The organism is Cellulomonas marina (genome assembly GCF_900111925.1).
GTDB classification, from domain to species: Bacteria; Actinomycetota; Actinomycetes; order Actinomycetales; family Cellulomonadaceae; genus Cellulomonas; species Cellulomonas marina.
The window spans coordinates 57,672-162,346 of the sequence record NZ_FOKA01000010.1; the positions used below are offsets into that span (position 1 = coordinate 57,672).

Sequence of the window (104,675 nt, forward strand, 5' to 3'; positions counted from 1 at the left end):
GCGCGAGGCGGCGCGCACCGTCCTTAGCGCCCAACGCACGGTCGGCGAGGCCGCCCGACCGGCGTCGGAAGCTCGCCCCGTACCCGCCGCCCCCGCCCGGCTCTGAGGAGACCGCCATGCCGCGCTCGCGTACCAGTGCCGCCGCGACGACGTCGCGCGGGAGGGTGGCTGGCGTCGCTCCACCGACCGTCGAGCGGCTGTGGACCATCGGGGAGGTCTCGGCGTTCCTCGGCATCCCGATCGCGACGCTCCACCAGTGGCGCTACCTCGGCACCGGACCGGATGCCTACCGCGTCGGCAAGCATCTGCGCTACAGCCCGGTCGCCGTGCAGGCCTGGCTCGAGAGCGAGTGCCGGCGTGAGGTGAGTGCCTGACCGTGGCCGGGAACGTCAAGAAGCGTCCGGACGGGATGTGGCGCGCCAGGTACCGCGACGCAACCGGCAAAGAGCGAGCCCGCCACTTCGCCCGCAAGACCGACGCCGAACGCTGGCTCGCTGCGCAGGCGTCGTCCATCGCCCGGGGCGACTGGGTGGACCCCGCCAAGGCGCGGGTCACCGTGCAGGAGTGGTCGCAGGTCTGGCTGGCGACCAAGGCGCACCTGCGGCCCCGCACGCGGGAGAAGTACGAGAGCGCCCTGCGCGTGTGGGTCCTCCCGAGGTGGGGTCGGGTCGCGCTCGCCGACATCACCCACGCCGATCTCGTCCGGTGGGTCGCGGACATCCAGGCCAACCGCAGCCCGGCGCACACGCGGCACACGCTCATCGTGATGTCGCAGATGCTCAAGCTCGCGGTGCGGGACGGGCGGCTCAGCAGGAACGTCGCGGACGGCGTCCCGAAGCCGCGGCTGACGCGGCCGGTCCAGCGGTTCCTGAGCAACGAGGAGGTCGCCCGACTCGCAGCGGAGCTGCCCGAGCCGTACGACTTGCTGGTCGTCCTGCTCGCGTTCACCGGCCTGCGGTTCGGCGAGGCTGCGGGGCTCCAGGTGGGCGACGTCGACCTTGGGCGCGGCCGCGTCACCGTCAACTGGAGCGTCACGGAGCTGGCGCGCGGGGGACTGCACCGCGACGCCCCGAAGACGTACCGGCGCCGCGCCGTCCCCATCCCGGCCTTCCTCGTCGACCGCCTGCGCGCGTACGTGGCGGGGAAGCCCGCCGACGCGCCGCTGTTCACCGCGAGCAAGGGCGGCACGCTGAGGAACTCGAACTTCCGGCACTACTTCTTCGATCCCGCCGTCCAGCGCGCTGGCCTCGCGCCGCTCACGCCGCACAACCTGAGGGACACCGCCGCGAGCCTGGCCGTAGCGTCGGGGGCGAACGTGAAGGCGGTCCAGCGAATGCTCGGGCATGCGTCGGCGTCGATGACGTTGGACGTGTACTCGGGGCTGTTCGACGCCGAGCTCGACGACGTTGCGGAGCGGATGACCGCCGCCGCGACCGAGGCGCTCGGTGCCTGGGGCCGGAGCAGTGAGGACATCGAACCGGCGGTTCCCGAAGCGAGTCGGAAGCGTCACGCACCGGGGGGGACCTGATCGAATCGAGGGGGCGCGATCGCATGGCGGGCCCCGCTGGCGCTCTTCTGATCAGCACGGACGCGTTCGTCGACCCGCGGACTAGCGCCGTGGAGGCTGCCGCGATGGTGGGGCCGGCCGCGACCGTCGAGCCACCTGGTCCTGCGACGGTCTCACCTCTGGGTGCAGCTTCGGCGTCGGGGGGCGGCCGACGCCGAAGCTGCACTGTCGCGCGACACCGGTTGCGCCTAGCGAAGAGCGTGGCGAAGGCATATCCGTCGGTTTCCGGCCGGCCCACGGATACCCGCGGGCCGGGCCGAAGACCCTCAGAGCTTCGCGGTGAGCTTGTTCATGGCGTCCACCATGTTCACGCGGTAGTCCTCGTGGACCGTGACGCGGTGACCGAGGACGGAGCGCTTGCCGGACTTCAGCGCGTAGAGCGGCGTTCCCTGCGCGAACGCCACGACCCCCGTGGTCTGGAAGTCGCGGATGTTCACCACCCCGCTCGTGACGTCGTCGAAGGTGAAGATCTCAGGGTTGCTGCTAATCAGCTTGTTCACGTCGTCGTCGATCGAGCGCAGGACGGCCGCGTAGGCAGAGGCCGAGCCCATGTACTGCGTGATGCGGTTCTTCGCGATGAGGTGGACCTTGGGGAGTTCCCGCTCCTCCGCCATCAGACGGGTCGCGAAGGCGTAGGCCTGATAGATGTCGGACGGCAGCTTGAGGCCGTAGACGAGCGAGAACGCGTTCTGGATCGCCCGGCGCGAGGAGTCGTCCGCCATGACCGGCAACACGAGCCGGTCCACGGCCGACAACGCGATCTGCGTGTAGATCGAGAAGCTCGGGTTGCAGTCGATGAAGATCGTGTCGTAGTCATCCCTGATGACGGCGAGCAGGTCGCGCAACCAGTCGACGACGGCGACCCAGGCGTTGGTGCCGGGAATCTGGTTGTTCGCCAGGGTCGAGATCGCGTTCGACTGCAGCTCCAGGAGCGGATCACCGCAGATGAGATCGACGTTGGTCGGGATATCGGCGTTGAAGCTCGCGGGAGTTGTGATGAAGTCCTGCGCATTGAGCGCGGGCGGTGAGTAGGGCGCCGGCAGGCGCAACTGAAAGTAGCCACCAATGGTGGCCCGCACGGTCTCGCCCTGACGCTGGAGCAGGCGGGTGCTCCCGTCGTTGGCGAGCCCCCCGAGGAACAGTTCGGAGAGGTTCGCCTGAGGACAGACATCGATCGCGAGGACGCGTTCGTCGGGGTGGTTGTTGGCGTAGAAGCAGATCGACTGGAAGCACAGGCTCGTCTTGCCTGTCCCGCCCTTGTTGTTCCAGAACGCGTAGGTGGTCATCCGGGACTCTCCTCTGTCGCCCGCGGACATCGGCATGTCCGTTTGGGACAGCATACCGTCCCGCACGGACGCCGATGTGGACTTTGGTCCCCAGATGCCGACGCAGCGGCAGCAAGCCGCGTGGGCGCGGCGTCCGCGGCGTGCGCGGCGTGCGCGGCCGCCTAGGTGCCGCGAACCGGCCAGACCGGAGGTGCTGCCGCGCCGAGATGCTCGGAGGCGAACGTCGGCGCGTGTATCGCTTCGGGCAGTGCGGACTAGATGCGGACTAGCGCCTCGGATGACGGTCGATCGGGGCCTCCTCCAGGCGCCCGCACAAGGCCTTTGACCTGCACAAACACCCTGGTGGGCCCCGTGGGGATCGAACCCACAACCCGCGGATTAAAAGTCCGCTGCTCTGCCGGTTGAGCTAGAGGCCCCGGGCCGCGGCGCGGGTGCCGCGCCCGGCGGCCGGGACGCCAGGCGCGCGGCCGCCCGGTCGCCGACCCGGGGGGAGCGTACCGCCGCGGCTCGGCGGTCAGGTGGTCGACCGACCGGTGCGGTCGCCCTACGGTGCGTGACATGTCATGTGTTGCATGACGACGTGGAGCGGACGACCTGGAGGACCGGTGCCCGAGCGGTTGGACGCCCTCATGCGTGCGTACCTGCTGGACGTGTTCGCCGAGCGCGACCCGGCGCGGCGGGTCGCCGCGATCGCCCGCACCTGCACGGAGGACGTCGTCTTCGTCGACGCCGAGGGCGTCGTCGAGGGCCACGAGGCGCTCAGCGCGAAGGCGCAGTCCATCCTCGACGGCGCCGAGGGGCTGGAGTTCCGGCCGGTCGACGGGCCGCGGCAGGTGCAGGACCTCGGGTACCTCGCCTGGGAGCTCGGCCCTCCCGGCGGCCCCGCCGTCGTCTCCGGTGCCGACATGGGGTTCGTGCGGGACGGGCGCCTGGCGAAGGTCTACACGGTCCTCTTCACCTGACCGTCGTCGCCGAGGTCGAGGCCTGTGCGGGGATGATCGGTGCGTGCACGACGTCGCGCCGCAGTCGCCCTACGCGTTCCTGTCCGAGGAGGAGACGCGCGCCTGGTACGCCTACATGAAGGTGCACCTGCGGCTGCGGTACGAGATGAACCGGCAGCTCGGCGCCGACCACGGGCTGTCGCTGGCGGACTACGACGTCCTCGTCGCTCTCGTCAGCCAGGACCCCGAGCCCATGACCGTCTCCGACGTCGCCGTGCGCATCGGGGCGGAGCGCAGCCGCGTGTCCCACCAGGTGCGGCGGATGGCCGGGCGCGGTCTCGTCGCGCTGGCCGGGAGCCCCGACGACCGGCGCGCGACCACGGTGGCCCTCACCGAGGAGGGGCGCGCCTCCCTGGCCGCCGCGACGCCGGGACACGTCGCGCTCGTGCGGTCGGTGTTCCTCGACGCCCTCTCCGGCGACCAGCTGCAGGAGCTCGCCGTGGCCATGGAGGGCGTCTACGAGTCGCTCATCGAGCGTGGCACGCTGCCCCGTCCGCGGGACCACCCCTGAGCGCGCGGCTGCGGCGCGGCTGACGCGCGCGTCCCGCCTACGGCAGCACCGCCAGGACGGCGGCGACGACGAGCAGCACCACCGCGGCGGCCACCTCCGCCACCGCCGCCCGCGGGCGGGGGACCCGTGCGTCGCCCTGCACGGCCTCGATCGTCATCCAGGCCGGCTCCTGCGGGTCGTAGCGCACGTCGACCGGCTGCCCGACGAGGTACCGGGACCCGGGCGGCGGCAGGCGCGGCGGCCCCTCCAAGCGCTCGCCGCCGACGTGGTAGCGGACGGTCGGGACGACGCGGCCCTCGGCGGCGTCGACGGCGACGACCTCGCCCGACGCCGTCCGTGCCCGGGCGACGCGCGCCCTCGTCGCCGACGCACGGCGCACGGCGCGCAGGCCGACGACGAGGAGGACGGCCGCCGCCGCCACGAGCACGAGCTGCAGGACGGCGGTCGTGGTCACGGGTCCATGGTGCTGCCACCGCGGCCGCAGGCCCCGTCCGGGCGCGCCGGGCGGGGCCTGCGGGTGGGGGTCACGGGAAGCCGTGCCCCGGACGTGCTCGGGACGGACGTCGGCGCCGGGTCACCAGCGGACGACGTCCAGGTGGATGCCGTAGAAGGCGGTCGAGGGGACCGTGACGACCACGGGGCTCGTCGTCCGCGTCCACTTGTGGGTGAAGGAGCCCGGCTGCAGGTAGCGCGTCGGCGCCTGGGCCAGCGGCTGGATCTTCACGTCGTCCTTGGCCCCCGAGAGCGCGAAGCCCGGGTGCAGGGTGATCGTGATGGTCGTGGTCCTCCCGTCGGCGGACCGGACCATCGTGATGTCGCCCGCGTCGTGCTTCTGGCCGGCGACGAGGTCGACCGTGCTGGTCGAGAACGCGGTGTACATGAACCAGTTGCTCGTCCCGGGCCAGCGGGTGCCGGCGCCGGTCGCCGTCTCGGCGTACACCGGCGTCGAGCAGTCGACCCGCACGGACGCCTGGGCGGTGAGCCGGGTGTCGTACCCGGTCAGCGTCGCGGTGTTGGTCTCCGTGCGGGAGCTGGCGCCGTTGACGTAGTCGGCGCTGTCGCCGGAGCAGAGGAACGTCTCCGGGACCGACAGCGTGGTGTCGTCTGTGATCGTCGTCGAGGTCCCCAGCCGCGGGTCCGCGAGGGTCACCGACTGGTCACCGGAGCGGTCAGCGGTGAAGGCCACGGGCGCCGTGGCGGTGACGGGGGCGCTGCCGGCCCCGGTGACCGTCGCCGTGTTGAGCGTGGCGGTGGCCCCGCCCGGGGAGGCGGTGTAGGTGCACGTGACGCTGTCGTGCGCCGGCACCGTGGTGGCGGGGCAGTCCACCTGACCCGGTGTCCCGTCGTCGAGCAGGTCGGCGACGGTGAACGGCACGTCGACGCCCGAGGGGTTGGACACCGCGACCTCGCCGGTGACGGACCAGCCGGAGGCCGTGTCGGTGCGGTCGGCGACGACGGTCCACGTGGAGGTGCCGGCGACCTGGCCGCGGAGCCCCGTGTGGCTGGGGTCGTCGACCTGCTTGGTCAGCGACCAGGACGTGACCAGGTCGTAGCTGCCCGCCGCGCTCTTCGTCGCCGTCAGCGCTGCCAGCGTGCAGCGGATGACGACGGAGGCGTCGTCCTCCAGCGCCACGCCGTCACCCGTGAGCGTGGCAGTGTTCGTCTCGGTCCGCTCGTGCACCCCGCCGGTGTAGGCGCCGGGGTCGTCGGGGCAGTCGAACGTCTCGGGCATCGGCACCTCGGCCGATGCCGTCAGCGGGACCTCGAGGCCGAGCCGCTCGTCGCGGAGCGTCGTGCCCTCGGTGCCGGTCAGGTGCTGCACCCAGTCGAGGCCGACCTGCGCGGTGGCCCCCGGAACGCCGTCGGTGCCGGAGACGACGACCGCGTTGTTCGTCGCCGCGGCGCGCGAGGTCGGCGAGGCGGTGTAGGTGCACACGAGGGTCCCGTCGACCGTCGTGCGCGCCGGGACGGCGGCCGCGGGGCACGTGACGTCGGCGACCGTGCCGTCGTCGAGCGTGTCGGTGACGGTCACCGCGACGGGGACCGCGTTGGGGTTGCGGACGGTGATCGACCCGGTGACCAGGAAGCCGCTCTCCGTCGCGGTCTTCACCACGCCCAGCCCCCAGGTCGCCGTGCCGGCGCTCCCGCCGGCCGCACCCTCGAGGAGGGTGGGCTCCGCGTCCTTCGTCAGCGACCAGGTGACGTCCCGGTCGTAGGAGGCGACCGCGGTCTTCGTCGCCGTGAGCGCGTCGCGCACGACCGGGGGCTCGCCCCAGCAGAACGACACGTGGCTGATCTGGTACCGGCCGTCGCCGTAGCCCGTCACGCCCAGCCCGGCGTCCGACGAGCGCCCGTCCGGCCGGTAGTCGTAGAGCGCGCCGCCGACCGGGCCGCCCTTGACGAAGACCGCGGCGAGCGGCACGGTCGAGGTGAAGCCGAGCAGCGTCTTCGCGGAGTTCACGCCCGTGATGGTCACGGGGCCGAAGGAGGCCGCGTCGCTGATGGCGGCGGTGGGCTCGACCTTGATCTCGTACGCGTCGGCGTCGCCGAGCAGCGCGCGGCACGTGGAGTTGCCCTGGACCACGGTGACCGTGGCACCCGTCGCGCTCGCGGCGACGGCCGGCAGCAGCAGGGACCCGAGCAGGGCGACGAGGCCGAGCAGGGCGGTGCCGGTGCGGCGCGTGCGCGTGGGCGCGTGGGCTCGTCGTCGGGTGCGGTCGACCCCGTGCGGACGCCGTGGGAGGCGCCCAGCGGGGAGCAGGTGGCCGGGGAGTCGTCTCGCTGTCATGGTGCCTCGCCCTCGGGCAGGCCGCGTCGTCCTCGACGCGGGACCGGTGGTGCTCCGACGGGCAGACGATCGTCCCCGGTCGTGACCACGACAAGGTCCTCGGATCACCCGTGCGTGGGGATTCCTGCACGCTCACGCCGCGACGCCCCCACGGGCCCGCCCGCGGGCGCTACGGTGCGCGCACGGCAGGTGCAGGGACCCGTCGTACCGACCCCAGCCCACCGTCGGCCGGGCGACCAGCGGCACCGACGCCGTCCGGACGCCCCTGCGCCGACCCTCTCGACGAGAGGCGCGCGCCATGCCCACCGCGCCCGGCGTGCTCGTCGCCCACGGCGACGGCGTCCTGCTCGCACGCCTCTGCGCGGCCCTGCCGCCCGAGGTGCGCCTCGTCGGCAGGGCCCGGTCGGTGGCCGGCCTGCCCCTCGCGGTGCGCCGGACGGGCGCGGCCGTCGTCGTCGTCGGGGACCGGACCCTCGGGGACGTGACCGCGGCGGTCCGCCTGCTGGTCGACGACGGCTGCCGCGTGCTGGTCGTCGCGGACCGGCCCGAGGACCCCCGGTGCGCCGACCTCCTGCTCGCCGGCGCGCAGGGGGTGCTCGCACGCGACGCACTGACGGCCCTGCCGCAGCACCTGCGCGCCGTGCTCGACGGGGAGGCGGCCCTCTCGCGCCACCTGGTGACGGTGCTGCTCGACGAGTACCGCCGTCGCGAGCGCGCCCGCACGGACCGGGCCGGTGCACGGGCGGTGCTGACGAACCGCGAGGCGGAGATCCTCGAGCTGCTGCGCCGTGGGCACCGCACCGGCGAGATCGCGGAACGGCTCGTCGTCACGCCGGCCACCGTCCGCAGCCACATCGCCTCGGCGGCGCGCAAGCTCCACGTGCGCACCCGGCAGGAGGCGCTCCTGGCCGTCGACCGCGGGCCTGCCGACCGCGTCGGCTGACACCGGAGGAGGCGGTTGCGGCACGGCCGCGACGACGGTTCCCCCGGTGCCGCCTGCGGGTGACGGCGGGTGACATGCGTGGGCCCGCCAGGTGACCCCGGCGGCGCGTCCTGACGCCGGGCCGGTCGGGGGTCGATGGACCGGCCGTGAGGGGGAACCGAGGGGTCACGGTCGCGGCGCTGGCCGTCGGCGCGGGCTTCGCCGTCCTCGTGCTCCTGCGGCCCCTGCCGGTGGCGGCGGGCACGCTCACCTCCTACCTCGTGCAGTGCACGACCGTGCTGGTGGCGGCGGTGCTCATGGCGGTGAAGGCGCGCGGGTCGGCCGGCGGGCTGCGGCGGGCGCGGCTGCTCATCAGCGTGTCGTTGCTGCTCGCGACGGCCGGGGGGGTCGCCGTGCTGGTGCTGCGGGCGACCGGGGCGGCGGTGCCGATCCCGTCACCGGCCGACGCGCTGCACTTCCTCTTCGTGCCGGTGTGCGTGGCGGGGCTGCTGTCCTACCCCGTGCGCGACGACGTGCCGGGATCGCGCACGCAGCTCGTGCTCGACGGGCTCGTCGCCACGACGGCGCTGTGGTTCGTCACGTGGACGGCCGCGCTGGCGCCGGCGCACGTGGGCGCCGGTCTGCCGCCCACCACGGCCGCCACGATCCTCGCCTACCCCGCCTCGGACGCCTTCCTCGTCGCCGTGGCGGCGGGCGCCCTGCGGCGCGTCGCCGTCGAGGCCCGCCGCGAGGTCGGCCTGGCCGTCGCCGGCCTGCTGCTCTACGTGACCAGCGACGTCGCCTACACCGTCCTCGCCGCGCAGGGCCGCTACACCGCCTACAGCTGGGTCGGGGCGCTGGCCGAGGCCGGGCTCCTGCTGCTCGTCGTCGCGTTCGTCGGTAGCTGCTCCGGCGGGCGGTTGTCCCGGACGTGGGTGCGGGCCGCGGCGACGGTGCCGTGGTGCGGCGTCGCCGGTGCGCTGGTCTTCGCGGCAGCCGCCGCAGTGCTCGGGCACGACCTCGGCGGCATGTCGCTGGGGCTGCTCGTCGCGCTCATGGTGGCGCTGTGCCTGCGGCAGCTCGTCGCCACGCGGGACCGCGAGCTCGTCGCCCGGCGCCTGCGCGAGAGCCAGGCGCGGCTCGAGCACGACGCCCGGCACGACCACCTCACCGGGCTCGGCAACCTGGCGCACGCGCGGCGCGCGCTCGAGGTGGCGTGCGCGGCGGCCGACGACGGCACGATCGTGCTCCTGCTCGACCTCGACGGGTTCAAGCAGGTGAACGACAGCTTCGGGCACTCGACCGGGGACGCGCTGCTCGTCGCCGTGGCGGAGCGCCTGCGCGGAGCGGCACGGCCGGCGGACACCGTCTGCCGCACGGGCGGCGACGAGTTCCTCGTCGCCCTCACCGCGACCGGCGAGGAGGCCGCCCGGGCGGTGGCCGAGCACCTCCTGGCCGCGCTCGCCCGCCCGGTGGAGATCGGGGCCAGGACGGTCGTGCTCGGGGCGAGCATCGGTCTCGCCCCCGTCCGGGCCGGCCGGACGCCCGACGACGTGCTGCGCGACGCCGACCTGGCGATGTACCAGGCCAAGGCCGCCGGACGGGGGTCGGCGGTCGTCTTCCAGCCGTGGATGCACGAGCGGTCGCAGCGCGAGCTGTCCGTCACCACGGCGCTGCGGCGGGCGCTGCGCGAGGGCGGCCTCGAGCTCGACTACCAGCCGCTGGTGCGGCTGGAGACGGGCGAGGTCACCGGCGTCGAGGCGCTGCTGCGGTGGCGGCCGGCGGACGGACCGCCGATCCCTCCCGACGAGTTCATCGGCCTCGCCGAGGCGGCCGGCCTCATGCCCGAGGTCGACGCGTGGGTGCTCGACCGCGCGTGCGCCGACCTGGCGGCGTGGCGGGCGGCGGGCGTGCCGCTCGCGCGCACGAGCGTCAACGTCTCGCGCCGCAGCCTGACCCCGGCGCTCCCGACGACCGTGCTGGCGGCCCTGGCGCGGCACGGGCTGCGCGGGGAGGACCTCTGCGTCGAGGTGACCGAGACGTCCGTGGCGCCCGACCCCGCCGCGGCGGCCACGGTGCTCCTGCAGCTCCGCGCGGTCGGCGTGCGCATCGCGCTCGACGACTTCGGCATCGGGCAGTCCTCCCTGTCGGAGCTGGCGACGCTGCCCGTCGACGTCGTCAAGCTCGACCGCTCGTTCCTCGCCCACGCCGGCGAGCGCGACGGCGACGCGCTGGTGACGTCCGTCGTCGCGCTGTGCACCGCGCTGGGGCTGGACGTCGTCGCCGAGGGCATCGAGGACCGCGCGACGGCCGCGCGGCTCGCGGCGGCGGGGTGCGCGTACGGCCAGGGGTTCGCCCTCGGGCGGCCGCAGCGGCCCGAGCAGGTGGTGGGCGTGATCGTGACCGGGGTCGGCGGCGTGCGCGGCAACGCGCTGACGGTGCCGCGCTGACGGTCCCGCGGTGACGGGTGCTGCGAGCGGTCCCCGTCAGAGCCCGTCGGCGACGTCCGCGAGCGCCGCGACCAGGACCTGCGGGGCCGACACCATCGGCCAGTGCCCGGTCGGCAGGTCGACGTACGTGACGTCCCGCGCGCGGGCCAGCTCCGGGACGTCCCCGGACGCCACCCAGGCGCGGGCGTCGTCGGGCGAGAACTCGGGGCACACCAGGACGACGGGGACGTCGTACCGGCGCTCGTCCGCCAGACGCACGACGCCCTGGGCCACGGCGCCCGGCACGGGGATGGCCCGGGCGGCCAGCGCGTCCCGCGCCGCCTCGTCGAGGTCGGCGGAGTCGGGGCCCTCGAAGGCAGCCCAACCGGGGAAGGGCATGGCACCCTCGACGAGGGGGAAGAAGTCGGCGTAGGCGGCGCCGTCGGCGCTCGGGAAGCCGCCGACCAGCACGGTCGCCCGGACGGCGGACGGCCGGGCATCCGCCGCCAGCCACGCCAGGCTCGCGGCGGCGGAGTGCCCGACGACCACGGGCCGGTCGGCAGCGTCGACGGCGTCGAGCACGGCCTGCCGCTGGTCGTCGAGCGTGGCGTCAGTGCGCCCGTCGCCCTGCCCGGGCAGCGCGACGGCGATGCCGCGGTGCCCGCGGGCGGCCAGCCCGGCGACCACGTCGTCCCACACGGAGGGGTCCAGCCACAGCCCGGCGACGAGGAGGAGGTCCACGCCGTCACGCTAGTCCGCAGGTGCAGCGCCGCGGGAGGCCTCGCGCTCGTGGCCTCGTCGCCCGGACGGCGGAGCCGCCGCCCGAACGGGATCCGAGGTCGCCCACCTGCCGCGCCCCTCGCGTTCACGCGCGTCGTCCCGGGCGCCGACAACCCTGCTGAGCACCGGGGCAGGCCCGGTCGAGGAGGGGACGGACGATGGCGGCACGGCGCTGGCGGGCGGTCGCACCGGTGGTGGCAGGAGCTCTGGCGTTCACGGGGCTCGGCACGGCGGTGCGCGTCCTGCAGGCGCCGCCCGCCCTCGCGGTGTTCGACGGGCACTACGGGCCCGGGGACGGCTCGCACGTGCTCCTCGTGCGGCTCGACGAGGCGCAGGCAGCGGCGGCCACCTCTGCCGCGGGGTCGGTGGCGGAGACGCCCGTGGATGCCGCGACGACCGCCGCGACCGGCGACCCGATCGCGGCGACGGGAGAGGCCGGTCGATCGACGGGCGAGCCGTCGGCGCGGCCACCCCTCGACGCGACGTTGCTGGCGGAAGCCCAGCGCGTCCTCGGGCCCGGCGGCGTGCTCGAGATGAACGGCGGCACGGGCTTCTACGTCACGGCGGCGGGAGCCATGGCGGTGTCCGTCGGCGGCGACGGGCAGGCGCTCCCCGGCTCGCCCACCCCGTCCCCGACGACGGCCGCGACACCGACGACGGGCACGACGACCTCCGGCACGTCGGTGCCCGCCACGTCGGCCGAGCTCGTCGAGGCGTTGGAGGCCGTGGACGGCGTCGTCGCCGCGCAGGACTCCGGGTTCGGCGACGGCTCGCTCCTCGTCACGACCACGCTGACGCCCGACCGGCTGGCCGCCGTGCCGGGCGTCGGCGACGTCGAGACGTCCTCGACCGCCCACGTCTCGGCGCTGGACCCGCGCGACGACCCGTACTACGCCGCCTACGGCTGGCACCTGGAGAACACGGGCAGCAACGCGTACGGGCAGACGGCCAGACCCGACGCGGACGTGGACGCGCCTCCGCTGTGGCCGGCGCTGCGCGGCGCCGGCACGGTCGTCGCCGTCCTCGACACGGGCTACGACACCGACCACGAGGACCTGGGCCCCGCCGCGCTGTGGACGAACCCCGACGACCCCTCCTGCGACACCACGCGGGACGCGGATGGCAACGGGCTCGCGGGCGACTGCCACGGCTGGAACTTCTACGCCGGCTCGGCGGCGATCGACCAGGGACCGGGAGCGGGGGACCACGGCACCCAGGTCGCGAGCGTCGTCGCTGCTCAGGCCAACGGCCGCGGGACCGTCGGGATCGCGCCGGAGACGCGCATCATGCCGCTGGTCATCGGTGCGGGCAGCACGGTGGACTTCGGGCTCGCCGCGAAGGCCATCCGGTACGCGGTCGACCAGGGCGCCGACGTGGTCAACTGCAGCTTCGGCGGCGTCCCGACCGGCAGCTTCATGACGGCGCTCGTGGACGCCGTCGCCTACGCCGAGCGTCGTGGCGTGCTCGTCGTGGCGGCCGCCGGCAACGACCGCGCGGACCGCGAGGTCGCGCCGACGTGGCCCGCCAGCTCGCCGAGCCCGACGGTCATCACCGTGGGTGCCACCACCGCGACCGACGTGCGGTCCGACTTCTCCGCGTGGGGTGCGGCCACCGTCGACCTGTCGGCCCCGGGCACGCTCCTCGTCGTCGCGTCCCCGTCCGGCGGGTACGTGGCGGCGTCGGGCACCTCCTTCTCGGCGCCGCTCGTCGCCGGTGCGGTCGCCCTCTACCGTGCCGCGCACCCGGACTGGACCGCGGCCCGGGTCAAGGAGCAGCTGCTGGCGGACGTCGACCGGGTGCCGGCGCTGGCGGGGCTGTCGGTGACGGGCGGGCGGCTGAGCCTGACCGCGCTCGCCGCGTCGCTGCCGACGACCGCCGCACCCTCGACCGCGGTCCGGTTCGGGGCCATGACCGCCACGACGACCGCCGCCGGACAGACCGTCATGGCTACGCCGCAGGTCGCCGTGACGACGAACGCCGGTGCCGGCGGCTACGAGGTGACCTTCGGGCTCGGCATGGCCGACGCCGGTGCGGTGTGGGCGGTGGCGGGGCAGGAGGTCACCCTCGACGGGCGGATGCGCACCACCGACGACGCCGGGACCGTGAGCTTCCCGCTCACGTCCGGTCCGACCGGTCTGGGCGCCGTGACGCTCGCGCCGCAGCTCCCCCTGTACGACGGGCGCTACGCCCTGACCGTCCAGGTGACCAAGGACGGAACCGCGCTGGCGCGGCCGGTGGCCGCACCCCTCGTGGTGGCGGTCGCCTCGAGCCCGACGAGCCCGACGAACCCGACCACGCCCCCCACGACCACGCCCCCCACGACCACGCCCGGTACGACCACGCCCGGTACGACCACGCCCGGTGCGACATCGCCTGGCGCGACGTCGCCCGCGCCGACGACGCCCGGTCCGACGACCCCGCGTACCGCGCCGGCGCCGACGACACCCGGTTCCCAGCCGGTACCGGGTGGCACCACACCGCCCGGAGCGGGACCTGTCTCGCCTGGTCCGGGCGTGACGACGCCGGGCGCCACGGCACCTGCGTCGCCGCCGGCCACCTCGCCGGCGACCCCGCCCGCCACCGCACCGGGCACGCCACCCGTCGCGCCCGGTACCGTGCCGTCGACCCCGCCGGCCGGATCAGCACCCGGGCCGGACTCCGTCACCTACCCGTCCGTCGGCGACTTCGCGGTCACCGCGATGACGCCGCGGCACGTGTCGACGGCCGGCGGCCAGACCGTCCAGCTCACCGGAACGGGCCTGCAGGGCGCGGCGGTGCGCGTGGGCGCGACCGGGAACGCCCGGGTGGTGGCGGCGACGAGCACGACGCTCGTGTTCGTCGCGCCGGCCCTCGTCGCCGGGACGTACGACGTGACCGTGCACGCGACCGGTCGGACGAGCGTGCTGTCCCCGGGGCTGACCTACGTGGTGCCGGGCACGACGCCCGGCACGACGCCACCGCCGACCACCGCCCCGGCTGCCCCTGGGACGCCGCCGGCGACGACCCCGGGCACCACGCCCGGCACGTCTCCGGGCACGTCTCCGGGCACGTCTCCGGGCACATCTCCGGGTACCTCGCCGGGTACCTCGCCGACGACGGCGCCGACCACGCCACCTTCCTCGTCGGCCACCCCGCCCGCGGACCGGCGCACCGGGCCGTACGGGCAGCGGCTCGTGCGCTCCAGCACCTTCGCGCCGCTGACCACGCTGTGGGCGACTCCGTGCACCTCGACCTGCACGGGCCGCCAGCTCTGACGGCGTAGGAGATGACGAGAGCGCCCTCAAGGCGCTCGAGGCGCTCGAGGCGCTCGAGGCCCCGGCCGGGTGCCGGACTCAGCGGTCGGCGGTGGTCCGTCGGTGCGGCGTCCAGCGGTACCAGAGGCCGGAGGGCGGCGTGTCGGCCACGACACGCCGCTCGGTCCGGCGTCTGCCGCAGCGAGCGACCACCGTCGGGGCTGTTGCTCCGTGGAAGGCGTCCGTGCGACGGCTCGAGACCGCCGCGTGGCGGGTCGGTGCGGAGCGACGGCACCGGAGCGTCTCCCGGCGGTGTCTCGCGCTGGACACGTCGTCCACGCCCCGCTCTCCGCACCAGGCCGCCACGGACGACAGCCGGTGCGCAGACCTCACCCACGACGGCCCTCGCGACGCGGTACCGATCGATGTGGTCGGGCCAGGCGTCACCACGCCCGGCGGCGTCGAGGATCCGAGGGACGAAAGCGCCGTCGGCGCGGCTCCGAGGTCGTCGGGCGGCGCCGCGCGTCGCCGTACGGGAGGTGCAGGACATCTGACGACGACGAGGACCTCGCGCGTCAGCCGGTGAGGTGGGCGGTGCGCTCGACGACGGTCCTGGTCGGGAGGTCGGCGCTCGTGGTGGCGGTGCCCTGGACGTCGAGCCACGTGCTGGTGCCGGCGACGCGGTAGCGGCCGGTCCAGGTCGTCGTGCAGCGGACGGTCGCGGGGCCGGCGGTGGTGAAGGTGTGGGTGACGTCGGCGTGCGGCCAGGTGTGCCCAGGGCTGGTGGTGGTCAGGGGCGCGGTGCCGTCGCCGAAGGCCCAGGTCCACGAGGTCGGGGTCGCCTGCACCTCGACGGTCCGGCCGAGCAGCGTGGTGGTGAGCGTCGCGGGTGCGGGGTCGACGGTGAGGACCAGGGGCATGTTGACCAGCACGTCGCCCGTGGCGGGCTGGGTCGCGGCGGTGGGTGCGGGCAGCGGCAGTCGTCGGAAGTCGGCCTCGGTCAGCACGGGCACCGCGGCCGCGTCGGCCCGGCAGAGCCAGCCGTTGTCGAGCGTCCACCGCCCGGTGGAGCCGGCGGGGCGGGACCAGGACGGCGGCACGACGGTCTCGTCGTCCGCGCAGGGCAGTGCCTGCGCCTGACGGCCTGGCGGGCACTGGGTCGGCTGGTCGAGCAGCGTTGCGCCCGCGCCGTAGCAGAGACCGCCGGGGTGCGTCTCGCGTTCCTGACTAGGGCTGGTCGCGACCGGATGCTGTCCGCCGCGCGCCGCTCGCCCTCCCCACACGTCGATTGACTCGCGTGCGGCTTTGCCGAAGACGTCCGAATCAACCGACGTCACTAGCAGCATTAGCACAACGCCCGTGAACACAGCACGACTCACGCGCCGCCGTCCTTTGGCGTGTACTCGAGCACGATCCACCGCCCGTCGACGACGTGGAGCACCGTGTCGACGCTCCCGACGTTGCTTTCGCCGGTGTCGACCTCGCGACCTTCTCCGTCCAGCGTGCGCCACGGCTGCTGCTCGATCTCGAGGTGCACGAGCGCCAGGCCGTCCTGGTTGACTCCCACGAGTTCGGCGCTCTCAACGACGAGTTGTGCCCCCTCGGTGGTGGTGCCGTCCTGCAGCATGGTGTCCATGACGGAGGCGCAGAAGACGCACTCCGGGTCGCTCATGGCGCGCCACTCGGTCAGGTCGCGGGACGCCGCGACGTAGCCGTACAGCTCGGTGAAGTACACGGCCGCGTCGACGGCGCCCTGCTCGGAGGGATCGGCGGGAGGCGCCGTGGGGGGCGCCGGAACCGCCGGCGGTGCCGCACCGGTCGGCGCCGCGGACACCTCGGCGGTCGGCGAGCCTGACGGGACCGTCGCGGCGACCGTTGCTGCCGGCGCCGTCGTCGTCGAGCAGCCCACCAGCACCGGCAGCGCCGCGAGCGCGCACCAGAGCCGCGTGCTGCGGCGGAGGACCCCCATACCGCCGGAGGTTACCGACGCTCCCCGACCCACTCGCTGCGCCCTGTGGACGAATCACCCGGACGGCCCAGAACGGTCACCGCCACGCACTCCGAGGGGCTGTCACCGAGGTCGTGGCCGCCATCGCCGGAGTTTGCGCCCGCTCGTCGTGCCTCAGGTGCGCCGGCGCGGCGCCGTGCCGCCACCGCGCAGGAGCTCCAGCAGCCCACGCAGCAAGGCCACCCGCAGGACCAGCGTGCCGACCGTCAGCAGCAGCGCCAGGGCGGCCCCGCCGAGAGCGATGACGACCAGCACCACCGCGAGGATCAGCACGCCGTCCATGCCGTGCATCGTAGGACCGCGGCCGCGGAGCGGGTGTCCGGGTCACCGCGCCCGGTACGAAGGTTCTCCGACCTGCCGCGAGATACCACGACACGCCGGTGGACGCCCCGCATCCATGGCATCTCGGCGGAGGGTGCCGAGAGCCACCGGCCGACCGGCTGTCCCCCCCCGCGCGTCGTCAGGAGGCGAGGCCGGACGTCCCGCGCCAGAACGCGTCGAGGACCGCTGCCGTGGACGGGGCGTCGTCCTCGTTCGGGCAATGGCCCGTGCCCGGCACGACGACGACCGGGGCGCCGAGCCGCGCCGCCATGGCGCGCTGCCACTCCTGGGGCCACGCGTCGTCGTGCTCGCCGAAGACGACGGCGGCCGGGACGCCCGTGGCTGCGAGCTCCTCGGTCCGGTCGGTGAGGTCCGCGAGGTGGTCGATGGCGGCCAGGAGCTGGTCGTGGTGCGTCAGCTCGGCGCGCAGGCGCAGGAAGGCGTCGAACGGCGGCAGGTCGTCGTCGGGCAGGTGCGCACGCTGCGGGTTCGTCAGCCGCCAGAGGTCGACGTGCGGGTTGGCCAGCAGCATCTCGCGCTCCTCCGCCTTGCGGCCCTCCCAGCCGTGCGGGCCCGAGCACAGCAGCGTGACCGTGGCGAACAGCTCGGGGTGCGCGACCACCGCGGCTCGCGCGACGAGCCCGCCGAAACTGTGCCCGACGAGGTGCACCTGCGTCGCGCCGGTGCCCGATGCCGCCAGCACTGCCCGTGCGACCTCCGCGACGTCGTCGGCCAGGAGGTCCATCCCGTACCCGTCCTCGCCGTCCGGGCCGGTGGAGTCGCCCTGACCGCGCTGGGAGTACGTCCACGCGTCCCAGCCCAGCCGTGCGAGCTCCGGCAGCAGGAGGCGGTGGTCCTCCTTGGTCCCCGTGTAGCCCGGGACGACGAGCACGACGCCGGCGGGCGGGCCGTCCGGAGCGTGGTGCAGCGCCGTCAGCGGGCCGACGCCCGCGGCGACGACGACGGCCTGCGTCCTGGGGTCGAGCGGCAGGTCGCCGAGCGGCATGCCTGGTAGGACGGCGGCAGGTCCGGCGGGGGGTGCGGCGTCGGACGTGGGGGAGAGGGCGTCGGGCACGTGCCGACCCTAGATCAGCGCGTCGAGCGTCTCGCCGGCCAGGACGTGCTCGATCGCCATCGTGCTGGCGCCGAGCACGCCGGCGCGGCCACCCGTGCGGCTCGTGACGATGCGCAGGTGCTGCGTCGCCAGGGGCAGCGACCGCCGGTAGACCACCTCGCGGATGCCGGCCAGCAGGTGCTCGCCGGCCTCGGCCAGGCTGCCGCCGATGACGATGACCGACGGGTTGAGCATGCTCACGCACACGGCGAGCACCGACCCCAGCCGGCGCCCCGCCTCGCGGACGGCAGCGGTGGCCGTGAGGTCGCCCGCGCGGACCAGGGCGACGGCCTCCGTGCTCGTCGACGCCGCCAGGCCGTGCGCGGCCAGCTCGGCCGCCACGGCGCGGCCGCTGGCGACCGCCTCGAGGCACCCCGTGTTGCCGCAGCGGCACACGACCGCCGGACCGCCGGGCACGGCGACGTGCCCCAGGTCCCCCGCGGCGCCCTGCGCACCCCGCCGGATGCCGCCGTCGCTGATGATGCCGGCGCCGATGCCCGTGGCCACCTTGACGAACAGCAGGTGGTCGACGTCGCGGAACTCCGCAGCGTGCTCGCCCAGCGCCATGACGTTCACGTCGTTGTCGACGAGCACGGGCACGGGCACGGGTGCCGGACCCAGCAGCTCCTGCAGCCGTCCGGCCACGTCGGCGCCGTCCCACCCCGGCATGATCGGCGGGTTCGTCGGACGGCCCGTCTCGTGGTCCACGGGACCGGGCAGGCCGACCCCGACGCCGACGAGCTCGGACGCGGACCGGCCGGTGCGGGCCAGCAGGTCGTGGGCGACCCGCGCGACCAGGTCCAGCACGACCTCGGGGCCCTCGGCGATGGCGACGACCTCGAGGTGCTCGGCCAGGACCGTCGCGGCCAGGTCGGTGACGGCGACACGCGCGTGCGTCGCCCCCAGGTCGACCGCGAGGACGACGCGCGCCGCCGGGTTGAACGCGAAGGTGGCCGGCGGCCGCCCGCCGGTGGAGGCCGCCTCGCCCGTCGGCGCGACGAGACCGGAGGAGAGCAGCTGGTCGACGCGCATCGCGACGGTCGAGCGGGCCTGGCCGGACAGGGTGGCGAGCTCGGCGCGCGTGCGGGGTCGGCCGTCGCGCAGCAGCTGCAGCGTGGCGCTGAGGTCGCCGGCCCGCGGCGCGCTGGTGGCCATGGGCGCAGTCAAGCACATCCGCCGATCGCGGCAGCGCTTCTCGTCGAGCGGGTAGCAACTTTTGCTTGACGTCTGGCAGAACCTCTGCCACGGTCCTCGCATGGTCGACGACGACGGCCGGGGCGCCGAGGCCCCGGGACGCACCGCGCCCCCCACGACGGGTGAGCCGGTCCTCCTGCGGATGCGGGACATCGCCAAGCACTTCGCCGGCGTGAAGGCGCTCGACGGGGTGGACCTCGAGGTCCGTGCCGGCGAGGTGCACTGCCTCCTGGGGCAGAACGGCGCCGGCAAGTCCACGCTCATCAAGGTCCTCGCCGGCGCCCACCGGCCCACGCGCGGCACCGTCGAGTGGCAGGGGCAGGAGGTCACGCTCGCGTCGCCCGTGGCCGCGCTGGCTACCGGTGTCGCCACCATGTACCAGGAGCTCGACGTCGTCGACGGCCTGACGGTCGCGGAGAACATCTGGCTCGGCCACGAGCTCGCCCGGGGCGGGATCACCCGGCGCCGGGAGCTGCACGCCCGGACCCGGGACATCCTGCGGCGGCTCGGTCACGGGGACATCCCGCCGGGCCGCGAGGTCGGGCACCTGTCGGCCGCCGGCAAGCAGGTCGTCAGCATGGGTCGCGCCCTGTCGCACGAGGCGAAGCTCATCGTCATGGACGAGCCCTCGGCGGTCCTGGACTCCGAGGAGGTCGCCAACCTCTTCCGCGTGGTCCGCGAGCTGACGGCTGCCGGCGTCGCGGTCGTCTACATCTCCCACCGGCTCGAGGAGATCCGCCAGATCGGTGACCGCATCACGGTCCTCAAGGACGGGCGGACCGTCGCGACCGGCCTGCCCGTCGCCACGACCCCCACGTCCGAGCTCATCCGGCTCATGACCGGCCGCGCCGTGGAGCAGGTGTTCCCGCCGCGCCGGAGCGTCGCCCCCGACGTCGCGCCGCTGCTCGAGGTCGAGGGCCTCGGGCTGCGCGGCGTCTTCTCCGACGTCTCCTTCTCCGTCCGGCCGGGGGAGGTCGTCGGGCTCGCGGGCCTCGTCGGGTCTGGCCGCTCCGAGATCCTCGAGACGGTCTACGGCGCGCGGAGGGCGACCGCCGGACGGGTCCGCGTGGGTGGCAAGGAGCTCCGTCCGGGCTCGGTCCCCGCGGCGGTCGCGAGCGGCATCGGCCTCGCGCCGGAGGAGCGCAAGAGCCAGGGTCTGCTGCTCGACGAGCCCATCTACCGCAACGTCACCCTGTCGACGTTCGGCCGCTTCGCCACGGGTCCGGTGCTCGACGAGCGTGCCGAGCGGCGCACCGCCCGCGAGCAGATCGACGCCCTCGAGCTGCGTCCGGCCGACCCGGACCGGGTCACCCGGACGCTGTCCGGCGGCAACCAGCAGAAGATCATGCTCGCCCGCTGGCTCGTGCACGGCTGCGAGGTCCTGCTGCTCGACGAGCCCACCCGCGGCGTCGACGTCGGCGCGCGCGCCGAGATCTACGCCCTCGTCGACGCCCTCGCCGCCCGCGGCGCCGCGGTCGTCGTCGTGTCCAGCGAGATCGACGAGGTGCTCGGCCTGGCCGACCGCGTCCTCGTCGTGGCGGAGGGCCGCGTCCTGCACAGCGGCCCCGCCGACCAGATCGACGAGCACCGCGTGCTCGACCTCGTCATGGAAGGAAGTGCCGCGTGAGCGAGTCCTCGTCCCTGCCGCCCTCGCTGGCGACGGCCGGCAGCGTCCCGCCCGACCCCGACCGCCCGACCCCGCTGCAGCGCGGCGGGGCGACGACCGGCGCTGCGCCCGCCACGCGCTCGCGCAACCCGCTCGCCGGTGGCGCCGGCCGCATGGTCGGGCTGGTCATCGCCCTGGTCGTGCTCTGCGCCGTCGGCGCGCTCACCGGGGGCGAGCGGTTCGCCAGCCTCGACAACGCGATGACGATCCTGCGGCAGGCCGCGATCTACGGCGTGCTGGCCGTCGGGATGACCTTCGTCATCACCGGTGGCGGGATCGACCTGTCGGTCGGGTCCGTGCTGGGCCTGGCCTCGATCTGGGCGAGCACCGTCGCGACCCAGACGATGGCGGAGAGCAGCGGCTGGTTCGTCATGGTCTTCACGGCCCTGGCCGTCGGGGCCGTGTGCGGGCTGGTCAACGGCGTCCTCATCGCCTACGGCCGGGTCGTGGCGTTCATCGCGACGCTCGCGATGCTCGTCGGTGCCCGCGGGCTGGCGGAGATCATCGCGAACCGGCAGACGCAGATCGTCGAGGTGGACGGCTTCCTCGACGTGTTCCGGTCCAGCATCCTCGGCATCTCGGTGTCCATCTGGATCTTCGCCGCCGTGGCGGTCGCGGGCTGGTTCCTGCTCAACCGCACGACGTTCGGTCGCCGAACCCTGGCCGTCGGCGGCAACCCCGAGGCCGCCCGGCTCGCGGGCATCCGGGTCAAGCGGCACACGATGTACCTCTACGTCCTGGCCGGCGTCACCGCGGGCATCGCGGCCGTGCTCATGCTCGCCCGGACGACGTCGGGCTCCTCGACGCACGGCTCGCTCTACGAGCTGGACGCCATCGCGGCCGTCGTCGTCGGCGGGACCCTGCTGGCCGGGGGCCGCGGCACGATCGTCGGGACCGTCCTGGGCGTCCTCATCTTCACGACCCTCACGAACGTGTTCGTCATCAACAACCTCTCGACGTCGGCACAGTCCGTCGCGAAGGGCCTGATCATCGTCGTCGCCGTGCTGCTGCAGCAGCAGTTCGCGGCCCGCGCCCGGCGCACCTGACGCTCCGCCGCCGCGCCCTCCGCCGGCGTCCCCTGCTCGTCGTCCTCGGACGTCGACCCGCCCGTCGCACCCGCTCGTCGTACCCGCACACCCTGTCAAGGAGGACACTCATGTCTGCTCGCACCCCGCTCCGCCGCCGCTGGTTCACCACGGCCGGCGCCCTCGCCGCCGGCGCGCTGCTCGTCGCCGGCTGCACGTCCAACACGCCGGTCGAGGAGGACGAGGGCTCGGCCGCCGCCGCGCCCGCCCCCGTCGCCGCGACGGGCAACGACGAGACCGGCGACACGGTCGTCATCGGGTTCTCGGCCCCCGCCGCCGACCACGGCTGGATGGGCGCCATCACGGCCGCCGCCCGCGCCGAGGCCGAGCGCTACGAGGACGTCGAGCTCCGCGTCGCCGAGGGCACCAACGACGTCAACCTCCAGATCAGCCAGGTCGAGCAGTTCATCAACGACGGCGTCGACGCGATCGTGCTCCTGCCCTTCGACGGCGCCGCGCTCACCGAGGTCGCGACGCAGGCGATGGAGGCCGGCATCACGGTCATCAACGTCGACCGCGAGTTCTCCAGCCCGTTCGCGGCCCGCGCCACCGTGCTGGGCGACAACTACGGCATGGGCGTCTCCGCCGGCACGTACATCTGCGAGCAGCTCGGCGACCAGCCCGACGCCGTCGTCGCCGAGATCGCGGGCATCGACTCGCTGCCGCTGACGCAGGACCGCAGCCAGGGCTTCGCCGACGCGCTGGAGGACTGCGGGCTCGAGGTGAGCAACCGCGTCGCCGCCGACTTCACCGTCCAGGGCGGCCAGGCCGCCGCGGCGAACCTGCTGCAGGCGGCGCCGCAGATCGACGCCCTCTGGAACCACGACGACGACCAGGGCGTGGGCGTGATGGCCGCCATCGAGGAGGCGGGCCGCGACGAGTTCATCATGGTCGGCGGCGCCGGCTCGCAGCAGGTGATGGAGGCCATCCAGGCGGGCGACTCCGTCCTCAAGGCGACGGTCGTGTACCCCTCGACGCAGGCCGCCGACGGCATCCGGCTGGCCCGCCTCGCGGTCCAGGGCAAGGCTCTGGGTGACCTCGTCGAGGTCGAGATCCCGCGGACGATCCAGCTCTACGCGCCCGTCGTGACGGCGGAGAACGTCGACAAGTACCTGCCGACCGCGTTCGAGTCCTGACGTGCCGCAGGAGCGGCCGCACGCACGAGGGGAGCAGGGATGAGCGAGACCGGGCCGGGGACGACCCTCGGCGTCGGGATGGTGGGCCACGCCTTCATGGGGGCCGCCCACTCCCAGGCGTGGCGCGTGGCGCCGCGGTTCTTCGACCTGCCGCTGACGCCGCGGATGGTCGTCGTCGCGGGGCGGCGGGCCGAGGCCACGCGCGCCGCGGCCGAGCGGCTGGGCTGGGACGGGTGGGAGACGGACTGGCGCAAGCTGCTCGTCCGCGACGACGTGCAGCTCGTCGACGTCTGCACGCCGGGCGACACCCACGCCGAGATCGCCATCGCGGCGCTCGAGGCAGGCAAGCACGTCCTGTGCGAGAAGCCGCTGGCCAACACGGTGGCGGAGGCCGAGCAGATGGCGGCCGCCGCCCGACGGGCCGCCGAGCACGGGGTCCTGGCGATGGTCGGGTTCACCTACCGCCGCGTGCCGGCGGTGGCCCTGGCACGGCAGCTCGTCGCCGAAGGGCGGATCGGGGCCGTGCGGCAGGTGCGTGCGCAGTACCTGCAGGACTGGCTGGCCGACCCGTCGTCGCCGCTGTCGTGGCGGCTCGACAAGCAGAAGGCCGGATCGGGCGCGCTGGGCGACATCGGCGCGCACGCCGTCGACCTCGCGCAGTTCATCACGGGCGAGCGGCTCACCGGCGTCAGCGCCCTGCTGGAGACGTTCGTCCACGAGCGGCCGGTGGCGGCCGAGGGCGGGTCGGCGCTGCACGGGGTCGGCGGCCAGGGCACGGGGCCGGTGACCGTCGACGACGCCGCCGTGTTCCTCGCCCGGCTCGACGGCGGCGGCATCGCCACCTTCGAAGCCACGCGCATGGCGTGGGGCCGCAAGAACGCGATCCGGCTGGAGATCAACGGCACCGCGGGTTCGATCGCCTTCGACTTCGAGGACATGAACGTGCTGCACCTGTACGAGGCGTCCGACGAGGGCCGCACGGCCGGGTTCCGGCGCATCTACGTCACCGAGCCCGACCACCCGTACGTCGGCGCGTGGTGGCCGGCGGGGCACGGGCTCGGGTACGAGCACGGGTTCGTGCACCAGGCGGTCGACCTCGTGCGGGCGCTCGCGGACGGGACGCAGCCGGAGCCGTCGTTCGACGACGGCCTGCAGGTGCAGCGGGTGCTGGACGCCGTGGAGCGCAGCGCGGCGGCCGGCAGCACGTGGACCGCCATCGAGGACGACGCGTCGGGCACGCCCGACGGGGACAGGAGCGAGTGACGTGGCACGACCGGTGACGCTGTTCACGGGGCAGTGGGCGGACCTGCCGTTCGAGGAGGTCTGCCGGCTGGCCTCGGGGTGGGGCTACGACGGGCTCGAGGTGGCCTGCTGGGGGGACCACCTCGACGTCTGGCGGGGGGCTGAGGACGACGCGTACATCCAGGGCAAGCTCGACGTCCTGGAGAAGCACGGCCTGCAGCTCTTCGCGATCTCCAACCACCTCAAAGGTCAGGCGGTCTGCGACGACCCCATCGACCAGCGGCACCGGGACATGCTCCCGGACGTCGTGTGGGGCGACGGTGACCCCGAGGGCGTCCGGCAGCGGGCGGCCGAGGAGATGAAGCTGACCGCCCGCACGGCGGCGCGGCTCGGCGTGAAGACGGTCGTCGGCTTCACGGGCTCGTCGATCTGGAAGTACGTGGCGATGTTCCCGCCTGCCTCGGAGGAGCTCGTCGCCGCGGGGTACCGGGACTTCGCCGACCGCTGGAACCCCATCCTCGACGTGTTCGACGAGGTCGGGGTCCGGTTCGCCCACGAGGTCCACCCGAGCGAGATCGCCTACGACTACTGGACGACCGTCGCCGCGCTGGAGGCCATCGGGCACCGGGAGGCGTTCGGCCTCAACTGGGACCCCAGCCACTTCGTGTGGCAGGACCTCGACCCGGTCGGGTTCCTCTGGGACTTCAAGGACCGGATCTACCACGTGGACTGCAAGGACGCGAAGCGCCGGGTTGGCAACGGCCGCAACGGCCGGATGGGCTCGCACCTGCCCTGGGCGGACCCGCGGCGCGGCTGGGACTTCGTCTCCACCGGCCACGGCGACGTGCCGTGGGAGGACTGCTTCCGGATGCTCAACACCATCGGGTACGACGGCCCCATCTCCGTGGAGTGGGAGGACGCCGGCATGGACCGGCTCGTCGGGGCACCGGAGGCCCTGGCCTTCGTCCGGCGGCTGGCCTTCGACCCGCCCACCGCGTCCTTCGACGCGGCGTTCAGCACCCGCTGACCGTCCCGGTCCGGCCGGCCGTGCCCCGCACGCGCCGGCCGGCCCGGGCTGCACGACCGCACCATCGCACGACGCACCACCGTGTTCTGGGCCGCCGACGCCGGCGTCGACGTCGCGGCGCTGATCGAGGAGCACGGCGACCGCATCGAGCTGCTGCACATCAAGGACGGCGACCTCAACGGTGACGCCCGCGGCATCCCGTCCGACGTCGGCGAGGGCGAGATCGACTGGGCGCCGATCCTGCAGGCGGCTCAAGGCAAGGTGAAGCTGTACGTGGTCGAGCGCGACGGGGCCCCGGCCGACGCCGAGTTCGCCCGCGACAGCCTCGAGTTCCTCACCTGCTTCACCTACTGATGGCCGTGACGCCGCACCGGCCCGCACGTGAGTGGCGGGCCGGTGCGGCGTACGGAGGACCGGAGGTCCGGGCACCGGCGTGTCGGCGAGGACACGCCGGTGCGGGGTGAGCACGCCGCACCGGCGGACCACTTGATCGGGTGACGCCGGGAGCCGATGGGACGTGGTGGGTCCGACCGGCCCACGCACCACCCGAATCCCGGGCACCACCGTGCCCCGTCCAGGAACGAGCTCGTCCCGTGCACGACGTCATCGCCACCGCCGGCCTCCTCGCCTCGATCACCGGTCTGGTGGGCGGGCTCCCGCACGCCCGGCACGTCTGGCGTCACCGGCGGGAGCCGTCCGCGCTCCAGGGCATCTCCCTGGCCTCGTTCGCCGTCGCGCTCGTCGGCAACGTCATGTGGACCGTGTACGGGGTCGGCATCGGCTCCTTCTGGGTCGCGGCGCCCTGTGCCGTCAACGGGCCGATCGCGGTGCTGACGCTCGTCGTCGTGGGCCGGTCGAAGCGCAGGGTGCGGCCGATGGAGGGGGTCGAGGGCGCGTCGGCCTCTACCACCGCAGCCCCGGCGACCCTGCCGCAGGCACGGGTGGTGGCGCTGGCGCACCGGTCGACCGGACGCCTGGTCGCGCAGCGGCCGGCTGCGGACGTCCACGGGCTCCCCGCCCACGTGCGCGCGGCCGGCTGAGGCAGCCGCACCAGGACTGCGCAGCCGACGTCAGCCACCGGCGGCTCCCCGCAGGACGCGGGCGGACAGCGCGTCGGCCGGGCCGGGGCGGCCGAGCAGGTAGCCCTGCACGTGCCGGGCGCCGAGGCGGCGCGCGGCGGCGAGCGTCGCCTCGTCCTCCACCCCCTCCAGCACCACCGGGCTGCCGAGGCTGCGCCCGAGCAGGAGCACCGCGGACACCACGGCCGACGCCTCCGGCCGCTCGACGAGCGCCGCGGTGATGGACCGGTCGACCTTGAGCGTCGCGCGCGGCAGGTCCATGACGCGGCCCAGCGACGACCAGCCGGCACCGAGGTCGTCGATGGCCAGCCCGCACCCGAGCGCCTCGAGCCCCCGCAGGGTCGCGCGCGCGTGCTCCTGGAGCAGGCCCGACTCGGTGACCTCCACGGTGAGCCGCGCGGGGTCGAGGTCCCGGCGGCCGAGGGCGCCGGCGACCGCCTCGAGGAGGCCGGGGTCCGCCAGTTCGCCGGCGGAGGCGTTGACGAACACCCGCGGCACGGTCCCGGGACCGAGCTCGGCGTCCCAGGCGGCGAGCTGGCGGCACGCCTCGTCGAGCACCCACCGCCCGATCCCGACGAGGAGCCCGTGCTGCTCGGCGAGGTCGACGAACCGTGCCGCCGCCAGCAGCCCGGCGCTCGGGTGGTGCCAGCGCAGGAGGGCCTCCACGGCCCAGACCGCCGCCTCGCCGTCGCCCGTCGACCACGCGCCGCCGCGTCGTCCGGCCACGCCGTCGGTCACTCCGTCCGATCGACTGTCCGGGGCGAGCACGAGGACGGGCTGGTAGTGCAGCTCCAGCCGGCCGTCGGTCAGGGCGGCCCGCAGGTCGGCGGCGGAGACGACCACCGGGTCGGGCGGTGCCGACGCGGTCGGTGCCGACGTGGTCGGGGAGGCGGCAGCGGTGGGCCCGACGGCCGCCGGGGCGGTCGCGACCGCCAGGCCCGAGGGCGGCGTCGCGGCCGGGGCGGCGGAGTCGTCGACCTCGACGAGGCCGCGGCCGCCACGCTTGGCGGCGTACATGGCGGAGTCGGCCCGCGCGAGCAGCACCTTGGCGGGCGTCGCCCCGGCGACGGACAGCGCGACCCCGGTGCTGACGCTCGGGTCGAGCCGGCGTCCGGCGACCTGCACGGGCTCGCCCAGCCGCGTGCTGATCCGCCGTGCCGCCTCCGCGGCGCCCGCGACCCCGTCGACGTCCTCGAGCAGGACGACGAACTCGTCGCCGCCGACGCGGGCCACCGTGTCCGTGGTGCGCAGCAGCGCGGAAACCCGTGCGGCGACGGCCCGCAGGAGCTCGTCACCCGCGGCGTGCCCCCACGTGTCGTTCACCGGCTTGAGGTCGTCCACGTCGAGGAAGAGCACGGCGACCGTCGCCCGGGTGCGCTCGGCCCGCGCCAGCGCTGCGGCGAGCCGCTCCTCGAGCACCCACCGCAGCGGCAGGTCCGTCAGCGGGTCGTGCATGGCCCGGTGCGCCAGCTCCTCGCGCGCGCGCCGGGCGTCGTCCCGGTCCGCGGCGACGACGAGGTACGAGGTCGCCAGACGCGCGAGCCGGGTGACCCGCAGCAGCTCGGGCTCCGTCAGGGCCCGGGCCTCGTGCCGGTACAGGTCCAGCACGCCCCAGCACCGGCCGCGGCCGAGCAGCGGCACGCTGGTGACCGCCTGCACGCCGAGCTGCTCCGCCCGGTGCTGCCACCGCGGCCACCGGCCCTGCGTCGTCAGGTGCGCGACGTCGACCGTGCGGCGGGTCAGCTCGGCCTCGAGGCACGGCCCCTCCTGGAGCTCCTCCTGCAGCCGCGCGAGCGCGTCCGCGTCGCCCGCATGGGCGAAGACGAGCCGGACCAGCCCGTCGGCGCCGGGCACCATCACACCTGCGGCGTCGACCCCGACGAGCACGCGCGCGGCGTCGGCGAGGCGCTCGAGCACCTGCCGGGTGTCGAGGTCGTCGACGACGGCCGTGCTGAACTCGTCGAGCACGCGGACCAGGTCGTCCTGCTCCGCCATCGTGGCTCCTCGCGCCGCGCGTCGGACCGGGTGCTCGGCCGACGGCGCCCCAGCATCTCGCGGGTGCGGTCAGCGCACCACCTCGACGCGCGCGACGCGGGCGGCGCCCACGAGCTCGAGCCTCAGGTCGACCGGACCGGCCGGCAGTGCCTCGTCGGGCACCGGGACCTCGACCCACCGCCACGCGTACGCCGCCTCGCGCCGGTCGGCGGGGGTGGCGCCGTCCCCGGCCTCCGGTACCGCCACCGGGGGGCCGAGCGGCCGCCACGCACCGGTCCCCGTGGGCCGGAGGGCGAGGGCCACCGTCGGCGCGGACCAGCCCGGCAGCGCCCGCGGTGCGACCTCCAGCCGCAGCGCGCGGGCCCCCGCCAGGTCGAGCCGGTCGTGGCGGACCCACCCCCGGTGGGCGGAGGGCAGCACCTCGACGCACGACCCTGCCGCCCGGCTGCGGTCGGACGTGACGGCGCCGGCGTACGCGTGGAAGGCGTGCGCCTCCAGCACGTCCGGCCTGCGGACGGGGGCCGGCGGCCCGGTGACGACGAGGTCCGCGTTCGCCGCGTCGTCGTGCGCGGACCGGCCGACGGTCAGGCGGTAGGTGCCCGGCTGCACGCGGAACGCACCCGGCGTGCCGACGACCGGGCTGCCCGGGGCCGGCGTCGCGCCCACGTCCCACACCGCCAGCGTGCCGAGCGGCACCCCGAGGTCGACCGTCCGCGTCTCGCCCGGCGCGAGCGCCACCCGCGTCCACGCGGCGAGGCGCCGGAGGGGGGCGGGCACGGGCAGCGCGGGCGCCTGCACGTGGACGGCGACGAGCTCGTCGACGGGACGCCCGCCGGCGTTGTGCAGCGTCACCGAGGCGACGACCGCCGCCTCCGGCCGCGGGGTTTCCGGCCGGGCGGCAGGGGTGTGCACGGTGGTGGGCTCGGGGGCCTCGACCGTCGGCGCCGACAACGTCAGCCCGACGTGCTCGACCCGGGTGTACGACAGCCCGTGCCCGAAGGCGTACAGCGGCTCGGCGGCCCCCCACCGGTAGGTCTGCCCGTTCCCGACGACGTCGTGGTCGAGCAGGTCGCCGGCGTCCTCCGCCCGCCGCCACCAGGTCTGCGCCAGGCGCCCGGTGGGCTCGCGGTCCCCGGACAGCACGTCGACGAGCCCGTGGCCCAGCTCCTGCCCGGCGTGGCAGGTCCAGACGACCGCGTCGGCGGCGGCGGCCTCGTCGCCCACCGCGTACGGGTAGCTCGACACGACGGCCAGCACGGCCGCGCGGGCGTGCGCCCTCGCCGTCCGCCACAGCTCGCGCGACGCCGGCGGCAGCTCCAGGCCGGGCCGGTCCTCCGTCTCCCGGCCGGCCACGTGCGGGTCGTTGCCGACCGCGACGACGACGACGTCGGCGCCCGCGCAGACCTCGGCGACGTGCGCCGTGCCCGCGCGCACCACGTGCCGCGCGAACCGCTCGGCGGTCCGCTCCGACGCCTCGGCGACGAGCAGCCCCGACCCGTGCTGGACGCGCAGCCACCGCCCGCTGCCCACGTGCTGCAGCGAGACCGTGCCGTCGTCGTGGGTGCGCACCCGGAACGTCTCCTGCGCCACCCACCCGCCGACCCGGTCCGCGTCCGCCCGCAGGGTCCACGAGGCCCCGGAGACCAGCCGGCCCGAGGCGGCGCTGCGCAGCGTGACGACGTCGTCGCCCCAGTCGGTGACGTCCAGCCACGTGGCCTCGTCGGGCGCCACGGCGGAGGCGACGAGGGCTGTGTCGCGCGGGTCGAGCGCGAGGTAGCGGTCGTGCACCAGCGAGCGCAGGGCGACGCGGTCGGCCCCGTCCGCGATCCGCACGTCGGCGTCGGGGTACCGCTCGGCCAGCGCGCCCGCGACCGTCGACAGGTACGGCGGCGTGCCCGAGTACCAGTCGTGGACGACGTGGTCCGCGAACGGCCCGACGACCGCGACGACGGCCGGGGCGCGCAGCGGCAGCACACCGCCGTCGTCGGCGAGCACGACGACCCCCCGCCCCGCCGCCTCCCGGGCGAGCACCCGGTGCTCGGGCGTGTCGATCGCGTCCGCGCCGACGCCGTACGGGTCGGCGCCCGCCAGCTCGCCGGTCCGCTCCCGCAGGAGCAGGACGCGGAGCACGGCGCGGTCGACGTCGGCCTCGGTGACGAGCCCGGCCGCCAGCGCCGCCGTGATCCGCTCGACCGTCGGCGCGCTGTCCGCGCTGTTGTCGGTGAAGGAGTCGACGCCGGCGCGCAGGGCGGCGGCGTGCGAGGTGACGTGGTCGTCGTGGTACCGCTCGCCGTCGACGAGGTTCGACGGCGCCTGCGCGTCGGAGACCACCGCGACCTCGTGCGGCGCCCACGTGCGCAGCTCGTCGAGCAGCTCGCGCGCGACGTGGTTCGGCCGGCCGTTGACGAGGTTGTACGAGGGCATGACGGCGCCGACGACCCCGGCGGCCAGCGGGCCGGTGAAGGACGGCAGCTCGTGCTCGCGCAGGGCCTGCGGCGGCAGGTGCGAGCTCGTCACCGCGCGGTCGGTCTCGTTGCTGTAGGCGAGGTAGTGCTTGAGCGTCGGCACCGTGGCCCAGACCGTCGGGTCGGTGCCGCGCAGCCCCCGGCAGTACCCGGTGGCCAGCACGGCGGTGAGGTCCGCGTCCTCGGAGTACCCCTCCTCGCCGCGCCCCCACAGCGGGTGCCGCAGCGTGTTGACCACCGGCGCCCACACGTTGAGGCTCACCGTCGGGTCCTGCGCGCGCTTGGCGCGGACCTCCGTGGCCACGGCGGCGCCGACCCGCTCGAGCAGGTCCGGGTCCCACGTGGCGGCCAGCCCGACCGGCTGCGGGAACACCGTCGCGGTGCCGAGCCAGGACACGCCGTGCAAGGCCTCGGTGCCGGTGCGGAACGCGGCGAGCCCGAGCCGGGGGACGGCGGGCGCGTGCTGGTGGAGGAACGTCACCTTCTCGGCGAGGGTCATCGCGGCCAGGGCGCCGGCGGCGTCCGTGGGGCGCGCCTCGGCGGTGGCGGAGCCGGTGACGGACCCGGTGGTGGAGTCGTGGGCGGGTGGGGGGGACGCAGCGGGTGCTGCGAGGAGGGCGCGGCTGGCCGGGGCGGGACGGGGGCACCGAGGCCCCCTCGACCGAGGGAGACGCGCGATGACGACGTCCGGGACCACCCAGCACCTCCGGGGCCGCGTGCGGCGCCGGCGCACGGCGACGGCCCTCCTCGCGGCGGGCGCCACGGCGGCGCTGGCCGCGTGCGGGGGCGGCGGCCCGGCCCCCGCCGCGCAGGACGCCAGCAGCGCGGGCCTCGTGGCCGGCGACCAGCTGCCGACCTACACGGCGATCGACCTCGTCGAGCCGGACTTCCCGGGCGTCGACGGCTCCACGCCGGGCTTCCTGTCCGTCCCGGACCCGCTGGTCCAGGCCTTCGACGAGCCGCCGGGTGCGGGCGGCAGCTACACGGCCATGACGCCGCTGTGGGGGACCATCCCGCCCACGGAGGGCAACGCGTACTTCGACGCGGTCAACGCGGCCATGGGCACGGACATCACGTTCCAGATCAGCGACGGCAACACCTACGGCGACAAGCTGGCGGCCGTCCTCGCCTCGCCCGACGACCTGGCCGACTGGGTGACCATCCCGAGCTGGAACGTGCCGCCGCGGTTCGGCCAGGCGGTGGAGACGATCTTCCAGGACCTCGCGCCGTACCTCGCGGGGGACGCCGTCGAGGACTACCCGTACCTCGCCAACATCCCCACGGAGGCCTGGCAGGCCTGCGCCTGGAACGGCCGGCTCTACGGCCTGCCGTTCCCGCAGGAGCTCGGCGTCACGGACTACGCGTTCTACCGCTCCGACCTGCTGCCGGACGCGCAGATGCCGACGACGGCCGACGAGATGATCGACTTCGTCGAGGAGAACACGAAGGACGGCCACTGGGGCACCAACGACCTGTGGACCACGGCCACCGTGATGTTCGGCGTCCCGCCGGAGTGGGTCGTCGGCGACGACGGGACGCTCGTGCACCGGGTGGAGACGCCGCAGTACCGCGCCGCCCTGGAGTGGATGGCCGAGCTCTACGCGTCCGGCGCCGTGCACCCCGACGCCGTGGCGGACAACCAGGGCGACGCCGCGCAGCGGTTCGAGAGCGGCCAGGTCCTCGTCAACTCCGGCGGCGTCGGCTGGTGGCACGAGGCGCTGACCCGCAACCGCGCCGTCGACCCCTCCTTCGACATGCGCCCGTTCCCGGTCATCGCCGCGGACGGCGGCACGCCGACGGTCTACAAGTCCCGCGGCGCCGCGATGTGCTCCTACCTGAAGAAGGCCGACGACGCGACGATCACCGAGCTGCTCGGGGCGGCCAACTTCCTCGCCTCGCCGTTCGGCACCGCCGAGTACCAGCTCATCAACTACGGGGTGGAGGGCACGCACTACACGCTCGACGAGGCCGGCCTGCCCGTGCCGACCGCGCAGGCCCAGACCGAGGTGCAGCCCTCCTACATCTTCCTCGTCGACCCGCCGGTGGTGAACGCCAAGGTCTCGCTGCCCGACTACGTCGAGGCGTTCAGCGAGTGGACGGCCACCAACGCGGCGTACGTCGTCGAGCCGCCGTTCTACGGCATGAACATCACCGAGCCCGCGCAGTTCGCCTCGCTCGACACGCCCTTCGTCGACCTCGAGAAGAGCATCGCCCGCGGCCGCGCCGACCTGTCCGACCTGGACGCCGCCGTCGAGACGTGGCGCTCGTCGGGCGGCGAGGAGCTGCGGGCGTTCTACCAGGAGATCTACGACGCCCAGCAGGAGGGCGGCGCCTCCGGCACCGACGCAGGCACCGACTCCGGCACCGACGCAGGCACCGACTCCGGCACCGACTCCGGCACCGACTCCGGCACCGACTCCGGGACCGACGAGTCGTGACCGCCACGTCCACGTCCCCCGTCCCCGGCCCGACGGCCTCGCCGTCGGGCCGGGGGCTCCGGCGGGCACCGCTCGCCGGCGGCCGGCAGGTCCGCCGGCGCGGCGGGGCCACGGCAGCCCTGCCCGAGGGCGTCCCGGTCAACCGCGTGTCGCTGCGGGCCCGCCTGCGCCGGGACCGCGCGCTGCTGCTCATGACCCTGCCGGCGGTGCTGCTGCTGGCGGTCTTCGCCTACGTCCCGATGCTCGGCAACGTCATCGCCTGGCAGGACTACTCGCCGTACGTGGGGATCGGCAGCAGCCCCTTCGTCGGCTGGGCCAACTTCGAGCGGGTCATGACGAACCCCGCCTTCCTCGAGGCCGTGGGCAACACCCTGGCCATCACGGCCTTCCAGCTCGTCTTCTACTTCCCGGTGCCGATCGTGCTGGCGCTCCTGCTCAACAGCGTGGTCACGCCCGCCCTGCGCACGACGATCCAGTCCGTCGTCTACCTGCCGCACTTCTTCTCGTGGGTGCTGGTCGTGACGATCTTCCAGCAGATCCTCGGCGGCGCCGGCCTGCTCAACCGGGTGCTGGCGGACCGGGGCTTCACCGGGTTCGACCTCATGACGAGCCCCGACGCGTTCCTCGTCCTCATCACCGCGCAGGCGGTCTGGAAGGACGCCGGCTGGGGGATCATCATCTTCCTCGCGGCGCTGTCGACGGTGAACCCCGAGCAGTACGAGGCGGCGGCGATGGACGGCGCCGGCCCGTGGCGGCGCATCTGGCACGTCACGCTGCCGGCCATCCGGCCCACGATCATCCTGCTGCTCATCCTGCGCCTGGGCGACGCCCTCACCGTCGGGTTCGAGCAGCTCATCCTCCAGCGCGGTGCCGTCGGCCCCGGCGTCTCGGAGGTCATCGACACGTTCGTCTACTACCAGGGCGTCATCAACGGCGACTGGGCGTTCGCCGCGGCCGCCGGCCTGGTGAAGGGCGTCGTGTCCCTCCTTCTCGTGCTCGGGGCCAACAAGCTCGCGCACGTCTTCGGCGAGGACGGGGTGTACCGGAAGTCATGAGCATCCAGCAGGACGCGACCCGAGCCCCCCTGGGGCTGCCGGGCGCCGCCGCCACCCCCGTCCCCGACCCCCGCCCGGCGCCGCGGCGCCGCCCCCGGCGGTCCCGCCACCGCAACGCCTGGGAGGGCCGCCCGACGGTCCTCGGTCAGGGCCTCAAGGGCGCCGTGCTGGCGGGCGTCGTGCTGGCCGTGCTCTTCCCGCTCTACACGGTGGTGCTGACGTCGCTCTCGACGACGGCCGACGTCAACCGCTCCGGCGGCATGGTGACGGTCCCCGGGCAGCTCACCCTGGCCGCCTACCAGCAGATCCTCTCCGGCGGCATCGTCACGCGGGCGGCCCTGGTGAGCATCGGCGTCACCACCGTCGGCACCGTGCTCTCGACGACGGTGTCGGTGCTCGCCGCCTACGGCCTCTCGCGCCCCGGCTCGGTGCTGCACCGGCCGATCCTGTTCGTCTTCCTCATCACGATGTTCTTCGGCGCGGGGATGATCCCGACGTACCTGCTCGTCAGCGAGCTGGGCCTCATCAACTCGTACTGGTCGCTGATCCTCCCCGGGGCCGTGTCGGCCTTCAACGTGCTCATCCTGCGGTCGTTCTTCATGAGCATCGACCCCGCCATCACGGAGGCCGCCCGCATCGACGGCGCCGGCGACTGGCGCATCCTCGGCCGGATCGTCATGCCGATGTCCCGGGCCGTGACCGCCGTCGTCGCCCTGTTCTACGGCGTGGGGTACTTCAACGCGTTCTTCAACGCGATGCTCTACATCAACGACAACGTGAAGTGGCCCCTGCAGCTCGTCCTGCGCTCCTACGTCCTGCAGGGCGTCACGCTGCCCGGCAGCGGCACCGGCCAGGTCGACGTCGCCACGGGCGCCGTGACGGGCCTGCCGGTGAAGATGGCCATCATGGTGCTGGCGATCGTGCCGATCCTCCTGGTCTACCCGCTCATCCAGCGCCACTTCACCAAGGGCGTCATCTTCGGCGCGGTCAAGGGGTGAGCCGGCAGCGCGGCGGCCCCGCGGTCCTGCTCGGGGCGTCGGCGCCGCTCTTCGGCGGGGACTGGAACCCCGAGCAGTGGGACCGGGCCACGTGGGACGAGGACGTCGCGCTCATGCGCCGCGCCGGCGTCACCCTGGTCACGGTGGGGGTGTTCTCCTGGTCGCGCCTCGAGCCCCGGCCGGGCGAGTACGACCTGGACTGGCTCGTGGAGGTCCTCGACCTCCTGCACGGTGCCGGCATCCGCGCGGACCTGGCCACCCCGACGGCCTCGCCGCCGCCGTGGCTCGGGCACCGCTGGCCCGAGACGCTGCCGGTCACGGCCGAGGGCGTGCGGCTGACGTACGGGTCCCGCAACCAGTTCGCCCCCTCCTCGCCGGTCTACCGGGAGCACGCGCTCGCGGTGACGCGGGCCGTCGTCGAGCGGTGCGCCGGCCACCCCGCCGTCGCGATGTGGCACGTCGGCAACGAGCTGGGGCAGGTCGACCACTCCGACGTCGCCGCCGTCGCCTTCCGCCGCTGGCTGGCGGACCGGTACGGGTCCGTCGACGCGCTGAACGCGGCGTGGGCGACGAGCGTGTGGTCCCAGGGCTACACCTCCTTCGACGAGGTGCTGCCGCCGCGCGCCGCGCCGTACCACCGCAACCCCAGCCAGGAGCTCGACTTCCGCCGCTTCACCTCCGACGAGCTGCGCGACCTGCTGCGCCTGCAGACGGCCGTCATCCGCGAGCACGACGCCCACCGGCCCGTCACGACGAACCTCATGGGCTTCTTCCCGGGGGCGGACTACGCCACCTGGGCCGACGACGTCGACGTCGTGTCCGACGACGCCTACCCCGACCCGGCCGACCCCCGCGCGCCGGCCGACGCGGCGCTCACGCAGCACCTCGTCCGGTCCCTGGCCGGCGGGGACCCGTGGCTGCTCATGGAGTCGGCCGTCTCGGCGGTGAGCTGGCGCCCGCACAACCTCACGAGGTCCCCGGCCCGCAGCCGGCTCGGGTCGCTGCAGGCGGTGGCGCACGGCGCCGACGGGGTGCTGTTCTTCCAGTGGCGGCAGGCCCGGTCGGGACCCGAGCGGTTCCACTCCGCGCTGCTGCCCGTGGCCGGGCCGGACACCGCCGTGCACGCGGGGGCCCGGCGGCTCGGCGCCGACCTGGCCCGGCTCGGTCCCGTGGTCGGGACGCGGACGGACGCGCCCGTCGCGCTGCTGTGGGACTGGCCGTCCTGGTGGGCGGGCACCGCGCAGGCCCTGCCGACGGACCGCCTCGACCCGCTCGCGACGCTGCGCGCCTGGCACCGGGTGCTGTGGGACGCGCGCGTGACGGTGGACGTCGTGCCGCCCGGCGCGGACCTCACGGGCTACCGCGCGGTGCTGGCCCCCTCGCTGCACGTGCTGGCGCCGGGGCCCGCGGAGGCGCTCGACGCGTACGTCCGCGGCGGCGGCGTGCTCGCGGTGGGGCCCTTCAGCGGGGTCGCCGACGAGCACGGCCACCTGCACGTCGGGCGGGCGCCCGTGCTGCTGCGCGACGTGCTCGGCGCCTCGTCGGAGGAGTGGGTGCCGCTGCCTGACGAGGGGCTGCCCGCGCGGTGGACGGACGCCATCGCCGGCGCCGCCCGCGTGCACACCTTCGTCGAGCACGCCCGGGCGGAGGGCGCCAACCCCGTCCTCGTCCTCGACGGCGGGCCGGGTCTCGAGCACCTGGCCGGCGCACTGGCGGTCGGCCGGCACGCCGGCACCCCCGCGACCGGCGACGGCACCGCCTGGTACGTCGGCGCCGTCCTCGGCGAGGGCGACCTGCGCCGCGTGCTCACCGCGGTCCTCGCGGACGCGGGGGTCGCCGACCCCCTGCCCGGCGTCCCGGCCGGTCTCGAGGTCGCCCGTCGTGGCGACGTGCTCGTCGCCCTCAACCACACCGGTGCGCCGGTGCCCCTGCCCGGCGCCGGCCTGGCCGCCGCCCTCGACCTGCCCCCCGGCACCCCGCTCGTGGACCTGCTCTCCGCGCGGCGGCTCCCGACCACCCCCGACGACGCCCCGACCGTCCTGGCGGAGCACGACGTCCTCGTCCTGATGGAGGCACGATGAAGTTCACCGACGGCTACTGGCAGCTGCGGCCGGGGGTCGAGCTGCTGCGCCCCCTGGACGTCGACGAGGTGCTCCGCGACGGCGACGACCTCGTCGTGCACGCGCCCACGGCGCGGATCGGCACCCGCGGCGACACGCTCAACCGCCCGTCGATCACGGTGCGGTTCTCCTCGCCCATGCCCGACGTCGTCGGCGTGCGGATCTCCCACCACCTCGGCGGGGTGGACCGGGAGCCGCGGGTCGCCCTGGCCACCGAGCCGCAGACGGTCGGGATCGAGCTGCCGGAGGCCCTCGGCAAGGGCCCGGCGACGCTGACCGCCGGGCGCCTGACGGCCCGCGTCGCCACCGACGGGCCGTGGGGCGTGGAGTTCCTCGACGAGCACGGCCGGCTCCTGACGTCCTCCACCGACCGCAGCGTCGGCGTGCTCACCACGCCGGAGGGCCGGTTCGTCCGCGAGCAGCTGACCATGGGCGTCGCCGAGACGATCTACGGCCTGGGGGAGCGCTTCGGCACCTTCGCCAAGAACGGCCAGAGCGTCGACGTGTGGAACGAGGACGGCGGCACGGCCTCCGAGCAGGCCTACAAGAACGTCCCCTTCTACCTCTCCGACGCCGGCTACGGGCTGTTCGTCGCCCACCAGACCCGCGTCTCCTACGAGATCGGCACGGAGGTCGTCTCCCGCGCGCAGGTCAGCGTGCCGGGCGAGGAGCTGCAGTACTACGTCGTGCACGGCGCGACGCCGAAGGAGATCCTCGAGCGCTACACCGCGCTGACCGGTCGGCCCGCGCGGCTGCCCGCGTGGAGCTACGGCCTGTGGCTGTCGACGTCCTTCACGACGAGCTACGACGAGGCGACGGTGACGTCCTTCGTCGACGGCATGGCCGAGCGGGACCTGCCGCTGTCGGTCTTCCACTTCGACTGCTTCTGGATGCGGCAGTTCCACTGGACCGACTTCGTGTGGGACCCGGCGATGTTCCCGGACCCGGCCGGGATGCTCGCGCGCCTCAAGGCCAAGGGCCTGCGGATCTGCGTGTGGATCAACCCGTACGTCGCCCAGCGCTCGCGGCTGTTCGAGGAGGGGCGCCGGCTCGGGCACCTCGTGCTGCGGCCCGACGGGTCCGTCTGGCAGTGGGACATGTGGCAGGCCGGCATGGCCCTGGTCGACTTCACGAAGCCGGAGGCGGTGGCCTGGTACCAGGGCTACCTGCGGGACCTGCTGGCGGACGGCGTCGACTGCTTCAAGACGGACTTCGGCGAGCGGATCCCCACCGACGTCGTCTGGCACGACGGCAGCGACCCGCAGGCCATGCACAACCACTACGCGCTGCTCTACAACGAGGCGGTCTTCGACCTGCTGCGGCGCGAGCGCGGCGAGGGCGAGGCGGTGCTGTTCGCCCGCTCCGCCACGGCCGGGTCGCAGCGGCTGCCCGTGCACTGGGGTGGGGACTGCGAGTCGACCTTCGTCGCCATGGCGGAGTCGCTGCGCGGCGGGCTCTCGCTCGGGATGAGCGGCTTCGGGTTCTGGTCGCACGACATCGGCGGGTTCGAGGGCACGCCCGACGCGGCGGTGTTCAAGCGGTGGGTCGCCTTCGGGCTGCTGTCGTCGCACTCGCGGCTGCACGGGTCCAGCTCGTACCGCGTCCCGTGGGCGTTCGACGACGAGGCCGTCGACGTGACGCGGGCCTTCACACGGCTCAAGCTGCGCCTGCTGCCCTACCTCGGCGGCGCCGCGGAGGAGGCGACGACCACGGGCGTGCCGGTCATGCGCGCGATGGCGCTGGAGTTCCCCCGCGACCGGGCGGTGGCGGGGCTGGGGACGCAGTACGTGCTGGGCGGCTCGCTCGTCGTCGCCCCCGTGTTCTCGGCGTCCGGCGACGTCGACGTGTACCTGCCGGGGCCGGCCGCGGGCGAGGTCGGCCCGTGGACGCACCTGCTCTCGGGGGAGCGCGTGCCGGGCGGGTCGTGGCGGCACGAGCGGCACGGGTTCGACTCGCTGCCGCTGTACGTGCGGCCGGGGACCGTCCTGCCGCTCGGCGCCGTGGAGGACACGCCGGAGTACGCGTGGGCCGAGGGCGTCACGCTGCGCCTGTTCGCCCTGCCCGACGGGTACGACGCCGTCACGGCGGTGCCCGGCGGGACGGGGGCGCCCGCGCGGTTCCACGTGCGCCGCACCGGGGGCCGCGTCGTCGTGCGGTCCGACGACGCGCCGGGTGCCTGGCACGTCGAGGCCGACGGGGCGACCGTCTCCGTCGACGGGCCGGACGAGGTCGTCCTCACGCTGCCCGACGCGTGACGGCGGCTCCGGAGGGCGCGGCCGTCAGCGGCGCGACGGCGGTCGGCGGCGCGGGGGTCGTCGCCGACCCCGAGGCCTGGCGGTCGGCGACGAACCCCGTGCTGCCCGGGATGCACCCGGACCCGTCCGTGTGCCGGGTCGACGGTCCGGACGGCACCTGGTTCTACGTCGTGACCTCCACCTTCGAGCTCGTGCCGGGGTTGCCGGTGCACCGCTCGCGGGACCTGGTGCACTGGGAGCCCGTGGGGCACGTGCTCACCGGCGCCCTGTCCTACGACGGGGTGGGGGACTCGGGCGGGCTGTACGCGCCGACGATCCGCCACGACGGCGCGCGGTTCCTCGTCGTGTGCACGCACCTGGGCGGGCCGGACGGCGGCAGCGGCACCTTCGTGACCACGGCGGTCGACCCGGCCGGGCCGTGGACGCCCCCCGTGTGGTGGGAGGGTGTCGACGGCGTCGACCCCTCGCTGCTGCTCGACGACGACGGCCGGGTCTGGGCGCACGGCGCCCGCGGCGCCCGCAGGCCCGCCTGGCCGGACCAGGGCGAGGTCTGGGTGCGCGAGGTGGACCCGGCGACCCTGCGGCTGCACGGGCCGGAGCACGTCGTCTGGCGCGGCGCCGCGGTCGGCGCCACCTGGACGGAGGGGCCCCACCTGTACCGGCACGGGGAGCACGTCGTGCTGCTGGCGGCGGAGGGCGGCACCGAGCGGCACCACGCCGTCGTCGCGGCGCGGGCGTCCTCGCCGCTCGGACCCTACGAGGCGTGCCCCGACAACCCGGTGCTCACGCACCGGGCGTTGGGGCCGGGTGCCGCGGTGGTGAACGTCGGGCACGCCGACCTCGTCGAGGCCCCCGACGGGTCCTGGTGGGCCCTCGTGCTGGCCTCGCGCCTCGTGGGCGGCGCTGACCTCCTCGGGCGCGAGACGTTCCTCGTACCCGTGACGTGGCACGACGGGTGGCCGGTGCTCGCGCCCGGCGTCGGGACGCTCGTGCCCGAGCCCGGCGGACCGGGGGGCGTGCGGCGGCAGGACGACGGGCAGGAGGACGGGCAGGACGAGGCATGGGTGGCGGTCCGGCGGCTGCCGGGCGCCGTCGCCGACCTCGGGGGAGGGCACCGCGGCGGCACCGTGCGGCTGCGCGCGGGCGCGGGGCTCGAGGCGGCCCTGCCGGCGTTCGTCGGACGCCGGCTCACCTCGCCGTGGGCGCGGCTCACGCTCGGGCTGCCGGAGCGCGACGCGGGCGTCCCGGCGGACGACGAGGTCGGGCTCGCGCTGCGGCTCTCGTCGCGGCAGTGGGTGACGGCGGGGGTGCGCGACGGGCGGCTGGTGGTGACCTCGTGCCGGGACGGCGTGCCGGAGGCGGTGGCGGACGTCGTGGCGGGGGTGGCGGTCGGCGGCGGCGGCACGGTCGTGGTCGCGCTCGAGGGCGCGCGGGCGGAGGTCGCCTGGTCGCCGGGCGGGCGGGGGGCCGGGACCGAGGGGGACGGGCCCGCCGGCGCCGGTGCCACCCTCGTGCCCGTCGCCGCGCTCGACGTGCGGCACCTGTCCCCTTCGCACGCCGGGGGGTTCGTCGGGGTGGTGTACGGCCCCTACGCCACCGGCACCGGGACGCACCTCGTCGGGCCGCTGCACGAGCGCACGCCTCACCCGGCCGCCGGGAGATCCGCGGGGTAGCAGCCGCGCCCGGCCGTCGGCCGGGCCCTGCTCAGCGCCAGCCCAGGGCCGGCGCCACGTGCACGAGCAGGCTCTCCAGCAGGTGGGCGTTGTACTCCACGCCGAGCTGGTTGGGCACGGTGACGAGGAGGGTGTCCGCCGCGGCGACCGCCTCGTCCTCCGCCAGCTCCCGCGCGAGCACGTCCGGCTCGGCGGCGTAGCTGCGACCGAAGATCGCCGGGTTCGGCCCGTCGATGTACCCGACCTGGTCGCGGTCCTGACCGCCGCGCCCGAAGAGGGCGCGGTCCCGGTCGTCGGTGATCGCCACGATGCTGCGGCTGACGGACACCCGCGGGGTGCGCTCGTGGCCCGCCTCGGCCCAGGCCTTGCGGAACGCCTCGATCTGGTGTGCCTGCTGGACGTGGAACGGCTCGTCCGACTCGGCGTCCTTGAGCGTCGAGCTCATGAGGTTCATGCCCTGCTGCGCCGCCCACACCGCGGTGGCGTCGGAGCCGGCGCCCCACCAGATCCGCTCGCGCAGCCCCTCCGCGTAGGGCTCGAGCCGCAGGAGCCCGGGCGGGTTGGGGAACATCGGCCGCGGGGCCGGCTGCGCGAAGCCCTCGCCCTCGAGCACCCGCAGCAGGACCTCGGTGCGCTCGCGGGCCATGTCGGCGGAGGTCTGCCCCTCGCGTGGCGCGTAGCCGAAGTAGCGGAAGCCGTCGACGACCTGCTCGGGCGACCCCCGGCTCACGCCGAGCTGCAGCCGCCCGCCCGCGATGAGGTCCGCCGCACCGGCGTCCTCCGCCATGTACAGCGGGTTCTCGTACCGCATGTCGATGACGCCGGTGCCGAGCTCGATCCGGCTCGTCCGCGCGCCGGCGGCCGCGAGCAGCGGGAAGGGCGAGGCGAGCTGGCGCGCGAAGTGGTGGACGCGGAAGTACGCGCCGTCGGCGCCCAGCTCCTCCGCTGCCTCGGCGAGCTCGATGGACTGCAGCAGCACGTCGGCGGCCGACCGGGTCTGCGAGGACGGGGACGGCGTCCAGTGGCCGAAGGAGAGGAACCCGATGCTCTTCACACCGTGCCGAACGCGGGGGCGGGCGGGTGGCATTCCGTCGCCGCTCCGCGCCCCCCGGACGGATGGCGTGTCGGACCCGGCGGGCAGGATGCGCGGCATGCCCGACTACCTGGCCCACGTGACGGTCCCCGACGTGCCCGACTCCGACACCCGCGACGGGATGCGTGACGCGCTCGGCGCGCTGCGTGACGACGCCCCGCCGGCGTTCGACGTCCCGCGCGCGGTGGTGTTCGAGGTGCGGGGCGAGGCGACGGACCTCGGGAGCGCGGTGCGCGAGGCGCGCGCCCATGCGCTCGAGGTCCTCGACGAGCTGCCGCACGAGGTCGAGGTGGTGCCGCTGGGCTGACCTCGTCTCCCGGCCGCCACGGCACGTTCACCCGCAGGTGTCATCACGGTCACCCGGCGGTCCCACGGCATTCCTAGCGTGGCGGCGTCACCCGGAACCCCCACCCGACCTGGAGCGACGATGACGCTGACCTCACCCGGACTGCGCCGGATGCTGCCGATGACCGGCCACACCATGGGCAGCCGGTCCGCGGCGACCTGCCACTACAAGTGCGGTGACGCCTGCCTGCGTGACGTCTCGAGCACCTCGACCGCGCCGCACTTCCAGGCGGTGGCGGAGACGGCGCTGTCCCGCCGTGCCGTGCTCGCGGGCATGGGGCTCGTGGCGGCCGTGGCCTCGGTGGGCTCGGCGGTGCTGCGCCCCGAGCGGGCGGCCGCTGCGGCGCGCACCGCCGCGTGGGCGCAGGTGTCGGACACCTTCGGCTTCGCGCCCGTGGCGCCGGTCGAGCGGACCGTCGACGCCTTCACCGTGCCCGACGGCTTCGACTGGCACCCGATCATCCGCTGGGGCGACCCCGTGGTCGCCGGCGCGCCGGCGTTCGACCTCGACGACCAGAGCGCCGAGGCCCAGGAGCAGCAGTTCGGCTACAACAACGACTACCTGGCGATCCTCCCGCAGGGCGACGGCACGGCCCTGCTCGTGGCCAACCACGAGTACACGAACGAGAACCTCATGGTCCCCGGCTTCGTTGACGAGGAGTCGCTCACGGTCGAGCAGCTGCGGACCTCCATCGCCGCGCACGGCATGTCCGTGGTGCAGGTGGAGCGCCGTGGCGACGACCCGCGCTGGTACCCCGTCGCGTCCCCGTTCGGCCGCAGGTTCAGCGCGCTGAGCACGCGGTTCCGTCTCACCGGTCCGGTCGTCGGCCACGAGCTCGTGCGCACGAGCACCAACCCGCGTGGCACGTCCGTCATCGGCACGCTGAACAACTGCGCCGGCGGCCACACCCCGTGGGGCACGGTCCTGTCGGGCGAGGAGAACGTCGACCAGTACTTCCGGGGGGACCCGGCCGCCGCCGACCCGCGCAACAACGAGATGTACGGCCTCGTCGGAGACGACGGCGAGGCGGGCACCGGCCGCTACTGGTGGAAGGTCGACCCGCGCTTCGACATGGCGCAGGAGCCGAACGAGTTCAACCGGTTCGGCTGGGTCGTCGAGATCGACCCGACGGACCCGTCCTCGGTCCCGCTCAAGCACACGGCCCTCGGCCGGTTCAAGCACGAGGGCGCGACGGTCGCCGTCGCGGCCGACCGCCGCCTCGTCGTCTACATGGGCGACGACCAGGCCAACCAGCACCTCTACAAGTTCGTCTCGAAGGGCAAGCTCGGCGGCAGCCTGCGCAACGGCTCCTTCCTGCTGCAGCAGGGGGACCTGTACGTCGCGCGGTTCTCGGCCGAGGGCGACCCGGCGGCCGACTACGACGGCACCGGCGAGTGGATCCCGCTGACCAAGGGCGGCCGCTCGATGGTCCCGGGGATGTCCCTCGAGGAGGTGCTGGTGTTCACGCGCCTCGCCGCGGCGGCGGTCGGCGCCACGCCGATGGACCGGCCCGAGGACGTGGAGCGCAGCCCCGTCAACGGCAAGGTGTACATGGCCTGCACCAACAGCTCCTCGCGGCAGGCTCCGGGCGTGGCGAACCCGCGCTCGAAGAACCGCTGGGGCCACGTCGTCGAGATCACCGAGGCCGGGGACGACGCCGGCGCGACGACCTTCACCTGGGCCCTGCCGCTGGTCTGCGGCGACCCCACGGACCCGTCGACGTACTTCGCCGGCTACCCGGCCGACCAGGTCTCGCCGATCTCCTGCCCGGACAACGTCACCTTCGACTCCGCCGGCGGCCTGTGGATCTCCACGGACGGCCAGCCGGGCTCGATCGGCCTCAACGACGCGCTGCACTACGTGCCCGTGGACGGCCCCGAGCGCGGGCACGTCCAGCAGTTCCTCGCCGTCCCGACCGGTGCCGAGACCTGCGGCCCCTGGGTCGACGTCGAGGACGGCTCGGTGTTCGTCGCCGTGCAGCACCCCGGGGAGACGGAGGGCGCCGCGGTCGACGTGCCGACCTCGACGTTCCCCTACGACGGGTCGTCGAGCCGCACGCCGCGCCCCAGCGTCGTGCAGGTGTACCGCACCACCGCCGGGGCGATGCCGCAGGGCTGACCCCCGCTCCCACGCGCCGGCCGGTGCCGTCCTCACGGGCGGCACCGGCCGGTGCGGCGGGCTGCACTCCGCCCGCCTGCTGCTCGCGTCCGTCGACTTCGCCGAGATCGAGGCGCTGCAGGTCGCGGGGGAGTGGGACCGGGCCGGTGACGTGCTCGCGGACGTCGCCCGAGGGCTGGTCGCGGGCGGCGCGGAGCTCCTGCTGCTGTGCACGAACACGATGCACCTCGTCGCCGACCAGGTGCAGGCCGCGGTCCCGGTGCCGCTGCTGCACGTCGCGGACGTCACCGCGGCGGCGGTGCGCCGTGAGGGCGTGGCGACCGTCGGGCTGCTGGGCACGGCCTTCACGATGGAGCAGGCCTTCTACCGGGACCGGCTCGAGGGGCACGGCCTGCGCGTGCTGGTGCCGGATGCCGAGGACCGCGCCGAGGTGCACCGCGTCATCTACGACGAGCTGTGCCGCGGCGTGGTCCGCGAGGAGTCGCGGCAGGCCTACCGGGAGGTCATCGCCCGTCTGGTCGCCGCAGGTGCGCAGGGTGTCGTCCTGGGCTGCACGGAGATCGAGCTCCTCGTCGGCGCGACCGACAGCCCGGTCCCGGTCTTCCCGACGACGCGCCTGCACGTCGAGGCGGCCCTCGACGTAGCGCTCGATCGAGCGCTCGACGGGACGCCCGAGACGGCGCCGGCCGCCGACGTGGCGCCCGCCCCGGAGGCGCCGCCCTCCTGAGGTCCTCGGCGAGGTGACGGGCCGCGCTACGCCGAGGTACCGCTGCGGCCCCCGGAGCCACGGCGTGTCGTGGCGCCTCGACGCGCCCGCAGCACCACGTCCTCGGTGTGGTGGCTGCCGGCTCCCGTGGAGAGGTCCCGGGGGCGGCGCTCGTCGACCTCGACCTCCCAGCCGTCGCCGAGCAGCCGGGCGACGTCTGCGGGCAGGACGTACTCGGCCAGGTCGAAGCCGGCCGTGCGGGCGGCGTCGTCGTCGACCGCGTGGTGGACGACGAGGAGCATGCCGCCGGGGGCGACTGCCGCGAGCAGCGCGCGCTCGGCGGCGTCGTCGTCGGGGGACGTGCGCCGCAGCGCGGGGTACTGCGCCGAGACGAGGTCGAAGGCCCCGGACGGGAAGCGCGCGTCGAGGAGCCCGGCGTGGAGCCAGGTGACCGCGACGCCCGCCTGCTCCGCGTGCCGCGCGGCGCGGTCGAGCGCCACACGGGACACGTCGAGGGCGGTCACGTCCCACCCGCGCCCGGCCAGCCACACCGCGTCGGCCCCCTCCCCGCACCCGACATCCAGGGCGCGGCCCGGCGTCAGGTCGGCGACCTCGGCGACGAGGGCGCCGTTGGGCGTGCCGCTCCAGAGCTTCTCCGCCTCCGCGTAGCGCCCGTCCCACTCGGCCGCCGTCGCGGGATCCAGCTCTGCAGGGGGGAGGTGCGCCATGGGCAGCAGGATCACGGTCGCCGGCCGTCGGTGTCACGGGCCCTTGCCGACCGGGCAAGAACGCGGGTGGCCGTCGTCGCGCTGACGGGGCCGTCCACCGGAGCCCGCCCGGTTGCGGCGGCGGGCGCGCGTGCGAGGGTGGGCGGACGCCGCCGCCCTGCAGCCCCCGGGGCCGGGTCGGCGCCGGCGAGGGGACCCGCATGCGCGCGATGACCTACCGCGGTCCGTACAAGATCCGGGTCGAGGAGAAGGACCGCCCACGGATCGAGCACCCGCGCGACGCGATCGTCCGCGTCACGCTGGCGACGATCTGCGGCTCCGACCTGCACCTGTACCACGGCCTCATGCCCGACACGCGGATCGGCCACACGTTCGGCCACGAGTTCGTCGGGATCGTCGACGAGGTCGGGCCCGCGGTCGAGAACCTGCAGGTCGGCGACCGGGTGCTCGTGCCGTTCAACGTGTACTGCGGCACCTGCTTCTTCTGCGCGCGCGGCCTGTACTCCAACTGCCACAACGTGAACCCCAACGCGACGGCCGTCGGCGGCATCTACGGCTACTCGCACACGACGGGCGGGTACGACGGCGGCCAGGCCGAGTACGTGCGCGTGCCCTTCGCGGACGTCGGCCCGACGCTCATCCCCGAGTGGATGTCCGACCGGGACGCCGTGCCGCTGACCGACGCCGTGTCCACGGGGTACTTCGGCGCGCAGCTCGCGGACGTCGTGGAGGGCGACGTCGTCGTCGTGCTGGGGGCGGGGCCCGTCGGGCTGACGGCGGCGCGGTCCTCCTGGCTCATGGGCGCGGGGCGCGTGATCGTCGTCGACCACCTCGACTACCGGCTGGAGAAGGCGCGCACCTGGGCCTACGCCGAGACGGTGAACTTCTCGCAGGTCAAGGACGTCGTGCTGACGCTCAAGCGCATGACGGACGGCCTCGGGGCGGACGCGGTGATCGACGCCGTCGGGGCCGAGGCCGACGGCAACCTGCTGCAGCACGTCACGGCCGCGAAGCTCAAGCTGCAGGGCGGCTCCCCGATCGCGCTCAACTGGGCCATCGACGCGGTGCGCAAGGGCGGCACGGTGTCGGTCATGGGTGCCTACGGGCCGATGTTCAGCGCCGTGAAGTTCGGCGACGCCATGAACAAGGGCCTCACGCTGCGGATGAACCAGACGCCGGTCAAGCGCCAGCTGCCGCGCCTGTTCGAGCACGTGCGCAACGGCTTCATCACGCCGAGCGACCTGCTCACCCACACCTTCCCGCTCGACGACATCGCCGAGGCGTACCACGTGTTCGCCACGAAGCTCGACGGCTGCGTGAAGCCGGCGATCGTGCCCGGCGGCGGGCAGTGACGCCCGCAGTGACGCCCGTCGGTCACCGCGAGGTGCCACCCCGCGACGACGCGCCGACGACGAGCTGACGAGGAGACGACCATGCCCTACACCGCCCGCAAGCCCCCGCTGCCCGAGACCCCTGAGCAGCTCCGCGCCCGCATCCCCGGCTGGGGCGTGGACCTGGACCCGCGCGACCGGCCCGCGTTCCCCCGCGAGGTGCCCGACGAGGCCGTCATCGCGGCCGACGCCCTCCCCGAGGCGCAGCCGGAGGACCGGCCACGCGAGCGCTCGATCGAGCACATGCGTCTGACGCCCGTGTTCGGGACGGCTCAGCCGCTGCACGGCGTGTCGGGGGCGGTGCGCCGGCTCGCCTACGCGCGGTTCTCCGAGGCCCGGGCCGCGCACTGGCTGCTGCTCCTGGCCGGGGACCGCATCGAGTCGGCCGGGGCGCACGTCACCGCCCTGCTGCAGGGGAAGCCCGACGACCTCCTGCGTGAGACGGGCGTGCTCGGCGAGGTGGGGGCGCACCCCGTGCGGTCGCGGACCGGTGAGCACCGCGCGGACCTGGCGCACGCGCCGCTCGACCCGCTCGTCGTGGTGGGGCCGTGGCTGGTCCCCGCGGCGCTCGCCGTCCTGGGGGTGCGGGCGGTCCTGCGGCGCGCACGGCGGTGACCGGCGGCGCGCCCGACTCCGACGCGACCGACGTCGTGGCCGACGCCGAGGCGACCGACGTCGCGCCCGACACCGACGTGACCGCCGACGACGTCATCGCCGACCTGACCGCCGACGAGGTCGTCGCCGACGTGCTCGTGGTCGACGCGGCGAACGTCGTCGGTGCCCGGGCCGACGGCTGGTGGCGCGACCGGGCGGGCGCTGCCGCGCGGCTCGTCGCGGCGCTCGCCGTGCTGCCGGAGCGGCCCGCGCGGGTCGTCGTGGTGCTCGAGGGACGGGCGCGGGACGCGGTGACCGAGGCCGCCGAGGCCGCCGGCGTCGAGGTGGTCCGTGCCGCGCGCGACGGCGACGACGCCGTGGTCGACGCCGTGCGGTCACGGGTGCGACCGGGCGTCGACGTGCTCGTCGTGACGTCGGACCGCGAGCTGCGGGCACGGGTGGAGGCGGAGGGCGCGCGGGCACGGGGCGCGGGGTGGCTCCAGGGGCAAATCGACGCGGTGCACCGCCCCGGCCGGACACCGCGCGTTTGATCGACATTCACGCATAACCTATTGACGTTCGATAGGTGTCTGCGCCAGGGTCGGTGCATGACCGTCGCTCCGAGCGGCCCCACCGGGCGTCTCGCGCCGCCGATGCGCGCCACGTCCGGCCCCACGCACGACCTCATGCACGGCCTCACGCATGGCTTCACGACCGGGCTGACGACCGGGCCGGTCTCGTGCCCGCGCTGACCGACGCGGTCACCGCGCTCGCGGGCACGCCGTGGGCCCTCCTGGTGCTCTACGTGCTCACGGTCGTCGACGGGGTGCTGCCGCCGCTGCCGAGCGAGGCCGCGGTGCTGGCCCTCGCGGCGCTCGCCGCGGGCGGGCCGGCGCTCGACGTGCTCCTCGTCGGCGGCGTGGCCGCGCTGGGCGCCTTCACCGGGGACCAGGTGGCCTACACGATCGGCGCGCGGCTGCCCGTGCGGCGGTCCCGGCTGCTGCGGTCCTGGCTGCGGCGTTCCCCGCGGCTGCGGCGCTCGCTGCGCCGCGCGGGCGTGGCGCTGCGGCAGCGAGGGGCGGCGGTGGTGCTCCCGGCGCGGTTCGTGCCCGGCGCGCGGGTCGCGGTGGCGCTCGCGGCCGGCGCGACGGGCATGTCCCGGCGGCGGTTCTGCGCGATCACCGCGGTCGGTGCGGTGGCCTGGGCGACGCTCATGGTGAGCATCGGAGCGGGGGCGGGTCACCTGCTCGACGACCGGCACCCGTTCCTCGTCGTCGCGGCCGGGGTGGTCGGTGGGCTGCTCGTCGGCGCGGTGCTCGACCGGGTGCTCCAGGCGGCGTCCCGCCTCGCGGGACGGCTCGCGGCGCGGCGGGCGGGGCGACGAGGTGCGTCAGCCGGGCCGCGGCGCGGTGCCGACGGAGGACGGGAGCGGCTCGCGCAGGCCGCTGGCGCGCCGGACGGGCTGCTCGACGGCGCGACGCACCGCCTCCTCGCCGCCGATGACGCGCACGTGCTCGCGCGCGCGGGTGATGGCGGTGTAGAGCAGCTCGCGGGTCAGCAGCGGTGAGGCCGCCGGCGGCAGCAGCACGGTGACGCGGGCGAACTGGCTGCCCTGGCCGCGGTGCACGGTCATGGCGTGCACGGGCTGCACGGCCGGGAGCCGGTAGGGCCGCACGAGGACGGGGGCGGCCGGGTCCCCGAACGCGACGACGGTCCCGCCGGACCCGTCGTCGAGGACGACGCCCGTATCGCCGTTGGACAGCGCCGCGACCGGGTCGTTCTCCGTCACGAGCAGCGGCGTGCCGGGGGGCCACGCACACGGTGCCCGCCCACGCCACGACGGCTCGGCCTCCGCCAACCAGTGCTCGACCACCGCCGCCCACCAGGCGACGCCCGCCGGCCCCTGCCGGTGGGCCAGCAGGAGCCGGTGCCGTGCCAGCGCCGTCAGCGCGCCGGCCGCGTCGGCCGTCCGGGCGGCCTCCGTCAGCGCCCGGCCGGCCGCGAGCACGTCGGCCCGCAGCCCGCCGAGGTCCTCGGCGGCCGGCCGCGGACCCGCCGGCTCGACGAGCTCTCGCGACGCACCACCGGCGCGGAGCAGGGCCACCGCGGTGTCGGCGTCCCCGCGGCGGACCGCCTCCGCGAGCTCGGCCAGCTCCGTCCCGAACCGGTGCACGCGCTCGAGGCGCACCACGCCGGCCGGCAGCGCCGCGACGAGGTCCGCCAGCACCGCGCCGGCCTCGACGCTGCTGAGCTGGTCCGGGTCCCCGACGAGCACGACGTGTGCGCCGGGCCGGACCGCCGCCAGGAGCCGCGCCATCAGCGTGAGCGACACCATCGAGGACTCGTCCACGACGACGAGGTCGTGCGGGAGCCGGCGGCCGGCGTCGTGCCGGAACCGCGTGGTCGTCCCCGGCAGGGGTCCGAGCAGCCGGTGCAGGGTCGTGGCGCGCACCGGCCCGACCGCCGCGCGGTCGGCGGGGTCCAGGCCGCGCAGCTCTGCCTCGACGGACTCCTGCAGGCGGGCGGCCGCCTTGCCGGTCGGGGCGGCGAGCGCCACGCGCAGGGGGCCGCCCGTGCGGGTCGAGGCCAGGGCCGCGACGAGGCGTGCCACCGTCGTGGTCTTGCCCGTGCCGGGACCGCCCGTCAGCACCGTCAGGGGCAGGCGGGCCGCCGTGCGAACGGCGTCGCGCTGGCGCTCGTCGTCGGCCCGGGGGAAGAGCCGGAGGACGGCGCCCTCGACGGCGGCCCCGTCGTGGGCGGACGCGGACGGGGAGGCGGCCACGACGCGGCCGGCCGTGAGCGTGCGGACGGTCAGCTCGTCGCGCCAGTAGCGGTCGAGGTAGACGCGGCCGTCGACCCACCGCACCGGACGGTCGGCGGGTCCCTCCGGACCGTCGGCGACGAGGCGGCTGCGGCGCACGGCGGCGTGCCAGCCGTCGGGCCCGGCGAGATCGGGCCACGGCAGCGGGACGGCACCCCCCGACGCGGCACTCCCCGACGCGGCACTCCCCGACGCGGCACTCCCCGACGCGGCACCCTCCGTCGCGATGTCCTCGTCGACCGGCAGGGCGGCGACCTCGTCGAGCCGGACGCAGACCGAGCCGCCCCGCACGGCGCGCACCGCCAGGGCCACCGCGAGCAGCACACGCTCGTCGGCCTCCGCGACGACGGCGGCGAGCCGCCGCGCGACGTGGACGTCCGCGGCGACGAGCAGCCCGGCGGCGACGAAGGGGGCGAGCAGCCCCTCGGCCCGCCACGGCACCGACCCGGGGAGCGCGAGGCCGGACGTGCCGTTCTCGGCAGCCATCGGGGTCAGCGGCGTCCCGTGCGCGGTGGTGCCCGTCATGGCTGCCGTCCGTCGAGGAGGTCGGACAGGGCGACCACGAGCGCTGCGGGCGGTCGCCACGCCATCACGCCGCACGGCGCACCGCCGAGGACGGGGGTGGCGGGACCCGCCATGCCGCGCACGAAGAGGTAGAGCCCCCCGCCGAGGTGCTGCTCGGGGTCGTAGCCGCGCAGCCGCCACCGCAGGTACCGGTGCAGCGCCGCCGAGTAGAGCAGCAGCTGCAGCGGGTAGTGCGCGTCGAGCATGGCCGCCACCATCGCCTCCGGGCGGTAGTGCCACGTCGTCAGCGACTCCCCGGCGGTCCCCAGCCGGTTCGTCTTGTAGTCGACCACCAGGTACCGGTGCCCACCCGGCACCGACCGTCCGCCCTCGTGGTCGTCGACCGGCACGCGCAGTACCGCGTCGATGCTCCCCGTCAGGTATCCGGACAGGCGGCCGGCGGCCAGTGCGCGGTCCTCGAGCCGCTCGGCGTACCCGGCGAAGGGGTCGTCGGGGGGCAGGTGCGTCCGCAGCAGCGCCGCGAGGTCGCCGACCCGGGCGGGCGTGCGCACGGCCCCGTGGCCACCGACGGCGACGTCGCCGCCCGCCAGGGGCAGCTCGAAGTCCAGCTCGGCCAGGCGGTCGCCCGGCGCGACATCGGCCAGGGTGCGACCGTCCGCGAGCGCTCCGAGCGGGGTGCGCAGCACCGGCAGCAGCGCGGCAGCGAGCACCTCGGGCGTGACGCCGGCCGCCGCCGCGGTGCCCGCCTCGGTGCAGCGGGTCGTCAGCTCCGCGTCCAGGTCCGCCGCTGCGGTGTCGACCGTCTCGAGGACCTCGTGCACGAGGGTGCCGAAGCCGGTCCCGCCGGGCAGGTCCGCGAGCGGGGACGGCAGGGCTCCGGCGGCCGCGGCCGCGGTCGCGTCCGCGAGGTCCGCGAAGGGGTCGAGGGGCAGCGCCGGGGCGTCCTCCGGCTCGTCGATCACGACGCTCGTCTCGGGCTCGGAGGTGACCCCCGCGCCGCCCGGCCGTCCCACGAGGCCTGCGCCGCCATCTACGCCCGTGCCCGCTGCCGTCCCCGCTCCCGTGCCCGACCTGGAGCCGACCGCGCCACCGGGGCCCGGCGGGTGGGCCGCGTCGTGGGCGGCGGCCGTGAGCGCCGAGTAGGACGTGCGGCGCCAGCCCGTGTCCGGCACGCGGTCGAGCACGGCGACGTCGAGGTCCGCACGGACCACGGGCGGCGGCTCCCAGCGCTCGACCTCCGGCGGTCCCGCGACGAGCTCCAGGGCCAGGGCCGCGCCGGCGGCGACCACGTGCTCGCGTAGCCGCACGGTGGCGACGTCGTCGGTCATGGCGCGCACCAGGTCCGCGGGCCGGCCGTCGGCGTCCCGCCCGCCGAGCAGCAGCCGGGTCAGCGGCGCCCGGCCGGAGTTCCGGCTGGGCGCCCACCAGAGCACGAGCTGGCTGGCGGCCCGCGTCATGGCGACGTACGCCAGGCGCAGCCCCTCGCCCGACTCGTCCTCGGCGGCGGCCGCGCGGGCCTCGTCGTAGCCCGGGCTGCCCTTGCCGCCGACGTGCAGCACGCGGGCGTCGTCCCGGTGCAGGGTGAGGGTCTCCGGGTTGTCGGGCGTCCACCGGTCCCAGAGGTAGGGCACCAGGACCACCGGGAACTGCAGCCCCTTGGCGGCGTGCACGGTGATGACCTGCACCGCCGCGGCATCGGTCTCCAGGCGTCGGCTGCGCTCCTCCGCGTAGTCCGTCGCCGCCTCGGCGATGCGTTCGCGCAGCCACTCCAGGAGCGACGAGGGGCCCATGCCCTGCCCGGTCGCCGCCGCGTGCAGGGCCTCGCCGACGTGCCGCAGGTCCGTCAGGCGCCGCTCGCCGTCCGGCAGCGCGACGAGGCGCTCGCGCACGCCGGCGGCCGCGGTGGCCTCGACCAGCGCGGCGACGCCGTGGTCGGCGAGCAGCCGCGCCCAGCCGCGCACGCGGTCGTCGAGCCGGTCCCGGGCGGTGCCGTCGGCCCCGGCCAGATCGGTCGCGGACCAGCCGACGAAGGGACCGAGCGCCACCGCCGCCGTCAGGCCGCGGACCCCGGGACGGGCCAGCGCGGACAGCAGCACGAGCCAGTCCTGCGCGGCCGGCGTCCCGAAGACGCTGGTCAGCATGGAGGTGACCGCCGGCACGCCGGCCTCGACGAGCGCCGCCTGCGCGGACAGCGCGTCGGCGTTGCGGCGCGCGAGCACGGCGACGTCGCCGGGGCGCAGCGGGCGTCGGGTCCCGTCGGCCCCGACGACCGTCGTGGTCCGCAGCCGCCGCACCACCTCCGCCGCGACGTCCGCGTGCACGAGCGCACGCACCGCGCCGACGGCCGCGTCCTTGACCCCGGTGGTCCCCAGCGCGGCGCGGGTGACCTGCCGGACGACGACGGCAGGCCCGCCCTCGAGCCGCCGGCCGGTCCGTCCTGCCTCGACGGGGTGCACGACGATCCGCGGGTCGCCCAGCGCCGTGCCGCGCAGCAGCGGCGCGAGCCCGGCGAGCACGTCGGGGTCAGCGCGCCAGTTGCGGCCCAGGGTCGACGTCGACGCCTCCGCCCGCGCCCGGAGGTAGGTCACGACGTCGGCGCCCCGGAAGGCGTAGATGGCCTGCTTGGGGTCGCCGATGAGCACGAGCGTGCGCGAGCCGTGGAACGCGGTGCGCAGGATCTCCCACTGGACGGGGTCCGTGTCCTGGAACTCGTCCACCATGACGACGCGGTAGCGCGCGCGCACCCGCTCGGCGGCGGCGGGCCCGGTGGCCGGGTCGGCCAGCGCGTCACGGAGCAGGACGAGCAGGTCGTCGTAGTCGAGGACCCGGGCGCCGCGCTTGCGCCGCGTCATCTCGCGCCGCGCCGCGAGCGCCAGACGCACGGCGTCCCCGGCGCGCGTGCCGGGGTCGGCGTCGGCGGGCTCGACGGTCGCGCCGTGGTCGCTGACGGCCTCGTGCGCGACGCTCCGGGCCAGCGTGACCGTCAGCGTCGGGTCGGAGGTGCCGACGTACTTGCGCAGGTAGAGGTCGTCCACCACCTCCGCCTCGAGCGCGGCGACGTCCGGCAGCAGCGTCGCGTCCCGATCCACGTCGCCGACCGTGCCCAGCGTCGCGAGCATCTCCTGGCAGAAGCCGTGTGTCGTGGTGATCGTGGCGGCGTCGAACGCCGACAGCGCGTCCGCCAGGCGCTCGCCGCGGCGGTGCCGCTCGTCGTCGTCGACCGCGGCCAGGTGCCGCACCACGTCGTCCGACGAGGTGCGGGCGTCGGAGCCGCGCAGCGCGGCCTCCACCTCCAGCAGCCGGTCCCGGACGCGCTCGCGCAGCTCGGACGTGGCCAGCCGTCCGAAGGTCACCAGCAGCAGCTCCGGCAGGGTCGCCACACCCTCCGCGACGTAGCGCGCCGCGAGGGAGGCGATGGTGGTGGTCTTGCCCGTGCCGGCGCTCGCCTCGAGCACGACCGTGCCCGTGGGCAGCGGTCCGCAGACGTCGAAGACCGGCGGGGCGACGGCCGTCGTCGCACCGGTCGCCGGAGGTACGGGTGACGCCGCCTCGGGGGCCACCCCGCTCACCGCGGCACCACCTGCTCGTGCGCCAGGAGGTCCTCCCACAGCGCGACGGACAGGGCGCCGAACCGCGTGGGGTGCCCCGGGGCGCGCGCGGCCTCGGCAGGCGTCGGACGCGGGGCGAGGACGTCGTCGGCCGACATGCCGGCGCCCCACACCTGCACGTGGTAGCCGTCGGTCAGGTCGAAGCCGCCGGCGCCGCGGGCGGCGTCCTCGGGCGTGCCCAGCTCGGCACGCGCCGCAGCCTCCGCGTCGTCGGCGGTGGCCGCCGGACCGGTGAGGGCGCGGGCGTAGGCGCAGGACGCGGCGAGCGGGAGCGGCAGCACCTCGCGGCGGGCCGCGTCGTGCAGCACGACGAGGTCGGCCAGCAGCCGGGCGGCCCGGTCCGGTGCCGGCGCGGCGAGGAGGGCCGCGCGGTTCGCCGACCCGCTACCGGGGCCGCGGCCGATGGTCGTGGCGCTGAAGGTCCGGCCGGGCAGCGCCGCTGTCAGTGCGAGCAGGCCCAGCCACGCGCGCAGGCGGTGCTTGGCGGCGAGCCGCGACAGCACGACCCGGACCAGCACGTCCCCGCGGACGCCGTCGACCGTCCCCGTCAGCCGGCGACCGGTGACCACCTGGCCGTCAGGTCCGGGGTGCGGCGGCAGGGTGAGGGCCACGTCGAGGGCCACGGGGTCCGCCGCCAGCGCGTCGCCGGCGGCGTCGAGCACGCCCTGGACCCGCTGCCGAACCGTCCCCATGACCGTGCCGCCCAGCTCGCCGGGCGGCACGTGCCCCCGCCGGCGCTCGGCTGCGACCGCGGCGTCGAGCCCGGTCCCGGCCAGCACGGTCGCCAGCACGCGGTTCCCCACGTCCCACATCGCGAGGCCGTCCAGCTCGAGGGGCAGCCGGTCCTCCAGCGGCGGCTCGTCGCGCGGCGGCACGACGCCCAGCCGCCCGCGCACCAGGGCGCGGACCGGGTGCTCGAGCACGACGACGAGGTCGTCGAGGTCGACGTCGGGCACCCCGCTGCTGACCGTGGCGGTGGTGGCGGTGGTGGCGGTGGTGGCGGTGCCGGACGTCGGGGCGGCGTCCGCGCCGGCCGGGCCGAGGGGGGCCGGGAGGAACGGGGCGGCGGCCGTGCGCGGCTCCCGGGCCCGGCGGGCCGCGGCCAGGTCGACCGCATCGAAGCTGAAGGGGCCTGGCCGCCCCAGCGCGCCGTCGACGAAGTTGCGCTCGTCGACGGTCTGCAGCGGGTGCCGGACCACCCGCGCCCGGGCGTCGCGCCCGTCCGTGGACGCCACCGCGTCGTCGAGCGCGTCCAGGAGCTCGCCCACCGGGACGGCCGGCGGACGGCGGGCACCCGTGCGCTCGTCCGCACCGGCGTGGACCACGACGAGGTGGTCGGTGGCGCTGAGCACGGCGTCGAGGAAGAGCTGGCGGTCCTCCTGGCGCCGGTCCCGCTCGCCCACCAGGGGTCGCCGCGCCAGCACGTCGTCGCCGTCGGGGCCGCCGCCGCGGGGGAACGCGCCGTCGTCCATGCCGAGCAGCGCGACCACGCGGTGGGGGACGGCGCGCATGGGCGCGAGGCTGCACACGGTCAGCGCCCCGGTCCGGAAGCCGGAGCGGGTGGGCCGGGCGCGCAGGCGTGGCTCGAGGGCGGCGGCGACGTCCGGCAGGCGCAGCTCGGGGTCGCCACCGTCGGCGGACGTGCGGCGCAGGTCCGCCAGGACGCGCTCCGCCTCGACCGACTGCCACCGGTCGGCCGGCGCCACGTCGGTGAGGAGCGCGAGCGCGTCCGTCAACGCGTCGCACCACGCCGTCGCGGGACGCGTGCCGTCGAGGGACGCGAGCACGGCCGACAGGCGGTCGACGAGCTCCGTCAGCCGGCCCACGAGGTCCACGTCCGTGCTGCCCACGTCGTCGACGGGCAGGGCGTGCTCCACGTACCGGCCGTCCTCCTCCGCCATCGCCACGCCCAGCGCCAGCCGGTCCAGCGCGGCGGACCAGGTGCCCTGGGCGACGCGGCCGAGGCCGTAGCGCGCGCGCCGACCCGTGTCCTCCCCCCACCGCACCCCGGTCTCGACCGCCCACGCCCGCACCCGGTCGAGGTCGGCGTCGTCGAGGTCGAAGCGGCGCCGGACCGGTGGCTGCCCCGCCAGGTCGACGACCGCCGACGCGGTGACGCGGGACGCGGCGAGCTCCAGGAGGGTCGCGAGCACGACGAGCACGGGGTTGGCACGGGCGGGTGCACGGTCCGCGATCCGCACCCGCAGCGTGCGCCCGGGGTGGTCCGCTGCGACAGCGGACGAGCCGCCCGGACCGTCCACCGCGGCCTCGCCCGTCGCGACCGGGCCCAGCACGGCCTCGACGAGCGGCGCGAACGCCTCGACGTCCGGGCACAGCACGACGACGTCGCGCGGCTCGAGCGTGGGGTCGTCCGCCAGCAGTCCCACGAGGACCTCGCGCAGCACCTCGACCTGGCGCGCGCGGCCGTGGCACGCATGGACCTGGACGGTCCGGTCCTCGGCCGCAGCCACGTGCACGGGCCCGCCCCGACGGTCCTCCGCCAGGCGGGTCTGCAGCGCGCCGAGGACGGTCGTGGGCCGCGGCCGTGCGGGCAGGAGCTCCACGTGGTCCGGCCCGGCTGCCAGGACCCGGGCGCCGAGCTCGACCGCGTCGCCGGCCGTGGCGGTCAGCAGCCGGTGCCGGGCGACCCGTGGCAGCGCGGCCCGGGCCAACGGCGGCCGCAGGTCCAGGTCCGCCAGCCGCTGCCACAGCGCCAGGGACGGCTGCGGCAGCCACAGGTGCACCTCCCGGTGGGCGGCGAGCGCCCCGAGCACCCGCAGCCCCTGCGCGGGCAGCGCGGTGGCGCCGAGCACGGACACGCGGGCCGGCAGGTCCACCAGGCCCGGGTCGGCGACCAGCGCCGCGACGGCGTCGTCGAGCCGCTCCGCCGGGGCCGGGACCCCCAGGCGCTCGCGGACCGCGCGCCAGAGGCGGGCCTGCCAGGCGAGGTCGGGTGCGAGCGGCGCGCCCGTGCCGTCCTCGTCGTCGCCCGCCGCCCACGCGACGACCATGGCCGGGCGTTCCTCGTCGTACCGGACGAGGAGGCGCGCCAGGTGCTGCGCGAGCGGGAGCCGCCGGCCGCGACGGACGTCGTCGTCGGGCGTGCCGAGGTGGCGCACCACGGGGGCGAGCCACGGCTCCTCGGCCCTCTCGTCCAGCACGGCCAGCACCGTCCACGCCAGCGCGGACCGGGACCACGGGTCGCGCTCGCCGTCCGGGTGGCCCACGACCGCGGCGAGGGCGTCCGCCACGAGCCGCCGCGGGGGGTCGAAGCGCACGTTGGCGCAGATCCCGTCGCCACCTCCCTCGCCGTCGGACCCGAGGCGCCGCGCCAGGCGCTGCGCCACCCACCGTTCCACGCCCCGCGTCGGCACGGCCACGACGTCGGGGACGAACGGGTCCGCGGGCACGTCCGCCAGCACGGCACCCAGCGCGTCGACCAGCACGTCGAACCGCTCGGCCACGTGCACCCGCAGAGCACCCCTGCGGACGCCGACGCCTGCGCCCCCACCTGCGGCGTCGCCGGCTGCCCCTGTCATGCCGGCGATGCTAGGCCAGGGGTCCGACACGACCGCCGGTCGCGCCGTCCCCTGTGGACGCCCGCGGTCAGGACCGGACCAGCGGCAGGCCCGGCGTCACGGGACGATGTGCCCCGCCGTCCGGAACAGCTCGTACCACTCCGCCCGCGTCAGCGGCAGGTCCGACCCCAGCGCCGCGTCCGTCACGCGCTGCGGCGTCGTCGTCCCGAGCACCACCTGCATCTGCGCGGGGTGCCGGGTGATCCAGGCCGTCGCGACGGCGATGGGCGGCACGTCGTACCGCGCCGCCAGCCGGTCGATGACCGCGTTGAGCTCGGCGTAGTCGGGGTTGCCGAGCAGCACGCCGGTGAAGAACCCGGCCTGGAACGGGGACCACGCCTGCACCGTGATGTCGTGCAGGCGGCAGTAGTCGACGATCCCGCCGCCGTCGCGGACCACGGACTGGTCCTCGGCCAGCATGTTCGCGGCCACGCCCTGCGCGACGAGCGGCGCGTGCGTGATGGACAGCTGGAGCTGGTTGGCGACGATCGGCTGCGTCACGTGCTTCTTCAGCAGGTCGATCTGCCGCGGCGTGTGGTTGGAGACGCCGAACGCGCGCACCTTCCCGGCGGCGTGCAGCTCGTCGAACGCGCGCGCCACCTCCTCCGGCTCGACGAGGGCGTCGGGCCGGTGCAGCAGCAGGATGTCGATCCGGTCGGTCCGCAGGGCGCGCAGCGACCCCTCGACCGAGGACGTGATGTGCTCGTAGGAGAAGTCGAAGTAGCCCTCGTCCTTCACGATGCCGCACTTGGTCTGGATGGTCAGCGCGTCGCGCTCCGACGGCGTCAGCGCCATGGCCTCCGCGAACCGCTCCTCGCAGCCGTGCAGCGTGCTGCCGTAGATGTCGGCGTGGTCCACGAAGTCGATGCCCGCGTCGCGGGCGGCGTGCACGAGGGCGCGCACCTCGTCGTCGGTCTTGTCCTGGATGCGCATGAGCCCGAGGACGACGTTCGGGGCGCTGATGTCGGTACCGGGCAGGGTGAGGGTCTTCACACCGACGAGGATGGACCCATGACGGCGACCGTGCAGGCGAAGGGTGTGGGGGCGGGCTTCGGGGACCGGGAGCTGTTCACGGGGGTCGAGCTCGTCGTCGCGCCCGGGGACGTGGTGGGTCTCGTCGGGCCGAACGGGGCCGGCAAGAGCACGCTGCTGCAGGTCCTGGCCGGCCGTCGCGCGCCGGACGCGGGGACCGTGAGCGTCTCCCCGCCCGACGCGCGGCTGGGGTACCTCGCGCAGGAGGTGGAACGGCTGCCCGACGAGACCGTGCGCGCCCACCTCGAGCGGCGCACCGGCGTGGCCGCCGCGCAGGCGGCGATGGACGCGGCGGCCGACGCGCTGGGCGCCGGCGAGGCCGGCGCCGACGACCGCTACGCCACCGCCCTCGAGGACTGGCTGGCCCTCGGCGGCGCGGACCTCGACACGCGGCTGGGGCAGGTCGCGGAGGAGATCGGGCTGGGCGTCGACCTCGACGCGGCGATGACGTCCCTGTCCGGCGGGCAGGCGGCGCGCGTGGGCCTGGCCGCGCTCCTGCTGTCCCGCTACGACCTCTACCTGCTCGACGAGCCGACGAACGACCTCGACGCCGCCGGGCTGGACCTGCTCGAGGACTTCGTCGCCAGGTCCGAGGCGCCCGTCGTCGTCGTCAGCCACGACCGCGAGTTCCTCAGCCGGACCGTGACGAGCGTCGTCGAGATCGACCGCAGCCTCCAGCGCGTCCTCGTCTACGGCGGCAGCTACGACGCCTACCTCGAGGAGCGCTCGACGGCCCGACGCCGCGCCCGCGAGGCGTACGAGGAGTACGCCGGCCGACGCGACGCCCTGGCTGCCCGCGCCCGCATGCAGCGCGCGTGGATGGAGAAGGGCGTGCGCAACGCCCGCCGCAAGGCCACCGACAACGACAAGCACGTGAAGGCGTTCCGCGGGCAGACCTCGGAGAAGCAGGCGGCGAAGGCCCGGCAGAGCGACCGCGCGCTGGAGCGCCTGGAGGTGGTGGAGGAGCCGCGCAAGGAGTGGCAGCTGCAGATGTCGATCGCCGCGGCGCCGCGGGCCGGTGCCGTCGTGGCCACCGCGCGGGCGGCGGTCGTCGAGCGCGGCGGCTTCCGGCTCGGGCCGGTGGACCTGCAGCTCGACTGGCAGGACCGCGTCGCGGTGACCGGTCCCAACGGTGCCGGCAAGTCCACCCTGCTCGGCCTGCTGCTGGGCCGCGTGCGTCCGACGAGCGGGGACGCCGGCCTCGGCCCGGCGGTGCTCGTCGGGGAGGTGGACCAGGCGCGCGCGCTGTTCGAGGGCGACGAGCCGCTCGCCGACGCCTTCGCCCGCCAGGTGCCGGACTGGACGGGCGCGGACGTGCGCACGCTGCTGGCGAAGTTCGGGCTCGGGCGCCACCACGTGCCGCGGCCCGCGTCGTCGCTGTCGCCGGGGGAGCGCACACGGGCGGCGCTGGCGCTGCTGCAGGCCCGGGGCGTGAACCTCCTCGTGCTCGACGAGCCCACGAACCACCTGGACCTGCCCGCGATCGAGCAGCTCGAGGCCGCCCTGGAGGCCTTCGACGGCACGCTGCTGCTCGTCACGCACGACCGGCGGATGCTCGAGACGGTGCGGCTGACGCGGCGGCTGCACGTGGAGGACGGGGTGGTCGAGGAGGTCGCCGCGGGGTGAAGGGGTGACGCCGGGGCGTGCGACGCTGTCGTCCATGGCCTTCTTCCGCCGCCGCGACCGCGTCCGGGCCGACCTCGTCGAGGGCTTCGCCGTCACCGAAGCGGTCGCGCTGCAGACGGCGCTGGTCGGCGCGCTGCGGCCGGCGGAACGGGCGTCCGGCGCGGCCGTCCCCGCCGAGCTCGTGCTCGAGGCCGGGCTGGACGGGCGGGTCGTCGTCGTGTGGCGCAACGCCGTCGTGGGCTTCGTCCCGCCGGCGCGCGAGCGGGAGCTGGCCGTGCGGGTGGCGGGGGCGGGCCGCGCCCTGCTGACGGTCGCCGGGGCGGTGCACCGGGACGGCCCCTCCGGTCCGTGGCGGGTGTGGGCGGGGCCGGTCCCGCCGGCGGGCTTCCCGCGGCCCGCGCCCGACGAGGACCGCCTCGCCCCGCCGCCCCGGCGCGTGCTCGGCATCCCGCTCACCGACGGGCCGTAGGGCCACCGCGGCCGACCGGCGGCAGCAGCGCCGCGGCGGGGCTGGTGCGATGTCGGTGGCCGGGTAGAACATGTGTTCGTGAGGACGACGAGAGGCGACCGGCCGGCAGGCGGAGCAGCGCCGCCCGCGACCGGCGACACCGCGGGCGACACCGGGGAGGTGCGCCGGCGCGCGGCGATCCTGCACGCCGACCTCGACGCCTTCTACGCCTCCGTCGAGCAGCGGGACGACCGGCACCTGCGCGGGCTGCCCGTGGCCGTCGGCGGCGCGGCCGGTGGCGGCGTCGTGCTCGCCGCGTCCTACGAGGCGAAGCGACGCGGCGTGCGGACGGCGATGGGTGGGCGGCAGGCGCTCGCCATGTGCCCGGACCTCGTCTTCGTCCGGCCGCGCTTCGACGCCTACGTCGAGGCGAGCCGGGCGGTCTTCGCGGTGTTCCGGGACACGACGCCGCAGGTGCAGGCCGTGTCCATCGACGAGGCGTTCCTGGACGTCGCGGGTCTGCACCGGATCGACGTGCCGCCCGTGGACATCGCCGCGCGCGTGCGCCGGCGGGTGGCGCAGGAGGTGGGGCTGCCCATCACGGTCGGGGTGGCCCGCACGCCGTTCCTGGCGAAGGTCGCCAGCCGGGTGGCCAAGCCCGACGGGCTGCTGCTGGTCGACCCCGACGGGGAGGACGCGTTCCTGCACCCGCTCCCGGTCGAGGTGCTGTGGGGGGTGGGCGAGGTGACGGCGGCGAAGCTGCACGCCCACGGGCTGCGCACCGCGGGGGAGGTGGCCGCCCTGCCGGTGGGCGTGCTCGTCGGGCTGCTCGGGCCCGCAGCGGGTGCGCACCTCCATGCCGTCGTGCACGGCCGCACGCCGGTCCGGGTCGTCACGGACCGGGCGCGCGGGTCGATCGGCGCCCAGCGGGCGATCGGCCGCGGCCCGCACGAGGACGCCTTCGTCCGGGCGGCGCTGCAGGGCCTCGTGGACCGCGTCTGCCGGCGGCTGCGGGCGGCGCGGTCGACGGCGCGCACCGTCGTGCTGCGGCTGCGGTTCGGCGACTACACGAAGGCGACGCGCTCCCGATCGCTGCCGCAGGCCACGGCGTCGACGGCCGACGTGGCGGCGGCCGCGCTGCGCCTGCTCGACGAGGCCGGGCCGCTGGTCCGCGAGCGCGGGATCACGCTCGTCGGGGTCGCGCTGACCGGCCTCGGCTCCGACGCGTACCTGCAGCCGGCGCTGGCGCTCGACGGGCCGGACCGGACGGGCGTCGACGCGGCCCTGGACGCCGTGGCCGAGCGGTTCGGGTCCGGGACGGTCCTGCGCGGCAGCCTGCTGCGGCGGGGGGAGGGCTTCGAGGCCCCCCTGCCCGACGAGGGGCCGCCACGCGCGAGCCCGCCACGCGCGAGCCCGCCACGCGTGGCCCCGCCGGACGCGACCCCGCCGCGCGGGACCCCGCGACACCGTCCCGAGATGTGACCGTGACCGCGCCGCCTTACTGTCGAAGGCGATCCCCGTCCCCAACGCCCGAGGCGTCCCCGTGAACCCCCTGCGTCGTCGCGCCACAGGTGCACAGCCCACCACCCCTCGACCCGACGGCGGGACCGGTGAGACCGGAGGCCGCACGGTCACGGACCGGTCGCTCGCGGCACCGACGGGGGCCGCGACCGCGCCCTCGTCGGGGACCGGCGGCCGCGGCTCGACCGCGATCGGGCGTCCGTCGCCGTGGCAGGACACCCTCGGACGGGCCGGGGTCCGGTCGCTGCAGCTCCTCGCCGTCCTGGCGCTCGTCGTCGTCGTCGCCTTCGCGATCAGCCGGTTGACGCTCGTCGTCATCCCCGTGCTGCTGGCCCTGGTGCTCGCGGCGGCGATCCACCCGCTCGTCGCGCGCTTCGAGAAGGTGATGCCCGACATCGTGGCCACCTGGCTGGCGCTGCTGCTGCTCGCGGCGCTGCTGACGGGGATCATGGGCGCGGTCGTCGTGGCCGTGCTGCGCCAGTGGGACGAGCTGTCGGACTCGGCGGTCGAGGGTGCGCAGCAGCTCGTCGACTCCCTGTCCGGGCTGCCGTTCGACATCAGCAGCCAGCAGATCGAGGACCTGCGCGACTCCGCGACGGCGTTCCTCACCTCGAGCGCGTTCGGCACGGGCGCGATCGCGGGGGTCTCGGCCACCGCGAACTTCGTCACCGGCCTGGTCTTCATGCTCGTCGTGCTGTTCTTCTTCCTCAAGGACGGGCCGCGCATCTGGTCGTTCTTGCTGCGGCCCTTCGAGGGCGAGCCGTACCTGCGGGCCCGCCGCGTGGGCACGCGGACCGTGCACACGCTGGGCGGGTACATCCGCGGAACGGCGATCGTCGCGGCGGTCGACGCGGTCGGCATCGGTGTCGGCCTGCTCATCCTCGGGGTGCCGCTGGCGATCCCGCTGGCCGTGCTGGTGTTCCTGCTCGCGTTCATCCCGCTCGTCGGCGCGACCCTGGCGGGCGTGCTCGCCGCGCTCGTCGCACTGGTCACCAACGGCCCGACGGACGCGCTCATCGTCATCGCGATCGTCGTCGGGGTGAACCAGATCGAGGGCAACTTCCTCCAGCCCGTGGTCATGGCGCGCTCGCTGGCGCTGCACCCGCTGGTCATCCTCATCGCGCTGACCGTGGGCACGGTGCTCGTCGGGATCACCGGGGCGGTGCTGGCGGTGCCGATCGCGGCCTCCGTCTGGGGCGCGCTGCAGGTGTGGAACGGCCCGCACGAGCCGGCCCATCCCGTGGCGCGCAAGGAGCGGCCGCCCGTGGAGGGGCAGGTCGCGGAGGGGCAGGTCGAGGCCTCGAAGCCCTGACGTCAGGGGCCGCGCCGGCCGGCGCGCAGGAGCACGACCGCCACGAGCGGCCACAGCGCCTGCGCGCCGGCCACCGCGCGTTCGGACAGCCCGACGAGGTCGCCGGCGCCGGGGACGAGCGCCTGCAGCTCGACGACGAACCACACCAACAGCCCGACGAGCACCACGGCGGCGACCGCTCCCACCCGCGGCGCCAGCGGACCGCGGCCGCCAGGCCGGACCGCCGCCGCCGGCCACACCGCCAGCGCGACGAAGGCGACGCCGGCCGCGAGGCCGTGGGGCCGGGGCGCGGCGTCCACGGGCAGGGCCCCCACCACGGCGGTCGCCACGCCGCCCAGTGCGTGCAGGGCCCGGGCGGCCCGCGGCAGGGGGCGCAGCGCCAGCGCGGTGGCGACGTGCGCGACGCCCGTCACCACGAGACCGGTCGTCATGACCCAGGGTGCCGTGGCGGTCGTGGCGGCCAGCGCGCTGATCGTCTCGCGCACGGGGTCGAACGAGGGTTGGAGGGCCGCCGCCGCGAGCCACCCGCCGACCATCGCGACGGGCGCGAGCACGGCCGGCACGGGTGCCCAGCGCGGCAGGGCAGGGGTGTCGTCGGGCGAGGCGCTCACCGCGCGACCGTACCGGCGCGTCGCCGCCCGTCCCGTCGCGCCGCAGCGGGTCGAACGGCAGCGACTCGCGGACCGGCCGAGCCGGGGCCGCGCCGACGCCCGCACCGGCGCGCCGGAGGCCCACCATGCGTCACGGTGACGTCGAGGTGAACAGCGGGTGACGGGTGCGGAGGACGTCGCCCCCCGGTGCCACACTCTCCCGGGCGGCGCACCGCCCGAGGACCTGCGGGACGGGTCCGGCACCACCGGGCGGCCCGCCGCCCCGCCAGAGGGAGCACGACCACCATGGCCGGCCAGGGCACCACGACGACGACCGACCCCCTGCGCAGGGCCGACGACGCGCCGCCGCCGCGCACCCTCGTCGACGTCCTCGTCGCCACGGCCGAGCGCCACCCGGACGTCGTCGCGGTCGACGACGGCGACGAGACGCTCACCTACGCCGCGCTGCTGCGCGCGGTCCGCGCCCAGGCGGCCCGCCTGGCCGCCGCCGGGGTGCGCCCCGGGGACCGGGTCGGCGTGCGCGCGCCGTCCGGCACCGTCGGGCTGTACGTCGCCGTGCTCGCGGTCCTCGCGGCCGGCGCCGCCTACGTCCCCGTCGACGCCGACGACCCCGAGGAGCGCGCGCGGCTCGTCTTCGACGAGGCCGGCGTCGTGCTCGTCGTCGGGGACGCCGGGGCGCTGACCCGCGCGGACGGGACGCCGGTGCCGACCGGGGACGCCACCGCCGCGGCCCCGGCAGCCGGTCGCCCCGCGCTCGACGACGACGCCTGGATCATCTTCACCTCCGGCTCGACGGGGCGGCCGAAGGGCGTGGCCGTCACCCACCGCAGCGCCGCCGCGTTCGTCGACGCCGAGGCGCGGCTGTTCCTCCAGGACGCCCCGCTGGGGCCAGGCGACCGCGTCCTGGCCGGGCTGTCCGTGGCCTTCGACGCCTCCTGCGAGGAGATGTGGCTGGCGTGGCGGCACGGCGCGACGCTGGTGCCGGCGCCCCGGGCGCTCGTGCGGGCGGGGCTCGAGCTGGGGCCGTGGCTGGCCGAGCGCGAGATCACCGCCGTCTCCACCGTGCCGACGCTGGCGGGGCTCTGGCCGGCCGAGGCACTGACCGGTGTGCGGCTGCTGATCTTCGGCGGGGAGGCCGTGCCGCCGGAGCTGGCGGCCCGGCTGACCGCCCCCGGGCGCGAGGTCTGGAACACCTACGGCCCCACGGAGGCCACGGTCGTCGCGTGCGCGGCGCTGCTCGAGCCCGACGAGCCCGTGCGCATCGGGCGGCCGCTGGACGGGTGGGACCTCGCGGTCGTCGGCCCCGACGGCGCGGAGGTGGCGCCGGGCACGACCGGGGAGCTCGTCATCGGCGGCGTCGGCGTCGCGCGGTACCTCGACCCGGCGCTCGACGCCGTCCGCTTCGCGCCGCACCCCGTGCTCGGCACGGGCCGGGCCTACCGCACGGGCGACCTCGTGCGCGACGACGGGATCGGCCTGCTCTTCGTCGGGCGCGCCGACGACCAGGTCAAGGTCAACGGCCACCGCATCGAGCTGGCCGAGGTCGACACCGCCCTGCAGGCGCTGCCGGGCGTGGCCGGCGGTGCCGCGGCGGTGCGCCGCTCGTCGGCCGGTGCCGCGGTGCTGGTCGGCTACCTCGTCGCCGCGCCCGGGGTGCGGCTGGACACCACGGCGCTGCTGCCGCTGCTGCGCGCGGTGCTGCCGGGGTCGATGGTGCCGCTGCTCGCCGTGGTCGACGACCTGCCCACGCGCACCTCCGGCAAGGTCGACCGCGACGCCCTGCCCTGGCCCCTGCCCGGGACGGCCACGGGCGGCGCTGACGGCGCGGCCGACCTGGTCGGCACGGCGGCCTTCGTCGCGGACGGCTGGGAGGGTGTCATCGGGGTGCGCCCGGCCAGCGCCGACGACGACTTCTTCGCGGTCGGCGGCAGCTCCCTGACCGCCGCGCAGCTCGTCTCCGCGCTGCGCGCCCGCTACCCGATGGTGACCGTCGCCGAGGTCTACGACCACCCGACGGTCGGGGAGCTGGCCGACCACCTCGACCGGCGCTGGCCCGCAGCGGCCGGCGGCGGGGAGGGAGCCGACGCCGCCGGTGCCCGCCTGCGCCGCGTCACGCCCGTGCCCGCCGCCGCGCAGGGGCTGCAGCTCCTGGCGCTGCTGCCGCTGCGCACGCTCGTCGGGCTGCGGTGGCTGACGGCGCTCGCGGCGGTGTGCCTGGTGCTCGGCGGGCCGCTGGACGTGGCGTGGGCACCCGACGTGGCGTGGTGGTGGGTGGCGCTCGGGTGGCTGCTGACCGTGAGCCCGCTCGGGCGGCTCGGGGTGTCGGCGCTCGGCGCGCGGGCGCTGCTCGTCGGCGTCGGGCCGGGGACCTACCCGCGCGGGGGGTCGGTGCACCTGCGGCTGTGGGCCGCCGAGCGTCTCGTCGAGGGCTTCGGCGCGGTCACGCCCTCGAGCGCGGCGTTCGTCGGGCTGTACGCGCGGGCGCTGGGCGCGCGGGTCGGGCCGGACGTGGACCTGCACTCCCTGCCGCCCGTCACGGGGCTGCTCACGCTCGGGCGCGGGTGCGCCGTCGAGCCGGAGGTGGACCTGTCCGGGCACTGGGTGGACGGGGACGTCCTGCACGTCGGGCGCGTCGTCGTCGGGCCGGGCGCGACCGTCGGGGCGCGGACCGTGCTGCTGCCCGGCGCGCACGTGGGCGCGGGCACCGACGTCGCGGCGGGCTCGGCGGTGCACGGCCGCACCGGCGACGACGCCTACTGGATGGGCTCGCCCGCGCGGCGCGTGCGCGAGGCCCGCCACCCCTGGCCCGACGAGCGCCCCGACGGGCTGGCCCGCCTGCGTTGGACGGCCGCCTACGCCGTGACGGGGACGCTCGTCGCCGGGGTGCCGGTGCTGGCGGGCGCGGCGGGCCTGGCCGTGGTGCTCGCGGCCGTGCGCGGCGCGGCCACGGCGGCGGAGGCCGTCGGCCCGGCGCTCCTCGGCGCGGTCGCCGGCACCGCGGTCGCGCTCGTCGTCGACGCGCTGCTCGTCGCCGTCACCGTGCGGACCCTGGGCCGCGGCCTGGCCGAGGGCGCGCACCCCGTGCGGTCGGCGGTCGGCCTGCGGGCCTGGGCCGTGCAGCGGCTCACGGACGCGGCTCGCACGCACCTGTTCCCGCTCTACTCCTCGGTCCTGACGCCGGCGTGGCTGCGGTTGCTCGGCGCGAGCGTGGGCCGCGGCACCGAGATCTCCACGGTGGTGGGCCTGCCGTCGATGATGCGCGTGCGCGACGGCGCCTTCCTCGCCGACGACACCATGGTGGCGCCCTACGAGCTCGGCGGGGGCTGGGTGCGGCTCGCGCCCGCGAAGGTCGGCCGGCGCGCCTTCCTCGGCAACTCCGGCATGACGGCACCGGGGCGGACGGTGCCGAAGAACGGGCTGGTCGCGGTGCTGTCGGCCGCCCCGCGCCGCACCCGGGCCGGGTCGAGCTACCTCGGCAGCCCGCCGGTGCTGCTCCCGCGGGCCGCGGTGCTCGAGGACGACGCGCGCACCTACGACCCGCCGGCCCGGCTGCGCCGCGCGCGGGCCGCGGTGGAGGCGGCCCGGCTCGTGCCCGCCCTGTCGGCCGGCGTGCTGGCCGTGGGCGTGCTGCTCGGGCTCGGTGCCCTCGTCGTCGCCGCGGGGTGGGGCGTCGCGGCGCTGCTGTCCGGGGCCGTGCTGCTCGCGGCGGGCGTGGTGGCCGCCGCCGTCACGGCCGTGGCGAAGCGGCTCCTCGTCGGGCGGTTCGACGCGCGGGACCACCCGCTGTGGAGCGCCGCGGTGTGGCGGGGGGAGCTGGCGGACACCTTCACGGAGGTGCTGGCGGCCCGGTTCTTCGCCGAGGCGGTGACGGGCACGTTCGCGCTCGTCGTGTGGCTGCGGGCCATGGGCGCCCGCATCGGCCGGGGCGTGTGGTGCCAGACGTACTGGCTGCCCGAGGCGGACCTCGTCACCCTCGGCGACGGCGCGACCGTCGGCCCGGGCTGCGTCGTGCAGACGCACCTGTTCCACGACCGCGTCATGAGCCTGGGTCCGGTCCGCCTCGACGCCGGCGCCACGCTCGGCCCGCACGGGGTCGTCCTGCCGGCGGCGCGCGTGGGCGAGGCCGCCACGGTCGGACCGGCGTCGCTCGTCCTGCGCGGCGAGCACGTGCCCGCCGGGACGCGCTGGGTCGGCAACCCCGTCGCCCCGTGGCAGGCTGCCGGGTCGTGACGCCACCCGCCCGCGGCGCCGCGCCCGGTGCGCGGCCCACCGACCCCTACGACCCGACGGGCGACCCCGACCTGCACGTCGAGCACTACGACCTCGACCTCACGTACAAGGTCGCGCGCAACCGGCTCGGCGGCACGGCCGTGCTGCACCTGCGCCCGCTCGTCGCCACCCGCGAGGTGCACCTGGAGCTGGCGGGCCTCGTCGTGCAGGAGGTCGCGGTGGAGGGAGCCCGCCTCGCCCGGCACCGGCACCGGGGGCGGGCGCTGACGCTGCGGCTGGCCGACGAGGTGCCGGCCGGCGCGCCCCTCGTCGTCACCGTCCGCTACGCGGGCACGCCGGGCCCGGTGCCGAGCCCGTTCGGGCCGGTGGGGTGGGAGGAGCTGACGGACGGCGCCCTCGTCGCCAGCCAGCCGCACGGCGCCGCCTCCTGGTTCCCGTGCAACGACCGCCCGGGGGACCGCGCGACGTTCCGCACGCGCCTGACCGTCGACGACCCGTACCGCGTGGCCGCACCGGGCCGGCTCACGGGCCGGCGCGCGCGGGCCGGCGCGACGACGTGGGTCTTCGAGGAGACCGCGCCCACCGCGACGTACCTGGCCACCGTGCAGGTGGGGCGGTACGCGGAGCTGGCGCTGGCGGACGCGCCGGTCCCGCAGCGCGCGCTCGTGCCGCCCGCGCACCTGCCGGCGGCGCGGCGGGCGCTGGCGCGGCACGGGGACATGCTCGACGCGCTCGCCGACGTCTTCGGCCCGTACCCCTTCGACGGGTACACGCTCGTGGTGGCGGACGACGTCCTGGAGATCCCCGTCGAGGCGCAGGGCATGTCCGTGTTCGGCACCAACCACCTCGGCGGCACGAGCGACGACGAGCGGCTCGTCGCGCACGAGCTGGCGCACCAGTGGGTGGGCAACGGCGTGGGGATCAGCACGTGGCAGCACCTGTGGCTGAACGAGGGGTTCGCCTGCTACGCGGAGTGGCTGTGGTCGGAGGCGTCGGGCGGGCCGGACGTGGGCACGCTCGCGGGACGCTGGCGGGCGCGGCTGGCGGCGCGGCCGCAGGACCTCGTGCTGTCGGACCCCGGGCCGGAGCGGGTGTTCGACGACCGCGTCTACAAGCGCGGCGCGCTCACGGTGCACGCGCTGCGGCTCGTGCTGGGGGAGCGGTGCTGGCGGGAGACGGTGCGGGCGTGGGTCGCCGAGCACGTCGGCGGGCCGACCGTGACGGACGCGGACTTCCGCGCGCACGTGGCGCGGTTCGCACACGGGCAGGGCGGCGAGGACCTGGCCGCGCGGGTGGCGGACCTGCTGCGCCGGTGGCTCGACGAGGAGCCGCTGCCGGAGCTGCCGGGGTCGTCGGACCGCGTGGCCTGAGGGCGGCGCGGTCAGGGATGACGGGGCTGTCGCAGCCGGACGGGCGGCCACCCGCGAGGGTGACCGCCCGTCCGTCCCGTCAGGGCCTGCCGGCCCGGTGCCGTCAGGCCGGGGCCCACCGCCACTGCTGCGTGGTGTCGCCGGGCGCGCAGGCGGCCAGCGCCAGGCTCCACGACGACGCGGACGTCGCGAGGCACAGGCTCGGGTCCGTGCCGACGGCGAGGGTGCCGTCGGCCCCGGCGACCCAGCGCTGGTCGGCGCCGCCGGTGCAGTCCTGCAGCACGACGCCGGCACCCGCGGTCGGCGACGCGGGGGCTGCGCACATGTCGCCGTAGACCCGCAGCTCGCCGGCGGCGTTCACGTCGAAGGACTGGTTGCCGCCGCCGTTGCAGTTCCACAGGCCGAGGGTCGTGCCGACCGCGGTGGAGGCGCCGGGGACGTCGAGGCAGATCTCGCTGCCGCCCGTGCTGTGGTGCACGCTGACGACCGGACCGCCGGGGGGCGCCGGCGGCAGGTCGTTCAGCACCTCGTCCTTGCGCAGGCCCCAGCCCCACCGGATCTGCTCGAGGCCGGACGTGTTGGTCACCTGCAGGCCGCCGTCGGGGGCGACCTCGGTGAGCGTGTAGGAGTCGCCCGTGCGCAGACCGGGCCAGTAGACGAGGCCCATGCCCTGGTCGCGGGCGACCTCCGTCAGCGCGCCCAGGTACGCCGTCGAGACGTTGCCGCTGTGGTTGGCGTAGTTCAGGCCGGTCGTCATGGGCGAGCCGGCCTCGGTCACGAGGGTGCGCCAGCCGACGTCCCCGAGCCGGGGGAGGAGGTTGGCCTTCCACTCCTCCTCGGTCGTGTGGTCCGCCCAGAAGCCGTAGAAGTGCAGCGACAGCAAGGTGCCGTCCAGCTCGGGGGCGGCGCCCACACCGGTCACGTCGTCGTTGTAGCCCGTGCCGGAGACGATGACGCGCTGGCGGGGGACGTCGGCGTGGTCGTCGAGCCACGTCGACGTGAGGTCCACCCACGAGTCCAGCGAGTACCCGAAGGGCTCGTTCATGATCTCGAAGTAGACCTTCGGGTTCTTGCCGTACGCGGCCACGACGGTGTCCCACATGGCGTCGAACGCGGCCGGGTCGTCGACGCGCCCGTCCTTGGCGTCGTCGGCCTCCCAGTAGCTGAGGACGACCTTGAACCCGTGCCGCGTCGCGGCGTCGATCGCGGCGCGGTAGGAGTCCCACCACGCGGTGCCGACGCTCGAGGGGTTGATGGGGAGCCGGACGGTGTTCGCACCGACCTCGTGGCGGAACTCGAGGACGGTCGACGAGGCCTTGGCGTACGTCGTGCGGTAGTCGTCGGCGGTGCTGAGGCCGGACGGGACGACCTCGTCGTCCGCGTAGTTGTCGCGGGGGTCGGCCCAGTTCACGCCGCGGAACTCGGCGGTGCCGGCGGGGCCGACCGCGGGCGACGCGGTGGCCGGTGCCTGGCCGAGACCGAGCACGAGGAGGGCGGCCGCCGCGAGGGCGGCCGTGCGGGTGGTGGATCTCATGAGGGCTCCGGTCCTGGGGCGCTGCACTGCGCCGCCGTCGGTCCGCGGCCGGAGACGTCGGGTGTCGCGGGCCGGTGGTCGCCGCCACCGTGGCATGCCGCGCCGAGGCGCCGCAAGACGTTCGGCTAAGGGTTGTTCTTAAGCGCCGAGCGCCCGTTGGTCCGTCGGGTCCGCCGCGACGGCGAGGAGGGTCGCGCCGTCGCGCACGACCACCGTCGGCCGCCGGCGGGGGCGCCACCACGGGCGTGCGACGGCGACGGCGGCCACGACACCTGCGCCGAGCCGGCTGGGCACGGGCGACGTGCCGCCCTCCCGGGGCGCCGGCAGCGCGAGGTCCACGACGTCCACGACCCGCCGTTGGTGCCGGACGCGGCGGGGACGGCCGCCACGCCCGAGGACGGCGATGCCGCGCGGGTCGGTGCGGAGGCCGGCACCGGTGGCCTTCAGCACCGCCTCCTTGCGCGCCCAGGCCGTCGTGAGGAGCGCGTGGCGCGTCGCGGCCGGTACCCGGACCAGGCGACGCCGGTCCCGAGGTCCCAGCGCGACGTCCGCGAACGGCGCCGTGCTGCCCGGGCCGGTGCCCTCCGGGCCGGTGGCGACGACGTCGACGCCGATGTCGTCGACGCGCCGCGGCCGGTGCCCGCGCCCGTCCGCCTGCAGCACCGCGACCGCGACGAGCGGGCCGGACCGCGTCACGGACACCTCCACGCCGCGCGGGTGCACGACCCGGACGCGGCCGTGCGCGCCGCCGCACGTCGGGCACCGCGCGGCCAGCACGACGGACTCCGGCGGGACGCCTGCCCGCTCGGCGACGGCGAGCCGCAGGAGGGCCCTTCCGGTGGTGAAGGCGTTCGCGGCCCGCACCGGCAGGGCGGCGCGACGGGCACGCTCGTCGTCGTCCAACAGCTCGACGAGCGCTGCTCCTGCGGCCGGCGGCGCCACCCACACGTGGACCACCCGGCTCGACGCCGTCGCCACCGTCCCGCGCCCGGCCGCCGTCGCGCCGGGCCCCGGGTCCTGCCCCGGTCGGGGCGCCACCGCACGCGTCACCGGAGGATCGTCGCGCACGACGACCGGCGACGAGGTCGACACGGACGGGTGACGTGTGTGGAGGTTGTCGCGACAACTTCGGCAGCCCGCATCCCGCCGTGGCCCGTCCTGCGGGCCCCACGACGAACCGGAGGACCCCGTGCACCTTCCCGTTCCCGTCCGTGACCTCGTCCTGCTCCTCGCCCGCGTGGCGGTCGGCGTCGTGTTCGTCGCGCACGGACTCCAGAAGCTCGTGACCAACGGCATCGACGGGACGGCCGGCTTCTTCTCGTCGGTCGGCGTGCCGGCCGCGGAGGTGGCGGCGTGGGTGTCCGCGGTGGTCGAGCTGGTCGGGGGCGCCCTCCTCGTGGTCGGGCTGGCGGTGCCGGTGGCCGGCCTGCTGCTCGCGCTCCAGATGCTCGGGGCGTACGTGTTCGTCCACGCCGGCAACGGCCTGTTCGTCGACGACGGCGGGTTCGAGCTGGTCCTGGTGCTCGCCGCCGCGAGCCTGCTGCTGGCCGCCGTCGGTGGCGGACGCTGGTCCCTCGACGCCGCGCTGCTCGGCCGTCGGCGGGGACGGGACCGCGCCCTCGTCGGCTGACGTCGCGTCAGCGGACCCTGGCGGGCAGCACGACCTCGTCGCCGGGGCTCGCAGGCCGGGGCAGCACCGGCGCCACGACCGCCGGGGCCACGACCGCGGGGGCACGCTCGAGGTCGGCCGCGGGGCCAGGGCGGCCGAAGTACCACCCCTGGCCGAGGTCCACGCCGAGCGCCCGGAGGGCCACGACGTCGTCGAAGGTCTCGACGCCCTCCGCCACCACCGTCGTCCCGCTCCCGTGCGCGAACTGCACGAGCGCCGTGACCAGCGTCGACAGCACGTCGTCGGTCGCGACCCCGGCCACGATGCTGCGGTCGAGCTTGATGACGTCCGGGCGGCACAGCACGATGTGCCGCAACGAGGAGAACCCGGCCCCGACGTCGTCGATGGCCAGGCGCAGCCCCGCAGCCCGCGGTCCGGCCAGCGCGGCGTGCAGCGCGTCGTAGTCCTCGACCGGGTCGTGCTCGCTGAGCTCGAGCAGCACCCGTCGCGCGGGCAGGCGCGCCAGCAGGGCGGCGCAGCCCGGGGTGAGCAGCGTCTGCGGCGAGACGTTCATGGCGACGTAGCCCTGCACCCCGTCGAGGTGCGCCACCGCGCGCTCGAGCGCGAGCAGCTCGAGCTCGTCGCCGAGCCCGTGGGCGTGCGCCTCGGCGAAGACGAGGTCCGGTGTCCGCCCCCACTCCGCCGGGAAGCGCGAGAGCGCCTCGGCGCCGACGCGCACACCGTCGGCCAGTGCCACGATCGGCTGCAGCACGACGGTCGGCCCGCCCGCGGCCATGACGGGCTGGATCCGCCCGACGACGTCCGCCCGCTCCGCGGCCGCCACCACCTCCGGCTCGACGACGACGGCCGCCGCCGACGCCAGCACCTCCAGCAGGGCGCGGTCGCGCTCGCCGAGCCCCTTGTCGGTGGTGAGGCCGGCCGCGCAGAACGTGCCGTAGAAGGTCCCGTCGCTCAACGTGACCGGCACGGACACGTAGCTGCGCAGCCGGGGGAAGCGCGTGGCGGGCAGCGTCATGGCCAGCGGGTGCTGCCGCAGGTCCGGCATGACCGGGGGGAGCCTGCCGTCGCGGATGGCCTGGCACAGCGACGTCGCCTGCACCGCCTGGTGCCCCTCCTGGAAGATGAAGGGGACGGTCGAGTCGACCACCTGCAGGTGCTGCGTCGTGCCGTCCATGCGGCTGAGGAACGCGATGCTCAGCCCGAGGGCGTCCTTCGCGGTCCGCAGGAGCCCGGCCACCTGCTCCTCCGCGGCGCTGCGCTGCCGACGGCCCATGGCGTGCTCCCCTCGCGGTCGTCCCCGCGGCGCAGGGCACCCCCGCCGCATCGTCACGCGGCGGGTGCGGCTGAGCGCCGGCGGTCGCGGTCACCCCACCGGCCCAGACCGACGGCGGGCGACGAGCACCGGTGCGGGCCCGGCGCCGCGGCGCTCGGGACCGCCGGTGCCGCGGCGCTCGGCACCGGCCGGCGCCGCGGCGCTCGGGACCGGCCGGTGCCGCCCGGGGCGGATCAGGAAGAAGGCGTCAGAGGCGGCGGGTGTCGTACCGGTGGCCGTGCTCGCGCAGGCGGCCGACGAGCACCGTCCCGAGCGCGGTCGCCGGCGTCAGGGACCCCGCCCGGTCCGGCAGGCGCGCCTCGTCGAGCGCCAGCGCCAGGGCCGTCTGCCCGAGCATGACGGCGGTCGCCGCGTACCCCGGGTCGCCGTGCCCGGCGACGCGGCCGGCGTACGTGCTGCCGTCCTGCGTCGTCGCCAGCAGGTGGTGCCGGAACCAGCCCGCGGTGCGCGTGGCCTCGTCGGGACCGTCGCCGGGAGCGGGGAGGAGGCGGTCGACGAGCGGCCGGATCGGGGGCAGCGACAGCGCGCCCACGAGCGCCCCGAGGCCGAGCGTCACGCCCACCGCCCCCGCGGCTCCGGCGAACCCGCGACCGGTGTCCATCCGCTCCGCGTAGCGCAGGCCGCGGCCGTACGCCCAGCCCGTCAGCGCGTTCGACCGGCGGACGACCCGCGTGTTGAAGGACGCCATGAGGAACGGCGCCGTCCACCGCCCCCGCCGCAGCCCGGGGCGGGCGTGGTCCGGCGGCTGGGCGACGGGCGGCTCCGCGGCCCGGTCGGGGGACAGCGCGTAGGGGTCGCGGGTGAGCCGGGCGGCGGCCGGGTTCGCGCGGGAGGCGTCGAGCACGCCCCGCATCGACGCCACGGTCCCGCCGGAGAACCCGCCCTTCGCGGCGACGAGCACGGTCACGTCGGTGAGGCCGCTCGCACCGTCGGCGCGGGCGGCCTCGTGCAGCAGCAGCACCGACAGGTCCGAGGGGACCGAGTCCCAGCCGCACGCGTGGACGAGCCGCGCACCGGTCGTGCGGGCGACCGCGTCGGTGGCGTCGGCCGCGGCCCGGACGAAGGGCGCCTCGCCCGTGAGGTCGGCGTAGTGCGTGCCCGCGGCGGCGCACGCGGCGACGACGGGCAGCCCGTGACGGGCGTAGGGGCCCACGGTCGTCACCAGCACGCGCGTCGCGCGCGCCAGCCGCGCGAGCGCCGCGTCGTCGCCGACGTCGACGACGAGCGCCGGCCAGTCCTGCGCGGGCGGCGGCAGGGTCCCGCGGACCTGTGCCAGGCGCTCCGCCGACCGCCCGGCGAGCGCGACCCGGAGCCCGGGTGGCGCGTGCCGGGCGACGTGCGCGGCGACGAGCCGCCCGACGAACCCGGAGGCGCCCAGCAGGACGAGGTCGTGGTCGCGCGCGTCGTCGCCCATGCCGCCCGACCGTAGCGGCGGGCCGCCCGCGCCGCCGCCCCTCCGCCGGTCGCGCCGCATCCCGGCGTAGGCGGCAGGATGCGGCGCATGAGCGACACCGGGACCACCCCGCCGGCAGCACCCGCCGACGTACGCCCGTCCACCGGGGGCCCGTCCGGCGGAGGGGCGTCGTCGGAGGACACCGTGCTCGTGGTCGGGGCGGGCATCTCCGGGCTCGCCGCGGCCCGCGCGCTGGCCGCGGCCGGGGTGCCGGTACGCGTCGTGGACCGCGGGCGGGCACCCGGGGGACGCATGGGCGGGCGGCGGCTCGAGGGCCGGCCCGTGGACCTGGGCGCGTCGTACCTGACGGCGGAGCCGGGGTCCGCCTTCGACGCCGTGGTGCAGGACTGGGTGGGTCGCGGGATGGCGCACCCGTGGACGGACACGTTCGCCGTGGCGGGCCCGGAGGGTCTGCGCAGCACGACGAGCGGCCCCGTCCGGTACGGCGCCGCGGGTGGGCTGCGGTCGCTCGTCGCGGACCTGGCCACCGGCGTCGCGGTCGAGGCCGGCCGGACGGTCCGCACGGTCGAGCCGGGTGGCACAGCGGGTGGCACGGCGGGTGGCACGGCGGGTGGCACGGCGGGTGGCACGGCGGGTGGCACGGCAGGTGGAGTGGCGGGTGGCGCGGCCGGCGCAGCGAGGGGTGGCGCGACCGGCGCGGCGGCCGACGGCGAGCCGTACCGCGCCGTGGTGCTCGCGATGCCCGACGCGCAGGCGCGGCGTCTGCTCCCCGCCGGCTCGTCCGCCGCCGAGGCGCTGGACGCCCGGCCCGCGTGGGAGCCCGTGGTCGCCGTGGCGCTGGGTTTCGACCGGCGCGCATGGCCCGCGGACCTGCACGGGGCGTTCGTGCACGACAGCGACGTGCTGTCCTTCGTCGCCGACGACGGCGACCGCCGCGGCGACGGCGCGCCCGTGCTCGTCGCCCACACCACCGCGGAGCTCGCGGCCGCCCACCTCGACGACCCGCAGGGAGCGGTCGGTCCGGTCGTGCGTGCGCTGACCGCGATGCTCGGGCTGCCGGACCCCGCCTGGACGCACGCCCACCGCTGGACCTTCGCGCGTCCCGCGGAGCCCACCGATGCGCCCTTCCTGCACGCCGACGGGGTGGGGCTGTGCGGGGACGGCTGGGCCGCCCGCCCGTCGGTGCAGGGCGCCTGGATCTCCGGGGACGCCCTGGGCCGGGCGTTCGCCTGCTAGGGTGACACCCGTAGTCGCTGTGAATCGCACGTCATGACCGCTGCGGACTCGCCGGACATGGCCGAGCCTCGCGCTTCACGCCCTCAGCTGGGGTGGCGGACGACGACCCACCGTGATCACCGGTCTCGGTCGTCGGGATCGTCCTCACCCAGAAGGAGGCCATCATGGCCACAGGTACCGTGAAGTGGTTCAACGCCGAGAAGGGCTTCGGCTTCATCAGCCCGGACGGCGGCGGCCCCGACGTCTTCGCGCACTACTCGGCCATCGCGGCGGACGGCTACCGTTCGCTCGACGAGGGCCAGAAGGTGCAGTTCGACGTGACGCAGGGCCCCAAGGGCCCGCAGGCCGCGAACATCACGCCGGCCTGATCCTCGCAATCACCGGCTGATGCACCTCTGACGGCGCCCCTCGGGCGCCGACCAGGCATCCGGAACCCCCGACGACCCTCGGTCGTCGGGGGTTCTGCCGTTCCCGGAGCCGCTGGGTAACGGCGCGGGTCGCCCCGGGTCCGGGGACACCGCAGCCCCCCGGTCGGGGCGACCGGGGGGCTGCGGGCAGAGCGGGGAGGGCTCAGACGGGGCGGTAGGACTGCACCATCGGGCACTCGAAGGGGTTGCGCGCGGCCAGGCCGACGCGGTTCAGGTACCGCACGACGATGCGGTAGGACTCGACGAGGCCCGTCTCGGTGTACGGCACGCCGTGCTCGGCGCAGTGCGCCTTGACGATCTCGGCGGCGCGCTTGAGGTGCGGGCGGGGCATGCTCGGGAAGAGGTGGTGCTCGACCTGGTAGTTCAGCCCACCCATGAGCGACCGGATGCCGGCGCCGCCGCGGATGTTGCGGGACGTGAGCACCTGCTTGGACAGGAAGTCCAGCCGGCTGCCCTCGGGGACGATCGGCATGCCCTTGTGGTTCGGCGCGAAGGACGCGCCCATGTACACGCCGAACACCGCGAGCTGCACGCCGAGGAACGCGAACGCCATGCCGACGGGCAGCAGCCACAGGACGAGCGCGAGGTAGAGCGCCAGCCGACCCGCGAGCAGCGCCAGCTCGAACGTCCGGCTGCGGCTGCGCTCGGCGGCCCACAGCGAGCGGATCGAGACGACGTGCAGGTTGAGGCCCTCGAGCAGCAGCAGCGGGAAGAAGGCCCAGCCCTGCACCTTCGTCAGGTGCCGCAGCGGCCCGCGGACCTGCGCGGCGTCCTCGGCGCGGAAGACGACGGTGTCCGGGGAGATGTCCGGGTCCTTGCCGACCTGGTTCGGGTTGGCGTGGTGACGGCTGTGCTTCGACATCCACCAGGTGTGGCTGATCCCGACGACGCCGTTGGCCAGCGCGCGGCCCAGGCGGTCGTTCGCCCGGCCCGACGTGAGCACCTGGCGGTGCGACGCCTCGTGCGCGACGAACGCGACCTGCGTCAGCACGACGCCCAGCCCCGCGGCGACGAGGAGCTGGAACCACGAGTGCCCGAGGAGCACCGACCCGACGACGAGCCCGACGAGGGCCGCGCCCAGGAGCACCAGCAGGCGCACGTAGAAGCCGCGCGTCCTGGTCAGCAGCCCGGCGTCGCGGACGGCCTGCGAGAGGGCGGCGTACGAGCCCGTGGCGGCGGCCTGCGCGCGGCCGGAGCGGGTGGTGGCGGGCCCGCCTGCGGGCACGGGGGTGGACAGGGCCGTCATCGGCGCCTCCGTCGGTCGGTCGACTTCCCAGCCGGGGGGGTGAGCGGTCGCTCGACGTACGGATGTCCCCAGGGTACGTCCGCCGCCTGTGGGCGCGCCTGGTGGGAGACGGAGGTCACCGCCGCCTGTGCGCCGGGCCCCGCCCGCGGGGGAGGATGGCCGCCGTGACCCTCGACGTGAGTGCCGAGCCCGTGCGCCGCCTGCGGTGCGCCCTGTTCGTCGACTTCGACAACGTGTACATCGGCCTGCAGCGGCTGGACCCCGCGGCGGCCGAGTCCTTCGCGGGGTCACCCGGCCACTGGCTCGAGGCCCTGACCGCGGGCAGCGACGCCGACGGCGACTTCGAGCGGCGGTTCCTCGTCCGCTCCTGCTACCTCAACCCGTCGGCGTTCTCGCAGTTCCGCCCGAACTTCACACGGGCCGGGTTCAGCGTGGTCGACTGCCCGTCGCTGACCCAGCAGGGCAAGAGCAGCGCCGACATCAACCTCGTCCTCGACGCCGTGGACGCGCTCGCCGCCGGCACGCGGTACGACGAGTTCGTCATCCTGTCCTCCGACGCCGACTTCACGCCCCTGGCTCTGCGGTGCCGCGCCTCCGACCGCCGCGTCACCATCGTGACCGCAGGCCCGGCCGCCAGCGCGTACCGCGCGGTCGCGGACACGGTCATCACCGCCGACGAGCTGCTCGGGCTCCTGCTGCGCACGGACGACGACCTCCTGGCCGCCGCCCCGCCGCTCGTCCCCGCGGTGCCCGTCACGGGCAGCGCGGGCCGGGGCCAGCGCGGGTCCGGGCGCGGCGGGTCAGGGCGGTCCGCCGCGGCGGGGGCGCCGACCGGGGGTCCGAGCAGCCCCGCCGCCGGCGCACCGGCCGGCGCTGTCGGGCCCGCGGAGCGTCGGGGCGACGAGCCCGGGCCCGAGGACCCGACGACCGCGGCGGGTGCCGGCACGGCCGGTCGGGGCGGGCGGGCGTCCGACGAGCGCACCCCGGAGGCGCGTGGGTCCGACGAGCGGACCCCCGACGAGCGCACCTCCGACGAACGGGCGTCCGACGTGCGTGGCTCCGATGCCCGGACGTCCGGCGGCGTGCCCGCCGCCGAGCCCGCGCCCGACGGGGCGGCCTACCGGTCCGGGCGGCTCGAGCGGCCGACGGGCGGTGCCCGGTCCGCCGGCGCCCGGGCCGTCGCGCGGGCCGTACGGGCGGCGGACCGCCCGCTCAACGGCGGTCCGCTCGCGCAGCGGGCGCAGGCGGCGGAGCCGACCCTCGTCCCGGGCTGGGCCGGCGCGGGCGGCTTCTTCCCCTGGCTGGCGCGGGAGCTGCCCCAGCTGTCCGGCGCCCAGGGCTTCGTGTGGGACCCCGAGCGCTTCAGCGAGGCGGACCTGCCCGGCGCCGCGCCGGTCGACCTCCCGCCGCTGCAGCGGCAGGTGGTCGAGGTGACGGACATCCCCAACCTGCCGACGGAGCGGTACCGGGTCCTGCTCACCGCCCTGGCCGACGACGTCGCCGCCCACCGGTTCGAGCGCACGGAGACCGCGCGGCGCGTCCGCGACGCCTGCCAGGCGGCGGGGGAGGCCATCGGCCGCGGCTCGGTCAACACCGTCATCGCCGGCGTGCTGTACTCCGGCCTCGACCTGGCGGCCCGGCCCTCGGCGGCCGACGTCGCCGACACCTGGGCGGACAACGTCGTCGGGCTGTGCCGCGGGGCGCGCATGGACCTCTCGCCGCAGGACGTCGCCGCCATCCGCGGCTGGGTCGGCGGCGGGCTCGCGCGCCGCTGAGCGGCGGCGCCGTCAGGCGCGCGGCGGTGCCGTGGTCCCGCGCTCGACGAGACTCGTCGGGAGGCGGACGTGCGTCTCGGCGACCGGCAGGCCGTCCAGCAGGGCGACGAGCAGCCGGATCGCGGCGGCCCCCATCTCCTGGATGGGCTGCCGCACGGTGCTCAGCGGCGGGGTCGTGCGGGCGGCCTCGGGGACGTCGTCGAAGCCGATGACCGAAAGGTCGCCGGGGACGTCGAGGCCGAGCTCGCGGGCGACCTCGAGCGCGGCGATCGCCGAGAGGTCGTTGGCGGCGAAGACCGCCGTGGGCCGGTCGGGCGACGAGAGCAGGTCCCGCAGCGGGCCGCGGCTCGACTCCTTGCGGTAGTCCCCGGGCCGGACGAGCGCGGGGTCCACGGCGATCCCGGCGGCGGTCAGCGCCTCCCGGTAGCCCTCCTCGCGCAGCCGTGAGGACTCGAGGTCGGCGCGTCCCGCGACGAAGCCGATGCGCCGGTGCCCCAGGCCGAGCAGGTGCTCCGTGGCCAGGACGGCGCCCCGCAGGTTGTCGGAGTCGACCGTCGGCAGCCCCGACGGGCCGGCGTGCGGGTCGATGGCCACCACCGGGACGCCGCCGTCCGGGTCGACGACTGTCGGCGTCACGAGCACGGCGCCGTCGATGAGCGTGCCGCTCAGCCGCGACAGGTAGCGCCGCTCCCAGCCGGCGCCGCCGCTCTGGTGGCCGCCGGTGTACGCCAGCAGCTCGTACGGGGTGTCCGCCAGGCCGGCCGCGGCGCCCTTGAGGATCTCGGCGCTGAAGGGCTCGAACTCCGCGACGAGGATGCCCAGCACGTGCGTCGTGTGGGACCGCAGGCTCCGGGCGACGAGGCTCGACTCGTACCCGAGCTCCTCGATGACCTCGTTGACCTTGACGGACGTGGCCTGCGCGACGCCGTAGCGGCCGTTGATGACCTTGGAGACCGTGGCCACGGACACGCCGGCGGTCCGCGCGACGTCAGTGATCGTGACCCGGGGTGCCATGGGGCGGATGGTACTCGTGCGGGGCACGCCGATGAATCGGTTTCGACAACGTTCACCCATCGCGCCGGTGGAGCGGCACCGCAGGTGCGTGGCGGTGCGCCGTCCCCGCGTTCCGCCGAGACGACGTCAGGGCGTCGGCGCGTCGTCCTCGCCCGCGTCGGGCACGGGCTGGGACTGCTCGAGGAGGTCGGCCTCGGCCGCCCCGTCGGTCGGCGCGGACGGCGCGTCGCGCGTCTCGGTCGCGACGACGTCGGCGTCCTGCTCCAGCAGGTCGGCCTCCGACGCCGAGCCGAGGGCGTCGTCGTACCCGGTGCTCTCGGTCATGTCCTGCTCCCCTCGGTCGGCGGCGCGGCCCGTGCGGGTCCGCGCCGCCGTCAGCGTGGCCCGGCAGGGCCGGACGCGCCACCGGTGGGCACGAGCCGTGCGGCGGAAGCGTTGCGGTGGGAGCCGTCTTGTGCGAGCCGTGCGGTGAGAGCCGTGCGGTGGCCGGGCGACGCTCGCGGCGGCCGTGCCGTCAGGCGTTCTCGCGGCGGAACGTCGCCGTGCCCCACCAGACCGCGGCGGCGAAGAGGCCCAGCGCCCAGACCGTCCCCCACAGCAGCGTCGAGGACGCCAGGTCCCCCGCGAAGGACGTGCGGACCCCGTCCACCACCCACCGGATGGGCATGAAGTCGCTGGCGGTCTGCAGCCACGCGGGACCGATCGTCATCGGCAGGAGGATCCCGGACAGCAGCAGCACCGGCAGCATGACCATGTTGATGACCGGTGCCATGACGTCCTCGGACTTCGTCGTCAGCGCCAGCGCGTTCGACGCCGCCGCGCACGCGCCGCCGAGCAGCAGCGTCAGCAGCACACCGAGCACGAGGCCCCCCACGGACGCGTCCATGCCGAGCGCGAAGCCCAGCCCGACGAGGATCAGCGCCTGCACGAGCAGCTGCAGCAGGTCGCGGTAGAGGCGGCCCACGAGCAGCGCGGTGCGGTTGGCGGGGGTCACGCGCTCGGCCTCGATGACGCCCTCGCGCCACTCACCGATGAGCGAGAACCCGGCGAAGAACGCCCCGAAGACCCCGAGCTGGACGAGCATCCCGGGCACGAAGAACGTGTAGGCGTTCGTCGCGCCGAGCTGCCCGATGAGCGGTTCGAGCAGGGGACCGAAGAGCAGCAGGTACAGCACCGGCTGCAGCATCCCGATGATGACCCACGCCGGGTTGCGCAGGTTCATGCGGAGCTGGCGGCGGAAGACGATCCCGCTGTCCCGCAGGAAGCGCCGGGCCGAGCCCAGGGGCGGCACGTCGGCGGGGCCGGCGGAGGGGGCGCTCGCGCCGACGGGCACGGTCGAGGTGGTCATCGCAGCGCTCCGGTGGTCGGGGTGGACGTGGACGCTGTCGGCGCGGAGGGCGTGGGGGTGGGCTGCGGCACGGTGGTGCTCCCGGGGGTGGTGCTGCTGCTGCTGGTGGTGCTGCTGGTGGTGCTGCTGGTGGTGCTGCCCCGAGCGGCCGCGTCCGGCGACGAGCCGCCCGTGTCGCGCAGGGACCGGCCCGTGAGCGCGAGGAACACGTCGTCGAGCGTCGGTCGGACGACCTCGATCGAGGCGAGGGCCACGCCGGCGGCGTCGAGCTCGCGCAGGAGGCCCGGCACCGCCCGGCCGGCGCGGCGCACCCGGGCGCGCACGTGCCGTCCGTCCTGCTCGACGACGCCGCCCGACGACGACGGACCGGGAGTCGCACCGGGACCTGCACCCGCACCCGCTCCCGCCTGCGCGACGAGGCGTTCCAGCCGCGCCGCGGCCTCCGCGCGCTGGGCCGGGTCCTCCACCTCGAGGTCGACGAGGTCGCCCGCCACCTGCTCCTTCAGCGCCGCCGGGGTGTCCGACGCGACGACCCGGCCGTGGTCGATGATGACGATCCGGTCCGACAGGGCGTCGGCCTCGTCGAGGTAGTGCGTCGTGAGCAGCACGGTCGCGCCGCGCCGGTCGCGCAGCCCGCGGATGTGCTCCCACAGGTTGGCGCGCGCCTGCGGGTCCAGGCCCGTCGTCGGCTCGTCGAGGAACACGAGGCGCGGCTCGTGCACGATGCCCATGACGATGTCGAGGCGACGCTTCTGGCCGCCGGACATGGTGCGCGGGGTGCGCGTCCACAGCCCCTCGAGGTCGAGCTGGCTGAACAGCGCGCGACCGCGCTCCTCGACGACCCGGCGCGGCAGCCCGTAGAGCATCCCGTGGTCGACGACCTCGTCGCCTGCGCGCGCGCCGCTGAAGGCGCCGCCCGCCTGGGAGACGTAGCCGATGCTGCGCCGCACCTGCTCCGCCTGCGTCGCGACGTCGTGCCCGGCGACCGTCGCCGTGCCCGCGGTCGGCCGCAGGAGCGTGGTGAGGATGCGCAGCGTGGTGGTCTTGCCCGCCCCGTTCGGGCCGAGGAAGCCGACGACCTCCCCGTCCTCGACGTCGAGGTCCACGCCGTCGACGGCACGGACCTCGCTCGTCGTGCGGCCCTGCCGGGACCGGAACGTCTGCACGAGCCCGCGTGCTCGGATCATGCCTGTCCTCCTCGTCGGCGCGCCGCGGCCTGCCCGCGCAGCGCTGTCGGAGGGGTGGACCGGCGGCGGGGCCCGGACTCATCGGCCTCGCGCTCGCGGGTGCCGTCCGGCCCGGGCCGGCTCAGCCGGGGCCGCCCCGCGTCAGCGGCGAGCGGCTCCCGCAGCGTCGCGAGGTCCTCGAGCGCGCCGAGGGGGTCGTCGCCCACGGGCATGAGGACGGAGCAGTCGAGGCCTGCGGCGGACAGCGCGGACAGCCGGGCGCGGACGTCCGACGGCGTCCCGGCGAGGGCGAGCTGCCGCACCCAGGCGTCGGGCATGCGCCGCGCGAACGCCTCGGGCCCGTCGACCTCGGCGCGCAGCTCGGCCAGCCCGTCGGCGAACGGCAGGGGCGCCAGGTGCGGGGCCCAGTCCGGCTCGCCGACCCAGCGCAGGCCCGGGCGCGCGGCGGCGAGGGCGCGCGCGGCGTCCTCGTCGACCGAGGTCACGTGGTACCCGACGACGCGGTGGGGCCCGGGCGCGGCGATCTGCTCCCGCGCAGCCCCCACGTACTCGGGCGTCACGGGCTCCGCCAGCACGGTGCCGTCGAGCACCCGGCCCGCCAGGGCGAGGGACCGCGGACCCCGCACGCCGGCCAGGAGCCGCGGGGCCACCGCGGGCACCGCGGACGGGTCGAGGGCGACGGCGTCCAGGTCGACGCCCGCCGCGTGCAGCGTGACCGTGCGACCGGCGAGCAGGTCCCGCACCGCGGTCGTCCACGCCTCGAGCAGGCCCAGGGGCCGGGCCGGCCAGGCACCCGCGGACCGCATCCAGCCCGGCATGCCGTGCCCGACGCCGACGTCCACGCGGCCCGGGAAGAGCGCCGCCAGCGTGGCCACCTCCATCGCGGCGAAGGCGGCGTTGCGGGCGGCGGCGGGCAGGATGCCGACGCCGACCCTGATCCGGGTCGTGGCCGCCAGCACCGCCGCGGCCTGCGCCACGCCGCCCCGGAACCCGAGGTCCTCCACCACCCACAGCTCGTCGAACCCCAGCCCCTCGGCGCGCCGCGCGTAGGTCAGGACGTCCGCCGCGGGCAGGTCGCGGGGGAGCAGGACGGCGAGGTCGTGCCGGAGGTGCTGCGGGCGGTCCTGCGGGCGGTCCGGGGGGAGGTCCTGCTGCAGGTCCTGCTGCAGGTCGGGCGTGGGACCCTGCGGAGGCGGCACGTCGCGACGCTAGCAGGGCGGCCCCGCTCGACGGGCGGGACCTCGTGCGCCCTGCCTATCGTCACGTGGTGACGACCCTCTCCGCGCGCACCGGCCCGTCCGCGCCCGCCCGGCCGGACGGGGCGGCGGGCCGCACGCCCGACACCCCGCCGCGCTCGCGGCTGCGCACCCTGGACGGCCTGCGCTTCCTCGCCGCGGCCGGGGTCGTCGTCTACCACTGGACCGCCCGGGAGAGCACGGCGTGGGGTGAGGCGTCCGGGGACCAGCTGCCTGCCGTGGGGTCCGTCGCGATCTACTTCTCGCTGGCGCCCGAGCTGTTCTTCGTCATCAGCGGGTTCGTCATCCTCTGGACCGCCTGGGGCCGGTCGGTGCCGGCCGTCGTCGCCTCGCGCGTCGCGCGGCTGTACCCCGCCTACTGGGCGGCCCTCGCGCTCACCGGGTTCCTCCTGCTGGTGCTGTGGCCGCAGGGCAAGGACGTCTCCCTCGGGCAGGTGCTGGTCAACGCGACGCTCCTGCAGTCCGTCATGGGGGTCGACCACGTGGACGGCGTCTACTGGACGCTCTGGGCCGAGCTGCGGTTCTACCTCCTGGTGGTGCTGCTCGTGGCCGTGGGGCTGACGCGGCGGCGGGTGCTGGCCTTCGCGGCGGTGTGGCCGGTGGTGGCCGTGGTCGCCGCGCGGCAGGACTGGAGCCTGCTCGACACCCTCACGGTCGGGCAGTACGCGCCCTTCTTCGCCGGCGGCATGGCGCTGTTCCTCGTCTGGCGGGACGGGCACGCCCTCGTGCCGTGGCTCGTCGTCGTGGGCAACGCAGCGCTCGGCGTGTGGAGCGCGGCCCTCGGCAAGGGGAGCACCCTCGACCGGACGACGGCGTTCGACGCGGACCCGGTCGTGCTGGCGCTGGTCTCCGTGGGCTGCTTCGCCGCCGTGGCGGTGGCGGCCCTCACGCCGCTGGCGCGGTTCGACCGGCCCTGGTTGACGTCCGTCGGGGCGCTGACGTACCCCCTGTACCTCGTGCACCTGTTCTGGGGCTGGTGGGTGATCGACCTCGTCGAGCCGCACGTGCCGGCGGCCGTGGCCGTGCTGCTGGCAGCCGCGGTCTCGCCGGCTCTCGCGGCGGCGATCCACCACGGGGTGGAGAGGCGGCTCAACCCGCCGCTGCGCCGCGCCGTGGAGCAGGGGCTGACGGCCGTCGCGCAGCGGCTCCCGCGCTCCCGCCGGCGGTCGTCCGCCGGTTCCGCCGACTGATCGGGCCGGACCCCTCAAGCGGGTGGACGTCCCCGCCGATCCTCCCGCCGGGGACGTCCAGACCAGGGCGGCCCGCTGCAGGGGCGTGCGCAGGGGCGCACTTGGAGGAGGACCGCCATCATGTCCGCACCGACCGTCGCGACCGCACCCCGCGTGCCCGGGGCTCCGGGCCGGGGCGCCCGCCGCAGCCCGCTGGCCTGGCTCCAGGACCGCGGGGTGCGCCTGCAGGTGCTGGTCGCCGTCTCGCTGGCGGGCCTCGTCGCGGTGCTCGTCGGCGTCGTGGGCATCACCGCGCTGGCGGCCAACGACGCGCGCACGACGGCGCTGTACGAGCAGAACTTCGTCGGGCTGCAGGACGCGGCAGGCGTGCGCCGGGCGACGCTGTCGATGCGGCTGAACGTCGTCAACTACGCCGTCTCGGGCAGCGAGGCGGACCGCGAGAAGTACCTGCGCACCCTCGACGAGGACGAGGAGGCCCTGCGCGCCGGCCTGGCGTCCCTCACCACCCCGCCGGTCGACGAGCGCACGCTGTCCCTCGTCGCGGACTACGAGGCGGCGCTGGAGCAGTACCTGACCATCCGCGACGAGCAGATGCTCCCGGCAGCCGACGCGGGCGACCTCGACGCGTTCCGCACGGCCCGCGACGAGACGGCCGCGCCGGTCATCGCCGCGATGATGGACGACCTGCAGGCCCTCGTCGACGGCGAGAAGGCTCAGGGCCAGGCGGCCTCGGCCGACGCGCACGCGCTCTTCCTGTCGAGCCGGACGCAGATGCTCGTGGCGCTCGTCGTCGGGATCGTCGTGGCGCTCGGGGCGGGGCTGCTCGTCGCCGGGTCCATCGCCGGCCGGCTCGCCCGGGTCCGGGACGTGGCGCAGGCGGTCGCCCGGGGCGACCTCACCCGTTCCAGCGGCGTGACGTCCGGCGACGAGGTCGGCGCCGTCGCCGTCGCGCTCGACGAGGCGTCGGCCGCGCTGCGGGGGCTCGTCACGACGATCGAGGCCTCCGCGTCCTCGCTGGCGTCGGCGTCGGAGGAGATGTCGGCGACCTCGCACCAGATCGCCGCCGCGGCGGAGCAGACCGCGGACCAGGCCGGCGTCGTCTCCGCGTCCGCCGAGCAGGTGTCCCGCAACGTGCAGACCGTGGCCGCGGGCACGGAGCAGATGGGCGCCTCCATCCACGAGATCGCGGAGAACGCGGCGCGGGCGGCCGAGGTCGCCCGCCGGGCGGTCAGCGACGCCGCGGAGACGACGGCCACGATGACCCGGCTCGGCGACTCCTCGCGCGAGATCGGGGACGTCGTCAAGGTCATCACCTCCATCGCCGAGCAGACGAACCTGCTGGCCCTCAACGCGACCATCGAGGCCGCGCGCGCCGGGGAGGCCGGCAAGGGCTTCGCGGTCGTCGCCGGGGAGGTCAAGGAGCTCGCGCAGGAGACGGCGCGGGCCACGGAGGACATCGCCCGCCGCGTCGACGCCATCCAGTCCGACACCGCCGGCGCCGCCGCCGCCATCGGCCAGATCAGCGGGGTCATCGACTCCATCAGCGACTTCCAGTCCACCATCGCCGCGGCGGTGGAGGAGCAGACCGCGACGACGAGCGAGATGACCCGCTCGGTGGCCGAGGCCGCGACGGGCTCCGGCGAGATCGCCCGGACCATCGTGCAGGTGGCGGAGGCCGCCGGGTCGACGACGCAGGGCGTCGGCGAGTCGCAGCAGGCCGTCCAGGAGATGGCCCGCATGTCCGCGGAGCTGCGCACGCTCGTCGGGCGCTTCCAGGTCTGAGCAGTCCGAGCAGCACCCCGTCCACGACGGCCGGCGCGGGTCCCCGACGGACCCGCGCCGGCCGTCGTCGTCGTGGCGGGCGTCCGGAGCCCACGGTGCCCGGACCCGGGTCCCCCTCGACCCGGGACGGAGGTCCCCTGCGCCGAGGACGCGGGCGCCGATGGGACGTGCAGGACGTCACGGTGACGTCCTGCAGAACGACCAGCGCCGGCGCGACCGGTGCCCGGGAGGAAACCCGATGTCCGTCACGCCCACCGCGCCGGCCCCGCAGCCCCGCCGCCCCCTCCAGCGCCTGTCGGACCTCGGGGTCCGCGTCCAGGTGCTGTCCGCCCTCCTCGTGGCCGTGCTCGTCGGCGCGCTCGTCGGGACGCTCGCGGTCGCGGCGCTCGGCTCCGCCGACGCGCGGACCAAGGGCCTGTACGAGCAGAACGTCCAGGGCCTGCTGCAGGCGGCCGTCATCCGCCGCGCGACCGTCTCCATGCGCTTCGACCTGGCCAACCTCATGATCGCGCAGGACGACGACGACCTCGCCGCCGCCCGGTCGGCCATGGTCGACGACGAGGCCGCCCTCCGCGACGCCATGGCGGCCTACGGCGAGCTGGACCTCACGGACGCGGCCCGCGACTCGCTCGCCGCGTTCACGAAGGCCTTCGAGGAGTACGTGGTCATCCGCGACGCGCAGCTCGTGCCGGCCGCGCTCGCCGACGACCGCGCGACCTACGTCTCGGTCCGCGACGGCGAGGCGGCCGGGACGATCGTGCGGATGATGGGCAGCCTCGACGCCCTCGTCACGGGGGAGACCGACGCGGCCGCGGCCGCGGCCCAGGAGGCGCACGCCTCCTTCCTCTCCAGCCGGACGCGCACGGTCGTCCTGCTGGTCGTGGGCATGGGCGTGGCCGTGGGCATCGCGGTCGTCGTCGCGGGGTCGGTCGCCCGGCGGCTGGGCCGGGTGCGCGACGTCGCCGACGCGCTGTCCCGCGGCGACCTCACCCGCCGCGTCGACCTCGACTCGCGCGACGAGGTCGGCCTCGTCGGGCAGGCGCTGGACCGGGCCGCGGCCTTCCTGCGCGGCACGGTGACGACGATCGACGCCTCCGCCGTCTCGCTGGCCTCCGCCTCCGAGCAGATGTCCGCCTCGTCCGGGCAGATCGCGGCCGCCGCCGAGGAGACCGCCGCGCAGGCCGGCGTCGTCTCGGCCGCCGCGGAGCAGGTGTCGCGCAACGTCCAGACCGTCGCCGCGGGCACCGAGCAGATGGGCGCGTCCATCACGGAGATCGCGCAGAACGCCTCGCGCGCCGCCGAGGTCGCCCGCACCGCCGTCACGGAGGCGGCCGCGACGAGCGAGCTCATGACGCGCCTCGGCGACTCCTCCCGCGAGATCGGGGACGTCGTGCGGACCATCACGCAGATCGCCGAGCAGACCAACCTCCTGGCCCTCAACGCGACCATCGAGGCCGCACGCGCCGGGGAGGCCGGCAAGGGCTTCGCGGTCGTCGCCGGGGAGGTCAAGGAGCTGGCGCAGGAGACGGCCAAGGCCACGGAGGACATCGCCCGACGCGTCGACGCCATCCAGGGCGACACCGCGGGGGCGGTCACCGCCATCGCGCAGATCACCCACGTCATCGACTCCATCAACGACTTCCAGTCGACGATCGCCGCCGCGGTCGAGGAGCAGACCGCCACGACGAGCGAGATGACCCGCTCGGTGGCCGAGGCCGCCACCGGCTCGGGGGAGATCGCCACGAACATCACCGGCGTGGCGACGGCGGCCGACTCCACCACCCAGGGCGTGTCCGAGTCGCAGCAGGCCGTCGCCGAGCTGGCGCGGATGTCCGCGGAGCTGCGCGGGCTCGTCGGGCGGTTCCAGGTCTGAGCGCGGGAACGACGTCGAGCCCGGGCGGCGCGCCTCGCTAGGATCGTCCGCTCGTGAGCCGGGTGGGGGAGGTCGTCGCGCCGCGGCGCCTGGGGACGTCGTTCCGCTGGCTGCTGGCCTCCTCGTGGGTGAGCAACCTCGGTGACGGGGTCGCGCTGGCGGCGGGGCCGCTCCTGGTGGCCTCGCTCACGGAGGACCCGCTGCTCGTGGCGCTGGCCGCCACCCTGCAGTGGCTGCCGCCGCTCGTGCTCGGGCCGCTGGCGGGGGCGCTGTCCGACCGGCTCGACCGGCGGCGGCTCGTGGTGCGCGTCGACGTGCTGCGGGCCGCCGTCCTGCTGGTGCTCACCGCCACGGTGCTGGCGGGCCACGCGACGATCGCCACCGTGCTGCTCGCGCTGCTGCTCGTGGGGTGCTGCGAGGTCTTCGCGGACAACACCTCGCAGACCCTGCTGCCCATGCTCGTCGACCGCGACGACCTCGCCGTCGGCAACGCCCGGCTGCAGACCGGCTTCATCACCGTCAACCAGCTCGCCGGGCCGCCGCTGGGCGCGGCGCTGTTCACGGTGGGGCACGCGTTGCCGTTCGGCCTGCAGGCGCTGCTCGTCGGGCTCGGCGCGGTGCTCGTCGCCCGGGTGCGGCTGCCCGCGCACGTGCCGGCCGCCGCGCCGGGGCAGGTGCACCACGACGTCCTCGACGGCTTCCGCTGGGTGCGGCACCACGCCGCGGTGCGGACCCTGGTGCTCACCGTGCTCGTCTTCAACGTCACCTTCGGCGCGGCCTGGTCCGTGCTCGTGCTGTGGGCGCAGGAGCGGCTGGGCGCGGGACCGGTGGGCTACGGCCTGCTGACGACGACGAGCGCCGTCGGCGGCCTGCTCGGCACGGCGCTGTACGGCCGGCTGACGCGGCGCCTGAGCCTGGGCGACCTCATGCGCATCGGGCTCGTGCTCGAGACGCTCACGCACCTGGCCTTCGCGCTGACGACCGACCTGGCCGTCGCGCTCGCGGTCATGCTCGTCTTCGGGGTGCACGCGTTCGTCTGGGGGACCACCTCGGTGACGGTCCGGCAGCGGGCCGTGCCGACCGCGTTCCAGGGGCGCGTCGGCGCCGTGAACACCGTGGGCGTGTTCGGCGGGCTCGTCGTGGGGTCCGGGATCGGCGGGCTGCTGGCCCGGGAGCTCGGCGTGACGGCACCGTTCTGGTTCGCGTTCGTCGGGTCGGCCCTGTTCTGCGTCCTGCTGTGGCGGCAGCTCTCGCACGTGGCGCTCGAGGACGCCGCGGCCTGAGGGCGGCCGTCCCGCTCGGCGGGCCCCGCCCGCCCGGCCCGCCCGTCCCGCTCGCCGGTGGGGTCGACGGCTGGGATCATCGCGCGATGCACGCCGAGCCGTCCTCCGTCCCGCCGCCCGAGCAGCCGCATGGTCGCGGGGCGGGTCGTGCGCCGGGTCGTGAGCAGGGTCGTGAGCCAGGCCGGCCCTGGTACCGGGAGGTCGTCCCCGGGGCGGGCCGCGCCGTGCGCGGTGCCTGGGACCGGCGCGGCGAGCTGCGGGACCCCACCTCGCGCGTGGCGGTGGTCGTGGGCCTGGTGCTCGTCGCCCTGGGGGCGGCCGTGTTCCTCGGCGTCCTCGACGCGGTGCAGGAGCGCGACGACCTCGCCTCCGCCGACACGCCCGTCCTCGACTGGCTCGTGGCCGCCCGCGGACCGGCGCTGACGGCGTTCCTCACGGCCGTCTCGGCCGTGACGGGGCCGTCCGTGCTGCCCGTCGTGGTGCTCGTCGCGTGCCTGGCGTGGGGGTGGCGCACGCGGTCCTGGTGGCAGCCGGGCCTGCTCGCGGCCGCGATGGTCGTGTCGACGCTCGTGTCCGTGACGGTCAAGGCGGTCGTCGCCCGGCCCCGCCCGCCGCTGTCGACGATGTCCGTGCCGGGGTCGGAGAGCACCTACTCCTTCCCGTCGGGGCACACCGTCGGCACCGCCACGTTCCTGCTCGTGCTCGGCTACCTCGTGTGGATCCGCAACCCGCACCGGCGCTCGCTCGTGCTGTGGGTGCTGACGACCTCCGCCGGCATCCTGCTCGTCGCCGGGAGCCGCCTCTACCTGGGCTACCACTTCCTCACCGACGTGACGGCGGGCCTCGCGCTCGCGGTCGCGGTGCTCGGCGGCGTCGTCGTGGTCGACCGCCGGCGCGCCGTGCGCGCCGCGCGCATGACCGCGGGCTCCCGCCCCGGCGACGACGCCGGCGCGACCCCGGCCGGCTAGGCGGGCCCGGGCGGACGGCACGCCTCGACGCGCGCCCGTCGCCGAAGCGCCGGCGGGCACGACGAGGGGCGGGCCGCTGCTGCGACCCGCCCCTCGGCGTACCCGCTCGGACGGCGCACGTGGCGCCCGCCCGTCAGGTCCCGTCGGCCCGTCAGATGCGGTTCGCCTCCTCGCCGGGGACGGTGTCGCCCTCGCCGGCGGTGGTCCCCGTCGGGGTGGGCGTGCCGGTCGTGACCGGGCCCGTGCCGACCGGGGCGGGGCCGCCGACGTGCGTGGCCGGCTCGACCGGGTCGAGGTCGTGCGCGCTCGTCGTCGGGGCGACGACGTCGAGCTCGTCCGTCGTGGCGGCGGGGGCGCCGTCCTCGGGCAGCACGGCGGGGGTCGTCGCCGTGGTCGGGGTCGTCGGCTGCTCGGCGGGGTGCTCGGCGGCCAGCGACGCGACCGTGTGCTCCTCCTCGCCGTGCTTGCGCCCCGCGACGACGGCCGCCACGGCCGCGGCGGCCACGCCGACGCCCGCGGCGACGGCCTTGCCGCTCAGGCCCGCCTTGCCGTCGTCACCGATGGAGGTGGCGGCGTCGGCGATGCCGGGCCGGGCGTCCAGGCCGGGGTTGACGGTGCCCTGCCAGGAGCCGCTGGCGGTGCCCTCGCCCTCGATGTAGGCCTTGAAGCGCTCGAGGTCGCCCTCGGCCTGCTTCTCGACGATGGACAGCTTGTCGCCCACCTTCTCCACCAGGCCCTCGGGCTCGTACTCGAGGTGCAGGTGCACGTGCGTCTGCCCGGGCCCCGCCGGCTCGAACGTCACGGCGCCCGCGTTCGTCGCGCCGCTCGTCGCCGCCCAGGCGACCTTCCGGTCCGGGACCTGCTCGACGATGCGGGCGTCCCACTCGCGGCGCACGCCGGCGATCTCGGCGACCCAGTGCAGGTGCTCGTCGTCCTGCTGCTCGATGCGCTCGACGCCGCTCATGAACTTGGGGAACTGCTCGAACTGCGTCCACTGCCCGTAGGCCACGGACACCGGCACGTCCACCAGCAGCGACTTCTCGACCGTCGTGGTCATGGTCCGTTCCTCCCGTCCCGACGGGGGTCCTCCCCGTCCTGCGCGTCGCGGCTCGTGGCTGGGCCGCGGCTGCTCTCGACCCGCTCGACGCTACGGGCGGCCCTGCGGATGCGCGCGGCGAGGGCCCGACGGACGCTGGGGGCGGGCACAGGAGCACACCCGCCGCCCACCGGCGCACGCCATCACGCGTCGCGCACCCCGTGAGAGGACCGCCATGCCGACCGTCGCCGACGTCGTCACCCCCGACCCCGTCACCGTCGACGCGACCACGACCGTGCGGGAGGCGGCCGTGCTCATGCGCGACGAGGGCATCGGCGACGTGCTGGTCACCGACCGCGGGCAGCTCGTCGGGATCGTCACGGACCGGGACCTCGTCGTGCGGGTGCTCGCCGCGGGCGGTGCCTCCGGCGACCCCGTCGGTCAGGTGTGCAGCGGGTCGCTGGTGACGCTGGCCCCCGGCGACGACGTCGCGCAGGCCGCCCGCGTCATGGCGGAGCACGGCGTGCGGCGGCTGCCCGTCGTCGACGAGGGCGGGATCGTCGGCATCGTCTCCTCGACCGACCTGGAGCGCTGACCGGGGAGCACCGGCCAGCCGGCCCCCGGCGGGCGCGGCCCCCGGGTGGACCCCGGGTGCGCGGGACCGCCACGATGCCCCCATGACGAGCGCGAGCGGCACGAGGGGCGGGCCCGCGCCGGCGCGGCCCGGCCGGACCACGGGGATCCTGCGGCGCAAGTCCGTGGAGGACTCGCTGGCCGCCGCCGACGACCCGGAGCGGTCCCTCCGGCGCGAGCTCACCGCGTGGGACCTGGCCGTCCTCGGCGTGGCCGTCGCGGTCGGCGCCGGCATCTTCTCCGTGGGCGCCACGGCCGCCGCCAACTACGCCGGCCCGGGCGTCATCCTGTCCTTCGTCATCGCCTCGGTCGTCTGCGCGCTGGCCATCATGTGCTACGCCGAGTTCGCCTCGACCCTGCCCGTCGCCGGGTCCGCGTACACGTTCTCCTACGCGACGATGGGGGAGGCGGTCGCGTGGATCATCGGCTGGGACCTGATCCTGGAGATGCTGCTCGCCTCGGCGGTCATCGCGAAGTTCTGGGGCGTGTACCTGTCCGACGCGTTCGGCCTGTTCGGCGTCGACGTGCCGACGACGCTCACGCTCGGCGGCGTGGACCTCGAGTGGGGGCCGGTGCTCGTCGTCGGGGTGTTCACGGCCCTGCTCGCCGTCGGGACCCGGTTGAGCGCGCGCGTGAACAGCGTGTTCACGCTCATCAAGGTCGGCATCACGCTGTTCGTCGTCGTCGCGGGGTTCTTCTACGTGCGCGCCGAGAACTACGCCCCGTTCATCCCGCCGGCCGAGGCGGCGCCGCAGGCCGCCCGCCTCGAGCAGCCCCTGCTCGCGTTCCTGTCCGGCGCGGAGCCGACGACGTACGGGGTCGTCGGGGTCCTGTCCGGCGCGGCGCTCGTGTTCTTCGCGTTCATCGGGTTCGACGTCGTGGCCACGACCGCGGAGGAGACGCGCGACCCGCAGCGGACGATCCCGCGCGGCATCCTCGGCGGGCTGGCGCTGGTGACGGTGCTGTACGTCCTGGTGACGGTCGTCGTCACGGGGATGGTGTCCTACCGCGACCTGGCGCAGGAGGAGAGCCCGTCGCTGACCTCGGCGTTCGTCCTCGTCGGCGCGGACTGGGCCGGGCAGGTCATCTCCGTGGGGATCCTCGTCGGGCTGACGAGCGTGCTCATGGTGCTGCTGCTCGGGCTCACGCGCGTCGTCTTCGCCATGAGCCGCGACGGCCTGCTGCCGCGCGGCATGTCCCGCACGTCGCCGCGGTTCGGCACGCCGGCGCGCCTGCAGGTCGGCGCGGGGGTCGTCGTGGCCCTCATCGCGGGGCTGGCGGAGGTCGAGCTGCTCGAGGAGATGATCAACATCGGGACGCTGTCGGCGTTCGTGCTGGTCAGCTTCGGGGTGCCGCTGCTGCGCCGGTCGCGGCCGGACCTGCCGCGCGGGTTCCGCGTGCCGCTGTCCCCGGTGCTGCCGGTGGTGTCGGGGCTCGCGTGCCTGTGGCTCATGACGAACCTGACGGCGCTGACGTGGTTGCGCTTCCTGGCGTGGCTCGCGCTGGGCGTCGTCGTCTACGCCGCGTACTCCTACCGGCACAGCGTGCTGGCGCGGAGCGGCGCCGGTCGGTGACCGGCGCCGCCGCCCGGTGAGACGGGCGCGCGGGTTGCGGGCGCCGCACCGACCCGTCAGGCGCCCGGGGCGGGCCGCGCCTCGTGGCCGGCGCGGCCGTGGGTGCGGTTCTCCTCCTTGAGCTGCGCCTCGTAGACGTGCCGCCGCCCGGCGACGAGCTCCTCGCGCACGGTCCGCTCCCAGCCGCGCCACCGCTCCCAGTAGTGGTCGTCGTAGTCCTCGACGACCTGGAAGGTCCAGCGGCGGGCGAGCACGTTGCGGCCGTACAGGTCCGTGCGGATGCGCTCGGCGAGGTCGCCGTGGCCCGCGCCCTCGAGCGCCTCGAGCGCCTCGGCGAGGTCGTTGTCGGCGCGGCCCGTCATGCGGTGGAAGCCGTAGAGCATGCCCCGCGCCTCCTCGACGACCTCGAGCGCGGCCGTGAGCTTGCCGACCGCCTCGACGGTGGCGCGGTCGACGCCGTCCGGGACGTGGTGGGCGGCGTCGGGCTCGCCGGGGTCCGGCGCGGCGGCCGCGTGCTCGTCGTCGGGGGCGGGGGAGTCGGCTGCCACGGGCGTCGTGTCGGAGCTCATGGACCTAGTGGAGAGCCGGTGGTCGGCTCCGGCAACCGGGGGTCGCGGGCAACGGCTCAGCCGGGCGTGCGGGCGGTCACCCGAGGGCGGGGCCGGCGCCCAGCACGAGGCCCAGCGCGGCCAGCAGGACCGCGGCGACGAGCATCCCGGGGCCGTGCACCATCGCCGCCCACCACCGCCGCTCGGCCAGCAGCCGGGCGGTCTCGACGGCGGCCGTCCCGTACGTGGTGTACCCGCCGAGGAAGCCCGTGCCGAGCACCAGGGCCCACACGCCGGGCCACCCGCGCAGCACCAGGCCGGTGAGCAGCCCCAGCAGGAGGGAACCGGTGAGGTTGACCGCGTGGGTGCCGCTGGGGGCGGCGGTGCGCAGCCGCTCGCGGACCGCGCCGTCGACGACGAGGCGTGTCGCTGCCCCGAGGCCGCCGGCGACCGCGACCGCCAGCGCGAGGATCACGACGGCCCGCCGGGCACGCCGGTTACGTCGGGTACGCCGGGTCGGCGCGGCGGGCGGGACGCGGCCGCGCCGAGCGCGAGGCCGGCGGCGGCCGCGGCCAGGCCGGCGACGAGGGTCACGACGGCGTACGCGGCGGCGACGCCCGCACGTCCGTCGGCGGCCAGGCGGACGACGTCGACGGCCAGCGTCGAGTAGGTGGTGCAGCCGCCGAGCACCCCGGTGCCGAGCGCGAGCCGCGTCGCGCGCCGGGGGCCCGTGTCGGGTCCGCGCCGCGCCAGGGCGGCGGTCAGCACCCCGAGCAGCAGGGCGCCGGAGACGTTGACCGCGAGCGTCGCCACCGGGACGGGGGCGGACGGCAGGGTCAGGCCGACCGCGTGGCGCAGGAGGGTGCCGACGGCGCCGCCCGCGCCGACGAGCGCGACGAGGCGCAGGTCGCGGTGCGGCTGACGTCCGCCGGGGCGGTGGTCGTCGGGCAGGGAGCGGTCGGGCACGGACTCATCCTGCCGCGCGCGACCGGCACCCGTGCGGCGTCCCGGACGGCGCACCGAGTGGGCCGGAGACGCGGCCCAGGGGTCCCGAGCGCGGGCGGACCCCGCCGTGGCCGGGCGCCACGGCGGGGTCTAGCCTGAAGGGGACGGTCCACCCAGCCCCGGGGGACCGTACGACCCCCAGGGACGAGCCATGGCCGTCAGGACACCGGTGACGCTGTCCGAGCTCGTGCGCGCCCTGACCGCCACGGTGACCGGTCGGGTCCCTCCGTCCGTGGAGGCCCGGGACGACGACGGACCGCCGTCGGCGGAGGCCCGCGCCGCCCGGCCGCGGTGGTGGTCGACGTACGTCCCGCGCCCGCGGGCGGCGCAGGCCGCGACGGACACGCCCCTCGGGCCGGACCCCTTCGTCGCGCTGACGCTGCAGGTCCGGCTCGCCCGCCTCGGCGAGCAGGTGCGGGTGCTCGAGTCCGACCCGCACGTCTGGGGGCGGGCCCGGCGGCTCATCGCGGTCGAGCACGCCTACGACGCGCTGCTCGTCGAGGCCTGCCGCGTCGCGGGCGTCACCGCACCCCGCGCCGAGCTGCGTCCGGAGGACAGGCTCGTCGTCGAGCTGGCCCTCGCCGAGCGCGGCTGGACGTGGTGACCCGCTCGTCGTCGGAGGCGGGCCGGGTCGTCGGCCGCGGTGACCTCCTCGCCTCCGGGGGGTAACACGCGGGCAACGTGCGCTCCCTAGCCTGACGCCCAGGACGCGGGCGCCCGGTCCCCGTCGGCTCGTCGGACCGGCGCCCCAGGGCAGCGGGGGTGCGTGTGAAGGCCGTGGTCATCGGTGCCGGCATGGGTGGGCTGAGCGCCGGGATCGCGCTGCGGCGGGCGGGCCTCGAGGTCGAGGTCTACGAGCAGGTGGTCGAGAACCGCCCGGTCGGCGCCGCCATCTCCGTGTGGTCCAACGGCGTCAAGTGCCTCAACCACCTGGGGCTCGGGCACCGCGTCGCGGAGCTCGGCGGGCAGATGGACCACATGGCCTACCGGGACGGGTTCACCGGTGAGGACATGTGCCGGTTCAGCCTCGCGCCGGTGACGGAGCAGACGGGGCAGCGGCCCTACCCCGTCGCGCGCGCGGAGCTGCAGGCGATGCTCATGGAGGAGCTCGGTGCGGAGCACCTGCGCATGGGGCGGCGGATGGTGGGCATCGATGACGACGGCCTGCGCGTGACGGCCACGTTCGAGGACGGGTCGACGGCGACGGGGGACCTGCTCGTCGGCGCGGACGGCGCCCGGTCCCGCACGCGGGAGTACGTGCTGGGGCGGCCCGTCGAGCGGCGGTACGCGGGCTACGTGAACTTCAACGGGCTCGTGGAGGTCGACGAGGCCGTCGGCCCGCCGGACCAGTGGACCACCTACGTCGGGGACGGCAAGCGCGTCTCGGTCATGCCCGTGGCAGGCGGCCGCTTCTACTTCTTCTTCGACGTGCCGCTGCCGGCCGGGCTGCCCTACGAGCGGTCCCGGGCGCGCGAGGTGCTGTCGGAGCACTTCGCGGGGTGGGCGCCGCCGGTGCACCGGCTCATCAGGGCCCTGGACCCACAGCGCACGAACCGCGTGGAGATCCACGACCTCGACCCGTTGCCGACGTGGACGCGCGGGCGGGTGGCGCTGCTCGGGGACGCCGGGCACAGCACGACGCCCGACATCGGGCAGGGCGGCTGCTCGGCCATGGAGGACGCGGTCGTGCTCGCCATGGCCCTGCAGACCAACACCATCTCCGTCGAGGACTCGCTGCGGCGTTACCAGGAGCGGCGCGCCGGTCGTGCGGGGGAGCTCGTGCTGCGCGCGCGCCGGCGCAGCGACGTCACGCACGCCGTCGACCCGGACGTCACCGCGGCCTGGTACGACGAGCTGCGCCGCGAGGACGGGTCCAACGTCATCCGCGGGATCGTCGCGAACATCGTCGGCAACCCGCTGGGCTGACGGGGCTCAGGCCGCGGGCTGCCCGTCGCCGTCGCCGCCGTCCTCCGTGCCCACCCGGCCGGGGCCGACGCCGGTCCCGCCCGCGGGCACGGCCGTCGCGGTGAGCCCGAGCTCGTCGGCCAGGAAGAGGAACGCCCGTGCGTAGGGCCGCCCCTCGGACTCCCGGTGCAGCCGCGCCCAGTCGATCTGCTCGCGCAGCGCCCGGGCCATCGGCAGGAGCCAGGTGAAGTCGCAGTAGTGCTCGCCGAGCACGCGCAGCTTGGCCGAGATGACCTCCGTCGCGGGCAGCACGGGCATCCGGACCGCCAGCACCTCCATCTCCTCGGCGGTGCGCAGGAGCTCGGGGGAGACCGGGTCGCCGACCATCCGGTAGATGACGTCGACGAGCTCGCCGGCGTGGACGGCCTTGAACAGCCAGTTCTCGGCCGGCTGCTGGACGTCGAGCCCCGCCTCTGCCAGCGCCGCCTTGGCCGCCTCGACGTCGTCCTCGGCGATGGCGAGGTCCGCGTCGTGGCTCGGCTCCGGCGCCCCGCGCGCCCAGGCGGCGTACCCCCCGACGAGCGCGAACGGCACGCCGGCCTCGGTCAGGGCCACGGCCGCGCGGCGCAGCCCGTCCTGGAGCGCGGTCCAGTCACCGTGGGCGTCGGTCGTCATGCTCCTTGCTTACACGCCGCCGGGCGGGCACGCAGGACGGAGGGGATGATCGCGGGGTGCGGGTGGCGACGTTCAACATCCTCCACGGCCGGTCCCTCGGCGACGGCCGCGTGGACCTGGACCGGTTCGCGGCGGCCGTGGCGTCGCTGGACGCCGACGTCCTGGCGCTGCAGGAGGTGGACCGCGCGCAGGAGCGGTCCCTCGGTGCCGACCTCACGACGATCGCCGCCGACGCGATGGGTGCCCCGCACCACCGTTTCGTCGCGACGATGGCCGGGGCGCCCGGCATGTGGGTCGCCGCGTCCGGCGACGAGCAGCCCGCGTCGGCCGCCTACGGCATCGCCCTGCTGAGCCGGCGCCCGGTGCGGGAGTGGCGCGTGCTGGCCCTGCCCTCGCCGGGTCGGCGGGCGCCCGTGGTGTTCCCCGGGTCGCGGCGGCCGGTGCTCGTGCGCGACGAGCCCCGCTGCGCGGTGGCGGCCGTCGTGGAGGGCGACGGCGGCGCGGTGACCGTCGTCGGGACGCACCTGACGTTCATCCCCGGCCGGCGCTCACGGCAGCTGCGGCACCTCGTCGCCACCACGGCGCGCATGCCCGCGCCGCGCGTCCTCATGGGCGACCTCAACATGGCCGGCGACGAGCCCGCGCGCGTGAGCGGCATGCGTGCCCTGGTCACCGCGCCCACGTTCCCGGTCGACGCACCGGCCCGGCAGCTCGACCACGTGCTGGCGGACGGGGAGGTGGAGGCCGCAGGGCCGGGGCGTGCGGTCGACCTGGGGCTGTCCGACCACCGCGCGCTCGTCGTGGACGTGGTGCTGGGCCGGGTGCCCGTGCCGGGGGCCGGCACCCGCGAGCCCTGACGCCCCGTGGTCACCCCGGTCCTGGCATGCGGGCTCAGGCGGTCGGTGGCGGGTCGTCGGTCGGGGACGGGCGTGGAGAGGGCGGGGCGAGGTGACCCCGCGTGCTCCAGGGCAGGCTCGTGATCGGCGGCGGTGCGGCGGCCGCCCGGGCGGCACGCACCTCGTCGAGCACCTCGCTGAGCTCCCGCTCGCGCGGCGCGTCGTGGAGGACGAACGTCAGCACGTGGTCCCACTCGGCCCGGGCCGGCCGGGACTGCCGGGCACCCGAGCGGAGCATGTCGTCGATGAACCGCTTGACCGGGTAGCCCTCCTGCTCGGGCCGCACCAGCGGCAGCCATGCCAGGGCGTCCCCCTGCCGCACGAGCCAGCCGACCGGCTCGCGGCTGCCCGTGGCGGAGGGCAGGACGCGCGTGACGGTGCCGCGGCCGGTCCAGTCCGGCGCCGGGTAGCGGACGGGGGCGAAGTGACCCGGGCCGGGGGCCGGCGCGTCGCTGCGCGGCCCCTCGGGGTCGTCGGGCATGGCGGACCTCCAGGGGGCGGCGACCGCAACCGCCTTCGTGGACGTGCCTGTGGACGTGCTCGTGGAGGTGCTCGGACGGGCGTGAACGGGCTCCGTGCGGTGCGGTGTCACGGTCACGCTCCCCCCCAGGGCGTCAACATGTGGGGTAACGCTAGCGCTCCTGGCGGTGCGGAATGCGTCGTCCAGACCCTTCTTCTGCACACGAAGGGGTGGTGTCGCGGCGGTTCGACCGATGTGTCCGATTGCCGAGGTGCAGGACGACGACGGATCTGCCGATGTCGCTCCGGATCCCGCCGGCGGCGGCCGGGGCGTCGCGGCGGGTGGCGGGACGCGGGGGGCCGCTCGTCGGGCAGGCTGGGCGACGGCGGGACCGGATCGGCCCAGGCAGCAATTGCGGTGGCCGGTGGCTGCCGATCGTGGATCGGGACCGGTGACGACGGGCGGCGGGCCGTCGTCGGGACGAGGCGTGGGGAGGTCGACGGTGGCGGACGACGTGCCGCGGCGGGGTCCGGCTGCGGCGGTCGGCCGGGTCGTCGGGGGCGTGCGCGTGCTCGCCGCCGTGCTGGTGGTCGCGGCGCTGGCGCTCGTCGTCGGGACGCGGGCGGGGCTGCTGCCCCCGGCCTGGGGTGCGGGGGTCGTGGGCGCGCTGCCACCGGCGCTGGCGACGCCGGCGCAGGAGCTGCTGGAACCGCGCCGCGGGGACGCGGCGAGACCCGCGGGTGCGCCGGAGGGCGCGGCGCCGGGTGCGTCGGCCGGGCCCTCGGACGCGCCGGGCGGCCCGGTGGCGATCGGCCCCGATCCCGCACCCGCGTCCGTCGCGCCGCCGGCCGTGTCGCCCCCCGGCGGGCCGCGGCCGGAGGGCTGGCCCAGCCGCAGCGCGGAGAGCGCGCCAGGACCGCTCGGCAGCCCGCCGCCCGTTCCCGCCACCGGAGGTGCGCACGCCTTCCTCGAGACGCGGCCCGACGGCTCGCCCGTCGCGTACGACCCCTGCCGCCCCCTGCACTGGGTCGTCAACGCCGTCGGCGCCCCGTCCGGCGCCGACGAGCTCGTCGCCGAGGCCGTGGCCCGGATCGCCGCCGCCACCGGCCTGCGCTTCGTCGCCGACGGTGCGACCGACGAGCCGCCCGCGCCCGCCCGTCCGTCGTTCCAGCCGGAGCGCTACGGGGATCGCTGGGCGCCCGTGCTCGTCGCCTGGGTGACGCCCGACGACGCGTCGCCGCTCGCGGGTGACGTCGCGGGCCTCGGCGGGAGCACGGCCTTCGGGCTCGACGGCGGGCCGCTCGTCTGGGTCACGGGTCAGGTGCAGCTCGACGCCCCGCAGCTGGCGGAGGCGTGGGCAGGTCCGGGCGGGCGTGACCTGGTGCTGGCCGTCGTGACGCACGAGCTGGCGCACGTCGTGGGCCTCGACCACGTGGACGACCCGGGGCAGCTCATGTACGCCCCCACGCGGGCCGGCGTCACCGACCTCGCGGACGGGGACCGGGCAGGCCTCGCAGCGCTCGGCACGGGGCCCTGCGCGCCGGAGGTGTGAGGACGCGCGGCCGGCGCCGGTGCGCCTGTCGCCGCTGGTCATGCGTCCTGACCAGAGGCGCACCGCGGGCGTGTCGGTGGTCGGTGGTTGGCTTGCCGCATGCGGACGAGGGCGGGTGCGGCGGGGTCGGGGTCGGGGTCGACCCTGTTCGACGAGGGTGCGGGCGGTGGTGCCGGGATCGGTACGGCGGACCCGACGTCGTCCTCGACCTCGTCGCGGACGGCGTCGTCGGCCACGGCGTCCTCCTTGTCGACGCCGGGTGCACAGCCCTCGTCGGACCTGCCGGTGGACATCGATGCGGTGGCGCTGGCGGGTGTGCCGGGGGCGTTGGGTGAGCTGGAGGGGCAGTTCGAGGCTCTGGTGTCGGCGGTGGCGTCGGCGGAGGCGGCGGTGCGGTCGGCGCAGGCGGTGCGTGCGGTGCTGCTGGCGGCGGCGGTGCAGGTGGGTGCGTTGGCGGACGAGGTGTCCTGTCACGTGCACGGCCGGCCGGTGACGGCGCAGTCGCGGGATCTGGCGGGGCGGTCGGTGCGGGCGGAGCTGGCGACGGTGTTGCAGGTGCCGGAGGGCACGGCCACGGGTCTGGTCTCGGATGCGGTGGAGCTGGTGGGGTCCCGGCCGGCGGTGTTGTCGGCGTTGGCGCAGGGGAGGGTGTCGTACCCGCATGTGCTGAAGTTGTTGGAGGAGACGGCGTCGTTGCCGGTGCAGGTGCGGGTCGCCGCGGATGCGGCGTTGTTGCCGGGGTGCGTCTCGTGGACGCCGGTGCAGCTGGGGCGGCGGGCGCGGTCGTGGGTGGCGCGTCATCACCCCGAGCCGGTGGCGGTGCGGCATCGGCGGGCGTGCGCGGACCG

General features: G+C 76.0%; 84 protein-coding genes, 1 tRNA gene and 1 pseudogene (1 of these 86 only partly in view). 51 read left to right on the top strand and 35 right to left on the bottom strand.

The window, feature by feature from the left end; genetic code table 11:
- The 3 genes in view from BM048_RS11685 to BM048_RS11695 are tightly spaced (at most 10 nt apart) and all read left to right on the top strand, a layout consistent with a single transcriptional unit that may run on beyond the window.
- A protein-coding gene (locus BM048_RS11685) for a bifunctional DNA primase/polymerase (protein ID WP_175499523.1) crosses the window boundary here: on the top strand, nucleotides 1-106 show its end. The gene continues 749 nt to the left of window position 1, outside the view; only the last 106 of its 855 coding nucleotides appear in the window; its start codon lies off the left edge, out of view; the stop codon is at nucleotides 104-106.
- A 10-nt stretch (nucleotides 107-116) separates the two neighbouring features.
- Complete coding sequence (locus tag BM048_RS11690) at nucleotides 117-374, top strand: helix-turn-helix transcriptional regulator (protein ID WP_139224435.1); 258 nt, start codon at nucleotides 117-119, stop codon at nucleotides 372-374.
- A 2-nt stretch (nucleotides 375-376) separates the two neighbouring features.
- Nucleotides 377-1,528, top strand: a complete 1,152-nt coding sequence (locus BM048_RS11695) for a tyrosine-type recombinase/integrase (protein ID WP_203708822.1) — start codon at nucleotides 377-379, stop codon at nucleotides 1,526-1,528.
- A 305-nt stretch (nucleotides 1,529-1,833) separates the two neighbouring features.
- Here BM048_RS11695 and BM048_RS11700 read toward each other — a convergent pair whose 3' ends face one another.
- Both BM048_RS11700 and BM048_RS11705 read right to left on the bottom strand, forming a co-directional pair.
- Complete coding sequence (locus tag BM048_RS11700; protein WP_090033423.1) at nucleotides 1,834-2,853, bottom strand: ParA family protein; 1,020 nt, start codon at nucleotides 2,851-2,853, stop codon at nucleotides 1,834-1,836.
- 340 nt (nucleotides 2,854-3,193) lie between these two features.
- Nucleotides 3,194-3,269: transfer RNA gene (locus BM048_RS11705), tRNA-Lys, on the bottom strand.
- Nucleotides 3,270-3,458: 189 nt separating this feature from the next.
- On the opposite strand from BM048_RS11705, the gene BM048_RS11710 reads away from it, so the two are divergent.
- Together BM048_RS11710 and BM048_RS11715 are read left to right on the top strand one after the other, a co-directional pair.
- On the top strand, nucleotides 3,459-3,815 hold the full coding sequence (locus BM048_RS11710) for a nuclear transport factor 2 family protein (protein WP_239078820.1): 357 nt from the start codon (nucleotides 3,459-3,461) through the stop codon (nucleotides 3,813-3,815).
- A gap of 43 nt (nucleotides 3,816-3,858) precedes the next feature.
- Nucleotides 3,859-4,365, top strand: coding sequence for a MarR family winged helix-turn-helix transcriptional regulator (locus tag BM048_RS11715; protein ID WP_239078819.1), 507 nt, complete (start codon nucleotides 3,859-3,861; stop codon nucleotides 4,363-4,365).
- Between the two features lie 37 nt (nucleotides 4,366-4,402).
- Here BM048_RS11715 and BM048_RS11720 read toward each other — a convergent pair whose 3' ends face one another.
- Both BM048_RS11720 and BM048_RS11725 read right to left on the bottom strand, forming a co-directional pair.
- A complete protein-coding gene (locus BM048_RS11720; protein WP_175499524.1) occupies nucleotides 4,403-4,819 on the bottom strand; it encodes a DUF3592 domain-containing protein in 417 nt (138 codons plus the stop codon).
- A gap of 120 nt (nucleotides 4,820-4,939) precedes the next feature.
- The gene (locus BM048_RS11725) at nucleotides 4,940-7,153 is read right to left on the bottom strand and encodes a hypothetical protein (protein ID WP_090033327.1); all 2,214 of its coding nucleotides are present in this window, start codon (nucleotides 7,151-7,153) and stop codon (nucleotides 4,940-4,942) included.
- 298 nt (nucleotides 7,154-7,451) lie between these two features.
- On the opposite strand from BM048_RS11725, the gene BM048_RS11730 reads away from it, so the two are divergent.
- A complete protein-coding gene (locus BM048_RS11730) occupies nucleotides 7,452-8,096 on the top strand; it encodes a response regulator transcription factor (protein WP_090033329.1) in 645 nt (214 codons plus the stop codon).
- Between the two features lie 146 nt (nucleotides 8,097-8,242).
- Nucleotides 8,243-10,525, top strand: a complete 2,283-nt coding sequence (locus BM048_RS11735) for a putative bifunctional diguanylate cyclase/phosphodiesterase (protein ID WP_090033330.1) — start codon at nucleotides 8,243-8,245, stop codon at nucleotides 10,523-10,525.
- A gap of 36 nt (nucleotides 10,526-10,561) precedes the next feature.
- Here the strand turns inward: BM048_RS11735 and BM048_RS11740 are convergent, their stop codons facing one another.
- On the bottom strand, nucleotides 10,562-11,245 hold the full coding sequence (locus BM048_RS11740) for an alpha/beta fold hydrolase (protein ID WP_090033332.1): 684 nt from the start codon (nucleotides 11,243-11,245) through the stop codon (nucleotides 10,562-10,564).
- 197 nt (nucleotides 11,246-11,442) lie between these two features.
- Here BM048_RS11740 and BM048_RS11745 point away from each other — a divergent pair, with 197 nt between their 5' ends.
- Nucleotides 11,443-14,538: a S8 family serine peptidase gene (locus BM048_RS11745; RefSeq protein ID WP_090033334.1), complete on the top strand. Its 3,096-nt coding sequence runs from the start codon at nucleotides 11,443-11,445 to the stop codon at nucleotides 14,536-14,538.
- Between the two features lie 554 nt (nucleotides 14,539-15,092).
- On the opposite strand, the gene BM048_RS11750 is transcribed toward BM048_RS11745, so the two are convergent.
- The 5 genes from BM048_RS11750 to BM048_RS11765 all read right to left on the bottom strand — a co-directional run bounded on the left by BM048_RS11750 (nucleotide 15,093) and on the right by BM048_RS11765 (nucleotide 19,115).
- Nucleotides 15,093-15,617, bottom strand: a complete 525-nt coding sequence (locus BM048_RS11750; protein ID WP_090033335.1) for a PKD domain-containing protein — start codon at nucleotides 15,615-15,617, stop codon at nucleotides 15,093-15,095.
- A 275-nt stretch (nucleotides 15,618-15,892) separates the two neighbouring features.
- Nucleotides 15,893-16,486 carry a DUF6318 family protein gene (locus BM048_RS11755; RefSeq protein WP_090033336.1) on the bottom strand — a complete coding sequence of 198 codons (594 nt, stop codon included), beginning with the start codon at nucleotides 16,484-16,486 and terminating at the stop codon, nucleotides 15,893-15,895.
- 153 nt (nucleotides 16,487-16,639) lie between these two features.
- Entirely contained in the window at nucleotides 16,640-16,807 is a 168-nt protein-coding gene (locus tag BM048_RS18240; protein ID WP_175499525.1) for a hypothetical protein, read from the bottom strand.
- 178 nt (nucleotides 16,808-16,985) lie between these two features.
- On the bottom strand, nucleotides 16,986-17,921 hold the full coding sequence (locus tag BM048_RS11760) for an alpha/beta fold hydrolase (protein ID WP_139224436.1): 936 nt from the start codon (nucleotides 17,919-17,921) through the stop codon (nucleotides 16,986-16,988).
- Nucleotides 17,922-17,930: 9 nt separating this feature from the next.
- A complete protein-coding gene (locus BM048_RS11765) occupies nucleotides 17,931-19,115 on the bottom strand; it encodes an ROK family transcriptional regulator (RefSeq protein WP_175499526.1) in 1,185 nt (394 codons plus the stop codon).
- 181 nt (nucleotides 19,116-19,296) lie between these two features.
- Between BM048_RS11765 and BM048_RS11770 the strand changes: the two genes are divergently transcribed.
- The 7 genes from BM048_RS11770 to BM048_RS11800 all read left to right on the top strand — a co-directional run bounded on the left by BM048_RS11770 (nucleotide 19,297) and on the right by BM048_RS11800 (nucleotide 26,350).
- On the top strand, nucleotides 19,297-20,781 hold the full coding sequence (locus BM048_RS11770) for a sugar ABC transporter ATP-binding protein (protein WP_239078825.1): 1,485 nt from the start codon (nucleotides 19,297-19,299) through the stop codon (nucleotides 20,779-20,781).
- Nucleotides 20,782-20,855: 74 nt separating this feature from the next.
- The gene (locus BM048_RS11775; RefSeq protein ID WP_239078824.1) at nucleotides 20,856-21,866 is read left to right on the top strand and encodes an ABC transporter permease; all 1,011 of its coding nucleotides are present in this window, start codon (nucleotides 20,856-20,858) and stop codon (nucleotides 21,864-21,866) included.
- Nucleotides 21,867-21,976: 110 nt separating this feature from the next.
- On the top strand, nucleotides 21,977-23,041 hold the full coding sequence (locus tag BM048_RS11780; protein WP_090033342.1) for a substrate-binding domain-containing protein: 1,065 nt from the start codon (nucleotides 21,977-21,979) through the stop codon (nucleotides 23,039-23,041).
- Nucleotides 23,042-23,080: 39 nt separating this feature from the next.
- Nucleotides 23,081-24,304 carry a Gfo/Idh/MocA family protein gene (locus BM048_RS11785; RefSeq protein WP_090033343.1) on the top strand — a complete coding sequence of 408 codons (1,224 nt, stop codon included), beginning with the start codon at nucleotides 23,081-23,083 and terminating at the stop codon, nucleotides 24,302-24,304.
- 1 nt (nucleotide 24,305) lies between these two features.
- Complete coding sequence (locus BM048_RS11790) at nucleotides 24,306-25,310, top strand: sugar phosphate isomerase/epimerase family protein (RefSeq protein ID WP_090033345.1); 1,005 nt, start codon at nucleotides 24,306-24,308, stop codon at nucleotides 25,308-25,310.
- Nucleotides 25,311-25,391: 81 nt separating this feature from the next.
- Nucleotides 25,392-25,664: a sugar phosphate isomerase/epimerase gene (locus BM048_RS11795; protein ID WP_090033346.1), complete on the top strand. Its 273-nt coding sequence runs from the start codon at nucleotides 25,392-25,394 to the stop codon at nucleotides 25,662-25,664.
- A gap of 239 nt (nucleotides 25,665-25,903) precedes the next feature.
- Complete coding sequence (locus tag BM048_RS11800) at nucleotides 25,904-26,350, top strand: PQ-loop repeat-containing protein (RefSeq protein ID WP_090033347.1); 447 nt, start codon at nucleotides 25,904-25,906, stop codon at nucleotides 26,348-26,350.
- 30 nt (nucleotides 26,351-26,380) lie between these two features.
- On the opposite strand, the gene BM048_RS11805 is transcribed toward BM048_RS11800, so the two are convergent.
- Together BM048_RS11805 and BM048_RS11810 are read right to left on the bottom strand one after the other, a co-directional pair.
- A complete protein-coding gene (locus BM048_RS11805) occupies nucleotides 26,381-28,384 on the bottom strand; it encodes a putative bifunctional diguanylate cyclase/phosphodiesterase (protein ID WP_090033349.1) in 2,004 nt (667 codons plus the stop codon).
- Between the two features lie 69 nt (nucleotides 28,385-28,453).
- Nucleotides 28,454-31,348 carry a glycoside hydrolase family 3 C-terminal domain-containing protein gene (locus BM048_RS11810; RefSeq protein ID WP_090033430.1) on the bottom strand — a complete coding sequence of 965 codons (2,895 nt, stop codon included), beginning with the start codon at nucleotides 31,346-31,348 and terminating at the stop codon, nucleotides 28,454-28,456.
- 178 nt (nucleotides 31,349-31,526) lie between these two features.
- Between BM048_RS11810 and BM048_RS11815 the strand changes: the two genes are divergently transcribed.
- The 6 genes from BM048_RS11815 to BM048_RS18790 all read left to right on the top strand — a co-directional run bounded on the left by BM048_RS11815 (nucleotide 31,527) and on the right by BM048_RS18790 (nucleotide 41,388).
- Complete coding sequence (locus BM048_RS11815; protein ID WP_090033350.1) at nucleotides 31,527-33,287, top strand: type 2 periplasmic-binding domain-containing protein; 1,761 nt, start codon at nucleotides 31,527-31,529, stop codon at nucleotides 33,285-33,287.
- Between the two features lie 119 nt (nucleotides 33,288-33,406).
- Nucleotides 33,407-34,342 (top strand): ABC transporter permease, encoded by a 936-nt coding sequence (locus BM048_RS11820; RefSeq protein WP_239078823.1) that lies wholly within the window; start codon nucleotides 33,407-33,409, stop codon nucleotides 34,340-34,342.
- The gene (locus tag BM048_RS11825; protein WP_090033351.1) at nucleotides 34,339-35,340 is read left to right on the top strand and encodes a carbohydrate ABC transporter permease; all 1,002 of its coding nucleotides are present in this window, start codon (nucleotides 34,339-34,341) and stop codon (nucleotides 35,338-35,340) included. Before BM048_RS11820 ends, BM048_RS11825 begins: the two co-directional genes overlap by 4 nt.
- On the top strand, nucleotides 35,337-37,421 hold the full coding sequence (locus tag BM048_RS11830; RefSeq protein WP_239078818.1) for a beta-galactosidase: 2,085 nt from the start codon (nucleotides 35,337-35,339) through the stop codon (nucleotides 37,419-37,421). The genes BM048_RS11825 and BM048_RS11830 overlap by 4 nt, the downstream gene beginning before the upstream one ends.
- Complete coding sequence (gene yicI, locus BM048_RS11835; RefSeq protein ID WP_090033353.1) at nucleotides 37,418-39,715, top strand: alpha-xylosidase; 2,298 nt, start codon at nucleotides 37,418-37,420, stop codon at nucleotides 39,713-39,715. Before BM048_RS11830 ends, yicI begins: the two co-directional genes overlap by 4 nt.
- Complete coding sequence (locus BM048_RS18790; RefSeq protein WP_239078817.1) at nucleotides 39,712-41,388, top strand: glycoside hydrolase family 43 protein; 1,677 nt, start codon at nucleotides 39,712-39,714, stop codon at nucleotides 41,386-41,388. Before yicI ends, BM048_RS18790 begins: the two co-directional genes overlap by 4 nt.
- Before the next feature lie 31 nt (nucleotides 41,389-41,419).
- On the opposite strand, the gene BM048_RS11845 is transcribed toward BM048_RS18790, so the two are convergent.
- Nucleotides 41,420-42,442 carry an LLM class flavin-dependent oxidoreductase gene (locus BM048_RS11845; protein WP_090033355.1) on the bottom strand — a complete coding sequence of 341 codons (1,023 nt, stop codon included), beginning with the start codon at nucleotides 42,440-42,442 and terminating at the stop codon, nucleotides 41,420-41,422.
- Nucleotides 42,443-42,539: 97 nt separating this feature from the next.
- On the opposite strand from BM048_RS11845, the gene BM048_RS11850 reads away from it, so the two are divergent.
- From BM048_RS11850 to BM048_RS11860, 3 genes are all read left to right on the top strand, one after another.
- On the top strand, nucleotides 42,540-42,788 hold the full coding sequence (locus BM048_RS11850) for a hypothetical protein (RefSeq protein ID WP_090033356.1): 249 nt from the start codon (nucleotides 42,540-42,542) through the stop codon (nucleotides 42,786-42,788).
- A gap of 159 nt (nucleotides 42,789-42,947) precedes the next feature.
- Nucleotides 42,948-44,945, top strand: coding sequence for a PhoX family protein (locus BM048_RS11855; RefSeq protein ID WP_239078816.1), 1,998 nt, complete (start codon nucleotides 42,948-42,950; stop codon nucleotides 44,943-44,945).
- 61 nt (nucleotides 44,946-45,006) lie between these two features.
- Nucleotides 45,007-45,672: an aspartate/glutamate racemase family protein gene (locus BM048_RS11860; protein WP_090033434.1), complete on the top strand. Its 666-nt coding sequence runs from the start codon at nucleotides 45,007-45,009 to the stop codon at nucleotides 45,670-45,672.
- Between the two features lie 26 nt (nucleotides 45,673-45,698).
- On the opposite strand, the gene BM048_RS11865 is transcribed toward BM048_RS11860, so the two are convergent.
- The gene (locus tag BM048_RS11865; protein WP_090033436.1) at nucleotides 45,699-46,379 is read right to left on the bottom strand and encodes a class I SAM-dependent methyltransferase; all 681 of its coding nucleotides are present in this window, start codon (nucleotides 46,377-46,379) and stop codon (nucleotides 45,699-45,701) included.
- A gap of 200 nt (nucleotides 46,380-46,579) precedes the next feature.
- Between BM048_RS11865 and BM048_RS11870 the strand changes: the two genes are divergently transcribed.
- From BM048_RS11870 to BM048_RS18795, 5 genes and pseudogenes are all read left to right on the top strand, one after another.
- Nucleotides 46,580-47,731 (top strand): zinc-dependent alcohol dehydrogenase, encoded by a 1,152-nt coding sequence (locus tag BM048_RS11870; protein ID WP_090033359.1) that lies wholly within the window; start codon nucleotides 46,580-46,582, stop codon nucleotides 47,729-47,731.
- Nucleotides 47,732-47,812: 81 nt separating this feature from the next.
- Entirely contained in the window at nucleotides 47,813-48,385 is a 573-nt protein-coding gene (locus BM048_RS11875; RefSeq protein WP_090033361.1) for a hypothetical protein, read from the top strand.
- Nucleotides 48,382-48,915, top strand: coding sequence for an NYN domain-containing protein (locus BM048_RS11880; RefSeq protein ID WP_239078815.1), 534 nt, complete (start codon nucleotides 48,382-48,384; stop codon nucleotides 48,913-48,915). Before BM048_RS11875 ends, BM048_RS11880 begins: the two co-directional genes overlap by 4 nt.
- A 57-nt stretch (nucleotides 48,916-48,972) precedes the next feature.
- Nucleotides 48,973-49,116 (top strand): hypothetical protein, encoded by a 144-nt coding sequence (locus BM048_RS18250; RefSeq protein ID WP_175499527.1) that lies wholly within the window; start codon nucleotides 48,973-48,975, stop codon nucleotides 49,114-49,116.
- A gap of 104 nt (nucleotides 49,117-49,220) precedes the next feature.
- Nucleotides 49,221-49,583: pseudogene (locus tag BM048_RS18795) on the top strand (DedA family protein); the annotation flags it as partial.
- A 171-nt stretch (nucleotides 49,584-49,754) separates the two neighbouring features.
- On the opposite strand, the gene recD reads toward BM048_RS18795, so the two are convergent.
- From recD to BM048_RS11905, 4 genes are all read right to left on the bottom strand, one after another.
- Nucleotides 49,755-51,710, bottom strand: coding sequence for an exodeoxyribonuclease V subunit alpha (gene recD / locus BM048_RS11890; protein WP_239078814.1), 1,956 nt, complete (start codon nucleotides 51,708-51,710; stop codon nucleotides 49,755-49,757).
- Entirely contained in the window at nucleotides 51,707-55,279 is a 3,573-nt protein-coding gene (locus BM048_RS11895) for a UvrD-helicase domain-containing protein (RefSeq protein ID WP_239078813.1), read from the bottom strand. Before BM048_RS11895 ends, recD begins: the two co-directional genes overlap by 4 nt.
- On the bottom strand, nucleotides 55,276-58,857 hold the full coding sequence (gene recC, locus BM048_RS11900; RefSeq protein WP_090033364.1) for an exodeoxyribonuclease V subunit gamma: 3,582 nt from the start codon (nucleotides 58,855-58,857) through the stop codon (nucleotides 55,276-55,278). Before recC ends, BM048_RS11895 begins: the two co-directional genes overlap by 4 nt.
- 96 nt (nucleotides 58,858-58,953) lie before the next feature.
- A complete protein-coding gene (locus BM048_RS11905; protein WP_090033365.1) occupies nucleotides 58,954-59,889 on the bottom strand; it encodes an aldo/keto reductase in 936 nt (311 codons plus the stop codon).
- Nucleotides 59,890-59,907: 18 nt separating this feature from the next.
- On the opposite strand from BM048_RS11905, the gene BM048_RS11910 reads away from it, so the two are divergent.
- From BM048_RS11910 to BM048_RS11925, 4 genes are all read left to right on the top strand, one after another.
- Nucleotides 59,908-61,554: an ABC-F family ATP-binding cassette domain-containing protein gene (locus BM048_RS11910; RefSeq protein WP_090033367.1), complete on the top strand. Its 1,647-nt coding sequence runs from the start codon at nucleotides 59,908-59,910 to the stop codon at nucleotides 61,552-61,554.
- Nucleotides 61,555-61,588: 34 nt separating this feature from the next.
- Nucleotides 61,589-62,023, top strand: coding sequence for a hypothetical protein (locus tag BM048_RS11915; RefSeq protein WP_139224437.1), 435 nt, complete (start codon nucleotides 61,589-61,591; stop codon nucleotides 62,021-62,023).
- Nucleotides 62,024-62,182: 159 nt separating this feature from the next.
- The gene (gene dinB, locus BM048_RS11920; RefSeq protein ID WP_090033441.1) at nucleotides 62,183-63,484 is read left to right on the top strand and encodes a DNA polymerase IV; all 1,302 of its coding nucleotides are present in this window, start codon (nucleotides 62,183-62,185) and stop codon (nucleotides 63,482-63,484) included.
- 61 nt (nucleotides 63,485-63,545) lie between these two features.
- Nucleotides 63,546-64,835 (top strand): AI-2E family transporter, encoded by a 1,290-nt coding sequence (locus tag BM048_RS11925; RefSeq protein ID WP_342351380.1) that lies wholly within the window; start codon nucleotides 63,546-63,548, stop codon nucleotides 64,833-64,835.
- A gap of 2 nt (nucleotides 64,836-64,837) precedes the next feature.
- Here the strand turns inward: BM048_RS11925 and BM048_RS11930 are convergent, their stop codons facing one another.
- Nucleotides 64,838-65,446: a DUF998 domain-containing protein gene (locus BM048_RS11930; RefSeq protein WP_090033371.1), complete on the bottom strand. Its 609-nt coding sequence runs from the start codon at nucleotides 65,444-65,446 to the stop codon at nucleotides 64,838-64,840.
- 285 nt (nucleotides 65,447-65,731) lie between these two features.
- Between BM048_RS11930 and BM048_RS11935 the strand changes: the two genes are divergently transcribed.
- Both BM048_RS11935 and BM048_RS11940 read left to right on the top strand, forming a co-directional pair.
- Entirely contained in the window at nucleotides 65,732-69,676 is a 3,945-nt protein-coding gene (locus BM048_RS11935; RefSeq protein ID WP_090033372.1) for a Pls/PosA family non-ribosomal peptide synthetase, read from the top strand.
- Nucleotides 69,673-71,046, top strand: coding sequence for a M1 family metallopeptidase (locus tag BM048_RS11940; protein ID WP_090033445.1), 1,374 nt, complete (start codon nucleotides 69,673-69,675; stop codon nucleotides 71,044-71,046). The genes BM048_RS11935 and BM048_RS11940 overlap by 4 nt, the downstream gene beginning before the upstream one ends.
- Nucleotides 71,047-71,149: 103 nt before the next feature.
- Here the strand turns inward: BM048_RS11940 and BM048_RS11945 are convergent, their stop codons facing one another.
- Nucleotides 71,150-72,580 (bottom strand): ricin-type beta-trefoil lectin domain protein, encoded by a 1,431-nt coding sequence (locus tag BM048_RS11945; protein ID WP_090033374.1) that lies wholly within the window; start codon nucleotides 72,578-72,580, stop codon nucleotides 71,150-71,152.
- Nucleotides 72,581-72,718: 138 nt separating this feature from the next.
- Entirely contained in the window at nucleotides 72,719-73,630 is a 912-nt protein-coding gene (locus BM048_RS11950; protein ID WP_175499528.1) for a 4'-phosphopantetheinyl transferase family protein, read from the bottom strand.
- Nucleotides 73,631-73,769: 139 nt separating this feature from the next.
- Here BM048_RS11950 and BM048_RS11955 point away from each other — a divergent pair, with 139 nt between their 5' ends.
- Nucleotides 73,770-74,210 (top strand): DoxX family protein, encoded by a 441-nt coding sequence (locus tag BM048_RS11955; RefSeq protein WP_090033375.1) that lies wholly within the window; start codon nucleotides 73,770-73,772, stop codon nucleotides 74,208-74,210.
- Between the two features lie 7 nt (nucleotides 74,211-74,217).
- Here BM048_RS11955 and BM048_RS11960 read toward each other — a convergent pair whose 3' ends face one another.
- Together BM048_RS11960 and BM048_RS11965 are read right to left on the bottom strand one after the other, a co-directional pair.
- On the bottom strand, nucleotides 74,218-75,483 hold the full coding sequence (locus tag BM048_RS11960; RefSeq protein WP_090033377.1) for an EAL domain-containing protein: 1,266 nt from the start codon (nucleotides 75,481-75,483) through the stop codon (nucleotides 74,218-74,220).
- Nucleotides 75,484-75,730: 247 nt separating this feature from the next.
- A complete protein-coding gene (locus BM048_RS11965; protein WP_090033378.1) occupies nucleotides 75,731-76,957 on the bottom strand; it encodes a saccharopine dehydrogenase family protein in 1,227 nt (408 codons plus the stop codon).
- An 87-nt stretch (nucleotides 76,958-77,044) separates the two neighbouring features.
- Between BM048_RS11965 and BM048_RS11970 the strand changes: the two genes are divergently transcribed.
- Nucleotides 77,045-78,193 carry an NAD(P)/FAD-dependent oxidoreductase gene (locus tag BM048_RS11970; RefSeq protein ID WP_090033380.1) on the top strand — a complete coding sequence of 383 codons (1,149 nt, stop codon included), beginning with the start codon at nucleotides 77,045-77,047 and terminating at the stop codon, nucleotides 78,191-78,193.
- A 164-nt stretch (nucleotides 78,194-78,357) separates the two neighbouring features.
- Entirely contained in the window at nucleotides 78,358-78,561 is a 204-nt protein-coding gene (locus BM048_RS11975) for a cold-shock protein (RefSeq protein WP_090033382.1), read from the top strand.
- Nucleotides 78,562-78,763: 202 nt separating this feature from the next.
- Here the strand turns inward: BM048_RS11975 and BM048_RS11980 are convergent, their stop codons facing one another.
- Entirely contained in the window at nucleotides 78,764-79,867 is a 1,104-nt protein-coding gene (locus BM048_RS11980) for a fatty acid desaturase family protein (protein WP_090033383.1), read from the bottom strand.
- Nucleotides 79,868-80,031: 164 nt separating this feature from the next.
- Between BM048_RS11980 and BM048_RS11985 the strand changes: the two genes are divergently transcribed.
- Nucleotides 80,032-81,642, top strand: a complete 1,611-nt coding sequence (locus BM048_RS11985; protein ID WP_175499529.1) for an NYN domain-containing protein — start codon at nucleotides 80,032-80,034, stop codon at nucleotides 81,640-81,642.
- A gap of 12 nt (nucleotides 81,643-81,654) precedes the next feature.
- On the opposite strand, the gene BM048_RS11990 is transcribed toward BM048_RS11985, so the two are convergent.
- The 5 genes from BM048_RS11990 to BM048_RS12010 all read right to left on the bottom strand — a co-directional run bounded on the left by BM048_RS11990 (nucleotide 81,655) and on the right by BM048_RS12010 (nucleotide 86,390).
- Complete coding sequence (locus BM048_RS11990) at nucleotides 81,655-82,656, bottom strand: LacI family DNA-binding transcriptional regulator (RefSeq protein WP_090033387.1); 1,002 nt, start codon at nucleotides 82,654-82,656, stop codon at nucleotides 81,655-81,657.
- Nucleotides 82,657-82,782: 126 nt separating this feature from the next.
- Nucleotides 82,783-82,980, bottom strand: a complete 198-nt coding sequence (locus tag BM048_RS11995; protein WP_090033389.1) for a hypothetical protein — start codon at nucleotides 82,978-82,980, stop codon at nucleotides 82,783-82,785.
- 190 nt (nucleotides 82,981-83,170) lie between these two features.
- A complete protein-coding gene (locus BM048_RS12000; RefSeq protein ID WP_090033391.1) occupies nucleotides 83,171-84,004 on the bottom strand; it encodes an ABC transporter permease in 834 nt (277 codons plus the stop codon).
- The gene (locus BM048_RS12005) at nucleotides 84,001-85,191 is read right to left on the bottom strand and encodes an ATP-binding cassette domain-containing protein (RefSeq protein WP_090033392.1); all 1,191 of its coding nucleotides are present in this window, start codon (nucleotides 85,189-85,191) and stop codon (nucleotides 84,001-84,003) included. The genes BM048_RS12000 and BM048_RS12005 overlap by 4 nt, the downstream gene beginning before the upstream one ends.
- A complete protein-coding gene (locus BM048_RS12010; RefSeq protein WP_239079048.1) occupies nucleotides 85,188-86,390 on the bottom strand; it encodes an LLM class flavin-dependent oxidoreductase in 1,203 nt (400 codons plus the stop codon). Before BM048_RS12010 ends, BM048_RS12005 begins: the two co-directional genes overlap by 4 nt.
- Nucleotides 86,391-86,458: 68 nt before the next feature.
- Here BM048_RS12010 and BM048_RS12015 point away from each other — a divergent pair, with 68 nt between their 5' ends.
- The 5 genes from BM048_RS12015 to BM048_RS12035 all read left to right on the top strand — a co-directional run bounded on the left by BM048_RS12015 (nucleotide 86,459) and on the right by BM048_RS12035 (nucleotide 93,543).
- Nucleotides 86,459-87,637: an acyltransferase family protein gene (locus tag BM048_RS12015; protein ID WP_175499530.1), complete on the top strand. Its 1,179-nt coding sequence runs from the start codon at nucleotides 86,459-86,461 to the stop codon at nucleotides 87,635-87,637.
- A gap of 120 nt (nucleotides 87,638-87,757) precedes the next feature.
- On the top strand, nucleotides 87,758-89,419 hold the full coding sequence (locus BM048_RS12020; protein ID WP_090033395.1) for a methyl-accepting chemotaxis protein: 1,662 nt from the start codon (nucleotides 87,758-87,760) through the stop codon (nucleotides 89,417-89,419).
- A gap of 238 nt (nucleotides 89,420-89,657) precedes the next feature.
- A complete protein-coding gene (locus tag BM048_RS12025; protein WP_090033397.1) occupies nucleotides 89,658-91,292 on the top strand; it encodes a methyl-accepting chemotaxis protein in 1,635 nt (544 codons plus the stop codon).
- A gap of 53 nt (nucleotides 91,293-91,345) precedes the next feature.
- Nucleotides 91,346-92,575, top strand: a complete 1,230-nt coding sequence (locus tag BM048_RS12030) for an MFS transporter (RefSeq protein ID WP_090033398.1) — start codon at nucleotides 91,346-91,348, stop codon at nucleotides 92,573-92,575.
- An 86-nt stretch (nucleotides 92,576-92,661) separates the two neighbouring features.
- Nucleotides 92,662-93,543 carry a phosphatase PAP2 family protein gene (locus tag BM048_RS12035; RefSeq protein WP_090033400.1) on the top strand — a complete coding sequence of 294 codons (882 nt, stop codon included), beginning with the start codon at nucleotides 92,662-92,664 and terminating at the stop codon, nucleotides 93,541-93,543.
- Nucleotides 93,544-93,694: 151 nt separating this feature from the next.
- Here the strand turns inward: BM048_RS12035 and BM048_RS12040 are convergent, their stop codons facing one another.
- On the bottom strand, nucleotides 93,695-94,600 hold the full coding sequence (locus BM048_RS12040) for an SRPBCC family protein (protein ID WP_090033401.1): 906 nt from the start codon (nucleotides 94,598-94,600) through the stop codon (nucleotides 93,695-93,697).
- A 214-nt stretch (nucleotides 94,601-94,814) separates the two neighbouring features.
- Between BM048_RS12040 and BM048_RS12045 the strand changes: the two genes are divergently transcribed.
- Entirely contained in the window at nucleotides 94,815-95,174 is a 360-nt protein-coding gene (locus tag BM048_RS12045) for a CBS domain-containing protein (RefSeq protein ID WP_090033403.1), read from the top strand.
- Nucleotides 95,175-95,256: 82 nt separating this feature from the next.
- Nucleotides 95,257-96,786, top strand: a complete 1,530-nt coding sequence (locus BM048_RS12050) for an amino acid permease (RefSeq protein WP_090033404.1) — start codon at nucleotides 95,257-95,259, stop codon at nucleotides 96,784-96,786.
- A 56-nt stretch (nucleotides 96,787-96,842) separates the two neighbouring features.
- Here the strand turns inward: BM048_RS12050 and BM048_RS12055 are convergent, their stop codons facing one another.
- The 3 genes from BM048_RS12055 to BM048_RS12065 all read right to left on the bottom strand — a co-directional run bounded on the left by BM048_RS12055 (nucleotide 96,843) and on the right by BM048_RS12065 (nucleotide 98,300).
- Complete coding sequence (locus BM048_RS12055) at nucleotides 96,843-97,355, bottom strand: hypothetical protein (RefSeq protein WP_239079066.1); 513 nt, start codon at nucleotides 97,353-97,355, stop codon at nucleotides 96,843-96,845.
- Between the two features lie 76 nt (nucleotides 97,356-97,431).
- Complete coding sequence (locus tag BM048_RS12060; protein WP_308439558.1) at nucleotides 97,432-97,809, bottom strand: fluoride efflux transporter FluC; 378 nt, start codon at nucleotides 97,807-97,809, stop codon at nucleotides 97,432-97,434.
- Complete coding sequence (locus BM048_RS12065; RefSeq protein WP_239079065.1) at nucleotides 97,806-98,300, bottom strand: fluoride efflux transporter FluC; 495 nt, start codon at nucleotides 98,298-98,300, stop codon at nucleotides 97,806-97,808. The genes BM048_RS12060 and BM048_RS12065 overlap by 4 nt, the downstream gene beginning before the upstream one ends.
- Nucleotides 98,301-98,490: 190 nt before the next feature.
- On the opposite strand from BM048_RS12065, the gene BM048_RS12070 reads away from it, so the two are divergent.
- The gene (locus BM048_RS12070; protein WP_139224438.1) at nucleotides 98,491-98,943 is read left to right on the top strand and encodes a hypothetical protein; all 453 of its coding nucleotides are present in this window, start codon (nucleotides 98,491-98,493) and stop codon (nucleotides 98,941-98,943) included.
- A gap of 158 nt (nucleotides 98,944-99,101) precedes the next feature.
- Entirely contained in the window at nucleotides 99,102-100,265 is a 1,164-nt protein-coding gene (gene hpxO / locus BM048_RS12075; protein WP_239079064.1) for an FAD-dependent urate hydroxylase HpxO, read from the top strand.
- A 6-nt stretch (nucleotides 100,266-100,271) separates the two neighbouring features.
- Here hpxO and BM048_RS12080 read toward each other — a convergent pair whose 3' ends face one another.
- Nucleotides 100,272-100,919 (bottom strand): hypothetical protein, encoded by a 648-nt coding sequence (locus tag BM048_RS12080; protein ID WP_203708999.1) that lies wholly within the window; start codon nucleotides 100,917-100,919, stop codon nucleotides 100,272-100,274.
- Between the two features lie 56 nt (nucleotides 100,920-100,975).
- Here BM048_RS12080 and BM048_RS12085 point away from each other — a divergent pair, with 56 nt between their 5' ends.
- Nucleotides 100,976-101,776, top strand: a complete 801-nt coding sequence (locus tag BM048_RS12085; protein ID WP_090033410.1) for an endonuclease/exonuclease/phosphatase family protein — start codon at nucleotides 100,976-100,978, stop codon at nucleotides 101,774-101,776.
- A gap of 34 nt (nucleotides 101,777-101,810) precedes the next feature.
- Here the strand turns inward: BM048_RS12085 and BM048_RS12090 are convergent, their stop codons facing one another.
- On the bottom strand, nucleotides 101,811-102,296 hold the full coding sequence (locus BM048_RS12090) for a hypothetical protein (protein WP_090033411.1): 486 nt from the start codon (nucleotides 102,294-102,296) through the stop codon (nucleotides 101,811-101,813).
- A gap of 481 nt (nucleotides 102,297-102,777) precedes the next feature.
- Here BM048_RS12090 and BM048_RS12095 point away from each other — a divergent pair, with 481 nt between their 5' ends.
- Entirely contained in the window at nucleotides 102,778-103,827 is a 1,050-nt protein-coding gene (locus BM048_RS12095) for a matrixin family metalloprotease (protein WP_090033413.1), read from the top strand.
- Nucleotides 103,828-104,112: 285 nt separating this feature from the next.
- Nucleotides 104,113-104,675: DUF222 domain-containing protein (locus tag BM048_RS12100; RefSeq protein ID WP_175499531.1), on the top strand; the 563-nt coding region annotated here is incomplete at its 3' end.

Excerpts from the sequence above, each read along its gene's own strand:
- BM048_RS11690 (WP_139224435.1), top strand. The coding sequence starts at position 117 with ATGCCGCGCTCGCGTACCAGTGCCGCCGCGACGACGTCGCGCGGGAGG.
- BM048_RS11700 (WP_090033423.1), bottom strand. The coding sequence starts at position 2,853 with ATGACCACCTACGCGTTCTGGAACAACAAGGGCGGGACAGGCAAGACG.
- BM048_RS11725 (WP_090033327.1), bottom strand. The coding sequence starts at position 7,153 with ATGACAGCGAGACGACTCCCCGGCCACCTGCTCCCCGCTGGGCGCCTC.
- BM048_RS11730 (WP_090033329.1), top strand. The coding sequence starts at position 7,452 with ATGCCCACCGCGCCCGGCGTGCTCGTCGCCCACGGCGACGGCGTCCTG.
- BM048_RS11745 (WP_090033334.1), top strand. The coding sequence starts at position 11,443 with ATGGCGGCACGGCGCTGGCGGGCGGTCGCACCGGTGGTGGCAGGAGCT.
- BM048_RS11755 (WP_090033336.1), bottom strand. The coding sequence starts at position 16,486 with ATGGGGGTCCTCCGCCGCAGCACGCGGCTCTGGTGCGCGCTCGCGGCG.
- BM048_RS18240 (WP_175499525.1), bottom strand. The coding sequence starts at position 16,807 with ATGGACGGCGTGCTGATCCTCGCGGTGGTGCTGGTCGTCATCGCTCTC.
- BM048_RS11765 (WP_175499526.1), bottom strand. The coding sequence starts at position 19,115 with ATGGCCACCAGCGCGCCGCGGGCCGGCGACCTCAGCGCCACGCTGCAG.
- BM048_RS11770 (WP_239078825.1), top strand. The coding sequence starts at position 19,297 with ATGCGGGACATCGCCAAGCACTTCGCCGGCGTGAAGGCGCTCGACGGG.
- BM048_RS11780 (WP_090033342.1), top strand. The coding sequence starts at position 21,977 with ATGTCTGCTCGCACCCCGCTCCGCCGCCGCTGGTTCACCACGGCCGGC.
- BM048_RS11785 (WP_090033343.1), top strand. The coding sequence starts at position 23,081 with ATGAGCGAGACCGGGCCGGGGACGACCCTCGGCGTCGGGATGGTGGGC.
- BM048_RS11805 (WP_090033349.1), bottom strand. The coding sequence starts at position 28,384 with ATGGCGGAGCAGGACGACCTGGTCCGCGTGCTCGACGAGTTCAGCACG.
- BM048_RS11810 (WP_090033430.1), bottom strand. The coding sequence starts at position 31,348 with ATGACCCTCGCCGAGAAGGTGACGTTCCTCCACCAGCACGCGCCCGCC.
- BM048_RS11815 (WP_090033350.1), top strand. The coding sequence starts at position 31,527 with ATGACGACGTCCGGGACCACCCAGCACCTCCGGGGCCGCGTGCGGCGC.
- BM048_RS11825 (WP_090033351.1), top strand. The coding sequence starts at position 34,339 with ATGAGCATCCAGCAGGACGCGACCCGAGCCCCCCTGGGGCTGCCGGGC.
- yicI (WP_090033353.1), top strand. The coding sequence starts at position 37,418 with ATGAAGTTCACCGACGGCTACTGGCAGCTGCGGCCGGGGGTCGAGCTG.
- BM048_RS11850 (WP_090033356.1), top strand. The coding sequence starts at position 42,540 with ATGCCCGACTACCTGGCCCACGTGACGGTCCCCGACGTGCCCGACTCC.
- BM048_RS11855 (WP_239078816.1), top strand. The coding sequence starts at position 42,948 with ATGACCGGCCACACCATGGGCAGCCGGTCCGCGGCGACCTGCCACTAC.
- BM048_RS11865 (WP_090033436.1), bottom strand. The coding sequence starts at position 46,379 with ATGGCGCACCTCCCCCCTGCAGAGCTGGATCCCGCGACGGCGGCCGAG.
- BM048_RS11870 (WP_090033359.1), top strand. The coding sequence starts at position 46,580 with ATGCGCGCGATGACCTACCGCGGTCCGTACAAGATCCGGGTCGAGGAG.
- BM048_RS11875 (WP_090033361.1), top strand. The coding sequence starts at position 47,813 with ATGCCCTACACCGCCCGCAAGCCCCCGCTGCCCGAGACCCCTGAGCAG.
- BM048_RS18250 (WP_175499527.1), top strand. The coding sequence starts at position 48,973 with ATGACCGTCGCTCCGAGCGGCCCCACCGGGCGTCTCGCGCCGCCGATG.
- recD (WP_239078814.1), bottom strand. The coding sequence starts at position 51,710 with ATGACGGGCACCACCGCGCACGGGACGCCGCTGACCCCGATGGCTGCC.
- recC (WP_090033364.1), bottom strand. The coding sequence starts at position 58,857 with ATGACAGGGGCAGCCGGCGACGCCGCAGGTGGGGGCGCAGGCGTCGGC.
- BM048_RS11910 (WP_090033367.1), top strand. The coding sequence starts at position 59,908 with ATGACGGCGACCGTGCAGGCGAAGGGTGTGGGGGCGGGCTTCGGGGAC.
- BM048_RS11915 (WP_139224437.1), top strand. The coding sequence starts at position 61,589 with ATGGCCTTCTTCCGCCGCCGCGACCGCGTCCGGGCCGACCTCGTCGAG.
- BM048_RS11935 (WP_090033372.1), top strand. The coding sequence starts at position 65,732 with ATGGCCGGCCAGGGCACCACGACGACGACCGACCCCCTGCGCAGGGCC.
- BM048_RS11945 (WP_090033374.1), bottom strand. The coding sequence starts at position 72,580 with ATGAGATCCACCACCCGCACGGCCGCCCTCGCGGCGGCCGCCCTCCTC.
- BM048_RS11960 (WP_090033377.1), bottom strand. The coding sequence starts at position 75,483 with ATGGGCCGTCGGCAGCGCAGCGCCGCGGAGGAGCAGGTGGCCGGGCTC.
- BM048_RS11965 (WP_090033378.1), bottom strand. The coding sequence starts at position 76,957 with ATGGGCGACGACGCGCGCGACCACGACCTCGTCCTGCTGGGCGCCTCC.
- BM048_RS11970 (WP_090033380.1), top strand. The coding sequence starts at position 77,045 with ATGAGCGACACCGGGACCACCCCGCCGGCAGCACCCGCCGACGTACGC.
- BM048_RS11975 (WP_090033382.1), top strand. The coding sequence starts at position 78,358 with ATGGCCACAGGTACCGTGAAGTGGTTCAACGCCGAGAAGGGCTTCGGC.
- BM048_RS11980 (WP_090033383.1), bottom strand. The coding sequence starts at position 79,867 with ATGACGGCCCTGTCCACCCCCGTGCCCGCAGGCGGGCCCGCCACCACC.
- BM048_RS11990 (WP_090033387.1), bottom strand. The coding sequence starts at position 82,656 with ATGGCACCCCGGGTCACGATCACTGACGTCGCGCGGACCGCCGGCGTG.
- BM048_RS11995 (WP_090033389.1), bottom strand. The coding sequence starts at position 82,980 with ATGACCGAGAGCACCGGGTACGACGACGCCCTCGGCTCGGCGTCGGAG.
- BM048_RS12000 (WP_090033391.1), bottom strand. The coding sequence starts at position 84,004 with ATGACCACCTCGACCGTGCCCGTCGGCGCGAGCGCCCCCTCCGCCGGC.
- BM048_RS12005 (WP_090033392.1), bottom strand. The coding sequence starts at position 85,191 with ATGATCCGAGCACGCGGGCTCGTGCAGACGTTCCGGTCCCGGCAGGGC.
- BM048_RS12020 (WP_090033395.1), top strand. The coding sequence starts at position 87,758 with ATGTCCGCACCGACCGTCGCGACCGCACCCCGCGTGCCCGGGGCTCCG.
- BM048_RS12025 (WP_090033397.1), top strand. The coding sequence starts at position 89,658 with ATGTCCGTCACGCCCACCGCGCCGGCCCCGCAGCCCCGCCGCCCCCTC.
- BM048_RS12035 (WP_090033400.1), top strand. The coding sequence starts at position 92,662 with ATGCACGCCGAGCCGTCCTCCGTCCCGCCGCCCGAGCAGCCGCATGGT.
- BM048_RS12040 (WP_090033401.1), bottom strand. The coding sequence starts at position 94,600 with ATGACCACGACGGTCGAGAAGTCGCTGCTGGTGGACGTGCCGGTGTCC.
- BM048_RS12045 (WP_090033403.1), top strand. The coding sequence starts at position 94,815 with ATGCCGACCGTCGCCGACGTCGTCACCCCCGACCCCGTCACCGTCGAC.
- BM048_RS12050 (WP_090033404.1), top strand. The coding sequence starts at position 95,257 with ATGACGAGCGCGAGCGGCACGAGGGGCGGGCCCGCGCCGGCGCGGCCC.
- BM048_RS12055 (WP_239079066.1), bottom strand. The coding sequence starts at position 97,355 with ATGAGCTCCGACACGACGCCCGTGGCAGCCGACTCCCCCGCCCCCGAC.
- BM048_RS12070 (WP_139224438.1), top strand. The coding sequence starts at position 98,491 with ATGGCCGTCAGGACACCGGTGACGCTGTCCGAGCTCGTGCGCGCCCTG.
- BM048_RS12080 (WP_203708999.1), bottom strand. The coding sequence starts at position 100,919 with ATGACGACCGACGCCCACGGTGACTGGACCGCGCTCCAGGACGGGCTG.
- BM048_RS12090 (WP_090033411.1), bottom strand. The coding sequence starts at position 102,296 with ATGCCCGACGACCCCGAGGGGCCGCGCAGCGACGCGCCGGCCCCCGGC.